This window comes from Bradyrhizobium ingae (assembly GCF_055791185.1).
Genome location: NZ_JBVUBB010000006.1, coordinates 1 through 113,976, shown reverse-complemented (window position 1 = coordinate 113,976; position 113,976 = coordinate 1). Strand labels below are relative to the sequence as shown.

103 protein-coding genes and 1 tRNA gene (1 of these 104 only partly in view) are annotated in these 113,976 nt (G+C 64.0%); 55 read left to right on the top strand and 49 right to left on the bottom strand.

What is annotated here, in order from left to right:
- Positions 1-456, bottom strand: the 5' portion of a protein-coding gene (locus tag ACV1FX_RS11535) for a hypothetical protein (RefSeq protein WP_473117679.1). Its footprint begins 66 nt before the window's first position; 456 of the gene's 522 nt are visible here — the first part of the coding sequence; the start codon lies at positions 454-456; its stop codon lies off the left edge, out of view.
- Positions 457-796: 340 nt separating this feature from the next.
- On the opposite strand from ACV1FX_RS11535, the gene ACV1FX_RS11530 reads away from it, so the two are divergent.
- The 3 genes from ACV1FX_RS11530 (at position 797) to ACV1FX_RS11520 (ending at position 4,319) form a co-directional block, all read left to right on the top strand.
- On the top strand, positions 797-1,093 hold the full coding sequence (locus tag ACV1FX_RS11530; RefSeq protein ID WP_027525027.1) for a co-chaperone GroES: 297 nt from the start codon (positions 797-799) through the stop codon (positions 1,091-1,093).
- Between the two features lie 237 nt (positions 1,094-1,330).
- Entirely contained in the window at positions 1,331-2,962 is a 1,632-nt protein-coding gene (gene groL, locus ACV1FX_RS11525; protein WP_473117678.1) for a chaperonin GroEL, read from the top strand.
- Positions 2,963-3,107: 145 nt separating this feature from the next.
- Entirely contained in the window at positions 3,108-4,319 is a 1,212-nt protein-coding gene (locus ACV1FX_RS11520; RefSeq protein ID WP_473117677.1) for a hypothetical protein, read from the top strand.
- 138 nt (positions 4,320-4,457) lie between these two features.
- Here ACV1FX_RS11520 and ACV1FX_RS11515 read toward each other — a convergent pair whose 3' ends face one another.
- Together ACV1FX_RS11515 and ACV1FX_RS11510 are read right to left on the bottom strand one after the other, a co-directional pair.
- On the bottom strand, positions 4,458-4,856 hold the full coding sequence (locus ACV1FX_RS11515) for an META domain-containing protein (RefSeq protein ID WP_473117676.1): 399 nt from the start codon (positions 4,854-4,856) through the stop codon (positions 4,458-4,460).
- A gap of 133 nt (positions 4,857-4,989) precedes the next feature.
- Positions 4,990-6,654, bottom strand: a complete 1,665-nt coding sequence (locus ACV1FX_RS11510) for an L-lactate permease (protein ID WP_473117675.1) — start codon at positions 6,652-6,654, stop codon at positions 4,990-4,992.
- 291 nt (positions 6,655-6,945) lie between these two features.
- Here ACV1FX_RS11510 and ACV1FX_RS11505 point away from each other — a divergent pair, with 291 nt between their 5' ends.
- Positions 6,946-8,709, top strand: a complete 1,764-nt coding sequence (locus ACV1FX_RS11505) for an ABC transporter ATP-binding protein/permease (RefSeq protein WP_473117674.1) — start codon at positions 6,946-6,948, stop codon at positions 8,707-8,709.
- Positions 8,710-8,998: 289 nt separating this feature from the next.
- Here ACV1FX_RS11505 and ACV1FX_RS11500 read toward each other — a convergent pair whose 3' ends face one another.
- The 4 genes from ACV1FX_RS11500 to ACV1FX_RS11485 form a co-directional block, all read right to left on the bottom strand.
- Complete coding sequence (locus ACV1FX_RS11500; protein WP_473117673.1) at positions 8,999-9,994, bottom strand: TorF family putative porin; 996 nt, start codon at positions 9,992-9,994, stop codon at positions 8,999-9,001.
- Positions 9,995-10,380: 386 nt separating this feature from the next.
- Complete coding sequence (locus tag ACV1FX_RS11495) at positions 10,381-10,740, bottom strand: histone (protein WP_473117672.1); 360 nt, start codon at positions 10,738-10,740, stop codon at positions 10,381-10,383.
- A gap of 80 nt (positions 10,741-10,820) precedes the next feature.
- Positions 10,821-12,143, bottom strand: a complete 1,323-nt coding sequence (gene glcF / locus ACV1FX_RS11490; protein ID WP_473117671.1) for a glycolate oxidase subunit GlcF — start codon at positions 12,141-12,143, stop codon at positions 10,821-10,823.
- Positions 12,140-13,393 (bottom strand): FAD-binding protein, encoded by a 1,254-nt coding sequence (locus tag ACV1FX_RS11485; protein ID WP_473117670.1) that lies wholly within the window; start codon positions 13,391-13,393, stop codon positions 12,140-12,142. The genes glcF and ACV1FX_RS11485 overlap by 4 nt, the downstream gene beginning before the upstream one ends.
- A gap of 215 nt (positions 13,394-13,608) precedes the next feature.
- Between ACV1FX_RS11485 and ACV1FX_RS11480 the strand changes: the two genes are divergently transcribed.
- The 3 genes from ACV1FX_RS11480 (at position 13,609) to ACV1FX_RS11470 (ending at position 15,830) form a co-directional block, all read left to right on the top strand.
- Positions 13,609-13,947: a putative quinol monooxygenase gene (locus ACV1FX_RS11480; RefSeq protein ID WP_473117669.1), complete on the top strand. Its 339-nt coding sequence runs from the start codon at positions 13,609-13,611 to the stop codon at positions 13,945-13,947.
- 103 nt (positions 13,948-14,050) lie between these two features.
- On the top strand, positions 14,051-15,106 hold the full coding sequence (locus ACV1FX_RS11475; RefSeq protein WP_473117668.1) for an alpha/beta hydrolase: 1,056 nt from the start codon (positions 14,051-14,053) through the stop codon (positions 15,104-15,106).
- A 22-nt stretch (positions 15,107-15,128) separates the two neighbouring features.
- A complete protein-coding gene (locus ACV1FX_RS11470; RefSeq protein WP_473117667.1) occupies positions 15,129-15,830 on the top strand; it encodes an antibiotic biosynthesis monooxygenase family protein in 702 nt (233 codons plus the stop codon).
- A 216-nt stretch (positions 15,831-16,046) separates the two neighbouring features.
- Here the strand turns inward: ACV1FX_RS11470 and ACV1FX_RS11465 are convergent, their stop codons facing one another.
- The gene (locus ACV1FX_RS11465) at positions 16,047-17,210 is read right to left on the bottom strand and encodes an acyltransferase family protein (protein WP_473117666.1); all 1,164 of its coding nucleotides are present in this window, start codon (positions 17,208-17,210) and stop codon (positions 16,047-16,049) included.
- A 29-nt stretch (positions 17,211-17,239) separates the two neighbouring features.
- Positions 17,240-18,733 (bottom strand): FAD-linked oxidase C-terminal domain-containing protein, encoded by a 1,494-nt coding sequence (locus tag ACV1FX_RS11460; protein ID WP_473117665.1) that lies wholly within the window; start codon positions 18,731-18,733, stop codon positions 17,240-17,242.
- Positions 18,734-18,963: 230 nt separating this feature from the next.
- On the opposite strand from ACV1FX_RS11460, the gene cycA reads away from it, so the two are divergent.
- On the top strand, positions 18,964-19,374 hold the full coding sequence (gene cycA / locus ACV1FX_RS11455; protein ID WP_473117664.1) for a cytochrome c-550 CycA: 411 nt from the start codon (positions 18,964-18,966) through the stop codon (positions 19,372-19,374).
- Between the two features lie 33 nt (positions 19,375-19,407).
- Here cycA and ACV1FX_RS11450 read toward each other — a convergent pair whose 3' ends face one another.
- Positions 19,408-20,364 carry an alpha/beta fold hydrolase gene (locus ACV1FX_RS11450; RefSeq protein ID WP_473117663.1) on the bottom strand — a complete coding sequence of 319 codons (957 nt, stop codon included), beginning with the start codon at positions 20,362-20,364 and terminating at the stop codon, positions 19,408-19,410.
- A 328-nt stretch (positions 20,365-20,692) separates the two neighbouring features.
- On the opposite strand from ACV1FX_RS11450, the gene ACV1FX_RS11445 reads away from it, so the two are divergent.
- On the top strand, positions 20,693-20,875 hold the full coding sequence (locus tag ACV1FX_RS11445) for a hypothetical protein (protein ID WP_449377471.1): 183 nt from the start codon (positions 20,693-20,695) through the stop codon (positions 20,873-20,875).
- Between the two features lie 6 nt (positions 20,876-20,881).
- On the opposite strand, the gene ACV1FX_RS11440 is transcribed toward ACV1FX_RS11445, so the two are convergent.
- The 3 genes from ACV1FX_RS11440 to ykgO all read right to left on the bottom strand — a co-directional run bounded on the left by ACV1FX_RS11440 (position 20,882) and on the right by ykgO (position 22,147).
- Positions 20,882-21,139 (bottom strand): hypothetical protein, encoded by a 258-nt coding sequence (locus tag ACV1FX_RS11440; RefSeq protein WP_473117662.1) that lies wholly within the window; start codon positions 21,137-21,139, stop codon positions 20,882-20,884.
- Between the two features lie 134 nt (positions 21,140-21,273).
- Complete coding sequence (locus ACV1FX_RS11435; RefSeq protein ID WP_473117661.1) at positions 21,274-21,915, bottom strand: tetratricopeptide repeat protein; 642 nt, start codon at positions 21,913-21,915, stop codon at positions 21,274-21,276.
- Between the two features lie 106 nt (positions 21,916-22,021).
- Complete coding sequence (ykgO, locus tag ACV1FX_RS11430; protein ID WP_006611362.1) at positions 22,022-22,147, bottom strand: type B 50S ribosomal protein L36; 126 nt, start codon at positions 22,145-22,147, stop codon at positions 22,022-22,024.
- A gap of 297 nt (positions 22,148-22,444) precedes the next feature.
- Here ykgO and ACV1FX_RS11425 point away from each other — a divergent pair, with 297 nt between their 5' ends.
- The 3 genes from ACV1FX_RS11425 to ACV1FX_RS11415 all read left to right on the top strand — a co-directional run bounded on the left by ACV1FX_RS11425 (position 22,445) and on the right by ACV1FX_RS11415 (position 24,638).
- On the top strand, positions 22,445-23,329 hold the full coding sequence (locus tag ACV1FX_RS11425) for an amidohydrolase family protein (RefSeq protein ID WP_473117660.1): 885 nt from the start codon (positions 22,445-22,447) through the stop codon (positions 23,327-23,329).
- Between the two features lie 104 nt (positions 23,330-23,433).
- Positions 23,434-24,174 (top strand): haloacid dehalogenase type II, encoded by a 741-nt coding sequence (locus ACV1FX_RS11420; protein ID WP_473117659.1) that lies wholly within the window; start codon positions 23,434-23,436, stop codon positions 24,172-24,174.
- The gene (locus ACV1FX_RS11415; protein WP_473117658.1) at positions 24,171-24,638 is read left to right on the top strand and encodes a YbaK/EbsC family protein; all 468 of its coding nucleotides are present in this window, start codon (positions 24,171-24,173) and stop codon (positions 24,636-24,638) included. The genes ACV1FX_RS11420 and ACV1FX_RS11415 overlap by 4 nt, the downstream gene beginning before the upstream one ends.
- Before the next feature lie 54 nt (positions 24,639-24,692).
- Here ACV1FX_RS11415 and ACV1FX_RS11410 read toward each other — a convergent pair whose 3' ends face one another.
- The gene (locus ACV1FX_RS11410; RefSeq protein WP_473117657.1) at positions 24,693-25,046 is read right to left on the bottom strand and encodes a hypothetical protein; all 354 of its coding nucleotides are present in this window, start codon (positions 25,044-25,046) and stop codon (positions 24,693-24,695) included.
- 96 nt (positions 25,047-25,142) lie between these two features.
- A complete protein-coding gene (locus ACV1FX_RS11405; protein ID WP_473117656.1) occupies positions 25,143-26,129 on the bottom strand; it encodes a Bug family tripartite tricarboxylate transporter substrate binding protein in 987 nt (328 codons plus the stop codon).
- A gap of 192 nt (positions 26,130-26,321) precedes the next feature.
- Between ACV1FX_RS11405 and ACV1FX_RS11400 the strand changes: the two genes are divergently transcribed.
- Complete coding sequence (locus tag ACV1FX_RS11400; RefSeq protein ID WP_473117655.1) at positions 26,322-26,579, top strand: hypothetical protein; 258 nt, start codon at positions 26,322-26,324, stop codon at positions 26,577-26,579.
- Between the two features lie 130 nt (positions 26,580-26,709).
- Here the strand turns inward: ACV1FX_RS11400 and ACV1FX_RS11395 are convergent, their stop codons facing one another.
- Entirely contained in the window at positions 26,710-27,645 is a 936-nt protein-coding gene (locus tag ACV1FX_RS11395; RefSeq protein ID WP_473117654.1) for a LysR family transcriptional regulator, read from the bottom strand.
- A 118-nt stretch (positions 27,646-27,763) separates the two neighbouring features.
- On the opposite strand from ACV1FX_RS11395, the gene ACV1FX_RS11390 reads away from it, so the two are divergent.
- The 4 genes from ACV1FX_RS11390 (at position 27,764) to ACV1FX_RS11375 (ending at position 30,192) form a co-directional block, all read left to right on the top strand.
- Positions 27,764-28,516: an SDR family NAD(P)-dependent oxidoreductase gene (locus ACV1FX_RS11390; RefSeq protein ID WP_473117653.1), complete on the top strand. Its 753-nt coding sequence runs from the start codon at positions 27,764-27,766 to the stop codon at positions 28,514-28,516.
- A gap of 32 nt (positions 28,517-28,548) precedes the next feature.
- Positions 28,549-29,247 carry a pirin family protein gene (locus ACV1FX_RS11385; protein WP_473117652.1) on the top strand — a complete coding sequence of 233 codons (699 nt, stop codon included), beginning with the start codon at positions 28,549-28,551 and terminating at the stop codon, positions 29,245-29,247.
- Between the two features lie 148 nt (positions 29,248-29,395).
- On the top strand, positions 29,396-29,995 hold the full coding sequence (wrbA, locus tag ACV1FX_RS11380) for an NAD(P)H:quinone oxidoreductase (RefSeq protein ID WP_473117651.1): 600 nt from the start codon (positions 29,396-29,398) through the stop codon (positions 29,993-29,995).
- Positions 29,996-30,057: 62 nt separating this feature from the next.
- Complete coding sequence (locus tag ACV1FX_RS11375; protein ID WP_473117650.1) at positions 30,058-30,192, top strand: hypothetical protein; 135 nt, start codon at positions 30,058-30,060, stop codon at positions 30,190-30,192.
- Positions 30,193-30,206: 14 nt separating this feature from the next.
- Here ACV1FX_RS11375 and ACV1FX_RS11370 read toward each other — a convergent pair whose 3' ends face one another.
- Positions 30,207-31,352, bottom strand: coding sequence for a GNAT family N-acetyltransferase (locus ACV1FX_RS11370; protein ID WP_473117649.1), 1,146 nt, complete (start codon positions 31,350-31,352; stop codon positions 30,207-30,209).
- 163 nt (positions 31,353-31,515) lie between these two features.
- On the bottom strand, positions 31,516-32,859 hold the full coding sequence (locus ACV1FX_RS11365; RefSeq protein WP_473117648.1) for an O-antigen ligase family protein: 1,344 nt from the start codon (positions 32,857-32,859) through the stop codon (positions 31,516-31,518).
- A gap of 242 nt (positions 32,860-33,101) precedes the next feature.
- Here ACV1FX_RS11365 and ACV1FX_RS11360 point away from each other — a divergent pair, with 242 nt between their 5' ends.
- Entirely contained in the window at positions 33,102-34,091 is a 990-nt protein-coding gene (locus ACV1FX_RS11360; RefSeq protein WP_473117647.1) for a glycosyltransferase, read from the top strand.
- A 104-nt stretch (positions 34,092-34,195) separates the two neighbouring features.
- On the opposite strand, the gene ACV1FX_RS11355 is transcribed toward ACV1FX_RS11360, so the two are convergent.
- Positions 34,196-35,224, bottom strand: a complete 1,029-nt coding sequence (locus tag ACV1FX_RS11355) for a glycosyltransferase family 2 protein (protein WP_473117899.1) — start codon at positions 35,222-35,224, stop codon at positions 34,196-34,198.
- A gap of 425 nt (positions 35,225-35,649) precedes the next feature.
- Between ACV1FX_RS11355 and ACV1FX_RS11350 the strand changes: the two genes are divergently transcribed.
- The 4 genes from ACV1FX_RS11350 (at position 35,650) to ACV1FX_RS11335 (ending at position 40,472) form a co-directional block, all read left to right on the top strand.
- Complete coding sequence (locus ACV1FX_RS11350; protein ID WP_473117646.1) at positions 35,650-36,456, top strand: class I SAM-dependent methyltransferase; 807 nt, start codon at positions 35,650-35,652, stop codon at positions 36,454-36,456.
- Positions 36,457-36,777: 321 nt separating this feature from the next.
- Positions 36,778-39,063 (top strand): GumC family protein, encoded by a 2,286-nt coding sequence (locus ACV1FX_RS11345; protein WP_473117645.1) that lies wholly within the window; start codon positions 36,778-36,780, stop codon positions 39,061-39,063.
- Positions 39,056-39,862 (top strand): WecB/TagA/CpsF family glycosyltransferase, encoded by an 807-nt coding sequence (locus ACV1FX_RS11340; RefSeq protein ID WP_473117644.1) that lies wholly within the window; start codon positions 39,056-39,058, stop codon positions 39,860-39,862. Before ACV1FX_RS11345 ends, ACV1FX_RS11340 begins: the two co-directional genes overlap by 8 nt.
- A 136-nt stretch (positions 39,863-39,998) precedes the next feature.
- A complete protein-coding gene (locus tag ACV1FX_RS11335; protein WP_473117643.1) occupies positions 39,999-40,472 on the top strand; it encodes a hypothetical protein in 474 nt (157 codons plus the stop codon).
- On the opposite strand, the gene ACV1FX_RS11330 is transcribed toward ACV1FX_RS11335, so the two are convergent.
- Positions 40,446-44,552 carry a bifunctional diguanylate cyclase/phosphodiesterase gene (locus tag ACV1FX_RS11330; RefSeq protein WP_473117642.1) on the bottom strand — a complete coding sequence of 1,369 codons (4,107 nt, stop codon included), beginning with the start codon at positions 44,550-44,552 and terminating at the stop codon, positions 40,446-40,448. The two genes, ACV1FX_RS11335 and ACV1FX_RS11330, sit on opposite strands and share 27 nt — an antisense overlap.
- 305 nt (positions 44,553-44,857) lie before the next feature.
- Here ACV1FX_RS11330 and ACV1FX_RS11325 point away from each other — a divergent pair, with 305 nt between their 5' ends.
- From ACV1FX_RS11325 to ACV1FX_RS11310, 4 genes are read left to right on the top strand one after another with little or no spacing between them, the layout of a single operon-like run.
- Positions 44,858-45,649: an Ldh family oxidoreductase gene (locus ACV1FX_RS11325; protein ID WP_473117641.1), complete on the top strand. Its 792-nt coding sequence runs from the start codon at positions 44,858-44,860 to the stop codon at positions 45,647-45,649.
- Positions 45,579-45,911, top strand: coding sequence for an Ldh family oxidoreductase (locus ACV1FX_RS11320; protein WP_473117640.1), 333 nt, complete (start codon positions 45,579-45,581; stop codon positions 45,909-45,911). The genes ACV1FX_RS11325 and ACV1FX_RS11320 overlap by 71 nt, the downstream gene beginning before the upstream one ends.
- Positions 45,912-45,932: 21 nt before the next feature.
- On the top strand, positions 45,933-47,300 hold the full coding sequence (locus ACV1FX_RS11315; RefSeq protein WP_473117639.1) for an LLM class flavin-dependent oxidoreductase: 1,368 nt from the start codon (positions 45,933-45,935) through the stop codon (positions 47,298-47,300).
- A 15-nt stretch (positions 47,301-47,315) separates the two neighbouring features.
- Positions 47,316-48,101, top strand: a complete 786-nt coding sequence (locus ACV1FX_RS11310; RefSeq protein ID WP_473117638.1) for a fumarylacetoacetate hydrolase family protein — start codon at positions 47,316-47,318, stop codon at positions 48,099-48,101.
- 109 nt (positions 48,102-48,210) lie between these two features.
- On the opposite strand, the gene ACV1FX_RS11305 is transcribed toward ACV1FX_RS11310, so the two are convergent.
- Positions 48,211-48,666 (bottom strand): Lrp/AsnC family transcriptional regulator, encoded by a 456-nt coding sequence (locus tag ACV1FX_RS11305; RefSeq protein ID WP_473117637.1) that lies wholly within the window; start codon positions 48,664-48,666, stop codon positions 48,211-48,213.
- 154 nt (positions 48,667-48,820) lie between these two features.
- Here ACV1FX_RS11305 and ACV1FX_RS11300 point away from each other — a divergent pair, with 154 nt between their 5' ends.
- Entirely contained in the window at positions 48,821-52,252 is a 3,432-nt protein-coding gene (locus ACV1FX_RS11300) for an indolepyruvate ferredoxin oxidoreductase family protein (RefSeq protein WP_473117636.1), read from the top strand.
- A 182-nt stretch (positions 52,253-52,434) separates the two neighbouring features.
- On the top strand, positions 52,435-53,862 hold the full coding sequence (gene iaaH / locus ACV1FX_RS11295) for an indoleacetamide hydrolase (protein ID WP_473117898.1): 1,428 nt from the start codon (positions 52,435-52,437) through the stop codon (positions 53,860-53,862).
- Here the strand turns inward: iaaH and ACV1FX_RS11290 are convergent.
- Both ACV1FX_RS11290 and ACV1FX_RS11285 read right to left on the bottom strand, forming a co-directional pair.
- Positions 53,859-54,587: a helix-turn-helix transcriptional regulator gene (locus ACV1FX_RS11290; RefSeq protein WP_473117635.1), complete on the bottom strand. Its 729-nt coding sequence runs from the start codon at positions 54,585-54,587 to the stop codon at positions 53,859-53,861. The two genes, iaaH and ACV1FX_RS11290, sit on opposite strands and share 4 nt — an antisense overlap.
- Positions 54,588-54,645: 58 nt before the next feature.
- On the bottom strand, positions 54,646-55,557 hold the full coding sequence (locus ACV1FX_RS11285) for a LysR family transcriptional regulator (RefSeq protein WP_473117634.1): 912 nt from the start codon (positions 55,555-55,557) through the stop codon (positions 54,646-54,648).
- Positions 55,558-55,698: 141 nt separating this feature from the next.
- Here ACV1FX_RS11285 and ACV1FX_RS11280 point away from each other — a divergent pair, with 141 nt between their 5' ends.
- From ACV1FX_RS11280 to ACV1FX_RS11270, 3 genes are all read left to right on the top strand, one after another.
- Positions 55,699-56,850 carry an HlyD family secretion protein gene (locus tag ACV1FX_RS11280; RefSeq protein ID WP_473117633.1) on the top strand — a complete coding sequence of 384 codons (1,152 nt, stop codon included), beginning with the start codon at positions 55,699-55,701 and terminating at the stop codon, positions 56,848-56,850.
- Between the two features lie 115 nt (positions 56,851-56,965).
- Positions 56,966-58,573 carry an MDR family MFS transporter gene (locus ACV1FX_RS11275; protein WP_473117632.1) on the top strand — a complete coding sequence of 536 codons (1,608 nt, stop codon included), beginning with the start codon at positions 56,966-56,968 and terminating at the stop codon, positions 58,571-58,573.
- Positions 58,574-58,593: 20 nt separating this feature from the next.
- The gene (locus ACV1FX_RS11270) at positions 58,594-59,055 is read left to right on the top strand and encodes a carboxymuconolactone decarboxylase family protein (protein WP_473117631.1); all 462 of its coding nucleotides are present in this window, start codon (positions 58,594-58,596) and stop codon (positions 59,053-59,055) included.
- A 209-nt stretch (positions 59,056-59,264) separates the two neighbouring features.
- Here the strand turns inward: ACV1FX_RS11270 and ACV1FX_RS11265 are convergent, their stop codons facing one another.
- From ACV1FX_RS11265 to ACV1FX_RS11240, 6 genes are all read right to left on the bottom strand, one after another.
- Positions 59,265-60,125: a D-amino-acid transaminase gene (locus ACV1FX_RS11265; RefSeq protein ID WP_473117630.1), complete on the bottom strand. Its 861-nt coding sequence runs from the start codon at positions 60,123-60,125 to the stop codon at positions 59,265-59,267.
- 184 nt (positions 60,126-60,309) lie between these two features.
- Positions 60,310-61,041 carry an amino acid ABC transporter ATP-binding protein gene (locus ACV1FX_RS11260; RefSeq protein WP_473117629.1) on the bottom strand — a complete coding sequence of 244 codons (732 nt, stop codon included), beginning with the start codon at positions 61,039-61,041 and terminating at the stop codon, positions 60,310-60,312.
- Between the two features lie 8 nt (positions 61,042-61,049).
- A complete protein-coding gene (locus ACV1FX_RS11255) occupies positions 61,050-61,742 on the bottom strand; it encodes an amino acid ABC transporter permease (RefSeq protein WP_473117628.1) in 693 nt (230 codons plus the stop codon).
- Positions 61,743-61,744: 2 nt separating this feature from the next.
- Positions 61,745-62,476 carry an amino acid ABC transporter permease gene (locus ACV1FX_RS11250; protein ID WP_473117627.1) on the bottom strand — a complete coding sequence of 244 codons (732 nt, stop codon included), beginning with the start codon at positions 62,474-62,476 and terminating at the stop codon, positions 61,745-61,747.
- Between the two features lie 119 nt (positions 62,477-62,595).
- Complete coding sequence (locus ACV1FX_RS11245; protein ID WP_473117626.1) at positions 62,596-63,507, bottom strand: amino acid ABC transporter substrate-binding protein; 912 nt, start codon at positions 63,505-63,507, stop codon at positions 62,596-62,598.
- An 81-nt stretch (positions 63,508-63,588) separates the two neighbouring features.
- Positions 63,589-64,974 carry a M20 family metallopeptidase gene (locus ACV1FX_RS11240; protein WP_473117625.1) on the bottom strand — a complete coding sequence of 462 codons (1,386 nt, stop codon included), beginning with the start codon at positions 64,972-64,974 and terminating at the stop codon, positions 63,589-63,591.
- A gap of 211 nt (positions 64,975-65,185) precedes the next feature.
- Here ACV1FX_RS11240 and ACV1FX_RS11235 point away from each other — a divergent pair, with 211 nt between their 5' ends.
- The gene (locus tag ACV1FX_RS11235) at positions 65,186-66,565 is read left to right on the top strand and encodes an LLM class flavin-dependent oxidoreductase (protein ID WP_473117624.1); all 1,380 of its coding nucleotides are present in this window, start codon (positions 65,186-65,188) and stop codon (positions 66,563-66,565) included.
- A 212-nt stretch (positions 66,566-66,777) separates the two neighbouring features.
- On the opposite strand, the gene ACV1FX_RS11230 is transcribed toward ACV1FX_RS11235, so the two are convergent.
- On the bottom strand, positions 66,778-68,439 hold the full coding sequence (locus tag ACV1FX_RS11230) for a thiamine pyrophosphate-binding protein (RefSeq protein ID WP_473117623.1): 1,662 nt from the start codon (positions 68,437-68,439) through the stop codon (positions 66,778-66,780).
- Positions 68,440-68,638: 199 nt separating this feature from the next.
- A complete protein-coding gene (locus tag ACV1FX_RS11225; RefSeq protein ID WP_473117622.1) occupies positions 68,639-69,142 on the bottom strand; it encodes a GFA family protein in 504 nt (167 codons plus the stop codon).
- On the opposite strand from ACV1FX_RS11225, the gene ACV1FX_RS11220 reads away from it, so the two are divergent.
- Positions 69,141-69,365, top strand: a complete 225-nt coding sequence (locus tag ACV1FX_RS11220) for a hypothetical protein (protein ID WP_473117621.1) — start codon at positions 69,141-69,143, stop codon at positions 69,363-69,365. The two genes, ACV1FX_RS11225 and ACV1FX_RS11220, sit on opposite strands and share 2 nt — an antisense overlap.
- A 10-nt stretch (positions 69,366-69,375) precedes the next feature.
- Here the strand turns inward: ACV1FX_RS11220 and ACV1FX_RS11215 are convergent, their stop codons facing one another.
- Both ACV1FX_RS11215 and ACV1FX_RS11210 read right to left on the bottom strand, forming a co-directional pair.
- Positions 69,376-70,503, bottom strand: coding sequence for an alkene reductase (locus ACV1FX_RS11215; protein WP_473117620.1), 1,128 nt, complete (start codon positions 70,501-70,503; stop codon positions 69,376-69,378).
- A gap of 118 nt (positions 70,504-70,621) precedes the next feature.
- Positions 70,622-72,118 carry an aldehyde dehydrogenase family protein gene (locus ACV1FX_RS11210; RefSeq protein ID WP_473117619.1) on the bottom strand — a complete coding sequence of 499 codons (1,497 nt, stop codon included), beginning with the start codon at positions 72,116-72,118 and terminating at the stop codon, positions 70,622-70,624.
- 199 nt (positions 72,119-72,317) lie between these two features.
- Between ACV1FX_RS11210 and ACV1FX_RS11205 the strand changes: the two genes are divergently transcribed.
- Entirely contained in the window at positions 72,318-73,169 is an 852-nt protein-coding gene (locus ACV1FX_RS11205) for an SDR family NAD(P)-dependent oxidoreductase (RefSeq protein WP_473117618.1), read from the top strand.
- A gap of 10 nt (positions 73,170-73,179) precedes the next feature.
- Here ACV1FX_RS11205 and ACV1FX_RS11200 read toward each other — a convergent pair whose 3' ends face one another.
- The 4 genes from ACV1FX_RS11200 to ACV1FX_RS11185 all read right to left on the bottom strand — a co-directional run bounded on the left by ACV1FX_RS11200 (position 73,180) and on the right by ACV1FX_RS11185 (position 76,068).
- Positions 73,180-73,386, bottom strand: coding sequence for a hypothetical protein (locus ACV1FX_RS11200; RefSeq protein ID WP_449377513.1), 207 nt, complete (start codon positions 73,384-73,386; stop codon positions 73,180-73,182).
- 71 nt (positions 73,387-73,457) lie between these two features.
- Positions 73,458-73,871: a Rieske (2Fe-2S) protein gene (locus tag ACV1FX_RS11195; protein WP_473117617.1), complete on the bottom strand. Its 414-nt coding sequence runs from the start codon at positions 73,869-73,871 to the stop codon at positions 73,458-73,460.
- 7 nt (positions 73,872-73,878) lie between these two features.
- On the bottom strand, positions 73,879-74,991 hold the full coding sequence (locus tag ACV1FX_RS11190) for an amidohydrolase family protein (protein WP_473117616.1): 1,113 nt from the start codon (positions 74,989-74,991) through the stop codon (positions 73,879-73,881).
- 15 nt (positions 74,992-75,006) lie between these two features.
- Entirely contained in the window at positions 75,007-76,068 is a 1,062-nt protein-coding gene (locus tag ACV1FX_RS11185; RefSeq protein WP_473117615.1) for an amidohydrolase family protein, read from the bottom strand.
- Positions 76,069-76,331: 263 nt separating this feature from the next.
- Between ACV1FX_RS11185 and hydA the strand changes: the two genes are divergently transcribed.
- Positions 76,332-77,786: a dihydropyrimidinase gene (gene hydA, locus ACV1FX_RS11180; protein ID WP_473117614.1), complete on the top strand. Its 1,455-nt coding sequence runs from the start codon at positions 76,332-76,334 to the stop codon at positions 77,784-77,786.
- An 8-nt stretch (positions 77,787-77,794) separates the two neighbouring features.
- On the opposite strand, the gene ACV1FX_RS11175 is transcribed toward hydA, so the two are convergent.
- Entirely contained in the window at positions 77,795-79,099 is a 1,305-nt protein-coding gene (locus ACV1FX_RS11175) for a glycoside hydrolase family 3 N-terminal domain-containing protein (RefSeq protein ID WP_473117613.1), read from the bottom strand.
- 187 nt (positions 79,100-79,286) lie between these two features.
- Between ACV1FX_RS11175 and ACV1FX_RS11170 the strand changes: the two genes are divergently transcribed.
- From ACV1FX_RS11170 to ACV1FX_RS11160, 3 genes are read left to right on the top strand one after another with little or no spacing between them, the layout of a single operon-like run.
- Entirely contained in the window at positions 79,287-80,777 is a 1,491-nt protein-coding gene (locus ACV1FX_RS11170) for a DUF4153 domain-containing protein (RefSeq protein ID WP_473117612.1), read from the top strand.
- A gap of 16 nt (positions 80,778-80,793) precedes the next feature.
- A complete protein-coding gene (locus ACV1FX_RS11165; RefSeq protein WP_473117611.1) occupies positions 80,794-81,498 on the top strand; it encodes a response regulator in 705 nt (234 codons plus the stop codon).
- Positions 81,495-83,081: an ATP-binding protein gene (locus ACV1FX_RS11160; protein ID WP_473117610.1), complete on the top strand. Its 1,587-nt coding sequence runs from the start codon at positions 81,495-81,497 to the stop codon at positions 83,079-83,081. The genes ACV1FX_RS11165 and ACV1FX_RS11160 overlap by 4 nt, the downstream gene beginning before the upstream one ends.
- Positions 83,082-83,088: 7 nt before the next feature.
- On the opposite strand, the gene ACV1FX_RS11155 is transcribed toward ACV1FX_RS11160, so the two are convergent.
- Positions 83,089-83,235 (bottom strand): hypothetical protein, encoded by a 147-nt coding sequence (locus tag ACV1FX_RS11155; protein ID WP_473117609.1) that lies wholly within the window; start codon positions 83,233-83,235, stop codon positions 83,089-83,091.
- Between the two features lie 172 nt (positions 83,236-83,407).
- On the opposite strand from ACV1FX_RS11155, the gene ACV1FX_RS11150 reads away from it, so the two are divergent.
- The 4 genes from ACV1FX_RS11150 to ACV1FX_RS11135 all read left to right on the top strand — a co-directional run bounded on the left by ACV1FX_RS11150 (position 83,408) and on the right by ACV1FX_RS11135 (position 86,707).
- Positions 83,408-83,818 (top strand): DUF3606 domain-containing protein, encoded by a 411-nt coding sequence (locus ACV1FX_RS11150; RefSeq protein ID WP_473117608.1) that lies wholly within the window; start codon positions 83,408-83,410, stop codon positions 83,816-83,818.
- A 1-nt stretch (position 83,819) separates the two neighbouring features.
- The gene (locus ACV1FX_RS11145; protein WP_473117607.1) at positions 83,820-84,308 is read left to right on the top strand and encodes a hypothetical protein; all 489 of its coding nucleotides are present in this window, start codon (positions 83,820-83,822) and stop codon (positions 84,306-84,308) included.
- Positions 84,309-84,408: 100 nt separating this feature from the next.
- Positions 84,409-85,338 (top strand): alpha/beta hydrolase, encoded by a 930-nt coding sequence (locus ACV1FX_RS11140; RefSeq protein ID WP_473117606.1) that lies wholly within the window; start codon positions 84,409-84,411, stop codon positions 85,336-85,338.
- Between the two features lie 145 nt (positions 85,339-85,483).
- Entirely contained in the window at positions 85,484-86,707 is a 1,224-nt protein-coding gene (locus ACV1FX_RS11135) for an ABC transporter substrate-binding protein (protein WP_473117605.1), read from the top strand.
- Positions 86,708-86,713: 6 nt separating this feature from the next.
- On the opposite strand, the gene ACV1FX_RS11130 is transcribed toward ACV1FX_RS11135, so the two are convergent.
- Positions 86,714-88,276, bottom strand: coding sequence for an adenylate/guanylate cyclase domain-containing protein (locus ACV1FX_RS11130; RefSeq protein ID WP_473117604.1), 1,563 nt, complete (start codon positions 88,274-88,276; stop codon positions 86,714-86,716).
- A 191-nt stretch (positions 88,277-88,467) separates the two neighbouring features.
- Between ACV1FX_RS11130 and ACV1FX_RS11125 the strand changes: the two genes are divergently transcribed.
- Complete coding sequence (locus tag ACV1FX_RS11125; RefSeq protein ID WP_473117603.1) at positions 88,468-89,559, top strand: enolase C-terminal domain-like protein; 1,092 nt, start codon at positions 88,468-88,470, stop codon at positions 89,557-89,559.
- A gap of 116 nt (positions 89,560-89,675) precedes the next feature.
- Positions 89,676-90,269: a DUF1349 domain-containing protein gene (locus ACV1FX_RS11120; RefSeq protein WP_473117602.1), complete on the top strand. Its 594-nt coding sequence runs from the start codon at positions 89,676-89,678 to the stop codon at positions 90,267-90,269.
- Between the two features lie 332 nt (positions 90,270-90,601).
- Here ACV1FX_RS11120 and ACV1FX_RS11115 read toward each other — a convergent pair whose 3' ends face one another.
- Both ACV1FX_RS11115 and ACV1FX_RS11110 read right to left on the bottom strand, forming a co-directional pair.
- Complete coding sequence (locus ACV1FX_RS11115) at positions 90,602-90,793, bottom strand: hypothetical protein (protein ID WP_473117601.1); 192 nt, start codon at positions 90,791-90,793, stop codon at positions 90,602-90,604.
- A gap of 200 nt (positions 90,794-90,993) precedes the next feature.
- Positions 90,994-91,236: a hypothetical protein gene (locus ACV1FX_RS11110; RefSeq protein ID WP_473117600.1), complete on the bottom strand. Its 243-nt coding sequence runs from the start codon at positions 91,234-91,236 to the stop codon at positions 90,994-90,996.
- Between the two features lie 191 nt (positions 91,237-91,427).
- Here ACV1FX_RS11110 and ACV1FX_RS11105 point away from each other — a divergent pair, with 191 nt between their 5' ends.
- Positions 91,428-91,613 (top strand): hypothetical protein, encoded by a 186-nt coding sequence (locus ACV1FX_RS11105; RefSeq protein WP_473117599.1) that lies wholly within the window; start codon positions 91,428-91,430, stop codon positions 91,611-91,613.
- 162 nt (positions 91,614-91,775) lie between these two features.
- Here the strand turns inward: ACV1FX_RS11105 and ACV1FX_RS11100 are convergent, their stop codons facing one another.
- The 3 genes from ACV1FX_RS11100 to cpdR all read right to left on the bottom strand — a co-directional run bounded on the left by ACV1FX_RS11100 (position 91,776) and on the right by cpdR (position 92,726).
- Positions 91,776-91,991: a hypervirulence associated TUDOR domain-containing protein gene (locus tag ACV1FX_RS11100; RefSeq protein WP_473117598.1), complete on the bottom strand. Its 216-nt coding sequence runs from the start codon at positions 91,989-91,991 to the stop codon at positions 91,776-91,778.
- A gap of 225 nt (positions 91,992-92,216) precedes the next feature.
- Positions 92,217-92,291: transfer RNA gene (locus tag ACV1FX_RS11095), tRNA-Val, on the bottom strand.
- Positions 92,292-92,366: 75 nt separating this feature from the next.
- Complete coding sequence (cpdR, locus tag ACV1FX_RS11090; protein WP_254105854.1) at positions 92,367-92,726, bottom strand: cell cycle two-component system response regulator CpdR; 360 nt, start codon at positions 92,724-92,726, stop codon at positions 92,367-92,369.
- Positions 92,727-93,042: 316 nt separating this feature from the next.
- Between cpdR and ACV1FX_RS11085 the strand changes: the two genes are divergently transcribed.
- The 3 genes from ACV1FX_RS11085 to ACV1FX_RS11075 all read left to right on the top strand — a co-directional run bounded on the left by ACV1FX_RS11085 (position 93,043) and on the right by ACV1FX_RS11075 (position 96,263).
- Complete coding sequence (locus tag ACV1FX_RS11085; protein WP_473117597.1) at positions 93,043-93,933, top strand: N-formylglutamate amidohydrolase; 891 nt, start codon at positions 93,043-93,045, stop codon at positions 93,931-93,933.
- Positions 93,934-94,484: 551 nt separating this feature from the next.
- Positions 94,485-95,267: a histidinol-phosphatase gene (gene hisN / locus ACV1FX_RS11080; protein ID WP_473117596.1), complete on the top strand. Its 783-nt coding sequence runs from the start codon at positions 94,485-94,487 to the stop codon at positions 95,265-95,267.
- A gap of 21 nt (positions 95,268-95,288) precedes the next feature.
- Positions 95,289-96,263, top strand: coding sequence for a Bug family tripartite tricarboxylate transporter substrate binding protein (locus ACV1FX_RS11075; protein ID WP_473117595.1), 975 nt, complete (start codon positions 95,289-95,291; stop codon positions 96,261-96,263).
- Between the two features lie 88 nt (positions 96,264-96,351).
- Here the strand turns inward: ACV1FX_RS11075 and ACV1FX_RS11070 are convergent, their stop codons facing one another.
- Entirely contained in the window at positions 96,352-97,245 is an 894-nt protein-coding gene (locus ACV1FX_RS11070) for a LysR substrate-binding domain-containing protein (protein WP_473117594.1), read from the bottom strand.
- Between the two features lie 87 nt (positions 97,246-97,332).
- Between ACV1FX_RS11070 and ACV1FX_RS11065 the strand changes: the two genes are divergently transcribed.
- A complete protein-coding gene (locus ACV1FX_RS11065; RefSeq protein WP_473117593.1) occupies positions 97,333-98,085 on the top strand; it encodes a sulfite exporter TauE/SafE family protein in 753 nt (250 codons plus the stop codon).
- On the opposite strand, the gene ACV1FX_RS11060 is transcribed toward ACV1FX_RS11065, so the two are convergent.
- A complete protein-coding gene (locus tag ACV1FX_RS11060) occupies positions 98,082-98,717 on the bottom strand; it encodes a LysE family translocator (protein WP_473117592.1) in 636 nt (211 codons plus the stop codon). The two genes, ACV1FX_RS11065 and ACV1FX_RS11060, sit on opposite strands and share 4 nt — an antisense overlap.
- A gap of 220 nt (positions 98,718-98,937) precedes the next feature.
- Here ACV1FX_RS11060 and ACV1FX_RS11055 point away from each other — a divergent pair, with 220 nt between their 5' ends.
- Both ACV1FX_RS11055 and ACV1FX_RS11050 read left to right on the top strand, forming a co-directional pair.
- On the top strand, positions 98,938-100,734 hold the full coding sequence (locus ACV1FX_RS11055; protein ID WP_473117591.1) for an adenylate/guanylate cyclase domain-containing protein: 1,797 nt from the start codon (positions 98,938-98,940) through the stop codon (positions 100,732-100,734).
- Between the two features lie 191 nt (positions 100,735-100,925).
- Complete coding sequence (locus tag ACV1FX_RS11050) at positions 100,926-103,691, top strand: di-heme-cytochrome C peroxidase (RefSeq protein WP_473117590.1); 2,766 nt, start codon at positions 100,926-100,928, stop codon at positions 103,689-103,691.
- 51 nt (positions 103,692-103,742) lie between these two features.
- Here ACV1FX_RS11050 and ACV1FX_RS11045 read toward each other — a convergent pair whose 3' ends face one another.
- A complete protein-coding gene (locus tag ACV1FX_RS11045; RefSeq protein WP_473117589.1) occupies positions 103,743-104,690 on the bottom strand; it encodes an alpha/beta hydrolase in 948 nt (315 codons plus the stop codon).
- 207 nt (positions 104,691-104,897) lie between these two features.
- Here ACV1FX_RS11045 and ACV1FX_RS11040 point away from each other — a divergent pair, with 207 nt between their 5' ends.
- Positions 104,898-105,362 (top strand): Hsp20 family protein, encoded by a 465-nt coding sequence (locus tag ACV1FX_RS11040; RefSeq protein WP_254110763.1) that lies wholly within the window; start codon positions 104,898-104,900, stop codon positions 105,360-105,362.
- A gap of 242 nt (positions 105,363-105,604) precedes the next feature.
- Here ACV1FX_RS11040 and ACV1FX_RS11035 read toward each other — a convergent pair whose 3' ends face one another.
- Positions 105,605-106,354, bottom strand: a complete 750-nt coding sequence (locus ACV1FX_RS11035) for a hypothetical protein (protein WP_473117588.1) — start codon at positions 106,352-106,354, stop codon at positions 105,605-105,607.
- Between the two features lie 493 nt (positions 106,355-106,847).
- On the opposite strand from ACV1FX_RS11035, the gene gltB reads away from it, so the two are divergent.
- The 3 genes from gltB to ACV1FX_RS11020 form a co-directional block, all read left to right on the top strand.
- On the top strand, positions 106,848-111,581 hold the full coding sequence (gene gltB / locus ACV1FX_RS11030; RefSeq protein WP_473117587.1) for a glutamate synthase large subunit: 4,734 nt from the start codon (positions 106,848-106,850) through the stop codon (positions 111,579-111,581).
- Positions 111,582-111,722: 141 nt separating this feature from the next.
- Entirely contained in the window at positions 111,723-113,174 is a 1,452-nt protein-coding gene (locus ACV1FX_RS11025; RefSeq protein ID WP_473117586.1) for a glutamate synthase subunit beta, read from the top strand.
- A gap of 180 nt (positions 113,175-113,354) precedes the next feature.
- A partial coding sequence (locus ACV1FX_RS11020) for an IS110 family RNA-guided transposase (protein ID WP_473117585.1) occupies positions 113,355-113,976 on the top strand: 622 nt, incomplete at its 3' end.

Genomic DNA, 113,976 nt, shown 5'->3' with positions numbered 1-113,976 from the left:
GAAGCGGGTGACCATGACGCGGCCGTCGAAGGAGACGATCTCGCGGTCCTGCTCGCCGGGGGTCGGGCCGGACGGCCCGATATAGTTCTTGCCGCTCGGCGAGCCCTTGAGCCGCAGCTCCTGCGGGGTTGCCTGGTCGGCCAGGTGCATGATCACACCGCCGGAGGAACCGGCGCCGATCACGTAAGGATTCTTGCACTGGGCTCTTGCGGCGGCCTCGGTGCGGGCGCGGTCGGCCGGGTTCTGGAACGAGGCAAGACCCCAGCGGCCGACGATCTCGTCGGCGCGGATCGAGGCCGGCATCTCCGGCCCGCTGCCGGGCTCGGCGTCGGGCGGCGGCGAGGACGACGAGAACGACGGCAGGCTCATGCCGCCGCCACATGCACCCAGCAGCAACGCCAAGGCTGCGGCGGCGCCCAGCCTGGCAACCGTCCGCGCGTGAGCTGAACCGATCATGGCATTCCCCCGAGCAAAGCGCCCCCCAAACACGAGCCTGGCCGCCCCTTCCTGCAGCCAAGCGCAAAACCGCTGTCGGGGCAATGACGTCGTAGAATACGCCAGCGTCCCCAATTCGTTTCGATCGTCAACATCCTATATCCGTCTCACCAATGGCTTAACCACCTTTGCTTGACAGGATCGCGGCCAAGCCATATTTCCGGGCGCACTATTAGCACTCGGGACGCCCGATTGCTAAGCGCGCCGTTCGATCCTGGCATTCGATCCAGAGGTCGGACAGGGCGCTCGGCCCCTCACCTACTTCCGCTGCTTCCGAAGCGAGCTTCCAAAGGGAAACGTCATGGCTAAGTCCAAATTTCGTCCGCTGCATGACCGTGTCGTGGTCAAACGTATCGATGCCGAGGAAAAGACCAAGGGCGGCATCATCATTCCCGACACCGCCAAGGAGAAGCCGTCCCAGGGCGAAATCGTCGCCGTCGGCCCCGGCGGCCGCGACGAGGCGGGCAAGCTGATCCCCATCGACCTCAAGGTCGGCGACCGCGTGCTGTTCGGCAAGTGGTCCGGCACCGAGGTCAAGATCGACAATGAAGATCTCCTCATCATGAAGGAGTCGGACATCATGGGCGTCCTGGCCTAAGGCCGACCGCCCCTTCAAACGCCGCCGCACGCCGGGTGTCGGAGCACTTTTTCCCTTCTCCCCTTGTGGGAGAAGGTGGCGCGAAGCGCCGGATGAGGGGTCTGCATCCGCAGAGACAGACCCCTCACCCGTCCGCGATGCTTCGCATCGCGTCCACCCTCTCCCACAAGGGGAGAGGGAAAGGAGACCGGCAGTGACGGCAACAAACCATATCCAATCATTCCAGGAGTTTTCGTAATGGCTGCCAAAGACGTCAAGTTTTCCGGAGACGCGCGCGAACGCATGCTGCGTGGCGTCGACATTCTCGCCAACGCCGTCAAGGTGACGCTCGGTCCGAAGGGCCGTAACGTCGTCATCGAGAAGAGCTTCGGCGCCCCCCGCATCACCAAGGACGGCGTCACCGTCGCCAAGGAGATCGAGCTCGAGGACAAGTTCGAGAACATGGGCGCCCAGATGGTCCGTGAGGTCGCCTCCAAGACCAACGACCTCGCCGGCGACGGCACCACCACCGCGACTGTGCTGGCCCAAGCCATCGTGCGCGAAGGCGCCAAGGCGGTTGCCGCCGGCATGAACCCGATGGACCTCAAGCGCGGCATCGACACCGCGGTTGCGGCCGTGATCAAGGACATCGAGAAGCGCGCCAAGCCCGTCGCCGCCTCCTCCGAGGTTGCCCAGGTCGGCACCATCTCGGCCAACGGCGATGCCGCCATCGGCAAGATGATCGCGCAGGCGATGCAGAAGGTCGGCAACGAGGGTGTCATCACCGTCGAGGAGAACAAGTCGCTCGACACCGAGGTCGACATCGTCGAGGGCATGAAGTTCGACCGCGGCTATCTGTCGCCCTACTTCGTGACCAATGCCGAGAAGATGACCGCCGAGCTCGAGGACGCCTACATCCTCCTGCACGAGAAGAAGCTCTCGGGCCTGCAGGCCATGCTGCCGGTGCTGGAAGCCGTGGTGCAGTCCGGCAAGCCGCTCGTCATCATTGCCGAGGACGTCGAGGGCGAGGCGCTGGCCACCCTGGTCGTCAACCGCCTGCGTGGCGGCCTCAAGGTCGCCGCCGTCAAGGCGCCGGGCTTCGGTGATCGCCGCAAGGCCATGCTCGAGGACCTCGCGATCCTCACCGGCGGTCAGCTCATCTCCGAAGAACTCGGCATCAAGCTCGAGAACGTCACGGTGAAGATGCTCGGTCGCGCCAAGAAGGTCGTGATCGACAAGGAGAACACCACGATCGTCAACGGCGCCGGCAAGAAGCCGGACATCGAGGCCCGCGTCGGCCAGATCAAGGCCCAGATCGAGGAGACCACCTCGGACTACGACCGTGAGAAGCTTCAGGAGCGTCTGGCCAAGCTCGCCGGCGGCGTCGCGGTGATCCGCGTCGGCGGTGCGACCGAGATCGAGGTCAAGGAGAAGAAGGACCGCGTCGAGGACGCGCTCAACGCCACCCGCGCAGCGGTGCAGGAAGGCATCGTCCCCGGCGGCGGCGTCGCGCTGCTTCGTGCCAAGAAGGCGGTCGGCCGTCTCACCAACGCCAATGCCGACGTGCAGGCCGGCATCAACATCGTGCTGAAGGCGCTGGAAGCGCCGGTCCGCCAGATCTCCGAGAACGCCGGCCTCGAAGGCTCGGTCGTCGTCGGCAAGATCCTGGAGAACAAGTCCGAGACCTTCGGCTTCGACGCCCAGACCGAGCAATATGTCGACCTGGTCGAAAAGGGCATTATCGATCCCGCCAAGGTGGTGCGCACCGCGCTCCAGGACGCCTCCTCCGTGGCCGGCCTGCTGGTGACCACCGAAGCGATGGTTGCCGAACTGCCGAAGAAGGAAGCCCCGCCTGCCATGCCGGCCGGCGGCGGCGGCATGGGCTTCTGAGCCCATTGGCAACCAGCCAGAATCAACCGAAGGCCGCCTCCGGGCGGCCTTCTTTTTTGCCCAGAATGGCCCGCGCTTTCCGATTCAACCTCCGGCCAAAACCCACTACGGTGGCGCCGATTCTGATCTCTTGAGGGTTTCGTCGATGCGCGCGCTTTCGTTCTGCTCGATTGGTTTTTTGGCGGCATTGCTTGCAGTTTCACCTGGCGTCGCGTCCGCCCAGATGAAGCTGTCGCCAAAGGCCACGGCACCCGGTGGAACCGAGACGCGCTATTTCACCTCGATCGACGGCCTGATGGACGGCAATGCCGACGTCATCCTGAAGGAAACCCGCCAGGGCAAGACGGTCACCTCGGCCGTGCTCGACGTCTGCTATCCCGCCGCGAAGAATTCCGATCGCAAGGACCGCTTCGTCGTCAATCTCACGGTCGCCGGCCAGCTGCTGTCGGGCACGACGCAGAGCCTCGGCGACAAGGCGCCGGTCACCGTCAAGCTGACGCGCAGGCAGACCAGCGACACCTTCGAATTCCGCGGCCAGATCTCGATCGGCGGCAACGTGACCGAGGTCGCCTCGCCCGACAATTCCGACCTCAGCGAGAAGGAGTTTCTGGACAACCAGACTTCGGACGACGGCATCACGGCACAGCCGAAGGATTTCACCGAGGTTTCGCCGGAAGCGATCGCGGTCAAGGTCAAGCTAGAGGCGGCAACCGACTTCCTGAAGAGCCTGAAGGGCCAGGATGTCGAGGTGACGCTGGCAAGCCTCTCGGTCGGCTGCGACGCGCTGCGCGCCGGCGAGCAGACCATCAACATGTCGGTCGACCCGGAGCGGGCCGCAGCGCTGCTCGCCAAGTTCAAGGCGATGCCGGGCGTCACCGCAGCGGGCTGGACCGCCGGCATGATGGAGATGGATCGCACCATCCGCTTCCCCGCCGCCGACTGGCGCGACGGCGACAAGATCAGCCGGGACCGACTCGCAACCACCGTCGCGAACGTGCTGGCGAAGACGCTGGCGGCAAAGACCGTCTCGCAGAGCTTCAACCCCGTCACCGGCAAGCTCAAGGTCCTGTTGAAGCGGCCGAACCAGGATTTCCCGGCGCTCGAGCTCACCGATACGATCGAGGTCGCTGGCCTGGTCTCGACCGAGAAGCCCGGCAGCAGCGACCGCCTCCTGCTGTGGGTCGGCAGCCCCGCGATCACCACGGCCGACGAGAGCACCGGCGCCAAGCTCAAACTGTCGGATGAAGCCAGCGCCGATGAAGAGGGCGATCAGACCGACGACAATGGCGCGATCGACGCGCTGACGAAGGAGTTGAAGGGCCAGCGCTGGGACGCCGACAAGTCGGTGTGGAAATAGCTCTCGTGCCCCGGACGCAGCGCGAAGCGCTGCGAGCCGGGGCCCAGAAGTCGCAGGCTCGACCACGGGTCGAGACTGGGTCCCGGCTCTGCGCCGCAGCGCTACGCGCTACGCCTTGTCCGGGACACGAGATCGAATCTAATTCCCGTTCGCCCGGAAGCGCAACTGCTTCGGGCCGATCAGCGTGAGAAAGTCACCCTGTCGCTTCCAGGTCTCGACGCTGCTCAGAGCCGCCACGAGGTCGTCATCGGCCTGGGCCTTGGCCGGCGGGCAGGAACGATCCTGGATCTGGCCGGGGACGAAGATCACGGTGTTGCCGGCGACCGAGAACTGGCCCTTGCCACCCTTGCACCAGAGTTCCAGCACCACCTCGCCATTGTCGCCGATCTCGATGTTGGGAATGCGCTTCGAGCCGGGCTGCGGCAGGGCTTCGAGCGTCATCTCGGTCCCGAAGGGAAAGCCGTCCTCGGCATGGGCTGCACCCGCCATCAGCACCACCGCGGCAGCCGTGCACACCATCTGCTTCACCGAAACCATGAGACCTCTCGACCGTCCTTGAACCGCCGCACCTTCTATAAGACGGAAACGGCGTTGAGAAGGTTCGCCGCCCACGCAAAATCCCCGCGGGATCGCGCCCGCAGGGATTTTCGTTGCAGCCGGATGCGTGGCGCTATTTCAGCACCAGCGCCGTGAACGGCCAGACATAGGCCTGAAGCGTCACCAGCACGCCGACCAGGCAGGCCAGCACGATCGAATGCCAGAACACGAAGCGCAGGATCGTGCCCTCGTGGCCGTACCACCTCGTGGCTGTGGAGGCGACCACGATCGATTGCGCGTCGATCATCTTGCCCATGACGCCACCGGAGGAGTTCGCCGCCGCCATCAGGATTGGCGACAGGCCGATCTGCTGAGACGTGATCTTCTGGAGGTTGCCGAACAGGATGTTCGATGCGGTGTCCGATCCCGTCAACGCCACACCCAACCAGCCGAGCAGCGTGCCGAAGAAGGGATAGAGGACGCCCGTTGCCGCAAAGGCAAGACCAAGCGTCGCGTCGACGCCCGAGAGGCGGGTGAGCGTGCCGATCGCGAGCATCGCCGAGATCGTGATCAGCGAGATCGCGCACAGCCGGATCGTGCGGCCATATTCGATCAGCAGCCGCCCCGGTCCGACCCCCATCAGGAAGCCCGAGATGATCGCCGCGATCAGCATGCCCGTGCCGGTGAAGGACAGATAGGTGAAGTTGAACACCGCACCTTCCGGCGTGGGGCCGGCCGCCACCGGCGGCATCTTGTTGATCATCTTGTCGAGATCGGGAACCGCATACTTCCAGACGAACAGCGAGTCCGCCCAGGACTTGAACCATCCGCTGCCCCAGATCAGCATCACGACGCAGACGATGATCCACGGCAACAGCGCGCTCCACAGCTCGGACTGCGTGAGCGGCGTCTTGTCGAGCGGTGCGGTCTTGCCCATTTCCGACACTGATTCATCGCGGCCGCGCAGCGCCGGCGACAGCCAGAGCTGCTTCGGCTGCCACACCTTGAGGAACAGGATCAGCGCGCCCATCGAGATCAGCGACGCCCCGATGTCGACGATCCAGGGATTGATGAAGTTGGAGATCACGAATTGCGGGATTGCGAAGCACACGCCGGTGACGAGGATCGCCGGCCAGACGTCCTTCATGCCGCGCCAGCCTGCGAAGGCCCACACCACCCAGAACGGCACGATCAGCGAGAAGAACGGCAATTGCCGTCCGACCATCGCGCCGAGAATGTAGGGATCAAGCCCAGTGACGGAGGCAAGGCCCTGGATCGGCGTGCCGAGCGCGCCATAGGCGACCGGCGCAGTGTTGGCGATCAGCGACAGTCCGGAAGCCGCGAGGGGTGAGAAGCCGAGACCGATCAGCACGGCGCCGGTGATCGCGACGGGCGTGCCGAACCCCGAGGCGCCTTCGAAGAACGCACCGAACGAGAAGGCGACCAGCAGCAGCTGCAGCCGCCGGTCCTCAGTGACGCCGCCGACCGCGCGCTTCAACAGTTCGAAGCGCCCGGTCGTCACCGTCACCTGGTAAAGGAAGATGACGTTGAGGACGATCCAGCCGATGGGGAAGAAGCCGGTGACGATGCCGAGCACGGAAGCGCGGATCGACATGTTCACCGGCATGGTGAAGATGACGATCGTGATCAGGTTGGTGATGATGACGGCAATCACGGCCGCGATGTGTGCTTTCACGCGCCCGCTTGCGATCATGATCAACAGCGAGACCACCGGGACCGCCGCCGCAATGGTCGACAACGCCGCACTGTTCAGCGGGTTATAAATTTGATTCCACATGCTCTTCCTCCCCCACGCATTGGTGCGGCAGGGCGGCCAGCGTGGACAGCCGAGCCTGCTTGACGTCGATCGCGATACTCCCTGAGCCTGAAGCGGTGTCGCGAATGCGGCGGTTCCCATCCGCTCACAAGCTCGCGAAGTCCCGGAGGCCCCCATCCCGCGCCGTTATGCCCATGCTAGGGTTGCCGGCCCGGACAACGCAAATCGCCGGATTTGCAACTTTAGTCTAAGCGCGCTTATTTGCGCCGTTGCATCAGGCGCTTGCGCCTACCCCGCAGGAGACCCCAATCTGTGAAGAACATCCGCGCGACGCTCGCGACCGTTTGGCGAATCGCCATCCCGTATTTCAGATCCGAGGACAAATGGGCCGGCCGCGGCCTGCTCGCGGCAGTGATCGCGATCGAGCTGGCGCTGGTCGCGATCGACGTGCTCGTGAACCAGTGGCAGAATCGGTTCTACAGTGCGCTCCAGGCCTATGATCTGGACAGCTTCGTGCGCGAGATCTGGATCTTCGTGGGCCTCGCTTCCGCCTTCGTCGCGCTGGCCGTCTATCAGCTCTATCTGAACCAGTGGCTGCAGATCCGATGGCGGCAATGGCTGACGCGGCACTATCTCGGCGAATGGCTCAATGACGCCACCCACTATCGCATGCAACTCACGGGCGACGCGGCCGACAACCCGGACCAGCGCATCACCGACGACGTCAAGAACTTCGTCGAGCAGACCTTGAGCATCGGCGTCGGCCTGCTCTCCTCGATCGTGACGCTGTTCTCCTTCGTGATCATCCTGTGGGGCCTCTCCAACGCCGCGCCCCTGCATCTCTTCGGCTCCGACTTCGTGATCCCCGGCTATCTGTGCTGGGGCGCCCTGATCTACGCGATCCTGGGCACCGCCCTGACGCACTGGATCGGCGTACCGCTGGTCAACCTCAATTTCGAGCAGCAGCGCTATGAAGCCGATTTCCGCTTCAACCTGGTCCGGGTGCGCGAGAATTCCGAGCAGATCGCGCTGCTCAAGGGCGAGAGCGCCGAGCGCGGGCGCCTCCTGCATCGCTTCAGCTTCGTGATCGGCAACTGGTACGGGATCATGAGCCGCACCAAGCGCCTGACCGCGTTCACGGCAAGCTATCAGCAGGCCGCCGTGATCTTCCCCTACGTGCTGGTGGCACCGGCCTATTTCGCCAAGAAGATCCAGCTCGGCGACATGATGCAGACCGGCTCGGCGTTCTCGAGCGTGCAGCGCGCGCTGTCGTTCTTCGTGACGACCTACCGCTCGCTCGCCGAATGGCGTGCGGTGGTTGCCCGTCTCGACGGTTTCGAGATGTCGGTCAGCTCGGCCGCCAATCTTCCCGCGCACGAGCCGACCATCGGCGTCACGCCGTCCACGGGCAGCGAGGCCATCGCGCTCGAGCAGCTCCTGGTGAAGCTTCCCAACGGCAAGCCGCTGGTCGCGGCCAACGGCTTTGCGATCCAGCATCCCGAGCGCGTGCTGGTGACGGGACCGTCAGGTTCGGGCAAGTCGACGCTATTCCGCGCCATCGCCGGGATCTGGCCGTTCGGCACCGGCAAGATCGCCATCCCCGGGAAATCCAGCCTGATGATGCTGCCGCAGCGGCCGTATTTCCCGATTGGTCCGCTCGGTGACGCCGTGATCTACCCGGCCGAGCACGGCACGATTGCACCTGACAAGATCAAGGAGGCGCTCAGAGCAGTCGGCATGCCGAGGCTTGCCGAAGGGCTCGATGAGGAAGCGCATTGGAACAGAACGCTGTCGCTCGGCGAGCAACAGCGCCTGGGCGTTGCCCGCGCACTGCTGCATGCCCCGGATTTCCTGTTCCTCGACGAGGCGACCGCCTCGCTCGACGAGCCGTCCGAGGCCCTGCTCTACCGGTTGATGGAAGAGAAGCTACCGTCAACCACGATCGTCTCGATCGGTCACCGCTCCACGCTGGACGCCTTCCACACTCGCAATGTCAGGCTGATCCCTGACGGGGACATCCATGTCCTCGGCAGCGTCGATGCACCGGCCCGGGCCGAGCCGAGCGAAGCGCGCTGAGTGCACCTGCAGTGACACCTCTCGGGGAGAGGACCGAACATCCGTCGTCCCGGGGCGCGCGCGGCGCGAGCCCGGGACCCGTAATCCCAGAATTGTGCTTGGCGAAGATTGGTAACCCATGTCTCGCGCCACAACTACTGCCTGGGGTTATGGGCCCCGGCCTTCGCCGGGGCGACAACGAACTCTGTTGAAGCGGCCGCAGCTCGTCTCCCCCAGCGCTTCGTCCCCCCGAAAAGCAAAAGGGCGGCAGGTTGTCCTGCCGCCCTTGCAGTCAGTCTCGGGATGAAACTTACTTCAGGTTGGTCATCGCCGTCAGGTCGAAGGACAGCTTGGCAATACCGGCCGCGCCGCACCAGTTCGAGCCGACGCCCGTCGGATTGATCGGGGTCACGCTGGTCGTGCCGCCGGCGGTGAAGTCGCTGGTGAAGGCGTTGCAATCACCCTTGCTCAGGTTGGTGTCGGAGTAACGCAGATCCAGCGTGAACACCTTGTAGGTGAAGCCGACGCCGATGTTCCAGGTGTTGTAGTCGGCATATTTGATGCCGTTCGGGAACGCCGGGACGCCGTAGAAGCTGTCGGAGGTGCCGAGGAACTGGCGACCGAACTCGCCCGAAACGTACATGCCGACGCCGCTCGAGCCGAAGATCGTGCTGGGTGCGGTGTACTTGGCGGTGACCGACACATAGTCGCCCCAGGCGCCGGAGTTCAGGAAGCTCGGCGTGTAGTACTCGTTAACGCCAACGGCCCAGTTGTCGTTGATGGTGTAGTTCAGCTTGCCGTAGACTTCGAAGAAGCTGACGTCCTTCTTCATCACGTTGAAGTTCGTGAGAGTGTTCGCTTGACACTCGGCGCTCAGCGCGTTGCCGGCAAAGTCAGTGACCGCACCACCACCATAGTAGCAGGTGCCACCCGGATACAGGTAACCCCAGATACCGATGTCGAACGCGAAGGCGCCGAAGGTCGGGCGGATACCGCCGTACACGTCGACCTCAGCCGCAGCACGGTTCGCGAACGAAATGCTTTCAGCCGACACACCGGCATAAAGCTGCAGGTCCTTGGTGACGTTGAAGCGCGGCTCGAAGTAGGCGGCCACCGACGGCTTGTGGTTCGACTGGGTGACGCCGCGGAAAATGTAGTCGCTCATGATGGCGCCGCCGAAGGCGATATCCCAGGGATCAAAGGCGGGCGGCGGAGGCGCCTTCAGAGCCTTCACCGGCATGTCTGCCGCCAGAGCCGAACCCGTCACCATTGCCAGCGCCGTTGCCAACAAAGCCACTTTCTTCATTTCGTTCCCCATTACCTTCCTAAGGCCAGTCCGATCCCGGCGCCCCCCGGGGCATGCGATCCTGACTGAAAAACTCATCACCGCCGCAATCTGGAACGTGGGGAGCGGACGGTGAAGCAAAAAACGCGGGCATCTGCCGACTTTTTGGGCGTTATGGCGATTTCACGAAAGGTTGTCGGCGTGTGTTGCATCTCGAACACAATTATTCGCGCTCCGAGGCGAAGCTGGTCTCCGTGATGCTACGGAAGATTATCCAGCTGAGGCTTGGCCGTCACGAACCAGGCTTCCGACGATTCGGCCCCGGCTTCAGCCGATGCAAAAAGGCCGCAGCATCATTGCCGCGGCCTTCCTGCTCGCAGGTTCGCAATGGAGGTTAGGAAGAGCGCCTAGCCCTGCCCGTCAGCCGATGCCGACGGACCTTCGCCCGACGGAGTCGCCCAGCTCGTCTCGGACGCGGGCTCGGGAGCCGGAGGAGCCTCTACCGGGGCAACCGTCTTGGGCGTCCGCGCCTTCTTCGCCGCGCTCTTCTTGGGAGCCGCTTTCTTGGCGGCCTTCTTCGCCGCTGTCTTCGGTGCGGCCTTCTTGGCCGATTTCTTTGCAGTCTTCTTGGCTGCCTTCTTGGCGGATTTCTTCGCTGACTTCTTGGCCGACTTCTTCTTGCCGGCCTTCTTCGCGGTCTTCTTCGCCGCTACGGCCTTCTTGGCCTTTTTGGCCTTCTTGCTTTTCTTCTTCTTCGCTTTCGCCATCGTGATCCTCCTGTTGCCGCCGAACAATGGTCGATCGGGCCTTCAGTCGTCCACCTCCGGGCGCCGCGCAATCGGCTAGTTCAATTCGACAAGTTCAATGCCGGCTGCGCGCCGCCCGTCGCCCAATCGAGAAGCTCAATCGTGTGCACGACCGGCACTGACGTGCCGCTGGCAATCTGCACCATGCAGCCGATATTGCCCGCGGCAATCATGTCCGGCTTGACGCTCGCGATGTTGGCGATCTTGCGATCGCGCAACCTGCCCGCAAGGTCGGGCTGGAGAATGTTGTAGGTCCCCGCCGAACCGCAACACAAATGGCTCTCCGGGATATCTTTCACCACGAATCCGTTCTTGGAAAGCAATTCTTTCGGAAGCCCAGTGATTTTCTGCCCGTGCTGCAGTGAACAAGCGGAGTGATAGGCGACGACGATGTCGTCGTGTCGCCTCGATGGCTGCAGCGCAAGCCCTCCGACATACTCCGTGATGTCCTTGGCGAGTGCGGAGATGTTGGCCGCATCGCTCGCGAAGTCGCGGTCCTCGCGCAGGAGATAGCCGTAGTCCTTGATGACCGTGCCACAGCCGGATGTCGTCACCAGGATGGCATCGAGACCGTCTTTTGCCGCCTCGCGGCGCCACGCCGCGACGTTCGCCCGCGCCCGCGCGAGCGCGTCGTCGTCAAGGCCGAGGTGATGGGTCAGGGCGCCGCAGCATTGCTCGTCCCGGACCAGCACGACCTCGATGCCGTGGCGGGTCAGGAGGTTGATGGCGGCCTGGTTGATCCGCGGCGCCAGCACCTGCTGGGCGCAGCCCTGAAGCAGCGCCACCCGCCCCCGCCTCTTGCCGAGCGGCGCAAAGACGCTGCCCGCGGCGGGTCCCGGAGCCGGCAGCCGATCTGGCGCGAGCACCAGCATCGCCTTGATCCGTTGCGTAAGGCCAGGGGTTGCCGACGGCCGCGGTGTCGGCAGCAAAGCTGCGAACGGCCGGGCAAGCCGCGCCAGCGACATGCTGATGCGAAAGCGCTGCGGGTCGGGCAGCACGAATGCCAGCACGGTGCGAAGCAGCCGCTCGGCAAGCGGCCGCTCATAACGCTGCTCGATCCGGACCCGGGCCTGATCGACGAGGTGCATGTAGTTCACCCCGGAGGGACACGTGGTCATGCAGGCAAGACACGACAGGCAGCGGTCGACGTGCTTGACGACCTCCGATGTGGGCGCCTGGTCCTTCTCCAGCATCTCCTTGATCAGGTAGATGCGGCCGCGCGGGCTATCGAGCTCGTCGCCGAGCAGCACATAGGTCGGACAGGTCGCAGTGCAGAAGCCGCAGTGCACGCAGGCACGCAGGATCTTGTCGGCTTCAGCGATGTCGGGGTCCGCGAGCTGGGTGAGCGAGAATTCGGTCTTCATGGCTCGCCCCGCTTCAGCCGTCCGCGATTGAGGATGGTCTTGGGATCGAAGCTGGTACGAACCCGCTCGCTGAGCGCGGCGACACCAGGGGCTTGTGGATGGAACACATCCACATTGCGCCGCACCTCCTCAGTCGCCCGGACCAGCATGGCGTGCCCACCAACGGCTCCGGCGCGCTGGCGCACGGTGGCCGCTTGCGCGTCCCCCTTCGGCGGCACGGCCGCCCAGATCAGCCCGCCACCCCAGTCGTAGATGACGTCGCCGCCGGTGTCCCGCGCGAGCTGCCGGCCAACCGCGGCACCGGAGGCCGGCGGGCAGACGATCCGCCACACCGGCCAGGCGCCAACCGCGCTATCGGCCGCGAACGGCAGCACGTCCCGGATCGCGGTCCACAACGCGGCCGAGGCGGCGTCCTCCACGATGGTGGCAGTTCCGAAGGGCGCGAGCGCCTCACGCAGCGAGACGGCACGGTGGGCCGCCGAGGCGGTGATGCCCTCCAGGCGCAGCACAGTAAGCGGCTCGCCTTGAGTGGCGATATCGCCGAGTCCTTCGGCCCTCTCCCGGGAAGTGGATTTCGGCAGATGCGCCGCGCCCGACACGTCGAAAGGCGAGCCGAGCGCCGCGGTCATGGCCTTGTTGGCGGCGGAATCGTCCAGCCCCCTGAGCAGCAGCGTCCGCTCGCTCTCCGGCTTCGGCATGACCTTCAGCGTCACCTCGGTCATGACCGACAGCGTGCCCCAGGACCCGGCAAGCAGCTTGCAGAGGTCATAACCGGTGACGTTTTTCACCACCTTGCCGCCGGTCTTGAAACTGTCGCCGAAGCCCGAGACGGCCTGCGCGCCGAGCAGATGGTCGCGAACACCGCCGGCCTTGATGCGGCGAGGCCCGGCGAGGCCCGCCGCGATCATGCCACCGATGGTGCCAAGCCCGGGCATCGTGCCGAGCCCGGGCATCCCCAGCAGGGGCCCAGCGTTCATCGGCTCGAAGGCGAATTGCTGGCTCTTGGCATCGATCAGCGACAGCACGTCGACCAGCGGCGCGCCGGCCTGGAGCGTGATGATCAGCTCGTTGGGCTCGTAGGAGTTGACCGCGTTCAACGCGGAGACGTCGAGCACGGCGTTGGTCGCCATCGCATGGCCGATGCCGCGCTTGGAGCCATGGCCGATGATCTCGAGCGGCTGCTCATTGGCAATCGCCGCGCGCACCACCTCTTCGACGTCTCTGGCGTCTCTGACCTTGAGCGTGTCCACAGCAAAAGGCGGTAGCGAAATTCGCGTCGAAAATCAATTCGACGCGTGACGCGCTGTGCCTCGGAGCGTTACGCCGCGTCCTCATCCCGAGAGGCTCGGAGGGCAAGCGCGCATCGGCTCATCATCCCGCGACATACGCACTTCGATCATCATCGAATCATCACCGCTCAGACTTCGGTATTGATCGAGTGGTACCTCTCCGATGGAGTTCCACCATGAACCAGCAGGCGATGAACCAACAAGTCATTCACCAGGCAATCAGCGGCGGCGGCCTCCTGGTCGTGGCGCAATGGGAAGCGAAGCGGGAGGAGGCCGACCGCGTTGCCGAGATCCTGCGGAGCTTCCTGCCGCAGGCGCAAAGCGAGCCGGGCGTAAAACTGTTCCTGATCAGCCGCGCCAAGGACAATCCGGCGCAATTCCTGTTCTACGAGCTGTTCCGCGACGAGGCCGCCTTCAGCGCGCATCAGGAGAGCGCGCACTTCAAGACTCACATCGCGGGAGAGGCCCTGCCTTTGCTGGCGAAGCGCGAACGCATGCAATATGCGCTGATATAATCGATACGATGTCATGTCGGGCAAGGGTGGCGATCGACGCCCTTCCCCACTTCGATTCTCATCGAAAAGCCAGAGAAACGGATCGGGCAACCACGAGTTGGTGATGCGCCGCCGCGGATGTGTCCGGCCCGATCCGGACGACAAGCACCAGACCGCGAGAGTTCCCATGATGCGCGATATAGCTACTGTGAAGCTCGACGACCGCGAACAGCATTTCCGCATTCCCGGTCCACGCGATGGGATGGCGTTGTTCATGCGCGTCCTGCCGTCCGCGAGGACGGTCTTCGAGCCGCGCCGTGCCGCGCTCTACGTCCATGGCGCGACGTTCCCGTCCGCGCTTTCCATAGCGCATCGCTTCGACGGACGATCGTGGCGCGATGCGCTTTGCGATGCTGGGTTCGACGTGTGGGGATTGGACTTTTACGGCTTCGGAGGTTCCGACCGCTATCCCGAGATGAGCCGGCCTGCGGAGGACAATGCTCCTCTCTGTGTAGCCGAAGACGCAAGCACACAGCTTGCCGCCGGGGCGCGCTTCATCCTCGGTCATCAGAACATTACGAAGCTATCGCTCATCGCGCATTCCTGGGGCTCGATGCCGGCGTGTCTCTTCGCCGGCACGCACCCGGCCCTGGTCGACCGCCTGGTGCTGTTTGCACCGATCAGCCGCCGCGAGCCGCGCCGCTACGAAACGCCCCCGGTATTCCCGGCGTGGCGCAACGTCAGCGTCGAGGACCAGTGGAAGCGCTTTATCGAAGATGTCCCCGCCAATGAAGCCCCCGTGCTCTCCCGCGCGCATTTCGACGATTGGAGCGCGCGCTATCTCGAGAGCGATCCGGAGAGCCGCTCGCGCGATCCCTTTGGCGTGAGGACGCCGCTTGGCCCGTTCAGCGAGATCATCAAGGCGTGGCACGGCAAACTCGCCTACGATCCCGCGGCCGTGAGCGCGCCGGTCACGATCATCCGCGGCGAATGGGACGGGCTGATTCCGGACGAGGATGCGCAGTGGCTGTTCAATGCATTCTCGCATAGCCCCAACAAGCGCGACATCAAGATCGGCCGCGGCACGCATCTGATGCATCTGGAAGTCATGCGGCCGGCGCTGTGGCGCGAAAGCGTCGCCTTCCTGCACGGCGACGACGTCGCGTCGATCACCTCCTGAAACAAGCAACTAGGAGAAGACGATGTTTTCCGTGATCTTCGAAGTGCGTCCGAACGAGGGAAAAAAGGACGAATATCTCGATCTCGCCAAGCACCTGAAGCCGATCCTCGAAAGGATCGACGGTTTCATCGACAATGAGCGATTCGAGAGCAGGCTGAGACCCGGATGGGTGCTGTCGCATTCGACCTGGCGCGACGAGAAATCGGTCGTGCGCTGGCGGACCCAGGGCGAACATCACACCATCCAGGAGAAGGGCCGCTTCGATATTTTCGCCGACTACCATTTGCGCGTCGGCGACGTCAGCGCTGACACGGACCCGCCACGACAGGCTTCTGTTCGCGAGCAACGCTTCGACGAGACGGAGGTCGGCAAGGCCAAGATGGCGACCTTCACCGAGATCACGCCGGCCAAGGGCGCAGCCTTCGCGGCCCAAGCCGACCTGCTGCCCGCGCATCTTGGCCTCGACCTCAGCAACGGCGCGATCGCGGACCATGACGTATGGGCGAGCATCTACAATCCAGGCAAGATCGCGGTCCTCGTCGGCTGGCGGGATGCGACCGCCGCAGGCCTCTGGATGCCAAGGAAGCTCGACGGCATCGAGCGACTTCGTCATCGCAAGGTGCGCGTCGTCAGGGACTATGGCCGGTTCGACCGCCGCGAGGCGCCGCAATTCTATCCTGACGTCACGGGCGCGAAAACGATGCACGCCGAGCCCGCGCACTGATCGGCTAGAACCGCGGAATGTCCGGAAACGCCAGCTTGCCCGCGTGCACATGCATGCGTCCGGCGCAGCGATGCAGGGTCGGAAGCGCGCATTTCAAGGACCGCATCGCACGTCGGGCGCTGCCGCTGCCGGCACGGCGCAAGCGCGCGCAGTACACGCTGATGTGGGGGATCTGCTTGCACGCCGCGGTCCAGGCCGGACCGCGGCGCCGCTCGACTAAATGATCGCGCGCAGGGGAGATTTCCGCAGGATCAACGCCGAGACGGCGAAGCTGCCGATCGCGGCCAGCGTCGTCAGCAGCAGCGCCTTCGTGAGTGCGAAGAGCGGTAACCCGTGCAGGAGCATGGCGAAGCCGATCAGGATCGGCGGATGGATCAGGTAGACACCGAACGCATTGTCCGAGAGCCATTTGGCGACGGGCCCCTGCCAGTCGAAACGGCGGCGATAGACGGCCAGAATGACGAGGCCCATACCCACGCAGACCAGCGCCTCCCACAGGCACTTCCCGGCACTGACGAGATTGAAGCCGCCTGAATAGAGCGCCGTCTCGCCCTCGAGGCCGCCGCCGAACAGCACCAGCGCAGCAAACAGCGGTACGGAGAGCATGAGCGCCAGCGCCCCCCAGCGCAGACAGGAGCGCTCGGCAAGTCCCGTCATCCAGTTACCGCGATAGCCATAGGCGCCAGCGACAAACATCAGGACATATTGCGGCAGGTCGCCGGGATGAACATTGAGCACCGAGGTGCCGGCCCGCACGACGATGCGCACGCCAAAGGTGGCCCCCGCCATCGCCAGCACGAAAGCGACGATCATCGGCCAGCGCAGCACGACGTTGCGCTCTCGCCAGCCCGACAGGCGGATCAGGCCGTAGCCAAGCGAGAACAGCAGCAGGACGGCGCAGAACCACATCGGACCGGTCTCGGACAGCCACTCGCCATCCCCTAGATGAACCAGCCACTGATGGCCGAAACCACCACGCCCCCAGGTCCGCGACAGGAAATACTGCGTGAGCGGGCCGATCACGAACATGTAGAGCAGGGTCGGCAGACCCAGCCTGACGAGGCGGTCGCGGGCGAAGGTCGGAAATCCCTTCCGGTCGCAGGACGCGGCGGCGAAATAGCCGGCAATGAAGAACAACACCGCCATGAAGAAGGCCTGGAGGAAGCTCTGGTAGACGCCGAAGAACAGCGCCGTGCCAAAGCCGGTCGCCCGCCGGTCGACATAGTACCAATTGCCGAACGGGCTGTAGGTGTCGGCCGCGTGCATGCTCAGCACGAGGATGATCATCGACCAACGGATGTTGTCGATGAACAGGAGGCGCGGCTGGGCCTGCGCACCCGGAGCTGTCGTCGTCGCCGTGCCTACCGGAATGTCCGTCATGCCGCCACCTGGACCGAGATGCCAGATCCTCAGAACCGCGGAATGTCCGGAAACGCCAGCTTGCCCGCGTGCACATGCATGCGGCCGAGCTCGGCGCAGCGATGCAGGGTCGGAAATACCTTTCCGGGGTTGAGCAGGCCCTGCGCGTCGAAGGCGCATTTCAGCCGCTGCTGCTGGTTGAGGTCGATCTCGTTGAACATATCCGGCATGAGGTCGCGCTTCTCGATGCCGACACCATGCTCGCCGGTGAGCACGCCGCCGAACTCGACGCAGGCGCGCAAGATGTCGGCGCCGAACGCTTCGGCGCGCTCGATCTCGCCGGGCTTGTTGGCATCGTAGAGAATGAGGGGATGCAGATTGCCGTCGCCGGCGTGGAACACATTGGCGCAGCCGAGCTGGTATTTCTCCGAGAGCTCGCGGATGCGCGCCAGCGCCTTCGGCAGCGCACCGCGCGGGATGGTGCCATCCATGCAGAGATAATCGGGCGAGATGCGGCCCACGGCGGGGAATGCAGCTTTCCGGCCCGCCCAGAACAGATTGCGCTCGGCTTCCGAGGTCGAGATCTGGCAGGTGGTGGAGCCGCAAGCATTCGCGATCGCCTCGACTCGCCTGATCAGCTCGTCGACCTCGACGCCGGGACCGTCGAGCTCGATGATCAGGAGCGCTTCCACATCGAGCGGATAGCCGGCATGGACGAAGGCTTCCGCGGCGTGGATCGCCGGCTTGTCCATCATCTCCATGCCGCCGGGAATGATGCCGGCGCCGATGATCCGCGCCACGCATTCGCCGGCCGCCTCGACTTGCGCAAAGCCGACCATCAGCGCACGCGCAGTCTCAGGCTTTTGCAGGATGCGCACCGTAATCTCGGTGATGACGCCGAGCAGGCCTTCCGATCCCGTGATCACGCCCATCAGGTCGTAGCCTGACGCCTCCGCCGACTTGCCGCCGATGCGCAGGATCTCGCCGTTCATCAGCACGATCTCGCAGCCGAGCACGTTGTTGGTGGTCATGCCGTATTTCAGGCAGTGCACGCCGCCCGAATTCTCCGCGACATTGCCGCCGATCGAGCAGGCGATCTGCGACGACGGATCGGGTGCGTAGTAGAAGCCGGCATGCGCGACCGCCTGGCTGATGGCAAGGTTGGTGACGCCGGGCTCGGTGACGACGACGCGATTGTCGAAATCGATCTCGCGGATGCGCTTGAACTTGCCCAGGCCCAGAAGCACACCGTCTTCCAGCGGCAACGCGCCGCCCGAGAGCGAGGTGCCGGACCCGCGCGGCACCACCTTGATGCCGTGTTCGGCGCAATATTTCAGGACGAGCGAGACCTGCTCGGTCGTATCCGGCAGCACCACGACCATCGGCGGCTGCCGATAGGCGGTCAGCCCGTCGGATTCATAGACCCGCATCTCGGAGGTGCTGTCGATCACGCCTTCGCCGGGAACGATCGCGCGCAGGGCGGCGACGATCTCGCTGCGACGCGCCAGCACTGCCTGGTCGGCTGCGGGCATCATGATGGCCATGTTACGAAACCTTCGTCCGGCGGAGGAAAATGTCCCGCCAAATCAATCATGTCTTGCCGTCTTTGGGTAGGTCCTCCGAAGGTCGCATTGCTTTGTTGCAGCGCAAGTTCTCTCTGGGGCAAGTCTGCTATCGCGAAACCTGTCAATGGTTTCGCAGCTTGTCCACCTGCACCGGACCTGCCAAAACCACGATACTCAATCTGACCCCGGGAAGAGACGAAGAGCACCCTATGAAAAAACTGACTTTCGGCGCGCTGGTTGCCCTCGCCATGACTGCCGCAGCATCCACCGCCCTATCTTCCAGAGCGATGGCGCAGGACGCCGCGGCCGGCAAGACGTCTTTCAACAAGTGCCTGGCCTGCCACGCGATCGGCGAAGGCGCGAAGAACAAGGTCGGACCGGAGCTCAACGGCCTCGACGGCCGCAAGTCCGGCACTGCACCGGACTACAATTATTCGGATGCCAACAAGAATTCGGGCATCACCTGGAACGAGGCGCTGTTCAAGGAATACATCAGGGATCCGAAGGCCAAGATTCCCGGCACCAAGATGGCATTCGCCGGCATCAAGAACGAGAAGGAGATCAACGATCTCTGGGCCTACGTCTCGCAGTTCGACAAGGACGGCAAGGTCAAGCAGTAACGTGACCAGGCGCAACGCGAGATTGGACGGCTGCTAATCGGCAGCCGTCGTCTCGGCCATGATCGCGGCGATCAGCGTCTCGATTTCGGTCTTCACCAGATCCGGCTCCGTGGTCTGCACCATGTGGCCGAGATCGGGCCGCACGATCAGCTTCGCATGTGGCACGGTCGCGGCGAACGGGCGGGCGTGGATGTTGGTGGATACCGTCTTGTCCGGCTCGCCGGCGATGACCACGGTCGGCACGGAAATCTCGCCATAGCGCGGAGCTTGCGCGGCCACCGATGCCTTCAACGTCACGAGGTCATAGGCATTGGCGATGAATTCGCGCGGACGCAGGAGCAGCGGCGTCGCGGTCTCCTGCACGAAGCCGTCCGGCATCATCTGCGGCAGGAAGACGTTCCGCGCGCCGGGCGTTGCAAGGAGATAGCCGAGCGGCAGCGTGATCGTGTAGGCGAGCAGCGGGCCGATCACCGGCGTTGCGATGATCTCATTGTAGCGCCCGACGCCGCCGCGCCAGGGATGGGTGACCGGCGCCAGCATGACGAGACCGGCGACGCGATCGGCATGATCGAGCGCGAGCCGCGCGCCGAGCGCACCGCTCCAGGAATGCACCACGAAGACCGCGCGATCGATGCCGAGCCTGGCAAGCGCCTCGTCGACCATCCGCGCCTGCACCTCGGCCGTCGAATCCTGAAGCCGGCCCCGCGTGCTCCAGCCATGACCGGGGCGATCGATCAGGATCACGCGATGCTTTTCGGCAAGGAGGTCGCCGAGCGGGCGCCGCATCACCTCCAGATTCGAGCTCGCACCATGCAGCATGACGATCGGCAAGCCGCCATCGCGCGGGCCGAGATCGACGACATGCAGCGTTGCGCCGGCCACCTCGATCATCCGGCCCTGCCGCGGAAAAGCGCGCTCGACGGCCCAAACGCCGGCCAGCGTGACGACGACAAGAGCAACAAGCGCCGTCACGAGGAAAAATACGATCATGCAGATGGTCCGGGCGATCCAGGGCACATGGCAGTTACGGTCTCGACGTCGGGCAGTTTCTTTTTCGGTGCGCGGGCCTCGGGCCCCGCGGACAGTTCTGCCTGTGGATATCAATAGATTTCAACATGGAAAAATATCAACAAAATCAATGACTGCCTGAAAGCATGCAGCCAACCGGGCCGGTTCATGCGGCCGTCATCGCCGCGTCCATATAATCGCCACGGTCGGTTCCGCCTCTTAAGCGCGGGTGGGCGCCGATCCTCCACGCAATCCACAGGAACGCGGGAAAGACCGGCAGATTGTTCTGTTTTGGATTGGAGGTTTTTCGATGAGTCTGCGATCAAAAGATGCTGCGATCGACGAGATCGTCGCGAGTTGCAGTGGTGATCTGCGGGGCGCGGTACGGGCTCTGCTCCTGATCAACGAGCATCTCGAAGCCGAGCTTGCAAAACTCTATGCCGCTGCCGCGGACCGGAGCCTGGTCGAGCGCGGCGACCACATCCTGCACTAGGCGAACCTAGTCCGCGTTGTCGTCCTTGTCTTCGCTCGGATCTGGCTTCGGACAGGCACGGATTGTCGATCGCGCAAGCTTGGCGTCCGCCCTGGACTTGTAGGGACCGTCACCGAACCAGATGTCGCCGATGATGACGGGATTGCTGGTCACGATCTCGCACTTGCCGCTGGCACGGTTGCCCACCACCCAGAACAGCCCGTCAGCAAGACAGGCCGTTGCGCACGCCAGCAACAACGCACCCGCAAGAATCACGCGTTTCATCGCACGGCTCCCACTTGTCGCTGTATGCAGCTAATCCCCAAGACGCAGAAAAAACATCCCCTTGCCGCCAGGCTGCTGGGCGCGTGGTTAATGGCCGCGCTCCGCAGTCGCTCAAAACAACATCGAGTTGAGGGTTAGATGTCGCGCCCTTCGACCTTCTCGGTCAGGGCTTTGACCTGATCGGGGATCTTGTCGAGGTGCGGGTTGATGGCGAGCGCCTTGCGGTAGGCATCGAGCGCGCGCTTCTCGTCGCCGATCTCCTGCATGATCATACCGAGACCTGCGAGCGCGCCGAAATGGCGCGGCTCGAGGATCAGCACCTCGCGAATGTCGGCGAGCGACCGGCCGTAATCGTTCTGCATATAATAGAGCGTGGCGCGCCGGTTCCAAGCCTCGACATAGTCGGGGCGGAGCTTGATCACGGCATCGAGCAGCTTGATCGCGACGTCGACCTTCTGCGCATCCACCGCCGCCTTGGCCCGCGTCATCAGCAGCGCAGCCGTATCGCTGGGGGTCTGGAGCCAGATCGCCCAGATTCGCGCCTCGACATGCTTGGCGCTGACATCATCGGGCGCGGCCTTCAGCGCGCCGAACAGGAAATCGAGGTTCTTGGTGCGGTCGACCTTGGGCAGTTTCGCCGGGGCCTCGGGAAGCTTCTTCTGCTTCGCGGGCGGGCCTGCGGGATCATCCTGTGCGAAAGCGGGGGCGACGACCGTCAGCGCAGCCAGCACGGCGGCCAGACGGAGGGAATGCGCGGACAAGAATCTCACTGCCATGGTGAAAGTGTAAACGCGCAAAGCCGCCCTTGCATAGCAAGGACGGCGTCAAAGTCGTGTGAGACCGTGGTCTTGCGGGGCCGTGCGCGGGCCCTCGACAGGGAACTCAGCCCTGCCGAGCCTTGAAGCGGCGCTGCACCTTGTTGATCACATAGACCCGGCCCTTGCGGCGGACCAGGCGGTTGGCACGGTGGCGACCGCGCAGCGATTTCAGCGAGTTACGGACCTTCATGGCAGAATCCTGAACGTTCGAAAGGCCGTGTTCGGCACTACCGTTTCGGCACGCGCGAATGTGGCAAAATGAGATCTTTCCCGCTGGCGGACCGACCGCCCGGGACGGGGCGGTTCTTAAGGCATGGCGGGAGGTGATGTCAATGTTAACTGCCCGGTTCCGGACCAGCAAATTCTTGAAAACAACCCCACGCAAAGTAGAAAGCAGCCGGATCGGCCCCAATTTGCGCCTCCCACGGCGCCTTGCCAAATTCGTTATATCATATAATCAATTTGCCAACCCGTCGGGAGGAAACCAATGCCGAAGCTGAAGCTGCCCAATATCGACGATGTCGTCGCCATCGATATCCACACCCATGCCGAGGAGCCCTGCGGCACCCATCCCGACGATGGCTATGACGATTTCCAGGCGCAGATGGCGGACTACTTCAAGTCGCCGCACAAGCATCCGCCGACCGTGCCGGAGACCGCGGCCTACTATCGCTCCAAGAACATCGCCGCCGTGATCTTCCCGGTCGACGCAGAGCGCGAGACCGGCTTCCGCCGCTACAACAATTACGAGATGCTCGAGGTCGCCTCCGACCATCTCGACGTTCTCATTCCCTTCGTCTCGATCGATCCGCACAAAGGCAAGCTGGGCGCACGCGAGGCGCGCAAGCTGATCGAGGAATACGGGGTGCGCGGCTTCAAATTCCACCCGACCATGCAGGGCTTCTACGCCAACGATCGCATGGCCTACCCGCTCTACGAAGAGATCAACAATGGCGGCGCGATCGCGCTATTTCACACCGGCCAGACCGGCGTCGGCTCTGGCATGCCCGGCGGCATGGGCATGCGGCTGAAATATTCCAACCCGATGTACATGGACGACGTGGCGGCGGATTTCCCCGACCTCAAGATCATCCTCGCCCACCCCTCGTTCCCTTGGCAGGAGGAGGCGCTGTCGGTCGCGACCCACAAGCCCAACGTCTATATCGACCTGTCCGGCTGGTCGCCGAAATATTTTCCGCCGATCCTGGTGCGCTATATCAACTCGATCCTGCAGGATAAGATGCTGTTCGGCTCGGACTGGCCGGTGATCACGCCGGACCGCTGGCTGTCGGACTTCGCCAAGATCGAGATCCGCGACGAGATCCGGCCGAAGGTGCTCAAGGCCAACGCACGCAAGCTGCTGGGGATATGAATCGATCGTAGCCCGGGTGAGCGAAGCGACACCCGGGAGACGTGGTCCCGCATGTCGCTGCGCTCATGCGGGCCAGGATCGGTGCTCCGGAGAAAGGTCGCGATGTGACGATCAAAGCCGTCGTATTCGACGCCTACGGAACGCTCTACGACATCCAGTCGGTGGCTGACGTCACCGAGGATGCATTTCCGGGCTACGGCGAGATCATCACGCAGGTCTGGCGTATCAAGCAGCTCGAATACAGCTGGTTGCGCTCGCTGATGCAGCGCTACCAGGATTTCGCGGCGGTCACGCACGATTCCCTTGCCTACACGCTGCGTGTGCTCGGGCTCGCTTACGAGCGCGAGGCGTTCGAGCGCGTGATCGCGAAATACCTGCATCTCGATCTCTATCCGGACGCAGCCGCCACGCTCGCGGCCTTGAAGCCGCGAAAACTCGCCATCCTCTCCAATGGCAGCCCGGACATGCTCGATGCGCTCGTGCGCAACTCAGGCCTCGATCATCTGCTCGATGCCACGATCAGCGTCGATGCGAAGAAGATCTTCAAGCCGAGCCCGCAGGCCTATGCGTTGATCGGCGAGGTGCTCGGCACCAGGCCCGACGAGGTGCTGTTCATCTCTTCAAATCCTTGGGACGTCGCCGGCGCCAAGGCGTTCGGACTGAACGTCGCCTGGATCGAGCGGGTGACACCGGAAGCCATGGCACTGGCTTGCGTCGAGAGCGATCTCGTGGCACCGCTGACGATGTTCAAGGCGATCCGGACCCAGATGGACGAGCTGGGCCTTGCGCCGGATCACCGCGTCCGCTCACTTTCCGAACTGCCCGAGATTGCCGCCCGCCTATGACCATTCAATCCGTTCGCGACTTCTTCGCCGAGAAAGCCCCCGACATCACCGTGATCGAATCGCCGATCAGCTCGGCGACGGTGCCGCTTGCCGCCGAGGCCTACGGCGTCGAGCCTGGCCGCATCGCCAAGACGCTGTCCTTGCGGATCGGCGAGCGCGTCATCCTGATCGTCGCGAGCGGCACCTCGCGCATGGATAACAAGAAGGTGAAGGCGCAGTTCGGCGGCAAGCCGAAGATGCTGGGGCTCGAAGAAGTCGCTGACATCACCGGCCATGAGGTCGGCGGAGTCTGCCCGTTCGGGCTGAAGGCGCCGCTGCCGATCTATTGCGACGTGTCGCTGAAGGCGTTCGACATCGTGGTGCCGGCCGCGGGCTCGACCCACAGCGCAGTGCGCATCGCCCCCGATCGCATGGCCGATCTGGTCAGTGCCGAATGGGTCGACGTCTGCGAGCACCGCCCCTAAGGCGCGTCCTCGACTCGCACCGATTCAACAAAACCCACCTCGCTATAGGCCTCGCTAATCGTCGTCATCGTAATAAGGTCGCGGCGGCGGCGCGGCAGGTGGCGGTGGCATATTGTTGTAGCGCGGCGGCGCGTTTCTGCCGCGCGGCAGCGGTTGGGGCGGCGGGGCCTGGTTGTTGGTCTCGAACACCGCGCGGCATCCGCTCGAAAGTTGCGGCGTATTCTGCCGCAGACAGGCGACGATGCGGTTCACGTCGGGGATCTGGTCGCTGCACAAGCGCCAGACATCCGGGGTGCAGGCCATCTGTTGTTCCATGGTGCCGCGATATTCCTCGGCAAAGACGGCGCTCGCGGCGACCGTGCCGCCGATCGCAAGCGCCACACCGAGCGCAATCGGCCCTGTTCGCATGTCCCGATCCTTCTCATTTTCTCTCAAACGTTCCTCAATCAATGAGGCGCGCGAAGGTTCTGGACCAACAACAAAATGTGAAAGCAGGATCGGAACCTATTCCACCCTGCCGATCTTCTTGACCGCCGCGATCAATCGCGCGCTGTCGGCCGCGACGAACTGCGAAAACTCCGGCGCATCCTGATAGGCGACGAGACTGCCCGAGGCTTCGAACGTCTTGAGGACATCCGGGCTCTTCATCACCTGTGCCATCGCCTCGCGCAAACGGCCGACGATCGGTGCGGGCAGCGCGCTCTGGCCGAACAGCCCGGCCCAGATGTACATCTCGACATCCTTGTAGCCGAGTTCCTGGAAAGTCGGCACGTCGGGAAAGCTCGCGATGCGTTGCGCGCCGCAATTGCCGAGGACGCGCAGCTTGCCGTCGTCGACCTGCGGCTTCAGCGTGCCCGGTGCAGCCGCGATCGCCTGCACGGTACCACTGAGGATCGCGGTCAGCGCGGGACCTGCGCCACGGAACGGCACGTGCAGCAGCTTGATGTCGGCGCTCGTGGCAAACATCTCCATCGCGACATGCAGCGTGCCGTAGGGCCCCGACGAGCCGTAGGTGATCTGTCCAGGACGTTTCTTCGCGTCGTCGACGAATTCCTGCACCGTCTTCCAGGGCGCCGAGGCCGGCACTGCAAGCAGCGTCGGATCGGCAAGCACGCGCGCGATCGGCGTGAACTGCGAGACCTCGTAGGCGACCGGCCGGTTGAACAGCCGATCCGCTTCCGGCAGCACCGCGAACGAGGACAACGTCATCAGCAGCGTATGACCATCCGGCTCGGCGCGTGCGGCCGCCGCATTGCCGACCGATCCACCGGCGCCGCCGGCACGATTGTCGACGATGACCGACTTGCCGAGAATGCGCTCCAGCGCCATCGCGACCGGGCGCGCCGCGAGATCGGCCTGACCGCCGGCCGGAAACGGCACGATCATGGTGACGTTGCGCGAGGGATAGCTTTGCGCGAAAGCCGCGCGCGTCAGCGCTGTTTGTGCAAGCGGCGCAAACGCCGCGGCGCGCAGCAAATCGCGTCGGTTCATAGTCAGCCCTCCCCGGTGCTTGTTGTTTCCGGCAGAGTAGCGCGACGATGCGCACGAACAAAGGTATCTCCGTGTGCCGCACCTGTGCATTTGGTGCCAAGCGACGGCAACATTTACGAACGGTTATCCCTGCGCCTTCCCGTGCCGGAACGTATCCCGCTACGCGCGGTTGCCCTTTCGGGAGAACGCGGGATGAACGACCTTGGCACGATCGATGGCGCGCTGGACGAGATGCTGGTGAATCTCGCCGGCATTGTGCTGCGGCTGGCAAAGCCTGATCTGACACGAACGCCGGAAGCCCGGCGCGCGCTGGTGCTGTCAGTCAATCAATATTCCGCCTGTGCCGCACGCTCGAGCGATCCGCGGGTACATGAATTGAAGACGAAGCTGCAAGAGACGCTGAAGCCGACCCTTCGCGTGGTTACGAGCGACGCGATGAAGCTGTCGTAGGTACACATACCTTCAGACGTCATTGCGAGCGCAGCGAAGCAATCCAGAATCCCTCCGCGAAAGACTCTGGATTGCTTCGCTGCGCTCGCAATGACGAGATTATGGAAGCGGCGTAATCTCTCAGCGCCAACTAACCTGCCTTCGCGCGCTTCCTCGTCTGCCGCCTGCACGTCCCGGGCAGTTTCGCCGCGAGAAACTCGGCAAGCACCTCGACACGCGCAGGGCGCGGGCCGCCGGGCGGGGTGACGAGATGCACGGCGCCTTCGGCCTGCTTCCAGTCTTTCAGGATCACCTCGACTTCGCCGGATGCGATGGCCTCACCGACGATGAATTCGGGAAGATCGGCAATGCCGAGCCCCGCGAGCAGTGCCGGCATCACCGCCTCGCCATTGTTGACGCGCAACTGTCCGGCCGGGCGCACGCTTGCCTGTTCGCCTGACGTGTTGGTGTAGTGCCAGATGTTCGGCGTCGAGAGATAAGCGTAGCTGAAGCATTTGTGCTCGGCGAGGTGCATCGGATGCGTCGGCCGGCCGTGGCGCTTGAGGTATGACGGCGCGGCGACCGTGTAGCGTGGCATGGTGAAGAGCCGCCGCGCGATCAGCGAGGAATCCGGCAGCCGCGCAATGCGCAATGCCGCGTCAAAGCCTTCGCCTATCAGATCGACGGTGGCATCGCTCAAATGCAGATCGACGGAAACTTCCGGATAGGTCTGGAAGAACTCCGGCAAGAGCGGCGCGACCGCTTTCACGCCGAAGGTCATGGGCACCGCGAGCCGCACCAGCCCGCGCGGCGCGACGGACTGCGCCAGAGCCTCGTTCTCCGCCGCCTCGCCATCGGCGAGCAGACGCGCCGCCCGATCGGCGAGCTTGTGGCCGGCGTCGGTGAGCGCGAGCCGGCGCGAGGTGCGGTTGAACAACCGCGCGCCGAGCCGCTCCTCCAGCCGCGTCACCGCCTTGGAGACGGTCGCCTTGGACATCGCCAGCTCGCCGGCAGCAGCCGCAAACGACCGTAATTCCACGACTTTTGCGAAAATTGCGAGCGCTTCGAAATCCGGGAGCTTTGCCATGGGATGAGCCCGTAAGTTACGTTTATGGAAACAATGTGTTTCGACAGTTTCTATTTCTATACCACAGGCGGAGGCATATCCAAGAGGTCATCAGACATTCAGGCAATGGAGACATCCAATGACCAAGAAGCTCTCAGGCAAGGTTGCTCTCGTCACCGGCGGCTCGCGCGGCATCGGCGCAGCCTCTGCACGCGCTCTCGCCGATGAAGGCGCCGACGTCGCCATCAGCTACGTCGCATCGCCCGACAAGGCCGAAGCCGTTGTCGGCGAACTGAAGGCCAGGGGCGTGAAGGCGCGCGCCTTCAAGGCCGACCAGGCCTCAGTCGCCGACGTCGAACAACTCGTAAAGGACGTCGCCACGGAATTCGGCCGTCTCGACATCCTCGTCAACAATGCGGGAGTTGCCGCCGGCGGCGCCATCGACGATCCCAAGGCCGACACCGCGGCACTGGCGCGCCTCGATGCCGTCAACGTCCATGGCGTGATCGCGGCGATCCGCACCGCCTCGCAGTTGATGGGTGAAGGCGGCCGCATCGTCACCGTCGGCTCGATGCTTGCCGACCGCGCCTCATTTCCCGGTCTGGCCGACTACGTCGCCACCAAGGCCGCGGTGGTCGGCTACACCAAGGGCGCAGCCCGCGATCTCGGTCCGCGCGGCATCACCGTCAACGTGGTGCAGCCCGGCTCGATCGATACTGACATGAACCCGAAGGATGGCGGTGAGTTCGCCGAGACCCAGCGCAAGCAGCACGCGCTGCAACGCTTCGGCCGGCCCGAGGAAGTCGCAGCCGGCGTCGTCTTCCTGGCTAGTCCGGAAGCCTCCTTCGTCACCGGCACCGTGCTCAACGTCGACGGCGGCTTTGGCGCCTGAGACGCCGCAAGCTCAAACAAGGAACCACGCAGATGATCGAACTCAGACCCTTCGCAAAGCTCGGCAGCGCCGATCACGGCTGGCTCAAGGCCAGGCACCATTTCTCCTTCGCGAGCCACTATGACCCCGACAACATGGGACACGGCAGCTTGCGGGTGTGGAACGACGACGAGATCGCGCCGAACACGGGCTTTCCGGCCCATCCCCACGCCAATATGGAAATTATCACCTATGTGCGGGAAGGCGCGATCACCCATCAGGACAGCCTCGGCAACAAGGGCCGCACCGAAGCGGGCGACGTACAGGTGATGAGCGCAGGAAGCGGCATCCGCCATTCCGAGTACAATCTGGAGCCGACGAAGACCAAGATCTTCCAGATCTGGATCGAGCCGACGGCGCGCGGCGGCCAGCCGACCTGGGGCTCAAAACCGTTTCCCAAGGCGACCCGCGACGGCAAGCTCGTCACCATCGCGAGCGGCTTTCAGGCCGACAAGGACGCGCTCCCGATCCGCGCCAATGCGCGCGTGCTCGCGACCACGCTGAAGGCCGGCGAGAGCGCGCAATACGAGCCGAAGCAGTCGCGTCACCTCTATCTCGTGCCGGCCGCTGGCGCAGTCGAGGTCAATGGGGTGCGCATCAACGCACGCGACGGCGCCGCGATCCGCGACGAAGCCAACCTGACGATCACGGCGCTTGAGGATTCCGAGCTCGTGCTCGTCGATGCGGCGTAAGGCGCTCGGACTCCCAACTCGTCACGCCCGAGCTTGACCCGGGCATCCATCACCTTCGGAAGAAGCTTCGAGGGGTGATGGATTGCCGGGTCAAGCGCGGCAATGACACCGAATTTCCAAACTCACCATCACTCAACGGAAGACCACCATGGCTAAAGTTCTCGTCCTCTATTATTCCGCCTACGGCCACATCGAAGCGATGGCCAAAGCCGTCGCCGAAGGCGCGCGCGAGACCGGCGCGACAGTCGACATCAAGCGCGTGCCCGAGCTCGTGCCGGCCGAGGTCGCCAAGGCCTCCTACTACAAGCTCGACCAGGCTGCCCCCGTCGCCAAAGTCGAGGACCTCGCGAACTACGACGCGATCATCATCGGCACCGGCACCCGCTTCGGCCGGATGTCCTCGCAGATGGCGAACTTTCTGGACCAGGCCGGCGGCCTCTGGGCCAAGGGCGCGCTGCACGGCAAGGTCGGCGGCGCCTTCTCCTCGACCGCGACCCAGCATGGCGGCCAGGAGACCACGCTGTTCTCGATCATCACCAACCTCCTGCATTTCGGCATGGTCGTGGTCGGCCTGAATTACGGTTTTGCCGGCCAGATGAAGCTCGACGAAGTGACGGGCGGCACGCCCTACGGCGCCACCACGATCACCGGCGGCGACGGCAGCCGCCAACCCAGCGCCAACGAGCTCGCCGGTGCGCGCTATCAAGGACGCGTGATCGCGGAGACCGCGAACAAGCTGCATGGCTGATGCGTTCGGGGCGGCATTCTCATCTGCGGATGCTGCCCCATCTCAGCTTGCAGGAGCAACGCATGGCGTTCGAACTTTTCCTGATCGCGCAGATGATCCGCAAGCCCGTGCAGATGCTGGCGCGCCGCTGGTATTGCCACGGCCTGTTTCGCGCCTCGCGCGGCCGGCTGCACTGTGCCGGATGCACGGGACAGTGAGGCGCACGTGACTGTCAGCGCGGCGGCTTGCCCATGGCGCGGTTCGCGAGAGCGGCGAGCCGCGGATGGCGGCGCAGCCCCTGGGCTGCGAGATCGCGCAGCATGTAGGGCACGCCGCGCCATGACAGAGCGACGCTGACGTCGGTCAGCGGCAGCGGCACGGCGCCGAAGCGGCGCTTGTAGTCGTGATTGCCGATGCTGAGATCGAAGCGCCGAACGCCCTCTCGATGCAGCGTCTCCATGGTCCGTTCGGTGACGAGCAGACCCGGCGAACAAGCCGACCACGGCCTGCCGGCGTTGCTGATGCGCAGCAGATAATAGGTTGCGCCGTATCTCAAGCCCAGCGACGTCGCAATGATGCCCTCATCGCACACCAGCGCCGAGACGATCGCATAGCCTTCCGCAACGCCTTGCCGGACCACCTCGCGATAGAATTTCGCGTGGCTCTCGTCGCTGAGGACGAATTTGAGACCGAGCTGCTTCATGCGTTGCTGCTGCTGGATGTCCATCGCATCGAGCAGCCTCAGCGCGTGGTCGACATCGGTCGCGATCTCGAATCGCGCGCCGACGTGACGATTGAAGACGCGCCAGCAGCGCGGCAGTTGCATGCGCTTGATGGAGGTGCGGTAGTCAGAATAATCGTCGCCCATCAGCACGAGATTGCCGTTGAGCGAACAGGATCCGACGCGGCCGAGCGACACCAGCGGGTTCGGCTTGCCGCCCACATAGGCCGGCATCTTCTGCAGGCGCAACAGATCGAAGCGATCCGGCAACGCACGCAAGCCATTGACCAGCGCATCGCCGATGGCGCGCGCGCCGGCCGCATCGCATGCGGCGCCTGGCCCCAGGATCGGCGCATTGTTGTCGGAGACGCCGAGATCGGCGAACTCGACGATGCGGACGCCGCCCTTGCTGCGGCCGATCATCGGCACCAGCGCGATATCGCGGCCGGCTGCAGCATCGGAGATGACCGCGATCAGCGGGGAGACATCGCGGAATGCGTCGTACCAGGCCGCGAGCCAATCACCTTGCTGGAATGCCGTGCGATGCCCCGCCCCAAGGCGCAACGCGGCCTTCTTCCAGTCGCGCATGAAATCGATGGCGATTCCGGACGCGCTGGTCACCCGACCGTCTAGTTGCTCGACGCTGAGAAACGCCATCCGCCCTGGCATACGGTTGCTGAACGTTTCCAGATGAATAGCGTTTCGTCGCCAACCACAAGTTACGTCGCTGCTTATCGTTAAGCGGATACCGTTGCGCTCACGCGCGGACCGGCGCGTGTCCCGATCTGAGACGTGCGGACCCTCGCCGCATGAGAAACTGTCAGCAGTTCTTGTCCACGCATTGGAACCTGGCAAGAAAATGCAGGCCGGCGGCCGCGAGCACGAACAAGAACCAGGTCGGATTCAGCCGGTCGAGCAGGAACGTCTCGGTCGTTCCGTAATACAAGCCGAACAACCAGATCGTCAGGAAGAGCTTTGCCAGGGCGCCGCTTCGACTGCCGCGCTGCGCCGCCTGGAAATTGTTGAGCGGGGTGAACACGAAGATCAGGATGACGAGCAAGAGGCCGGGCAGGCCGATGGTGACGGCGAGATCGAGATAGCTGTTGTGACTATGCGCCGCACTCACCGCCCATTCGGCGCCTTTCGCGGTCTGCCGCTCGGCGACGTCGTCCCAGAACGCGGCGTAGCCGTGGCCGAGGATCGGCTTCTCCGCCACTGCGGTGAGCGCAAACTCCCAGATGTCGCTGCGGCCGGTGAAGGTGGGATCGACCGGGAGCGAGCGGGTGATCGTCGCAAGAGCCGGACTTGCCACGCTGCCGACGGTGAGCAGGTTCATCACGATCAGAGGCGCAAGGCAGATCAGCCGCTTCAGCCAGAGGCTGCGGGTAAGGTAAACGAGCGACGCCATCCCATAAATGAGGAGACACAGCACCGACGAGGTCTTGCCGCCGGTGAAGATCAGGAAGATACCGGCCAGCACGGCGATCACGGGTCCCATCACCAACGAGCCCACGGCGGTGAGATAAATGCCGAGATAGACCAGGCAGCTCATTACCGGCGAGGCGACGTTCTTGTGGCCAAAACTGCCGCGCCAGTCGCCGGCAAGCTGCGGCTCCGTGATATCGGTCGCCGTGTGGATCGAGAGCTGCGGCGCCAGCATGACGCCGAGATAGCACAAGGCGAGCAGCACGAGGGCGGCGAGCCCCAAGCACCGGTTGAAGCTCTTCTGCGTCGGCGGCAGCAGCGGTAGCAGGATGGCGAGCGCGGAAACGCTCGCGGTCAGCACGAAGCGCTGCGCGGACAAGCCGCGATTCTCCGAGAAGACGATGTTGATCAGCATCCAGCCGACGAAACAGAGATGCAGCGGCGTCACCAGGGTCCTGAGCGACGGAGCGTCCTGTGCGAACGTCAACAGCACGGCGGCGGCGGCGAGCCCCGCAAAGGCGATGTAAGACAGCGCCATCCGGCCCGAGGCAACCGTGGCGAGGTCGGCATTGCGAAGGTCCGGGAACGGCTCCAGCGTGATCAGCACCAGGAGCAGCGCCGCGACGGCGACGACGCAGCGCGCGGCCTCGAGGGTGCTGAGCCCGGCGACGAACGCGCGCAGCCCCTGACCGAGCGGCCGGGTCTCCACGCCAGTCATATCAGCGGCACTGCGATCCATCGATCACCCCTAACCGACCCGTGCTAACCTTTCGTCAACCACCAGGCTTGCCGGGCAGGCCACTGGTCGGTGTTTAACGCTAATATGCGAAACCCGGCCGTGGGCGGCCTTTGCTGCAAAGCTTTGACCCTTATCTGGCTATCATCGCAGATGACCCAAGCCGCCAGCGTCCGGGGCCGTGGTCGACATGCAGCCTGGTTAACGAACCGTTAAAAACGCAGCTCCAGACGACGAGGCGTCAATTGACCACTGCCGGCGCCATCCTTGATCCCCCGCTGGGCGAGCTGTCGTCCGTCGAGTCGCAGGCTGATCGGACCGCGAATTCGGCCGGTCTCGTCTCCATCGTCATTCCCGCCAAGAACGCAGCTGCCTATATCCGCGAGACGATCGACAGCGCGCGCACGCAAGGCGACAGCGTCGGCGAGGTCATCGTCATCGACGACGGCTCGAGCGACGACACCGCGGCAATCGTCCGATCCATCCGCGACGGCCGGGTGCATCTGATCACGAACGCGCTCACGGGCGTCTCGGCAGCGCGAAATCTCGGCGCACGCGTGGCGCGCGGAGAATGGCTGCTGTTCCTCGATGCCGACGATCGTCTGCGCTCCGGCGCGGTGGCCACCCTGGTCGCGGCTGCGAGGGCCGCGCCCGCCGCCGTTCTCGTCTATGGCGACTACGATCTGATCGACAGTGACGGGCGGCCCGTCGGCCGCCGCAGTCTCCTGCAGGGACGGAGGAAGCCGTCAGGCGATGTGCTCGCGCGACTCGCGCGCGGCAATTTCATCGTCAATGGCGGCATCATGCTGGTGCGCGCTGATGCATTCCAGGTGGCCGGCGGTTTCGACGAGCGGCTCAGCCTGTGCGAGGACTGGCATTGCTGGTGCCGCCTGGCCGCGATCGGCGACTTCCAGTTCGTGCCAGCGCTGCTGCTCGACTACCGCCTCCACACCGCGAACACCATGAATGCGGCCGCCCGCTCGCCGCGCGACTTCTTTCCGGCGGTTGAGCGCGTCTTTGCTGACGATCTGATCCTCCGCAAGCTCGCACCGGAGGGCCGGCCCGCCCTGCGGCAGGCCGCCGAGATCCATCTCATCACCTATGCGGCGACCCAGGCGGTCCGCTTCGGCCGCTACGGCGATGCTGTGAGCTATATGCGCATGGTCGGTCAGCAATCGCTCATCGCGTTGCCGCGATCGCTCGCCAAGCTCGTGCTCGCCCGGTTCGGGATCTAAAGCATGATCCGGAAAAGTGTGAAGCGGTTTTCCGGAAAGATCATGCGCAAACAACAATCTAAAGCGCGATGACGATTAATCCTAATCCCATCGCGCTTTAGGCCTCAGGAAACGATCTTCGAGGCCTCATACGGCCGCTGCTCGACGCCGAAGGCGGCGAGCGCGCTGCCGAACGCGACCATCATCGGATGCATCGCGACGACGGCCCTCGTCGTGAACGACAGGCGCGCCGCGCGGACCAGAGATAGCGGCAGCCTCCCCAGCATCGCCGCAAACACACGCGTCCGTGCCGCCCCAGTCTCTGCCGCCTTGAACTGCACCCGATAGTTGATCGCTCCGATGCGCAGGCCACGTTTTGCGATCCACCCCAAACCGGTGCGACTATGCGGCACCGTCTCGGTGATCACGGCTTCCGCGGTCCAGTGGAATGTCATGCCGGCCTTCCGGCATCGCACGAAGAAATCGCAATCACCGCCGCCGAGGAAGTTGAATCGAAGGTCGAAGGCCGGACTGCCGAGCCGGTCGAACACCGACCGGGTGATCAGGCAGTTGCCGCAGCCGTAGATCAGCGGCACCGCGCCACTATAGTCATAGGCAGGACAGAAGGCGGGATGGCGCGCGAGCCACGGCTTGCTGTCGTCGTCAAAGAGCGGCAGCACCGGACCGCCGACCACGTCTGCGCCGGTCGCCTCCGCGGTCCGAACCATCAGCTCGAGCCAGTCGGGCGAGGCGATCTCGTCGTCGTCGATCATCAGGAAACGGGTAGCAGCCGGAAACAACGCCTGCGCGGTCTCGAAGGCGGCGTTGATCGCCTGACAATTGCCCTGGCGCTTCTCGACCAGGCAGACGCCCTGAAGCTTCCCGGCAGCGAGGTACTCGGCGGCGACCGGCGCGCTCTCGCGCCGCGCCGCGTCGTTCTCCACCATGACCACGGCAAAGGAGCGCGGGGTGCGCTGGTCCACCAGCGACTCCAGCGTCAGCCGCAAATGCTGCGGCCGGCGAAAGCAGGGAATGCAGACGACGATGCCGACCGACAGGTCGAGCACGCGCGAGCTCGCGACGATCTCCCGGTTGGGATCGCTCACGGCATCGGTGATGCGGCTCATGGACAACTCGGTCGGGATCAGGGTCATGATGTCGTTGAATGGCCGATATGTGTTGAAAAAGCCCTGCTCCAGGACGGCACAGCAAGGCGCTCGCGAAACACGGATGTCCCAATCTGGCGCTGTGCGGCGGGGCATTGCCTCATGCTGAACGAGACCATTGCGTGTTGCGCGAGTGCGCAAGCCGCCGAATCCAGCCTCACCTGCAAGCCGATCGTCATCCACATAACGTCTTTCACGCGCTTTGCCCTGCGAATTTGCCTCGAAGCGCTCCTGCAATTTCCGATCCAGCGCGCGGCCGCAGGTACGATGCGAACGATGCCGTAGTTAACGGGCCTCCGCATTAACCCAACCGTAAGCACCGTCATCAATGGCACCTCATCGGCATCGAATTTGCTCTTCGAGAATGCGAGAGATTCCCTGTAATTTGAAATGAACCCGCGCGATTGAAGAACATGAATAAGCAAACCCCGATCGATTTCGCGACGGCGATCCGCACTGATGCGAACGCCATCACGCCGCCAACACACACCCAGGCACTGATCGACCTCGTCTCCGGCGAGGCACGCGACAGCCTGCTCGCCGTTCACGACCTCCTGCGCCGCGAGCTGCCGCCAGGCGAGCTTGCGATCTACGAGGCCGGCGGCGGCTCCAGCAGCTTCCTGCCGCTGGAAATCCTGGGCCGCGGCCACGTCACCGTCGTCGATATCGACGAAGACCAGATCCGCAACAACGACTACGCCCAGGAAGCGATCCTCGGCGACGTCCAGACCTATCGCTTCAAGCCGGAGAGTGTCGATCTCGTCATCTGCTACAACGTGATCGAGCACCTGCCCGACGTCGGGGCCGCGCTGAAGAATTTCTGCGAGGCGCTGCGGCGCGGTGGAATGATCCTGATCGGCGCGCCCAATCCTCGCTCGCTGTCTGGCGTCGTCACCAAATATTCGCCGCACTGGTTCCACGTCTGGTTCTACCGCCACGTTCGCGGCATCAAGAATGCCGGCCAGCCGGGCGAGGCGCCATTCCCGACCTTCTTTCACCCGCTGGTGACGCTTCCCAATCTCGAGGCGTTTGCGGATGCGCACGGGCTCGAGACGGTCTACCGCCGCGAGGTCGAAAGCCCGCGCTATCCCGAGATGCGCAAGCGCAAGCCGCTGTTCGCAGCTCTCGTCGATGCCGGCGCCGCGCTGCTGAATTTCGCGCTGCCGCGCGGCACCGACGTGCGACGCGGCGACTATCACGTCATCTTGCGAAAACGCTGACAACCATGACGACGGCGCATAGGGAATTCCGGCATGCGGGCCCTGCCCGCGATACTGCGCCGTCGGACGCATGCAGGCTCAACCGCGTGCGCGGTAACGAACCGTTAATCTCTGGGGGACCGCGGTGCTCGAAGCGTCACAACGACGCGCCGCGCGCTCGCACGCGCTTAAACGCTTTGTTTGCCATTTCGGTGAATAGTCCCTCAGTGAGTATGGTTAATTTTCCCTGTTGCGTTTGTTCGGCGCCTATATCAGGGGCGCAGCGCGTAACCCGAAGAGTAGCCCCTCAGCCTGCGGCAGTTGGAGTGAAAGCTGGGGATCATGCTCGACTATGACCAGCCGATAGAGCGATCGAAGCGAGAGATCAGGCAGGCGGCGCCATCGGCCGGCTTCAACGTGCTCGAGCTCGCCCATCTGCTCTGGCAGCGCAAGGCCGCGATCGCAGCCGCGGGCCTGATCGGCGCGAGCCTCGCCGTCGCCGTCGGCAAGAGCCTGACACCCCGCTACACCGCGACCGCCCAGCTTTACGTCGACCCGCGCGAACTGCAACTCGTCGATCGCGAGCTGACGCCGCGGGCGCAGGACGTTTCCGGCATGTCCATGGTGGTGGAGAGCCAGGCGCGCCTGATCACCTCCAACAGCGTCCTGCTCCAGGTCATCCAGCAGGCCAATCTCGAGAAGGATCCCGAATTCGGCGGCGGCGACGGCAGGAGCCTGATGTCCTCGCTGCTTGGCCTGATCGGTCTCCAGGGCCGCGCACCCTCCGCGGCCGACAAGAAGGAAAGCCAGCTTGGCGCCCTTGAAGCGCTGAACCGGCACATCACGATCCGCAAGACCGAAAAGAGCTTCATCGTCGACATCGAGGTCTGGTCGACCGATGCGGCCAAGGCAGCGATGCTCGCCAACACGCTGACCGACGTCTATCTCGCGGAGTCGCGCAACTCGCAGGCCTTGGCGGCCCGGCGCGCCACCAACGACCTGTCCGGCCGGCTGAAGGAGCTGCGCGAGCGGCTGCGCACGGCGGAGACGGCGCTCGCCACCTACAAGGCGCAGAACAATTTCGTCGGCACCCAGGACACGCTGATCAGCGACCAGCAGCTTTCCGCCAGCAACCAGCGGCTTGCCGCGGCACGCGCGGCGACACTGGATGCGCAAGCGCGCTACGACCAGATCGAGGCGAGCCGACGCACCGCGACCGACGCCGGCGCCATTCCCGAAGCCCTCCAATCGCCCACCATCGCGAATTTGCGCGCGCAATATGCCGATGCGCGCAAGAAGTATGCGGAGCAGACCGCCGAGCTCGGGCCTCGGCATCCGGCGCTGCGCCAGACCGAGAAGCAGGTCGAGGATCTCAAGCGCACGATCAACGAGGAGATCGACCGCTTCGCCCAGGCCGCGAAGAACGACCTGACGCGCGCGCGCGACTACGAGGCCTCGCTGAACCGGGCGCTGGAGACGCAGAAGCGGCAGAGCGTGCAGCTCAGCCAGGCCGCGGTACGCCTGCGCGAGCTCGAGCGCGAGGCAGACGCCAGCCGCGACGTCTATCAATCCTTCCTGAAGCGCTCTCGCGAGACGGAGGAACAGGAAAGCCTCAATACATCGGCAGCCCGCGTGATCGGCGAGGCCACGGTGCCGCAGCGGCGTTCGTTCCCGCCGGCAATGAGCCTGTTCGCCATGATCGGCCTCCTGTTCGGCTCGCTCGCCGCAGCCGGCTGGTTCGCCGCCGTCAGGCAATTATCCGTCGGCGCGGCGGAGCCCGAGCCGACCCGCCGCGAGCGCACCACAGCCCCGGAAGCTCTCAAGGTATCGGTCGAGGATGCCGCTGCACCACAGGCGCCGCCGCTGACACTGGTCGAAAAACCGCTGATCGCGCGCCTTCAGGAAGCCGACGTCATGCGTACGCTCGGCGCCATCCTCGCCGTCGACAATACGGTCGACCTCACGCGGCTCGGCTGGCCGACGCTCCGTCCCGGATTTCCGCTGACGACGCTGATCAACGCGATGCGCGACATGCGCGCCGCGGCGACGCGGCATGCCGCAGGCAAGACCATGCCGGTGATTGCGATCGTCGGCGCCGGCGCCACGGCCGACCGCAGCGTCGCCACATTGAACTTCGCGCTCGCCGCCGCTCGCGATGGCACGCGCGTGCTGATGATCGACACCGACCACCAGGCCCGCAGGCTCTCCAGCAAGATCCATCGCCCCAACACCAGCGAGCCGGGCCGGTTCGGCTGGCGCTCGGTCGGCAGCAAAGCCCTGCGCGAAATCAAGACCGCAAACGGCATTTCGGTGTTGCCCGTCGCCAATGGTGATGCCGGCAAGGCCGCTGATGCCATCCGCAAAGCGGTGGCTGAGGCACGTTCCGCAGGCGGCACCGATCTCGTGATTCTGGATGGCCCGGCGATGCCGCTCAGCGCCGCCGACCGCAATCTGCTCGACGCAGCCGACGCGCTTGTGGCCGTGCTGCCCACCCACCTCGACATCAACGTTGCCATGGAAGACATCCTCACCGCGCTCGGCGGTAGCGAGCGCAAGCTCGTTGGCGTCATCCTCAACGAGCTCAATCCCGTGACTCAATCGCGCCAGCGAGGCAAACAATATGCTTGAGCGCCGCGTCAATCTGGTCGGACGTACCGCGACCGCCGAGGTCCCCCGGATCACCGTCGGCGGTCTTCGCATGGCCGCGCTCGACCTCGAGGCGACCGCAGATTTCATGATCGAAGCCACCGATCCGCGTCATCGCGTCGGCCGCCCGCTTTATCTGACCTCCGCCAATGGTGAAGTGCTGGCGCGCTGCTCGACCGAGCCGCAGACCGAGCGCCTGTTCCGTTCCGCCGATCTGATCAATGCCGACGGCCAGCCCCTGGTTGCGGCCTCCAAGCTGCAGTCCTGGTTCCCACTGCCCGAGCGTGTTGCGACCACCGATCTCTTCCATGTCGTCGCCCGCAAGGCCGAAGCCGCCGGCCGGACCTTCTACATGCTGGGCGCCAGTGAAGCGGAGAACGACACTGCGGTCGCCCGGGTCCAGAAGATGTATCCGAACCTCAAGATCGTCGGACACAGCCATGGTTATCTCCGCGGCGATGCACTGCGAACCAAGGTCGACGAGATCAACGCGCTCGCGCCCGATTATCTCTGGGTCGCGCTCGGCGTGCCCTTCGAGCAGGCCTTCGTCGAGGAGTATACCTCACATCTCACCAATGTCGGGGTGATCAAGACCGCTGGCGGCCTATTCAATTTCCTCTCCGGCAGCCGCAGCCGGGCGCCGCAATGGATGCAGGCGATCGGGCTGGAATGGGCCTGGCGTACACTGCTTGAGCCGCGACGCCTGTTCTGGCGCTATCTGACTACCAATCCCCGCGCGCTATATCTCCTGTTCAGCCGCAATCGGCCATTCAATCGCTAGCGTGGCGGCACCGCCAAGTCTCTGCTAAACTCGCGTTGGGCATCCGTAGACCCCGCGCCTTGCCGGCCGGTGGCCTCGGCGGCTACAACACCAATGCGGTCGGCGCCCGGCAAAAGCCCAGTCGCCAGTTGTCCGCGTGGCCGACGATGAGGTCGGCTCGAATGGCTCGCCAGGAATTGCGCGAGCGAAATTTCTCCGCGTCAAGGCCGTCCCCGAGTCCTTAGCTGGTCGGCCTGTTTTCGGGCGCGGGACAGGGAGCACCGAAGCAATGCATCAGGCTCAACGCCTGGAGTTCGAGCGCGTGATGGAAGAGTTCGCCCGCTGGCACGCCGTGCCCGAGGGCGAGCGCTCACCGGCGCCGGCATGGTGGTGGGGACCCGCCATGGCGGTGTTCGACGATCATGAACAGATGAGTGGCGCGTTGTGCTGCGAGCTTGGCTTGGGCGAAAGCGCGAGCTTCGCCGAAGGCGCGCGCACGATCCTCGCACTGTTCGTCGAGCAGACGTCGCTGACGGGACCCCAGGATTTTCCGACCAAATCCGAGGGTGATGATCACGCCATTCGCGAATTGCAACCGCTGCCGTCAGACGACAGCGCGTTTCAGCCGTGACATGGTCTCCACCTCACGGCCTGCGTCCTGCCCGGGCTGGAGTGGGGGCGCCATAGGTCGCAACAGCTCGGCCATCTGCCGCGCCGGAAGGGGCTTCGCGATCAGGTAACCCTGCATCTCGTCGCAGCCATGGGTCCGCAGGAACGCCTCCTGCTCCGCATTCTCGACGCCCTCGGCGACCACCGTCATGCCGAGCGCCTTGCCCATGCTGATGATCGCCTGCGCGATAGCCTGGTCCTCGCTGTCATGCGGCAGATCGCGCACGAACGAGCGGTCGATCTTGATGGTGTCGATCGGGAAGTGTTTCATCAGCGACATCGACGAATAGCCCGTACCGAAATCGTCGATGGCGAGGCGAATGCCGCGGCCCTGGATGGCGTCGAGCACCTTCAGGGCGCGCCCGACGTTGCGCATCATCATGCTTTCGGTGACTTCGAGCTGGAGCAGCACGGGCGACATCCCGCTCGCCGCGAGCGCCTCATCGACATCCTGCAACAGGTGGTCGTCGGCGAACTGCCGCGGCGACAGGTTGACCGCCATCGACAGCGGCAAGAGGCCGCGGCGCTGCCAGGCCATGGCCTGCGCACAGGCCTCCTTCAGCACCCACCGGCCGATCGGAACGATCAGGCCGGTCTCTTCGGCAAGCGGAATAAACTGCGCCGGCGATATGCTGCCGAGCTCGGGATGCGTCCAGCGCAGCAGCGCCTCGACGCCGGTGATCTGGCCGGTCTCCATGTCTACCTTGGGCTGGTAGTTCAGCGCGAACTGCTCGCGCTCCAGCGCCCGGCGCAACGCGCTTTCCAGCGACAGCCGCTCGATCGACTGCGTCTTCACCTCCTTGGAGAAGAAGCGGTAGCCGTTCTTGCCGTCCTCCTTGGCGAGATACATCGCCATGTCGGCGTTCTTGGTCAGCGTCTGCGCGTCGGCGCCGTTGGCCGGATACATCGCAATGCCGATCGAAGCCGTGGTGTGACACTCGTGACCGGCAAGCTCCATCGGCTGCGCGAGGGCCGTCAGGAGTCCGGTCGCGATGTGCTGGACGTCGTCGATCTCGCCGCATTGGTCGAGGATGACCACGAACTCGTCGCCGCCGAGCCGCGCGACCACGTCGCTGGCGCGCAGCGTGTTGCGCAGCCGATCGGCGACTTCGAGCAGGAGCAGGTCGCCCGCCTCATGGCCGAGCGAATCGTTGATGACCTTGAAGCGGTCCAGGTCGATGAACAACAGCGCAAACCGGCGCTCGTGGCACTGCGCCGTATCGATCGCCGCACGCAGGAGGGAGTTGAACGTCTCGCGATTCGGCAGATTGGTCAGGCTGTCATGGGACGCGAGATATTCGATGCGTTCGTCGGCCTTGTTCTTCTCGTCGGCGCGGTCGAAATTCTCCATCGCGAAAGAGACGTTCTCGGCGAGGCGCTGCAGCAGCTCGACGAACTCGGTCGTGAACGTGTCCTTCTCCGTCGACATGTAGAGCATGACGCCGACGGCCCGATCATGCACGATGAGCGGAAGCGCGGCGCCCGACCTCGCGCCGTCGTTGCGGACGATGGCGTGGAACGTGGCGACCCGGCTGTCGTTCAGGTAGTCGTTGCTGATACAGGGCTGCCGGGTCCGGAACGCCGTGCCGCTCATGCCCCGGCCCTCGGGGCGCGATTCGTCGATCGAGAGGCGGACGTCGCGCGTGGTCTTGGCGGTTGGCCCGGCGGAGGCCACGATCCGAAGCTGGTCGGTGTCGGCGCCGGCGATAGCGACCGTCGTCGAGGTGAACTTGCCGCCGGTCGATGCGGCTTGGCACACCAGATCGAACAACTCGGCGCGGGTTTTCGCCCGCATGATCGCCTCGTTGGTCGCGCTCAGCGCCGCGAACATCCGCGTCACGCGTTCTTTCTGCTCCTCGGTGCGGGCCTTCTCCTCGGCACGGTCGAAATTGTCGAGCGCGAAGGAGACGTTTTCCGCTAGGCGAGCCAACAGCTCGATCATGTCTGGCGTGAACATGTCGACTTCGGGTCCGTGGAAGAGCAACGTTCCGATCGGCTCCTCGCTCCGGCGAAACAACGGGAAGCTCGCGACCGAGCGAGTGTCATCCTGTGCTGCCTCGCGCCGCCAGGGCGCGGAGGTCGGATGGTTGAGGTAATCGTTGATTACGCTGGGGCGACGCGTTCTCAGCGACGTCCCGGATACGCTGAGGCTCTCGGGGTGGCCGGCAGAGACATTACAGGATCGCCCGAGCATCCGCTCGTATTTGCGTCCTCTCGCCGCGACGGTGCGAAGGATTTCGCGATCCGGGTCCAGCAGGCAAATCGCAGCTTTGCCGAACACGCCGCCAAGCACGGCCGCCTGGCAGGCAGCCTCGAACAATTCGTCCCGGGTCTTGGCCCGCATGATGGCTTCGTTGGTCGCGCTCAACGCCGCGAACATTCGCGTCAGGCGCTCCTTCTGCTCCTCGGTACGGGCCTTCTCCTCGGCACGGTCGAAATTGTCGAGCGCAAAGGAGACGTTTTCCGCGAGGCGCTCCAGCAGCTCGACGAGGTCGGGCGTGAAGGTGTTTTCCTCGGGCGCAAGGAAGAGCAGGACACCGATCGGCTCACGACCCGCGCGCAGCAGCGGAAAGCTCGCCGCCGCGCGGGTGCCGTCCTCGTTCGCCTTGATACGCCAATGCTCGCAGCGCGGATCGTTCAGGTAGTCGTTCATCACGCAGGGTCGCCGGGTCCGTACCGACGTGCCGATTAGGCCGCGACCTTCGGGATGATCGGCGGAAATGACGCAGGTGCGACCGAGCATCCGCTCGTGCTTGCGCCCCTTGGCCGCGACGACCCGGAGAACGTCATGCTTTGGATCCAGGAGACCGATGGTGGTCGAGGCGAACATCCCACCAAGCACGGCGGCCTGGCAGGCCACCTCGAACAGCTCCTCGCGTGTCTTTGCGCGCATGATGGCTTCGTTGGTCGCACACAGCGCCTCGAACATGCCGCTCAGCCTGTCGCGCTGCCTGTCGGCCCGCGCCTTCTCCTCCGCGCGGTCGAGATTGGTCAGTGCGAACGATACGTTCCTGGCGAGCCGCTCGAGGAGCTCTACGAGTTCGGGCGTGAACGTGCCCTTCTCCAGCGAGTTGAAGAGGAATATGCCTTCCGTGCGGCCGTCATTGACGAGCGGTAGCGCGGCCGTCGATTTGATGCCGATGCGGCGAGCGCTCTCTCGCCAGGGCTTGATCCGATCGTCGGCGAGAACGTCGTTGCTGACGCAGGCAGCTCCGGTCCGGAACGCGGTCCCGGTCAGACCCCTTCCTTCCGGAACCTCGTCAGAGATAGCGAATTTGAAGGTCCGCACCTCATCTGCGTTCGGGCCAACGCAGGCCACGACGCGCAGCAATCCGGTGTCGCGATCGGCGAGCGCGATCGTGGTCGAGCCGAACTTGGCGCCATGCACCGAGGCCTCACACACGAGATCGAACAGTTCGGCGCGCGACCGTGCCCGGATGATCGCCTCGTTGGTGGCGCAGAGCGCCGCATACATCCGCGCCAGCCGTTCTTCTTCCTTGGCGATCAGCGCCTTCTCCTCGTCGCGGCCGAAATTTTCGAGCGCGAAGGATACGTTCTCCGCCATGCGTGCGAACAGCGAGACCATCTGCTCGTCGAGCGATCCGGCCTCACCGTGGGTGACGAACAGCACGCCAATGCACCGCCCGCTGCAGATCAGCGGCAACGCCGCGGCCGCACCGACGCCGGCCTTGATGGCGCCTTCGCGCCACGCCAGCGAACGCGGATCGTTCAGAAAATCGTTGCTGATGCACAGGCGCTGCATGCGGAACGCCTCACCGCCAACGCCCGATCCTTCCGGCGTGCCTTCCTCGACGGTGATGTTGATGGACCGCAGCCTTGGAACGTCCTCGCCGCAGCCTGCCGCAAAGCGCAACCGCCGGCCGTCCGGCTCGACCAGGAACACCGAGACCGCCAAGAAGTCCCCGCTCGAAAACCCGGCGTCGCAGACCTTCTGGTACAGCTCGTCCGGCGTTTTCGCATACAGGATCGCTTCGTTGATGGCGCTCAACGCTGCAAATGTGCGCGCGAGGGTCGTCTGCAAGGTCTCAACTCCCGGGCATGACTGCCTTTTTCCCAGGACTTTATCGGCAACGACCGCCTAAGTGGTCGTTATTGAGCCCTGCAAACCCGCAATCAAAGTGAACGAGCTGCGAACGAACGGTGCGAAACTGTTCGCAAAACTACGGTGGACGCGGTCTTTGGCCACCAGCAGCGGCATCCACGCACGGCTCCTTTACCAATTTGCAGCCCTGATTTGGTTTACGGGAGATTGATATCGCGCCCGCGCTTTGAGACGATGGCCTTCAACGACCGACGCCCGCCAAGGGCGGGCAGCGAGGGAGCGCCATGCCGATCGTCAGGGCCGATCGCCTCACGCATATCGGCGCCGCGCTGCTGCGGGCTGCAGGCGCATCCGTCGAGGAAGCCGATGCGGTTGCGACCGGTTGCGTCAACGCCAATCTCGCCGGCCATGACTCCCACGGTGCGATCGCGATCCCGACCTATATCGACCGCATCAGGGCCGGCCACATCGTGCCCGGCGCCCAATGGACGATCGTGCAGGAAACGCCGACCACGACCGTCATCGACGGTCACTGGGGTTTCGGCTTCCACGTCAACGCCAAGGCGATGGCGCTGACAATCGCAAAGGCGAAGACCGCAAATGTCGCCGCCTGCACCGTGTTCCGGCAGAGCCATGTCGGCCGGCTCGCCGCCTATCCGCTGATGGCAATGCGCGAAGGCATGATCGGGATTGCGGCGGCAGACTCCGGCCGCTCGCCGAAACATGTGGCACCGTTCGGCGGCCGCGAGGCGCGGCTCGGTACCAACCCCATCGCGATCGCGGTGCCATCCGATCTGGAGGCGCCGTTCTATCTGGACATGGCCACTTCAGCGGTCGCCGCTGGCAAAATCCAGCTCGCGGTCGCCCGCGGCGAGGAGATCCCGACAGGATGGATCATCGACGCCGAAGGGCGGCACACCACCGACCCCACGCAATATCGCAAGGGCGGCGCGCTGCTGCCGCTCGGCGGCACCGAGGGCTACAAGGGCAGAGCACCTCGCCGCGATGGTCGAGGTGCTCTGCGGACTGCTCACCGGCCTCGGCTTCGGTGTCGAGCCGACCGGCCGGCACAATGACGGATGCTTCATGGCGGTGTTCAACGTCGCCGCATTCCGCCCCCTGAAGGATTTCAAGCGCGAGGTCGCCGAGTTCGCGCGTTACCTGAAGTCGACGCCACCGTCGGAAGGAAGCCGCGGGGTATTCTATCCCGGCGAGGTCGAACATCTGCGCGAAGTCGAGCGATTGCGCGACGGCATCGCAATCGAGGACGCGACCTGGGAAAAGCTGCGCGCGCTGGCGCGCGATTACAAGCTCGACACCGAGCTCGGTCTCGCCTGACGAAAAACGGAGGGAAGCGGCATGACACGGCAGATGGTCCTGGTCGGCTTTCTTCAGGCGCAGAACTGCACCAACCTGCCGAGCTCGTGGCGGCATCCGGCCTCCCGCGATGATTCCATGTCGGCGGACTACTACCAGGAGATCGCGCGTATTCTCGAAGCCGGAAAATTCCACATGGCGTTCTTCGACGATCGCCTGGCGATGCCGGACCGCTATGGCAATGACCACGCGCACACCGTCGAATATGGCATCCGCTGCGTGAAGATGGATCCGCTGATCGTGCTGACCACCATGGGCATGATCACCAACCGGCTCGGATTGGGCGCGACCTGCTCGACCACCTATTACGAACCGTTCGACGTCGCGCGCCGCTTTGCCACCCTCGACCTGATGTCGGGCGGGCGTGCGGGCTGGAACGTCGTCACCTCGCTCAATGACGGCGAGGCGCTCAACATGGGCAGGGATTCCCATCCCGAGCATGACGCCCGCTACGACCGCGCCGACGAATTCATGGAGGTCGTGCTTGGTCATTGGGACACCTGGGAGGACGGCGCGCTGATCATGGACAAGGCGAGCGGCCGCTTTGCCGATCCCACCAAGGTGAAGCGACTCGATCACAAGGGACCGTTCTTCAAGTCGCGTGGCCCGTTCACCGTGCCGCGCTCGGACCAGGGCCATCCCGTGATCATCCAGGCCGGCGCCTCCGGCCGAGGGCAGCGCTTTGCGGGACGCTGGGGCGAGGTTATTTTCACCGCTGCGCGGAATCTTGCCAACGCCAAGGAGGGCTACGCCGCCGTTCGTAACGAGGCCGCCAAGGCCGGACGCGATCCCGACGCGATGTTCCTCTGCAACCTGACGACGCCGGTCTGCGGCGCGACCAAGGCGGAAGCCGAAGACAAGATGGCGTTGATCAACAAGTTGCCGCTCCAGATCGACGCGCTATCGCTGCTCGCGGAAGCCCTCAACCATGATTTCGCCGCGAAGGGCCTCGACGAACCGCTCACGACCGACGAGCTGAAGAGCATGCAGGGCATCCTCGGCATCCGCGACGGCGTGTTGAAGCTATCCGGAAAGAGCAATCCGAGCGCGCGCGACTTCGTCACCTTCTCCGGCCGCGGCGGGGTCCAGGATGCAATGGTCGGCGGACCGAACGAGATCGCAGACAGGTTCGAGGAGATGTTCGTCGAGCGCGGTTGCGACGGCTTTGTCATCGCCGCGACTTATGTCCCGGGATCCTATGCCGACTTCGTCCGCCACATCGTGCCGGAGTTGCAACGGCGCGGGCTGTTTCAGAAGGACTATCGCGGCAAGACGCTGCGGGACAATCTCGGGCTGAAGCGGCCGGCCGCCGGCGCGTGGAAGACGCGGCCGCGGGTCGCTGCGGAATAGGAACAGGGACGACATATGCGCTGGCTCAAGTTCACGGCCTCCGGCCAGACTTCATGGGGCATCAAGGAGGGTGACCACGTCGCGGCCGTCGACGGCGATCCCTTCGGTGGATGGCAGCGCACCTCGCGCAGCCATCCACTCGCGCAGGTCAAGATCGAGCTGCCCCTGCTCCCGCGCACTTTCTATTGCGTCGGGCTGAACTACCTGAAGCATCTGAAGGAAGCCGCCGATAAGCGCGGCGAGGTGCCGGCCGTCCCTGACCGGCCCGAGATCGGCTATCGCGCACAGAACGCGCTGATCGCGCATGAGGAAGACGTCGTGATCCCGGCGATCGCGACGGAAAAAATACATTACGAAGGCGAGCTCGTGGTCGTGATCGGCAAGAAGGTGAAGCACCTCACCGAAGCGAACGCGATGGACTGCGTGTTCGGCTACACCATCGGCAACGACGTCAGCGAACGCACCTGGCAGAAAGCCGATCGCAGCCTGTGGCGATCGAAGAATGCCGACACCTTCAAGCCGATGGGCCCATGGATCGAGACCGAAGCCGATCTCGACGCAATGGAGACCATCGTCCGGGTCAACGGCAAGGAGACCAACCGCTTCCGCACCAACGACATGATCTTCGGTGTCGTGCCGTTCCTGGTGGAGCTGACCAGGTATTTTACGCTGTGGCCCGGCGACGTGATCTGGATGGGCACGGACGGCGCATCGCCCGACATTAGGCATGGCGACGTCGTGGAGATCGAGATCACCGGCATCGGCACCCTGCGCAATCGGTTCGTGCGGGAGGGACAGTAAACTTGCGCGATGTCGCAGGGTGGGCAAAGCCGCTCTTGCGCCGTGCCCACCATCTTTTCAAAATTTCGACAGAGGCATGCTTCGCTTTGCCGATCCGACGAGAGCCCGATCAAAACGGCAGCGCCACGCCGCTCTTGATCTCCTTCAGGATCACGTTGCTGCGGACGTAGCGGATGCCGGGAATCCGGAACATGAACTCATCGAGGAATTTGTTGTAGGCCGCCATGTCCTGCACCACGACGCGCAGGTGGTAGTCGGCATCGCCCGTGGTCGCAAAGCACTCCAGCACCTCGCGGCGCGTCGTCACCCGCGAGACGAACTCGTCGACGAATTTCGCATCGTGCCGCTCCAGCGAGACATGCAGGACCGCCGACATCGCAAACCCCGCCCGCTCGCGCGCGACCAGCGCCGCATAGCCCTGGATCACGCCGGCGTCCTCCAGCGCGCGCACCCGGCGCCAGCACGCGGAGGTCGACATGCCGACCTCATCGGCAAGCTGCTGATTGGTGGCGCGGCCATCCTTCTGGAGGTAAGCGAGAATCCTCGAGTCCTGATCTTCGATCATTGAAGCACCTCAATTCGGATAATTCTACCGAATTTGATATTAAGTAGCAAAAATATACCAAATACCGGCTTCACGCGGGATGGATAGGTAAGACCTACCAGCCATCAGGGACTAACCTTCGCCTCGTCGGCAGGGACGCCGCGCGAGGTCCGCCATGGACGCCATTTCGTCACTCGATGCTTATGAGCTCTCCGACCGCTACGACCGCGAGGATGGCCGGGTCTTCCTGACGGGCACGCAAGCGATCGTCCGCATCGCGCTCGATCAGGTACGGCGCGATCGCACCGCGGGGCTGAACACCGCCGGCTTCATCTCCGGCTATCGCGGCTCGCCGCTCGGCGGCGTCGACCTCGAGCTGTGGCGCATCAAGGATCGCCTGAAGAGAGACCGTATCGAGTTTCTGCCCGCGGTGAACGAAGACCTCGCCGCGACCGCCGTGCTCGGCTCGCAGCAGGTCGAGACCCAGGCCGACCGCGAGGTGCAGGGTGTGTTCGGGCTCTGGTACGGCAAGGGCCCCGGCGTCGACCGGTCCGGCGATGCGCTCAAGCATGGCAATGCCTACGGCTCCTCCCCGCATGGCGGCGTGCTGGTGGTTGCCGGCGACGACCACGGCTGCGTCTCCTCCTCGATGCCGCATCAGTCCGACGTCGCCTTCATGAGCTGGTTCATGCCCACGCTGCATCCGGCAAGCGTCAGCGAATATCTGGAGTTCGGCGAATATGGCTACGCGCTGAGCCGCTTCTCCGGCATGTGGGTCGGCTTCAAGGCGATCTCGGAGATCGTGGAATCCGCTGCCTCCGTCGCGTTGCGTCCGCCGCGCGACTTCCGCACGCCCGACTTCACGCCGCCGCCGGGCGGCCTGCACTATCGCTGGCCGGATCTGCCGGGGCCACAGATCGAGGAGCGGCTGGAGGCGAAGAAGCACGCGGTCTACGCCTTCGCAAAGGCCAATCCGATCGACCGGCACATCTACGACATTCCGCACGCGACCTACGGCATCGTCACCACAGGCAAGGCGCATCTCGATTTGATGGAGGCGCTGCGGCTGATGGCGCTCGATGAAGCAGCCTGCCGCAACATCGGCATCGACATCTACAAGGTCGGCATGGTCTGGCCGCTGGCGCTGCACGACGCGATGGAGTTCGTGAAGGGCAAGCGCGAGATTCTGGTCGTCGAGGAAAAGCGCGGCATCATCGAGAGCCAGTTCAAGGAATATTTCTACGATTATCCCGGCGCAAAGCCCGAGCGCATGGTCGGCAAGCATGACGAGCAAGGAGCGCGGCTGATCTCCTGGATCGGTGAATTGTCGCCACGCGCACTCGCCGGCGTATTGGCGCGGCGGCTCGACCCGATGTTTCCCGGACTGAACCTCGCCGCGCGCGCGGCCGCGCTGTCACCGGAGGCAGCGCGCGTGATCACCGTCAGCGGCGCAACGCGCACGCCCTATTTCTGCTCGGGATGCCCGCACAACACGTCCACGAAGGTGCCCGAAGGCTCCAAGGCGCTGGCCGGCATCGGCTGCCACTTCATGGCGAGCTGGATGGACCGAGAGACCTCGTCGCTGATCCAGATGGGCGGCGAAGGCGTGAACTGGGCGGCCTCGTCAAGGTTCACCGGCCACAAGCACGTGTTCCAGAATCTCGGCGAAGGCACCTACTATCACTCCGGCTCGATGGCGATCCGGCAGGCGATCGCCGCGAAAGCCAACATCACCTACAAGATCCTGTTCAACGATGCCGTGGCGATGACCGGCGGCCAGCCGGTCGATGGCCCCGTCAACGTGCACGCGATCGCGCACAGCGTCCGCGCCGAGGGTGTCTCCCGCATCGCGCTGGTGTCTGATAATCCCGCGCAGTTCTCGCCAGCGGATCTGCCTGCCGGCGTGACCATCCATCCGCGCGAGGAGATGGACGCCGTGCAGCGCGAGTTGCGCGAGATCGTGGGGGTGTCCGTGCTGATCTATCAGCAGACCTGCGCCACCGAAAAGCGTCGCCGGCGCAAGCGCGGGCAGATGACAGATCCGAAGCGCTTTGCCTATATCAACGACCTGGTCTGCGAAGGTTGCGGCGATTGCTCGGTCGAGTCCAATTGCCTGAGCGTCGAGCCGAAGGAGACGCCGTTCGGCCGCAAGCGCCAGATCAACCTGTCGGCCTGCAACAAGGATTTTTCCTGTCTCAACGGTTTCTGTCCGAGTTTTGTGACCGTCGAAGGCGCCACGCGCCGTGCGAAAACCGCGAGCGACATTGACGCGATCGGCCGCGCGGCCGCGCTTCCCCTGCCCGCGCCCGCAGCGCTCGCGCGGCCCTATGATCTGCTTGTAACCGGCGTCGGCGGCACCGGCGTGATCACCGTCGGTGCGCTGATCGGCATGGCCGCGCATCTCGAACGAAGCGGCGTCTCGGTGCTCGATTTCACCGGCTTTGCGCAGAAATTCGGACCCGTGCTGAGCTATATCCGTCTCGCGGCAAGTCCCGAGGCTCTGCATCAGGTTCGCATCGACCAGGGCGCCACTGACGCACTGATCGGCTGCGACCTCGTCGTGAGCTCCTCGCCAAAAGCCTCCGGCACCTATCATTGTGGCACGCGCGCCGCGATCAATACCGCGGAGATGCCGACAGGCGACGTCGTCCGTTTCCGCGACGCCGATCTCGCCTCACCCGCCCGTCTGCGCGCGATCCGAGGGGTGATCGGCGACGGCAATCTCGACACCATCGACGCAAACGCGCTGGCCGAGCGCCTGCTCGGCGATGCCGTCTATGCCAACATCATCATGCTCGGCTTTGCCTGGCAGCAGGGCCTGGTGCCGGTCTCGCTGCAGGCCTTGCTGCGTGCGATCGAGCTCAACGGCGTCGCGGTCGAGCGCAACAAGCAGGCTTTCGCCTGGGGCCGGATTGCCGCGGCCGATCCGGATTTTATCCCCAAACCGGAGAACGCTCCCCTCTCCGAGACTCTCGATCAAATGATCGAGCGTCGTGCCGAATTCTTGACTGCATATCAGAACGCTGCCTATGCGGCGCGCTATCGGGCGGTGATCGCGAAGGTGCGTAGCGTTGAGACGGGGTTCGGCGGCGAAGCGCTGACCGATACGGTTGCGCGCTCCCTGTTCAAGCTGATGGCCTACAAGGACGAATACGAGGTAGCGCGCCTGCACATGGAGACCGGCTTTCTCGACACGCTGAAGCGCGAGTTCGACGGCGATTTCACGGTCAATTATCATCTCGCGCCGCCCTTCCTCGCCTCGAAGCGCGATGCGCGCGGCCGTCCGCGCAAGCGCGTCTTCGGGCAGTGGATCCAGATGCCGCTTTCCCTCCTCGCGCGCCTGAAAGGATTGCGCGGCACACCGTTCGATCCGTTCGGCTACGCGGCGGAACGCCGTGCGGAACGGGAGCTGATTACCTGGTACGAGGGATTGATCGACGTGTTGCTCGGCAAACTCGACACCGCGCATCTGCCCGATCTTGTGGCCATCGCCAAGGCGCCAATGGACATTCGCGGCTACGGACCGGTGAAGGACGATGCGATCGCGAAGGTCAAGGCGGAGGTCGAATCCTTGCTGGCGCGAGCGACAACCGCCCGGGCTGCCTGAGAAGCCTTCGCGTCCACGAAAATGAGGACAGCCATCGTCCTCGGCCTGAGGTAAGCTCCCGTGGTCACCTTCGCCGACGGGGGAGCCTCATGGAACGCAGAACGGTTTCGCTGAATACAGCCATTGCAAGCCTCGTCCTGTCTGTCGCCACGCTGCCGGCGCCCGCGCTTGCGCAACAAGCGATCGATCTCGACCAGTTGACCATGACCCAGGCCGTGGCCGACCTCTGCGCAGGCAAGATCACGAGCAAGGCGCTGACCTCGACAACGCTGGCCCGTGCCAAGGCCAACCCCAATCTCAACGCGTTCATCACGCTCGACGAGAGCGGTGCAATGAAGGCCGCCGAGGCCTTTGACGCGCGGCGCAAGAAGCGCCCGTGCGCACCGCTTGGCGGCGTGCCCGTCGTGATCAAGGACAATATCGAGGTCGCCGGGCTGCCCTCCAGTGCTGGCACGCCGGCGCTGAAGGGCTTCGTGCCGAAGAAGGACGCTCCGGTCGCCGCGAGGCTGCGCGCTGCCGGCGCCATCATCATCGGCAAGACCAACATGCACGAGCTGGCCTTCGGCATCTCCGGATACAATGCCGGCTTCAAGACCGGTGCCGAGCCCGGCGTCCGCAACGCCTACGACACCGGCAAGATCGCCGGAGGCTCGTCGTCCGGAACGGCTGCCACGATCGGCGCGCGGATCGTGACCGCAGGCCTCGGCACCGACACCGGCGGATCGGTCAGAATCCCCTGTGCGCTCAACGGCTGTGCGTCGCTACGGCCCACCGTCGGACGCTATCCGCAAGATGGCATCGCGCCGATCTCCCATACCCGGGACACCGCCGGCCCGATGGCCGCGACCATGACGGATGTGGCGGCGCTCGATCGCGTCATCGCCGGTGGCGGTGCAGTCACCCCTGCCGATCTGAGGCAGGTGCGCATCGGCGTCGTGAAGAGCATGCAAGCCAATCTCGATGGCGATACGGATGCCGCCTTCAAAGCCGCAATCGACAAGCTCAAATCGCAAGGCGTCGCCGTGGTCGATGTCGAGATGCCAGAACTCGCCGAACTCAACGGCAAAGTGAGCTTTCCCGTGGCGATCTATGAGGCCAACGAAGACATGGTCGCCTATCTCGAGCACACCGGCACCGGCCTCACCATCGAGGCCCTGGCCAAGGAAATCGCAAGTCCGGATGTGAAGGGCACCTATGATGGCCTGGTGATCCCGCACAAATTGCCCGGCCCCGACAACACGGTGGTTGACGGCAAGCCGGTCTATGACGCGGCCATCAAGACGGCCCGCCCGGCGCTCCGGGCGCTCTATCGCGACACCTTCGCGAAGAACAAGCTGGATGCGATCGCTTTCCCGACCACGCCGAAGGTCGCGATCGCCTCGAACCCCGATTCCAGCAGCCTGCCGAATTTCCTGCTCTTCATCCAGAACACCGATCCCGGCAGCAATGCCGGTGTCCCCGGCATCCAGATCCCGGTTGCGCTGGGCGCATCGAGCAAGCTGCCGATCGGTCTCGAGCTCGATGGGCCGGCAGGCAGCGACCGCCGGCTGCTCGCGATCGGAATGGCGATGGAGAAGGTGTTCGGGCGGCTACCCGCGCCGACGCACTAGTGCCTTGACAATAGACCGGCGACGCCGCTGCGGCGGCGGACGCCGAGCTTGTCGAAAATGCGCTTGAGATAGGTGCGTACCGTCGACACCTCGACCTGGAGGCGGTGCGCGATCTCCTTGTCGCTGAGATCGTCCGAGATCATTCGGGCGATCTCGAGCTCGCGGACCGAGAGTTTGAGAACCGGCGATGCACCGGCCTCCGCAGCGCCGCCGTTTGCGCGCAACAGCGCGCCGGTGAATGCCGGCTCGATCAGCCGCAGCAATTCCAGCGTATGAGCGTCGAAATTCTCGCGCCGGCGGCCTCGCCAGATCCTGACATCACCGATGTTGCGATCCCCGACGAAGCTATAGGCGTTGACGCCCCAATGCAGCCCGTGGCGGGCAAGGAAGTCGTTGAAGAATTCCGTCCGCATCAGATCGCGTTGCGGCATGACCTGCGTCACCAGCGTCGCTTCGCGACGTGCCTGGAGCTTGAAGGTGATGGGATCGTGGTACTGATAATAGGCGTCGTAGTTCGCAAGGTTCTTCGGATCCATATGCAGAAACACGGCCTTGCCGAACGTCTTCGTCGCGTCCTGCCAGACGAAAGACGCGTAGTGATCTGCCTGCAGCAATTCGAGCAGGTGATGCCCGATCGCTTCGCGCACCTCGCCCTCGGCCATGTCTTCGGACAGCAGCCCGAAGACATGTGCAAGGATCCGGCTTTCTGCAGCGGTTACGTACATGGGACCGCCAATCTATCGGCCAAATCCGGCCGGGGGAACCGGTATCGCGCTCCATGCATCAGGAGTAGGGGTTGATCAGTTTCTGCTGCTCTGCACTGTGATGCACCAGCATGTCGATGAACGTTCTGACCTTCGCCGACAGATGGTGGCGGTGCGGATAGACCGCATTCATCGAGAGCTCGATCGGTCGATATTCAGGCAGCAGCCGAACCAGGCGGCCGTCTTCGAGGTCGTCACTGATCAGAAAGCCAGCCAGCAGGCAGACGGCAGCGCCGGCCAGCGCCACTTCCCGCAACGCCTCCCCGCTGTTGGTGATGAGACTGCCCGAGATGCGCACCGATGCCGGCATTCCCTTGCGATCGAGAAATCGCCATTCGTCGCCGAAGGGATAGTTCAGGTGACGGCCGCAATTGTGCCCGGCGAGTTCATGGAGTTGCTGCACGCGTCCATGCTTGTCGAGATAGTCGTGAGAGCAGCACAAGACGTGGCGCCATGTGGCGAGGCTCCGGACGATCAGGCTTGAGTCAGGCGGCGAGGTCATGCGCAACGCAACGTCGTAACCCTCCTCGATCAGATCGACTTCGGCCTCGCCCATGCGCAGATCGACCTTGATCTCCGGATAGATGGACAGGAGCTTCGCCACCACCGGTGCGACAAACGGCACCATGTGCGTGGCGGAGTGGATGCACAGCGTTCCCCGCGGGACCGATTGCAACTCGCTGGCGATGTCGTCGGCCTGCTCGAGGTCGGCGAGGATCTGCGTCGAGCGGTCGTAATAGGCCTTGCCGATTTCGGTGAGGCTCACCTTGCGCGTCGTGCGGTTGAGAAGCCGCACCCCGAGCCGGTCCTCCAGCGCCTGGACATGGTTGCTCACCATGGTCGTCGACATGTTGAGGCGGCGGGCGGCGGCGGAGAATCCGCCGTTTTCGACCACCCGGACGAAGGCCGTGAGGCTGGTGAAGCGATCCATGGCTTGAGGCTCCGATTATCCGCTATCGCTGGATAATGCTTCCAGTTCTTCAGGGATTATCACAACGGCGGGGACAGCGCATCTTACGGGCCAGCAATGGCGCCCATTCCCCAAAGGGTGTCAGGAAATCCGGAGAGTGCCATGTCGACCGCCGCTTATACCTCTGAACCGACTGCGAAAATCAGCCTTCGTCCGTCGCGCCGGGCGATCAAGCGGGCGGCCGTTGCGCTGGCCCTGGCACTCGGCGTCGCAGCCGCCGGCGATTTTGGCTACGGCTACATGACGACCGGGCGCTATCTCGAATCCACCGATGACGCCTATGTGAAGGCGGACTCCACGATCATCGCGCCAAAGGTCTCCGGCTACATCGCCCAGGTGCTGGTCGGCGACAACGAGAAGGTCAAGGCGGGCCAGCTGCTGGCGCGGATCGACGACCGCGACTTCAGGGCGGCACTGGGCCAGGCCCGCGCCGACGTTGCCGCCGGCGAGGCGTCGGTGCGCAATCTCGATGCGCAGATCGCGCTGCAGCAGCCCATCATCGAGCAGAGCACGGCTGACGTTTCCGCGGCCGAGGCCAATCTGAAATTCGCGCAGGAGGAACGCGCGCGTTACGACGACCTGATGAAGTCGGGCTCCGGTACGATCCAGCGCGCGCAGCAGACCGATGCCGCGCTCCGTGCCAGCGACGCGCAATTGCAGCACGCGAAATCGGGCTTGCTCGCTGCGCAGCGCAAGGTCGACGTGCTCACCACCGAGCGCGGTAAGGCCGTGGCGCAGCTCGAACGCGCCCGCGCGGTCGCGGAGCAGGCCTCGCTCAATCTCTCCTATACCGAGATCACCGCGCCGGTGGACGGCACGGTCGGCGCCCGTTCCATCCGCGTCGGCCAGCTCGTGCAGGCCGGCACGCAATTGATGGCGGTGGTGCCCCTGGATGCGGTCTATGTCGTCGCCAACTTCAAGGAGACGCAGCTCACCCATGTGCGGGCCGGCCAGCCGGTGGAACTGCATATCGACAGTTTCCGCAATCAGACGCTGCGCGGCCATGTCGACAGCCTGTCGCCGGCCAGCGGGCTCGAATTCGCGTTGCTGCCACCCGACAACGCCACCGGAAACTTCACCAAGATCGTGCAGCGCGTGCCGGTGAAGATCGTGCTCGATGACCACAGCCTGAGCGGCCTGTTGCGACCCGGCATGTCGGCGGTGCCGACCGTCAACACCAAGGCGGCCGTCACGGCCGGGCGTGATACGGGCAAGCAGGTGGCCGAGACCACTATGCGAGCGAATGGCGGCTGAAGTCGCCACTCCGGCACGATTATCAAGTATTGCCGGACGATCCTTCCAGAACTTCCACGATTATCGAAACCACCGGCCTAATGCATCCTGTCTCTGCAACCGAGACGAGGCTTCCATGAGTACGCTCCAATCCGCCCTCAACACCGCCAGTATCCCGGCTCCGGCCGCGCCCGCCACACCGGCAGTCTCCGCAAAAACATGGATCGCCGTGATCGGCGCAACGCTCGGCGCCTTCATGGCGGTGCTGAACATCCAGATCGTCAACGCCTCGCTCGCCGACATCCAGGGCGCGATCGGTGCCGGCATCGACGATGGCGGCTGGATCTCGACCTCCTATCTGATCGCCGAGATCGTGGTGATCCCGCTGTCGGGCTGGCTCGCGCAGGTGTTCTCGATCCGAGTCTATCTGCTGACCAATGCGATCCTGTTCCTGATCCTGTCGGCGGCATGTGCGCTGGCGCAGGACCTGCCGCAGATGATCGTGCTGCGCGCCGTGCAAGGCTTCACCGGCGGCGTGCTCATCCCGTTGGCCTTCACGCTCATCATCACGCTGCTGCCCCGCGAAAAACAGCCGGTGGGCCTTGCGCTGTTCGCGTTGTCGGCGACGTTTGCACCCGCGATCGGCCCGACCATCGGCGGCTATCTCACGGAGAACCTGGGCTGGCAGTACATCTTCTACGTCAACCTCGTGCCGGGTGCGATCATGGTCGGCATGCTCTGGTATTCGCTGGAAGCAAAGCCGATGAAGCTTGCGCTGCTGCGCGATGGCGACTGGGCCGGCATCATCACCATGGCGATCGGCCTCTCCGCGCTTCAGACCGTGCTGGAGGAAGGCAACAAGGATGACTGGCTCAGCTCGCCCTTCATCGTCGAGCTGTCCGTCATTGCTGCCGTTGCGCTGACTGCGTTCCTCATTATCGAGCTGACCGTCGAGAAGCCGTTGCTCAACCTGCGCCTGCTGGTCCGCCGCAATTTCGGCTTTGGCGTTCTTGCGAACTTCCTACTCGGCGTCGCGCTCTATGGTTCCGTATTCATCCTGCCGCAGTATCTGGCGCGCATCCAGGGTTATAATGCCGAACAGATCGGCATGGTGCTGGCATGGACCGGATTGCCGCAGCTCGTGCTGATCCCGCTGGTGCCGCGCCTGATGCAACGCTTCGACGCGCGGATCGTGATTGGCGTCGGCTTCGTTCTGTTCGCGGCCTCCAACTTCATGAACATCGCCATGACCAACGACTATGCCGCCGATCAGCTCCTTTGGCCCAACGTGGTGCGTGCGATCGGTCAAGCGCTGGTGATGGCGCCGCTGTCGGCGGTCGCAACCGCAGGCATCGAGCCCGAGAACGCGGGCTCCGCATCCGGCCTGTTCAACATGACCCGCAACCTCGGCGGCGCTGTCGGCATCGCGCTGTTGCAGACCGTGCTGACCAAGCGCGAGCAATATCATTCGAATGTGCTGACGCAATCGGTCTCGGTGTTCGAGCAGGCGACCCAAACGCGGCTCGAGCAGCTGACGCAGTATTTCGTCAATCACGGCATCGTCGACCGAACCGATGCGGCGCATCGTGCCTATGTCGCGATCGGCCATGTCGTGCAGAAGCAGGCGTTCATCCTGGCCTTCAGCGACACTTTCTACCTGCTCGGTGCGGCGCTGATCGTCGCCCTGATCGCGTCCCTCTTCCTGAAGAAGCCCGGCCATGTTTCGGCGGGCGGAGCCCACTGACCAAACCAAGGAGAACGACCATGAAGCCGCGCATGAATTTCTACCAGGCCGCCCCCAACACGCTCAAAGCCCTGATGGCGCTGGAAGAGCATATCCAGTCGACGGGGCTGGAGAAGTCGCTGATCGAGCTCGTCAAGATCCGGGCGTCGCAGATCAACGGTTGCGCCTTCTGCATCAACATGCACACCGAGGACGCGCGCAAGCGCGGCGAGACCGAGCAGCGCATCTACCTGCTCAACGCGTGGCGTGAGTCCCCGCTCTACACCGATCGCGAACGCGCCGCGCTGGCCTGGACCGAGTCGGTGACGCTGATCTCGGAGACGCACGCTCCCGACGACGTCTATGAGCAGGTCCGCGCGCAGTTCTCCGACGAGGAGACCGTCAACCTGACCATGCTGATCGGAGCCATCAACGCCTGGAACAGAATCGCGATCGCGTTCCGGGCCGTTCATCCGGTGAAAGTGAAAGCGTCGGTGGCGTGAGGGGCCGGGGACGTCATCGCTGGTGTGATGAACGCGCCACCGCTTCCAAATTCTCATGCCCCGCGAAGGCGGGGCATCCAGTATTCCAGAGACGCCCGACGTTCCATGCGCTGCCGCGGCGTACTGGATCGCCCGTCTTCACGGGCGACGACACCCGAGTGTGGTGCGACGTCTTCAAACCTCTCGACTTTGGCGCAGACTCTAATCAGCTAAACCCCCGTCGCCTTCGCAAACTCCACGTAGATCTCGCGCAAGCGGGTTGCCATCGGACCGGGCTTGCCGCCGCCGACCTGCTTGCCGTCGATCGCGACCACCGGCTGCACGAACAGAGAGGCGGAGGTGATGAAGGCCTCCTTGGCGGCGAGCGCTTCGGCGACAGTGAAAGCGCGCTCCTCGACGCGGAGCTGGCGTTCCTCGGCGAGCGCGACAACGGCCTTGCGGGTGCAGCCCGGGAGGATGGAATTCGAGTTCTGCCGGGTCACGATGACGTCATCCTGGGTCAGGATGAACGCCGACGACGAGCCGCCCTCGGTGACGAGGCCGTCTTCGAGCATCCAGGCCTCGCCCGCGCCGGCTTCGGCTGCCGCCTGCTTTGCCAGGACCTGGGCCAACAACGCGACGCTCTTGATGTCGCGCCGTTCCCAGCGGATGTCGGGCACCGTGATGACGTTGATGCCGGTCTTGGCCGAGGCCGCGTTGATGATGTCCTTCTCGGACACGAACATTACCAGCGTCGGCTTGACGTCGCCCTTCGGGAAGGCGAAGTCGCGTCCCGTGTCGGCGCCGCGCGTCACCTCGAGATAGACCAGACCATTTGTGAGCTTGTTGCGCGCGACGAGTTCCTTCTGGATCTCCGTGATGCGCTCGACCGTCTCCGGCAACTTCAACTTGATCTCGCCGACCGAACGCTCGAGCCGGGCGAGATGCGAGGCGTTGTCGACCAGCTTGCCGTCGAGCACGGCCGCGACCTCATAGATGCCGTCGGCGAACAGGAAGCCGCGATCGAGGACCGAGATTTTGGCTTCCGAAAGCGGGACGAATGAGCCGTTGACGTAGGCGATCGAGTCCAAGGCAGGTCTCCTGTCGGAAATGCGGGAATTACCTGCTCGTATACGAAATTCGCGGGCGGCGATAAACCCTCAACTGTCATTCCGGGGCATTCGCGAAGCGAATGAGCCCGGAATCCATAACCGCCGCTCGGGGTTATGGATTCCGGGCCTGCGCCTTCGGCGCATCCCGGAATGACAGTGGTGGTCAGTGGGAAAGAATCTTCGACAAGAACTTCTGTGCGCGGTCGCTTCTCGGCTTGCCGAAGAAGTCGTCCTTCGGGGCGTCCTCGACGATTTCGCCGCGGTCCATGAAGATCACGCGATTGGCGACCTTGCGGGCAAAGCCCATTTCGTGGGTTACGACCATCATGGTCATGCCTTCGCGGGCGAGGTCGACCATGACGTCCAGGACCTCGCTGATCATCTCGGGATCGAGCGCGGAGGTCGGCTCGTCGAACAGCATGGCGATAGGGTCCATAGCGAGCGCACGCGCAATCGCGACGCGCTGCTGCTGGCCGCCGGACAACTGCGCCGGAAACTTCTGCGCATGCTCCTTCAAGCCGACTCGCTCCAGGAGTTGCATGCCCTTCGCCATCGCCTTGTCGTGCGACCGGCCCAGCACCTTCTCCTGCGCAAGGCAGAGATTGTCGATGATCTTGAGATGCGGGAACAGCTCGAAATGCTGGAACACCATGCCGACGCGCGAGCGCAGTTTTGGCAGGTCGGTCTTGGGATCGTTGACCTTGGTACCATCGATGAGGATGTCGCCGCTCTGGAACGGCTCGAGCGCGTTGACGCATTTGATCAGCGTCGACTTGCCCGAACCGGAGGGACCGCAGACCACGACCACCTCGCCCTTGGCAACGCCTGTGGTGCAGTCGGTCAGCACCTGGAAGCTCGGGCTGTACCATTTGTTGACGTGGCTGATCTCGATCATGGCGGGCCCTAGCGGATGATGGCGATGCGCGACTGCAGGCGGCGAACGCCGAAGGACGCGATACAGGAGACGGTGAAGTAGACGACGGCGGCGAACAGGTACATCTCGACGAGACGGCCGTCGCGCTGCGCGACCTTGCTGGCGGCGCCGAGGAAGTCAGGGATCGACAGCACGTAGACCAGCGAGGTGTCCTGGAACAGCACGATGGTCTGCGTCAGCAGCACCGGCAGCATGTTGCGAAACGCCTGCGGTAGCACGACGTAGCGCATGGTCTGCGCGTAGGTCAGGCCGAGTGCGTTCGCAGCAGCCGGCTGCCCGCGCGAGATCGACTGGATGCCGGCGCGCATGATCTCGGAGAAATAGGCCGCCTCGAACATGATGAAGGTGATGAGCGAGGAAGCGAACGCGCCGACCTTGATCGGCCGCGCCGCGCCGGTCAGCCACTGCCCGATATAGGGCACCAGGAAGTAGAACCAGAAGATGACAAGCACCAGCGGCAGCGAGCGCATGAAATCGACATAGAACCCGGCGATGCGGCCGAGCAGCTTGTAGCCGGACAGCCGCATCAGTGCGATTGCCGTGCCGAAGATCAGGCCGCCGAGCGCGGAGAGCGCCGTCAGCGTCAGCGTGAACGTCATGCCCTCGTAGAACAGATAGGGCAGCGCACGGCGGATGACGTCGAAATCGAAATTGCCGAGCATCGCTATTTCCCCGTGATGTAGCCGGGGATCGCGACCCAGCGCTCGAGAAAGCGCATCGCGGTCACGACGACGGCGTTGACGAGGAGATAGAGGATGGTCGCGGCGGTGAAGGCCTCGAACACCTGGAACGAGAATTCCTGCATCGAGCGCGCCTGCCCGGTCAGTTCCAACAGGCCGATGGTAATGGCGACCGCGGTGTTCTTGATGGTGTTGAGAAACTCGGAGGTCAGCGGCGGCAGGATGATGCGAAACGCCATCGGCAGCAGCACGTAGCGATAGCCCTGCACGGTGGTGAGGCCGAGCGCGGTCGCCGCCATCTTCTGCCCGCGCGGCAGCGAACCGATACCGGCCTGCAGTTGCACGGCGACGCGCGCGGACATGAACAGGCCGACGCCGATCGACGCCGTCCAGAACGGCGCGTTCGGCAGTTGCTTCAGCCACAGGCCGGCGGCCTTCGGCAGGATTTCCGGCAGCACGAAGAACCACAGGAAGAGCTGCACCAGAAGGGGCATATTGCGGAAGAACTCGACCCAGCAAAAGCCGAACCAGTAGGCGCCCTTGGACGGCAGCGTGCGCATCACGCCGACGATCGAGCCGGTGATCAGCGCGATGATCCAGGCCAGCACCGCGGTCTCGATCGTCAGCACCAGCCCCGACAACAGCATGTCGAGATAAGTGCCGGTGCCCATCGGGTTCGGCTCGAAAAAGATCTTCCAGTTCCAATTGTAGTTCACGAGTCCCCCGCGCGAACGCGACAATCACAGATACTGTTACTGTTTGCGTCTATGCAAATGTCCGGCCACTCCCTCTCCAGAATGGCCGGACAAAGCTCCTGATCCCTCGGGATCGAGGCCTACTTATAGTCGTCCGGGTTCGGCGAGTCCGACGGCTTGGCGAACTCGTTCTTCAACTCGGCCGAGATCGGCGTGTTGAGATTCAGGCCCTTCGGCGGGATCTTGTCCATGAACCACTTGTTGTAGATCTTCTCGCCTTCGCCGCTGGTGTAGAGCGCGGCGGTCGCCGCATCGACCACCTTCTTGAAAGGCGCGTCATCCTTGCGCAGCATGATGCCGTAAGGCTCGGGCTTGGAGAAGGCGTCCTTGGAGATCACGTAGTCGGACGGGTTTTTCGAACCGGCGACGAGGCTGGCGAGCAGGATGTCGTCCATCACGAAGGCAACGGCGCGATCCGTCTCAACCATCAGGAAGGCTTCGGCATGGTCCTTGGCCGGAATGATGTTGGCGCCGAGGCCCTTCGCAACGTTGGCTTCGGTGAGCTGCTTGATGTTGGTGGTGCCGGCGGTCGAGACCACCGTCTTGCCCTTCAGGTCATCGATCGACTTGAGGCCGCTCGACTTCTTGAACACGTAGCGGCTGGCGGTCAGGAAGTGGGTGTTGGTGAAGGAGACCTGCTTCTGCCGCTCGGCATTGTTGGTGGTCGAGCCGCATTCGAGGTCGATGGTGCCATTCGCCATCAGGGGAATACGGGTGGCCGAGGTCACCGGGTTGAGCTTCACCTCGAGCTTGTCGAGCTTGAGCTCCTTCTTCACGGCGTCAACGATCTTGTAGCAGATGTCCATCGCGAACCCGACGGGCTTCTGGTTGTCGTCGAGATAGGAGAACGGAATCGAGGAGTCGCGGAAGCCAAGCGTGATGGCACCGGTATCCTTGATGTTCTTGAGCGTGCCGGTCAGCTCCTCGGCACCGGCCTGGCTCATGACCATGGTCGCCGCGAGCGCCAGGCCGAAGTTACGGAAATGGTTCACTTTTTTCTCCCCTTATGGAATGGCGGCCGGATGCTTGCATAAATCGGGCCGGATTAGAATGTGACTTTCGGAGCCCTTCACCTAGCCGAGCGGACGGGGTAGCTCCCCGAGGTCCCAGAACAGGCCGGCCATGACAGTCAGCGCCTCTTCGGTCAATGGCAGCAGGATGTGCTCGTTTGGCGCATGCTGGGAACAGCCGGGATAGGAATGCGGCACCCAGATCGTCGGCAGGCCCAAAATCTCGGAGAACACGTCGTTCGGCAATGAGCCGCCGAAATTCGGCAGGATCGCCGGCGCCTTGCCGGTGGTCGCCTGCACGGAGTTCGCGGCCCATTTGATCCAGGGGCTATCGAAATCGGTGCGTGAGGCCGCGAAGCTCTGCGCCGCGCGCACCTCGACCATCGGGAAGCCCTTTGCGACGAGATGGGCGCGGATGGCCTCAATGAGGCCGTCGATCCCAGTGCCGACCACGAAACGCAGTTGCAGCACCGCATTGGCATTGCCCGGGATCGCGTTCGCGGGCTTCTCGACATTGCCCGACGACATCGCCAGCACTTCGAGCGTGTTCCAGGCGTAGAGCCGTTCGGCGGCGGACAATCCGTCCTCGCCCCAGTTCTCCGCGAGCGCGGGCTCGTCCGCGGTCGGTTCGACCTTCACGTCCGCAAGGAAGCTGCGGATCTGGTTGGTCAGCCGCGGCGGCTTCAAGGCATCGAGCTGGAGACGACCGTGACCGTCGACCAGTGTCGAAATCGCGTTCGCCAAAATGGTTGCGGGGTTGGCAAGCACGCCGCCCCAATTACCGGAGTGATGTCCGCCATCGCGCAAGTTGACGTCGAGATGGATGCGAATGCCGCCGCGGCAGCCGAGGAACAGCGTCGGGCGGTCCGCGGACAGCCGCGGCCCATCGGAGGCCATGAAGAGATCGGCCTTCAGCGCGTCGCGATTGAGATCGCAGACCTTGCCGAGATCCGGCGAGCCGATCTCCTCACCCATCTCGACGATGAACTTGGCGTTGAAGCCGAGCTTGCCGCCGCGCGCAGCGCGCACCGCGCGGAGTGCGGCCAAGTTGATGCTGTGCTGGCCCTTGTTGTCGGCGGTGCCGCGGCCGTAGACGCGATTGCCCGATGTCGTCGTGCGCCAGGGATCGCGATTGTCGCGCCACTCGCCCTCCATGCCGTCGACGACGTCGCCATGGCCATAGATCAGCACCGTCGGCGCGGACGCGCTTTCGATATGCTCGGCAATCAGGAACGGCGCCTTGCCGCTCGGCGATTCCACCAGCCGGCTTTCGAAGTCGAGCGCAGCGAAGGCGGGTTTCATCTCCTGTTCCAGATAGGCGCGCAGCTCGGCGCCGCGCGAGCCGTTCTGGCTCTCGGTGCGATAAGCGACGCGGCGGTCGAGTTCAGCGAGAAACGCCCCGGATGAGAAATCCTCACGGGCGCGGGCGATGGCGTCGGCTCTGGTCATTTCGTTCTTTTTCAAGCCTGGATTTGGAACAAGCGTAGCGAGATACGCCGTGTTTCGGAAGGGGCGGGAGTTGGCAATTGACTCTTGCCGACGGCCGGAGCTTCTTGAATTTGGCCCTTGCCGAGAGCAAGCCGGATGCAAGAACTTGGCCAATTGTCCGGCACCGATAGCATCGCGGCAAGTCCGGGGATAGTGGCGCCGAGGGACAAGCATGGCAAAGGAAATCCGGCTCAACGCATTTGCGATGAATTGCGTCGCGCATCAATCGCCGGGCCTGTGGACCCATCCGCGCGATCGCACCGCCGAATACAATCGCCTGCCCTATTGGATCGATCTGGCGAAGACGCTGGAGCGCGGCCGCTTCGACGGATTGTTCCTGGCCGACGTGCTCGGCGTCTACGACGTCTATGGCAACAGCCCCGATGCCGCGCTGCGCAACGCCGCGCAGACGCCATCGAACGAGCCGTTGCTGCTGCTCTCGGCGATGGCCGCGGTGACGCAGAATCTTGGTTTTGGCGTCACCTCCAACCTCTCCTTCGAGCCGCCCTATCCCTTCGCGCGACGGATGTCGACGCTCGATCATCTCACCGAAGGGCGGGTCGGCTGGAACGTCGTCACCGGCTATCTCGATAGCGCCGCGCGCGGCGCCGGCAAGGACAAGCAGACCGCGCATGACGATCGCTACGACATCGCCGACGAATATATGGAGGTGGTCTACAAGCTCTGGGAAGGAAGCTGGGAGGACGATGCAGTGCTGCGCGATCGCACGCGCGGCATCTTCACCGATCCGGCAAAGGTTCATCGCGTCACGCATGAGGGCCAGAATTTCCGGCTCAACAACACGATTCATCTGAGCGAGCCGTCACCGCAGCGCACGCCTGTGCTGTATCAGGCCGGCACCTCGCCACGCGGACGACGGTTCGCGGCCCAGCATGCCGAATGCGTGTTCATGTCGGGGCCGTCCTCCAAGGTGATCGCACCGCGCGTGTCCGCGATCCGGCAAGAGGCGGCCGCGCTCGGGCGCAACCCTGCCGAGATCCTGATGTTCTCGATGATGACGCTGATCCTCGGACGGACCGAGACAGAGGCGAAGGAGAAATACGCCGACTACCGCCGTCACATCAGCCCCGAAGGCGCACTGGCCCTGATGTCCGGTTGGACCGGCGTCGATTTCTCCGGTTACGAGCTCGATCAGCAGGTCCGTCACGTGCAGAACGATGCCGGCCGCAGCGCGCTGGACAACGTCACACGCGCCGATCCCGATCGCGTCTGGACCGTGCGCGACGTCATCGAACATGTCGGCGTTGGCGGCGCCGGCCCGGTCGTGGTGGGAACGCCGGAGATGGTCGCAGACAAGATCGAGGAATGGTTCGAGGCCACCGACGTCGACGGGCTGAACGTGGCGTTTGCGATCTCGCCCGGCGATTTCGAGGATATCGCCGACATGCTGGTGCCGGAGTTGACCCGGCGCGGACGCTACAAGGCGGAGTACGCCAAGGGCACGCTGCGGGAAAAACTGTTCGGCCCCGGCCGCGCCCGGCTCACCGGGCCGCACCCGGCGGCGGGGTACCGGGTCGGGCGGAAGGGGTAGACCGGCTACTTTGCATGGGGTTGTTTTTCGAGTTTTTGCCTCACTGCCGTCCTGGCGAAAGCCAGGACCCCCGCGCGAGCGCCTGAGCTCGTCGCGATTACCCCAGGACTTTGTTCGGCGAAGGCAAGAGCCACCAGCATCCTGCCCATCGCAGAGATCACGCGGTATGAGTCCTGGCTTTCGCCAGGACGACAATGGGGAAGCCTCGTACCTTACACCTTCCCGTCCACCATCACCTCGATCAGCTTGGTACCGGGGCGGTTAAAGGCGGACGACAGCGTTGACTTCAACTCGCCAGGATCACTCACCTTGATCGCCTCGCATCTCAATGACCGCGCGATCCCTACAAAATCCACGGGCGGGTCGACGAAATCCATGCCGACATAATTGTCATCGCCGTGGAAGGCCAGCAGGCGCTGCTTGATGATGCGGTAGCCGCCATTGTTGGCGATCACGATCGTCAGCGGCAGCTTGTGGTGGGCCGCGGTCCAAAGCGCCTGGATCGAGTACATTGCGCTGCCATCGCCGGAGAAGCAGACCACCGGCCGCGTGGGGCTGGCCAGGCTGACGCCGACGGAGGCCGGCAGGCCCCAGCCGATGCCTCCGGAAGCGAGGCCGTGATAGCCGTAGCGATCGCGATGCGGACGCAGGCTCGTGATCTGACGGCCGGAGGTGAGGCCTTCATCGACGAGGATGGCGTTGTCAGGCATCGCTTCGATCATCTGCAGCGTCAGCCAGTCGGGATCGATCGGCGTGCGGTCCCTTGCCTTCGTGATCTTGTCGACCAGCGGGGCTCGGCGCGCGGTCCAGTTCTTCGGCGCAAGCTCGGCGAGACGTTCCCTCGCACGCCGCTCCAGTGCAGAGCCGCCCATCTCCTTGAGCATTGGGATCAGCGCGCGCAGCGTTTCCTTCACGTCAGCCTTGAGCGCGATGTCCGCGCCAAAATTCTTGGCGATCTCCCAATCGACGAGGCCGACCTGCACGATGGGGAGTCCATCGGGCAGCGGATCGACCTCGCTATGGACCGACATCCGCAACGGATCGCCGCCCAGCGCGACCAGCAGATCGTAAGGCGCAAGCGTATCGCGCGCCACCTTCTGGAGGCGCGCAAGCGTGCTGACGAAGCTCGGGCTCTCGGAGAGAAAATGCGCGCCATAGGCGGTGGAGGATTGATAGGCGGCGGCGCCGAGCATCTCCGCAAGCTCGGCGGCTTCCTTCAGTGCGTCGCTCTTGACCACCTCATCCATCGTAACGATGACGGGACGCTCGGCCTTAAGGAGCCGCTCCGCGAATGCCTTCAACGCCTCATCGGACGGCCTTGTGCGCGCATCGATGCGGGTGGAACGGCCAAGATCAATACCAGCTTCGCTGTTGAGGATATCGCCGGGCAACGAAATGAACACCGGCCCCGTGGGCGGCGTGGTCGCAACTTTCGCGGCGCGGCGCACGATGCGCGGCAGGTCCTCCAGCTGTGTCACCTCCACTGCCCATTTCACCAGAGGCTCGGCCATCCGCACCAGCGGGCCATAGAGCACCGGCTCCATCAGGCCGTGGCCCTGCTCCTGCTGGCCCGCGGTCAAAATCATCGGCGTGCCCGTAAACTGCGCGTTGTAGAGCGAGCCCATCGCGTTTCCGAGGCCGGGCGCGACATGAACGTTGCAGGCGACGAGTTTCCCGGAGGAGCGACTGAACCCGTCGGCGATCGCAACCACCAGGCTCTCCTGCATCGCCATCACATAAGTGAGATCAGGATGATCCTTCAGCGCATGCATGATCGGCAATTCGGTGGTGCCGGGATTGCCGAACAGATGCGTGACGCCTTCGTCCTTGAGCAGCGCGAGAAAGGCCGAGCGCCCGGCGATGCGGTTCTTCATATTGCCTCCGAGCCTCACGGACATTGCCGCAGGTCGGAGCATGATGACCGAAGTCGGAGGGCGCGCGCAAATGGAGCGCGGTCATGGCAGCGTTGCGTGGAAGCGGAAAACTTTCGCTTTCGTGTCCCGGACGCGGCGCAGCACGAAGCAGGGCGGCACTTCGCGCCGCACTGCGTCCGGGGGAAGAGAGTGGAGTGTGCTACATCTCCTCGCGGCCAAGCTCGAACGGATCCTCACCACCAGCGCGCTTCTTCTTTTTCGAACGCTGCCAGACCACGCCGGGAAACCCTTTCAGCGGCACCAGCGGCTCGCCGGTATAGGCCCATTCCTGGAGCTCTTCGATCGCGATGTGATAGAGCGGCTGGCGGCCGGTGCGCTCGTTGAAGAGCGCCCGGGGAATGTTGACCATGTGCGGACCGCGCGGACGCTCATAAGCGATCGGCGTGCCGCAATGCGAGCAGAAGCTGCGCGCGGTCTTGGTCGCCTTGTCCTCATAGCGGGTGATCGCAGTCTTCCCCGACGTGACGCGAAAGCGCTTCTTCCAGCTTCCGACGTAGGTCGCATAGGCCGCGCCATGCGCGCGGCGGCTGGCTGCGGAATGATCGTGCCAGGCCCAGCGCGCGGGGACGTCGATCTCGAAGGTGACCTTGCCGCACAGGCATTGGCCGGTGGCGGTTCCTGCGGCGACTGCGGCTTTGGCCATGGTGCTTCCTCATCGTCATTGCGAGCGCGGCGAAGCAATCCAGGAACGGATCCGCGGAAAACCTCTGGATTGCTTCGCTGCGCTCGCAACGACGGAAATTGTGTTGATAGTCGCGCAGCAAATCAAGCCTGTCATTCCGGGGCGCGACGAAGTCGCGAGCCCGGAATCCATCGGACGACATATCCAAGCGGAGAAATGGATTCCGGGCGTCGCCCCGGAATGACGAAAGAGGGTTACGCCGGCGTCAGCTCATCATACACAGGATAATCCGTGTACCCTTTCTCCTCGCCGCCGTAGAACGTCGCGCGGTTGTAGGGCGTGACGGGATAGTCGTGCTGCAGGCGGCGCGTCAGATCGGGGTTGGAGATGAAGATGCGACCGAAGGCGATGAGGTCCGCGTGGCCGTCGGCGATCGCGGCATTCGCCGTCTCGCCGGTGAAGCCGCCGGCTGCAATCAGGATACCACCATAGAGCGGTCGGAACAGCATCATCGCCGACGGCACGTTCTGCCAGTTGACGTCGGCGCGACCGGCGCCGCTGGAACGCGGCTCGATGACATGAAGATAGGCGAGCCCAAGCTTGTCGAGCGCCTTCACGACATGCGTATAGAGCGGCATCGGATCCGGCTCGCCGGAATCATTGGCGATGCCGTAGGGCGACAGCCGCACGCCGACGCGATTCGCGCCCCAAACGTCGATCGCGGCCTGCGTGACCTCCAGCAGCAGCCGCGCGCGGTTCTCGATTCCGCCGCCATATTCATCGGTGCGCTGGTTGCTGTGTGACTGCAAGAACTGCTCGAGCAGATAGCCGTTGGCGCCATGAATCTCGACGCCGTCGAAGCCCGCGGCGAGCGCGTTCTTCGCGGCTTGCCGGAATGCCTCGACGATGCCCTTGACCTCTTCGGTTTCGAGCGCGCGCGGCGTCTCATAATCGGCGATCTTGCCGTCGGCGGTCATCGCCTTCATGCCCTCGGCGTTGATCGCGATCGCGGAGGGCGCGACCGGCAGCTCACCGCCATGGAACGAGGAATGCGAGACGCGGCCGACGTGCCAGAGCTGGAGGAAGATGATGCCGCCCTTGGCATGCACGGCATCGACGACCTTGCGCCAGCCGGCCACTTGCGCATCCGAATAGATGCCCGGCGTAGCCGGATTGCCGCGGCCGTGCGAGAGCACGGGCGAGGCTTCGGCGATGATGAGGCCACCAGGCGTGGCACGCTGGCCGTAATATTCGGCGTTGAGCGGCCGCGGCGCAAAGCTCTCACGCTCGGCCCGCATGCGCGTCAACGGCGCCATCGCGACACGATGCGCAAGCTTGTACGGACCGACCTGCAACGGTCGAAACAACGCCGGGAATTTCATGCTGGCCCCAAATGGTAATGGAAGGATAGAGATCATATAGCGAGGGGCGGCCACCAGAAAAAATGCCGCCTCTGCAAATGGAATTTTCCGTCCCACGAGATGCCGGACGGAAAGAGCATTACATCGTCTTGATCCAGACGGCCTTGACGTTGAGATACTCCTCGACGTGCTGCTTGCCGGACTCGCGGCCATAGCCGCTCATCTTGTAGCCGCCGAAGGGCACGGCCGGGTCCATCGCCTGGTAGCAATTGACCCAGACCGATCCGGCCCGCAGCGACCTGGCAACATGATGGGCCTTGCTGACGTCACGCGTCCACAGGCCTGAGCCGAGGCCGAACATCGTCGCATTGGCGCGCTTGACGAGCTCGTCCATATCCTTGAAGGCGATCGCGGAGATCACGGGACCAAAAATCTCCTCCTGCGCGATGCGCATGTCGTCCTGGACACCGGCGAACACGGTTGGCGAAACGAAGTAGCCTTTGGCAAGCGCACCTTCGGTGACGCGGCCACCACCGGCCAGCGCCTTGGCGCCTTCCTTCTGGCCGACATCGAGATATCCGGTGACGCGCTCGAGCTGCTGTTCGGAGACCAGCGGGCCGATCTGGGTGTTGGGATCGAGACCGTTGCCGACCTGCAGCTTCTTGCCGAACTCGGCGACGCGACCGACGAATTCGTCGTAGATCGCCTGCTCGACGAACAATCGCGTGCCGGCACTGCAGATCTGCCCGGAGTTGGCGAACACCGCCATCGCAGCGCCCGGCACGGCGGCGTCGAGATCAGCGTCGGCAAACACGATGTCCGGCGACTTGCCACCGAGCTCGAGCGAGACGCGCTTCAGATTGCCGGCCGAGGCGCGGATGATCGACTGACCCGTGATGTGCGAGCCGGTGAAGGCGACCTTATCGACGTCGTGGTGCGAGGCGAGCGCCGCACCCGCGGTTTCGCCATAGCCCGGCACGACGTTGATGACGCCGGGCGGCACGCCTGCCTCCAGCGCAAGCTCGGCGATCCGGAGCGAGGTCAGCGGCGCCTCCTCCGCAGGCTTCAGCACCACGGTGCAGCCGGTTGCGATCGCAGGTCCGATCTTCCAGATCGTCGCGGTGAACGGGCCGTTCCAGGGAATGATGGCGCCGACGACGCCGACCGGCTCCTTCAGCGTGTAGGAGAAGATCTCGCCCGGCAGCGAGTTCTCGATGGTCTCGCCATGGATCGCGGTCGTCTGCCCCGCATAGTAGCGGAGCATGCCGAGCACGCGCAGCTTGTAGGAGCGGGTGCGGCTGACGGGCGCGCCCATGTCGAGCGTGTCGAGCTGTGCCAGTTCATCAAAATTCTTCTCGATGAGCTCGGCGAGCTTGAGCAGCAGGTTCTGCCGCTCGAACGGCTTGACCTTGCTCCATGGCCCCTCGAACGCGCGGCGCGCGGCCGCAACGGCCCGATCGATGTCCTCCTTGTCGCCCTCGGCGACGGTTGCGAGCAACTCACCGGTCGCGGGGTTGCGGGTTTCGAAGCGCTTGCCTGAGGCCGCATCGACCCATTTGCCGTCGATGAGCATCTGCTTGTAGGACCCGTTGGCGAACGGATGGCGCGTGATCGGAATAGCCTGCGACACAGCCATGGCTGCACTCCCTCTGACTGACTTGATTGGGTTCGATCTGGGCGGGATCGTTAGGTCGAACAAAATACAGCGGTGCCGAATCGGCGTAAAGCCGGCGCGGAACGAAGACCTCCCATGCCGACTTGTGCATGGTTGCAGGATTGCCGTGCTATAGATCGCGCCTGCTCTCGCCCCGCCTGCCGTGATCCGGAGTATTTCCATGCCGCACCCTGCCCTATCAGCCAATAACGTTGCCGTGATAACGGGTGGCGCGTCCGGAATCGGTCTCGCCGCCGCGGAACAGCTTGCAAGGCGCGGCATGAAGGTCTGCATCGCAGACGTGGATTCGGTACAGTTGACGCAGGCCGAAACAAAACTGTCATCGATCGCACCGGGCGGCGCCGATCATGTGATGGCTGCCGTTGTCGATGTCAGCCGGCAGGAGAGCCTGACGGAACTGGAAGCCGCTGTGCAGAAACGGTTCGGCGGAACGGACGTGCTGATGAACAATGCCGGCATTCAGCCGGGCAGCACGATGTTCGGCGAGCCCGACGATTGGCAGCGCATCATCGCGGTCAACATGTGGGGCATCGTCCACGGCTCGCGCATCTTTGCGTCCAACATGATCGCGCGCGGCAAGGCCGGCCTCATCATCAACACCGGATCGAAGCAGGGCATCACTACGCCGCCGGGTGACCCCGCCTACAACGTCTCCAAGGCCGGCGTGAAGGCGTTCACCGAGGCGCTCCAGCATGAATTGCGCAACACCAGGGATTGCCGCATCACGGCGCACCTCCTGATCCCCGGCTTCGTCTTCACGGGGCTCACCGCGCGCGGCCGCACCGAAAAACCGGCCGGCGCCTGGACGCCGGAACAAACGGTCGATTTCATGATGACGCGGCTCGAGGCCGGCGACTTCTACATCCTCTGCCCGGACAATGACGTACCGCGCGAACTCGACGAAAAGCGCATGCTGTGGGCGGCAGGCGATATCGTCGAGAACCGGCCGCCGCTGTCGCGCTGGCATCCGGATTATGCGGATGCGTTTGCGAAGTTTGTGAAAGGCAACTAAGCGACGGCGTCTACAGCGTCTCTTGCTGCTGCCCGCATTGCTTGCAGGCGAACTTGACACGGGTCTGGCCCTTGGGGGCCTGCACGCGGTTCGGTGCGCCGCACTTGCCGCAGAGCGTCTCGATGCGGGTGGTGCCCTGCTTGACGACGATGTTCTTCTTTTCCATCGTCTCGCGGATCAGGCGCTCGGCCTCCTCGCGCAAGGATTGTTTCGACAAAGCTCATCTCCGCCATGAATGCGCGCGCAGCCTTATCGCAGTTGCGTTCAATTCACAATCCGCAAAGCCGGTTAGACCTCAACAATCACGTAACTGTCTTCAACATGCACCGGAAAGGTCTCGGCAACATACGGACCCTTCTGCAACTCCTCGCCACGCTCAACCGCGACCGGATAAGAACGCACCTTCACCCGGCTCGGATCGAACCAGGACTGGCCGTTGCGCATGTCGAATTCCCAGCCATGCCAGGGGCAGCGCAGGAGTTCGCCGATGCGCGAGCGCTGGTAGACGCCCGGTTCCGGTGAAGTGAGACGCGCGACGCAAGCCGCCTTGTGGAGGGGAGCGCCTTCATGAGGGCAGCGGTTCAACAGTGCGAAGAACTCGCCATTGACGTGGAACACGACGATGTCGCGGCCGGCAATATCGACGACCTTGTTGCCGCCGGGCGGAATCTCCGAGGTGCGGGCGACGATATGACGGGCCATGCCGATCTCAGAATTTGTAGACGGCGCGGGCGTTGGTGTTGAATATCTTCCGCCGCTCGGCATCGGACAGAGGCGTCTTGAAGGCGAAGCGCGGATCGTCGAAATCCCAGTGCGGATAGTCCGACGAGAACAGCAGGCGATCGATGCCGACCCACTCGATCAGTGATCGCAGATGCCGCGCCTCGTCGGGCTCGTCGATTGGCTGCGTCGTGAACCAGAAGTTCTCGCGGACATATTCCGACGGTTTCCGCTTGAGATGCGGAACCTCGCTGCGGAAACGCTCGAAGTGCTGGTCCATGCGCCACACCGCCGACGGGATCCAGCCAAAGCCGCCCTCGATGAAGACGATCTTCAGCTTGGGAAAGCGTTCCGGCACGCCTTCGATGACAAGGCTCGCGAGCTGTGCCGCGATGGTATGCGCGTTCGACTGATGCTCCTCGACATAATACGACGGCCAGCCGCCGCCGGTCGGCGCATGTCCGCCGTAACCGCCGACATGGATGCCGAGCGGCAGGTCGAGTTCCTGCGCACGTTCGTAGATCGGCCAGTAGCGGCGCCGGCCGAGCGGCTCGTTGGCACGGGGGGAGACGTTGATCTGAATATACTCCCCGATCTTCGCGCAACGATCGATTTCGGCGAGCGCAAGGTCGGTGCTGTCCTGCCCGACCAGGATCGATGCCTTCAATCGAGGATCACGGTGTGACCAGAACGCAAGCTGCCAGTCATTGATGGCACGCTGGATCGCGGCGCCGAATTCGAGGTTCTGCTGCGAGAAGATGAACAGGTCCAGCACCTGCAGAATGCCGAACTCGACGTCGAGCAGATCGAGGTGCTGCTTGCGCATGAAGGCGAGATCGGAGCCCGGCGGCCCGCCGGTCGGCGGCCAGGCATCGCGCCGCGCAATCAGCGGCGAAGAGCGTGGATAGGGCGTGGTGAAAAGATAGGGCGTGCGCAGATGGCTGCCATACTCCTTGAGATGCTGCTGCCAGCGTTTCGGCAGGAACTCGTTGAGATCGCTCGTCGAGCGAAGGCTTGGATGAATGTCGCAATCGATGATCTTCAGCCGCGGCGCGGCAGACTTTTCTTCCTCGAGCAGCGGGCGGTCGATGACGTCGCTCATGCGATCCTCCAGAAACTAATTGAGCGACAATCGCGGAAACGTCTCCAGCGGATTGTCGACGCACATTCTTGCGATGACGCTCTTTGGCAGGTTCGGCGGAATCGGATCATCGCCGTCGAACTGCCAGTGCGGATAGTCCGACGCAAACAGGAACATTTTCTCGGAGCCGATCTGATCGATGATCTCCTCAACGCTCTTCGCATCGGCCGGCGCGTCGAACGGCTGCATGGTGACGCGGACATTGTCGCGGATGATCGCGGCCGGCTCGCGCTCGACCCAGGGCACCTCGACGCGCACGCCGCGCCAGGTCTTGTTGGCGCGCCACATGAACGCGGGCAGCCAGCTCACACCTGATTCCATCAGCACGATCTTGAGATCAGGGAATTTGCCGAATACGCCCTCATAGATCAGGCTGAGAATCTGGGCCTGAAAGGCCTGAGCCTCGACGAAGTAATATTCGTAGCGATGCGACGGCCAGCCGGCCGAGCTCGGCGCGTAGCGATATTGCGTGCCGGCGTGGATCGCGAGCGGCAGACGGTACTTCTCGGCAAGCCGGTAAACCGGCCAGAAGTGGCGACGACCGAGCAGCGTCTCACCCTGCGCCAGCACGAGGATCGACACGAAGCGGTTGTCGCCGGCGCGCCGCTCGATCTCCTCTATCGCAAGATCCGGGGCCTGCATCGGCACCACGATGGACGCCCGCAGGCGCGGATCGCGCGACAGCCATTCGGCGGCGATCCAGTCGTTGATCGCCTTGCAGAAATCCGCGGCCATGTAGGGATCGTAGACGGCCTGCGCGCCGTAGAGCACGTTGAGGATCGCGTGGCTGGCACCGAGCTGATCGAACGCACCCTTCTGCACCATCGCAAGGTCGGAGCCCGGCTTTGCGCCGCTCGAGGGCCGCCAGTCGGCGCGGGCGGAGAGCGGCATGCTCGGCGGATAGCTGGTGAGATCGAGCCCATCGATCGCGCGGCTCACCACCTGTTCCTTCCAATGGTCGCTGAGATAACGCAGCAGCGTGGTGCGGGTGCCCCCGACCGCCGGGTGGACATCGCAATCGATCCGCGTCGCCGCCATGGAAGCTTCCTCGGGCAGACTTTATTGGCAGCGTTGTTCACGCCGCATGCTCAGACTGCTCCGCCGAGGCTGGAATCGCAAGGGCAGGCGGCCGGAGCATTGGACATGCCTCCGATGCCTGTTCGCACCTGCAACACGCTCCCGAGAACGTCTGCACGCTCAAGAACGCTCCAGCCAATGACTAAAATTTCGCCTGTCGCATGGCGCCCCCTGAGCTTAGCCTTCACGCAGCATCTGCCCCCTCCCCTTCCCCGGAGTTCCCCATGCCCCTCCTCATCCGCGGCGGCACCGTCGTCAATCACGATCATTCGCGCCGAGCGGACGTGCTGGTCGACGGAGACATCGTCGTCGCGGTCGGCGCATCGATCGATGCGCCGACGGGCACTGAAACGGTCGACGCCGGCGGCTGCTTCGTGTTGCCGGGCGGCATCGATCCGCACACTCATCTCGAAATGCCGTTCATGGGCACTGTCACGGCCGATGATTTCGAATCCGGCACCAAGGCGGCGCTGACCGGCGGCACCACCATGGTGGTGGACTTCTGCCTGCCCGATCCCGGCCAATCGATGCTCGCAGCCTATCAGGAGTGGCGGCGCAAATCCGAGAAGGCGGCCAGCGACTACGGCTTCCACATGGCGGTGACGTCATGGTCCAAGCAGATTTTCGACGAGATGGAGACCGTGGTCAAAACCTACGGCATCAACACCTTCAAGCACTTCATGGCCTACAAGGGCGCGCTGATGGTGAACGACGACGAACTCTATAACTCGTTCGCGCGCTGCGCCCATCTCGGCGCCATGCCGGTGGTGCACGCGGAGAACGGTGACGTCGTTGCGCTGATGCAGGAGGCGTTGATTGCGCGCGGCATCACCGGCCCCGAAGGCCATGCCTATTCGCGGCCGCCAGAGGTGGAGGGCGAAGCCACCAACCGCGCCATCATGATCGCCGACATGACGGGAACGCCGGTCTATATCGTGCACACGAGCTGCCGTGAGGCGCACGAGGCGATCGCGCGGGCGCGTGCGGCAGGAAAGCGCGTCTATGGCGAGCCGCTGATCCAGCATCTGCTGCTGGATGCCGGCGAATATGCGAGCAAGGACTGGGACCATTCCGCGCAGCGCGTAATGTCGCCGCCGTTCCGCGACAAGTCGCACCAGGACAGCCTGTGGGCCGGCCTGCAATCCGGCTCGCTCCAGGTGGTTGCGACCGACCATTGCGCCTTCACGACCGAACAGAAACGGTTCGGCCGCGACGACTTCCGCAAGATCCCGAACGGCACCGGCGGACTCGAAGACCGCTTGGCCCTGCTGTGGACCGCCGGTGTTGCGACCGGGCGGCTGACGAAGGAAGAGTTCGTCGCGGTGACCTCGGCCAATATCGCCCGCATCCTCAACATCTACCCGCGCAAGGGCGCAGTCGCCATCGGTTCGGATGCCGACCTCGTCGTGTGGGATCCCAAAGCGCACAAGACGATCACTGCAAAACGCCAGATGAGCCGTATCGACTACAATGTGTTCGAGGGGTTTTCCTGCACCGGCGGCCCCGCGGTAACGGTCTCACGCGGCCGGATCGCCTGGAAGGATGGAAATCTGCGCGCCGAGGCCGGCGACGGCCGCTACATCGAGCGGCCGGCGTTCTCGCCGGTGCATGTCGCGAATTCGACCTGGAAGGACCTGACCGCGCCGCGCGCGGTGGCACGCGGCCCAGTCACGCCGTAGGGGGTTGGCTAGGGTTCCGTCGCCGGGAGAACGCGCCCGAGCCGGACTTCGCTCGCGCGGAGCGCCGAAGCATCCAGCTCACGCCGCCGCGCGGCCTCGAGCGCGCAGTCAAAGATCCGATAAAACTGCGCGCCGTCATAGGCGACGAGCAGCAGATCGACGCCGGCGTTGATCGCTTCGACCACGGCCTTGCAGACGTCGTGCTGGTAGATCGCGCCCATTACGAGATCGTCGGTCATCACCACACCCTGGTAATTCCAGGTGTCACGGAGGATGCCCCGGACGACGCGCCTTGAATGCGAGGCGGCGCGATCGGGATCGACTGCCGTCAGCGTGACATGGCCGACCATGAGCGCCGCATGCGACCGGCCGAGCACCTCCCTGAACGGCCGCCAATCGGACGCTTCCAGCTCCGAGATAGGCGCGTCGAGATTGGCGGCGAAATGATGGGTGTCGGTACGCACGCGGCCGATGCCCGGGAAATGCTTGAGCGTCGCGCCGACACCGGACGACTCCAGGCCCTGCACATAGGCGCTCGCGATCTCGCCGACCACGGCGGGATCGCTGGCGATGGCGCGCTGCCCGATCAGGGTGTGGAAATCGAGCCGGTTGCGCCTGGCCGGAGGCTTCAGGTCCAACACCGGCGCGAGGTTGAGATTGACACCGAGCGACGCCAGTTCGCGCCCATGTGTGCGGCCGAACTCCTCCGCCTTGGCCTTGCGTGCCTCAGGCGGCAGCTCGGCAAGCGTTGCCAGCGCGGGCACCTTCGTCAACGGCGGCGAGAGATGGCCGACGATGCCGCCTTCCTGATCGGCAGTCACGATCAGCGGCGGCAAGCCCGCCGCGCGCCGCTTGTCCTGCAGAGCCGCAATCTCGGCGCGGAGGTCATCGACCGTCCTGCGCCCGATGTTGTGCCGGGTGATGTAGATGCCGCCGATCAGACCCTGCTCGGCCAGAAGCGCAACCTCGGGAAACGACGAATAACCGACAACGAAATGCGGTCCGAGCTGGCGCGCTTCCGCGCGGCTCGCGCGCAGGACCTCATGCTTGCGCAGCTCGAACCTCAGATGTGCCGCCGACATCAGCAGCGGCGGCAGGCACCAGAACGCGATGAGCAGCTTGCCCGTGGCCCGCCGCCGATAGCCGCGGCGAAGCAGAGTAACGGCGATCGCGATGCTCAGAACGACCAGCGCGATGTTTCCCACGCCGCGCAACGCGACCAGATAGGGATCGTTCTTGTTTGCGGCAACAAAGGCCAGAGAGAGCGGGGCCAGCCAGAGCAGGATGAGGCCGATAAGACGCGTGAATTGCATGGCGTGTGACATGTGCGAAGCAAAGGATGCTCCGCAACTATCAAAGCGTCTTGCGCCGCGCGAGGGTTGAAACCCCGCTTGCACGAAAACTGCACGAAACTCCTGAAGACGTGCAGAGCGCATTCCCGACATCTGCACATCACCCATTCAAGCTCATGCCGCTACCATCCATGAGAAGGTCTTCGACATGACAAGCCCGGCATCAGCCGCCGCCCTCGACATTCGCCCGATCCAGGGATCAGCCATTCCGACGAGGCTTGCGATGGCGCTGGCGCTCGTCGCCCTCGCCGACTGGCTGTTCTACGACGAGCGGATCGGCATCTCGCTCGCCATTTTTGCTGTTGCCGTCGCCTGCGGATCCTGGCTCGCCAACCATGCGATACTGGACCGGCGGCGAGCGGCGCTTGGCGCGATCATCGTGATCGTCGGCCTCGTGCCCGTCATCGAGGAAGTCTCCCTGGTTTCCGTCCTGCTCCTTGTCGCGGCATTTGCAGTCGGACTTCTGCTCGCGACCAATCCGGACACCACCCTGTTCGCGGACCGCGCCCGCGCGTTGCGCAATCTGTTTCTGTTCGGCCCGTTCAGAGTCTTCCGCGACGTGCTGCAAATCTTCGATCTCACGGATTTTACGCGCTGCATCGCCGTCTGGTTCGTCCCCGCCGTTCTCGGCATCGTCTTCATCGCATTATTCGATGCGGCCAATCCGCTGATCGAGCAATGGGTCGACCTGCTCAATCCAAAGCTCATCCTCGACCATCTCAGCATCCGGCGGATCCTGTTCTGGACGCTGATCGTCGCGCTGGTCTGGCCGTTCATCCATGTGCGGTGGCGGCGCAGCAGCCGCGCAGCGGCCGAGCCGGCCGAACAGGAGCCGACGACTCCGACTGACCGGGCCGAGCTGCTCGGCGCGCCCACCATCCTGCGCGCCCTGATCCTGTTCAATCTGCTGTTCGCGGCGCAATCGATCCTCGATGGGATCTACCTCTGGGGCCACGCCGCGCTACCGGCCGGCGTCACCTACGCCGCCTACGCCCATCGCGGCGCCTATCCGCTGATCGTCACCGCGCTGCTCGCGGCCGGTTTCGTGCTCGCTGCGATGCGGCCCGGAGGGCCGGCCGAGAAATCGCCGGTGATCCGCTCGCTGGTCTATCTCTGGGTCGGACAGAACGTGCTTCTCGTCCTCTCCTCCATTCTCCGCCTCGACCTCTATGTCGACCTCTATCTCCTCACCTATTGGCGCATCGCGGCCTTCATCTGGATGGGACTGGTGGCGCTCGGGCTGGTCCTGATCCTCGCCCGCATTGTGCTCGACCGCTCCAACCGATGGCTGATCGGCGCCAATCTGATCGCATTAACGATCGTGCTCTATATCTGCGCGCTCGTGAACTTCGATGCCATCATTGCCGACTACAATTTGAGCCACAGCCAGGAAATGTCGGGCAAGGGCGTGCAGATCGACACCAACTACCTGCTCACGCTCGGACCGCAGGCTCTGCCTGCGATCGACAAGGTCATCCAAATCCGGAACGGGACCAACGAGACTTGCCTTGTGTCGCGCCGCGATCGGCTTGTAGAACTGCAGCGTCGGGACATCGGGTCCTGGCGTGCCTGGAGTTTCCGGAGCTGGCGCTTGCAGCGCAGGCTCGACGCACAGGCGAAGAACCAGGCGGCGGGCTGAGAACGCGGAGACATCTTTGGCGCATCGCATTCTCATCGTCGACGACGAAGGCCACATCCGCGAAGTCATCCGCGTGGCGCTGAAGAAGGCGGACATGGACGTGATCGAGGCGCGCGACGGCAAGGAGGCGCTCAGCCGTTTTGCCGCCGACAGGCCCGACCTGATCGTGCTCGACATCGGCATGCCGGAATTCGACGGGCTCGAGGTCTGCCGCGAGGTACGCAAATCCTCAGACGTGCCGATCCTGTTCCTGTCGGCGCGCGACGAGGAGATCGACCGCGTGCTCGGCCTCGAGATCGGCGGCGATGATTATGTGACGAAGCCGTTCAGCCCGCGCGAGCTGGTTGCGCGGGTCAATGTCATCCTGCGGCGACTGAGCCCGCGTAACGGCGATGCCAAGGCAGGCTCGGCCGTACTCGCGCAAGGTGGCCTCCTGGTCGATCCCGAGCAGCATGTCGCGTCCTTTGCAGGCATGCCGCTCAAGCTGACCGCGATCGAGTTCGGCATCTTGCGCGCCCTTCTGACGCGGCCGACCTCGGTGTTCAACCGCGAGCAGTTGATGCGGGCAGCCTATCAGCTCAACATCCAGGTCTCCGACCGCACCATCGACAGCCACATCCGCAACATCCGCGCCAAGCTCGCGGCCCAGAGCTGCGACAGCGTGATCGAGACCATTCACGGCGTGGGCTTCAAGCTAGGACGCTGCGAGAAAGAGGCATGAGCTCAGCGCCCGACAAATGGCGGCCCTCGCTTGGGCTCGTGATCTTTGCGGTGCTGACCACGGTTGCCGTGCTGCCGCTGGTGGGGCTGTTCTTCTTCCGCCTTTATGACAACCAGCTGATCCGCCAGACCCAGGCCGAGCTGATCGCACAGAGCCGCGTGATCGCGACGATCTATGCGCAGGAGGTTTTGGCGCGGCTCGACGGCGGGATCGCGCTCGGTCCTGAGGTCGCGCCCGGCGTGCTGCCCGATCCCGGCGATCAGTTTACGCCTATCCGGCCCGCGCTCGATCTGACCGCCAACGATCTGTTGCGGCGGAGGCCTGACGCGATGCCTGCGACGCGGCCGGCGGATCAGGCCTATGTCGAGATCGGGGCAAAGCTGACGCCGATCATCCGCGAAACCCAGAAAGTGACGCTTGCCGGCTTTCGGATCCTCGATCCCAACGGCGTGGTGATTGCGGGCCGCCAGGAGATCGGGCAGTCGCTCGCCCATATCGAGGAAGTCACTGAAGCGCTGCACGGGCAATACCGGGCCACGCTGCGCAACCGCGTGCCGGACAAGCCACCGCCGCCGATCTATTCCTTCAGCCGCGGCCTCGGCGTGCATGTGTTTTCGGCAATGCCGGTCGTCGTCAACAACCGCGTCGCCGGCGTGGTCTATGCAACGCGCACACCGAGCAACATCTTCGACCATCTCTACCAGGAGCGCGGCAAGTTCATCCTGGCGGGTCTTGCCGTCATCCTCGGCACGATCGCGATCGGCCTCGTCTTCTCCCGGACCATCACGCTGCCGATGCGCGAATTGATCGACCGCGCGGCGCGGATCGGCCGCGGCGACCGCGAGGCATTCCGGCCGCTGAAACATTACGGCACGCGCGAATTCGCCCAGCTCTCGCACAGCTTCCTCGGCATGGCCGAGCAACTCGCGCGGCGTTCTGATTACATTGCAACCTTCTCGGCACACCTGACCCACGAGCTGAAATCGCCGCTGACCTCGATCAAGGGTGCCGCCGAGCTGTTGCAGGATTCGCTGCAAGACAAGCCCGACGGCCTGACATCGGCCGAGCAGACGACCTTCGTCGCCAACATCCTCTCCGATGCCGAGCGGCTCGAAGCGATGGCGCAGCGGCTGCGCGAACTGGCGCGGGCCGAAAGCCTGCCGCAGAACGAGCGCACCGAGCTCGCACCCGTCATCGGCGACCTCAAGGGCCGGTTTCCGACAGGCACTATCACGGCCACGGGCAGCCTCGACCGGCCGATCGGCATGTCCAGCGAGAAGGCACTGATCGTGCTGTCACACCTCGCCGATAATGCGATGCGGCATCACGCCAGGCATATCAGGCTGGAGGCGGTCGACGAGCGCACAACGCTGCGGCTGACTGTGAGCAATGATGGCGAGGCGATCTCGGCGCCGAACCGCGACAGGATATTTGATGCATTCTTCACGACCCGCCGGGAGTCGGGCGGTACCGGAATGGGGCTTGCCATCGCGCGCGCGGTGATGGCGAGCCATGGCGGCTCGATCGAGCTGAAGCCGACCGACGAAGGCACGGCTTTCGAGCTGCAGTTTCCCGCAGCCTGAAGCGACTTCAGATCGCGAACACCCAGGCGGCGACGATGGTGCCGATCGTGACCAGACCCGCGATGGTCCAGCCCGCGGCATATTCCAGTTCGGGATGACCGGTCGCCCGCATGATCTCGCTCGGATCGGCGGCGTGCTTCCAATGCTCTGCCATGACAGCCTCGCACGTTTTTGTGCTTGTCCTATTAAGTCGCGCGAGGACCGTTTTGGTTCCATCACGGAAATGCGAGAAGCGGTAGCGCCTATGCGGCGCGTGGCAGGATTGCTTTCCTACCGCCGGTGGCATGCTAGACTATGCGAGCGCATTTCCGCGGCAGGAGGAACGCATGGCCGACAGCAAGTCCAAACGGGGCGCAGCCGACCGTGCCCTGATCGCGCTCGGCGAGCGCTACGAAGTCGCCTACTGGTCGAAGAAGTTCAAGATCACGCCGGCCAAGCTGAAATACGCCGTCAAGACGGTCGGCCACTCCGCCAGGAAGGTTGAGGCCTACATCAAGCTCCAGAAGCACCGCGCCGGCGACAGGGTGCGGATCGCGCTCACCGAGCCCTACGAGGTCCGCTACTGGTCGAAGAAATTCAAGATCACCCCGGCAAGGCTGAAGGCCGCCGTGGCCGCCGCCGGCCATTCGTCGAGGAAGGTCGAGGCCTATCTCGCCGGCCAGAAAGCCACGAAGAAGAAGGCGGTCAAGAAACGAAGAGCTGCGAAGAAGGCATCCAAGCGCAGGAAGGCTGCCTGAGATGAAGCTCGGGAAGCTGATCCTTGCGGCGTCGCTCGCGCTGGGTGGCGCGTCGGTTGCGCTGGCCACCGATGGCGCCTCGACGATCTCGGGCTCGACGGCGCTGGCGCTCGCCGGCGTCATCGCGCCGCTGTCGCCGGTGCTGACCTCGGGCGAGAAGAAGGCAATCGCGATGCTGTTCGCGGCCAACAGCGATATCCCCTACAAGAAGCCGATCGTCGTGACCGCCGACCGCATCGTCTGCCGCACCGGCAATGTCGACATCACCGTGCGCAACTGCGAGGTGACCTTCGGCAAGAAGATCAAGACCGTGAACGGCTCCACGGCCAACGAGATCTATGCCACCGAGGCGCTCGCCGGCGTGCCGGCTGATGGCGCCGCGGGATCGAACTTCGAGAGCCTGTCGAAGGTGAGCTGCACGATCGATCCTGATGCCATCCGCCGGAAAGATGGCAGCGGCGCAAGCTGCACGTTCCAGCCGGGGAGTTAGCGCGCGCCGTCAAATCGCCCCAACGGCAATCGATAAGGCGAATTGACAAGCCAAGCCGGAACGCGAGCCGGCGCTTGAGTGATCAGCACGGCATATAACAATGAAAAACTATCTCGCATTTTTGCTTTTGCTGACCATCACGACCACCTCCGCGCACGGGTTGCTTCCCGCCCGATCGCAATTGCCGTTCGATCTGGTGCGCACAGGCCTCACCGACGCCGATACGTCCGCCGGAGGAGCGGCCCGGCTCTGCGACCAGGTCGCGTTCTCGCGAGGCCTGCGCTATGGCGACAGCGAGCAGAACGTCCTTGATGTCGCGACCAGCCAGACCAAGGCGGCAACGCCGCAGCCGATCCTGCTGTTCGTGGCCGGCGACAGTTTCACCGGCGACAGCGCCGCACCCGATACGGCGCGCGAGTTCCAGGACGAGGCGATGTGCTTTGCCGCGCGCAACGGCATGGTGGGCGTGCGCGCGAACTACCGCCTTGCACCCGCAGCCCCTTGGCCATCCGGCGCGCGCGACGTCGCCGCCGCCCTGTCGTGGATCCACCAGAACGTGGATCTTTTCAACGGCGATGCCCGCGAGATCGTCGCGGTCGGCTATGCCGCCGGTGCCTTCCATGTCGCGAGCCTGCTCGCGCATCCGGAGTTGCAGGGCGCCGACACCGACGTTGCCGGGGTCGTGCTGATTTCCGGCATTTATCGCGCGGGCAAGGACGCGAGCGACAGCGAAAGAGCCTATTTCGGCTCCGACGCCGCCCAATATGACAAGCGCTCCGCCTTCCCCGGCATCCTCACGGTCGAGGAACCGATCGTGCTGGCCTGGGCCGCGGCCGATCCGGCAGGCCTGGTGGCGCAGGGCGAAACGCTGAAGCAGGCGCTCTGTGGCTCCGGCCACTGCCCGCGCACCACCATCCTGCACACCCGCGACGACATTGCCTCCGTGTTCGGCCTCGACGGCTCCGCCGACAGCCTCGCCGAGCCGACACTGCTACTCGTGCGTCAGCTCGAGGCACGCGGATTGCCGTAGCCCGGCGCTTTCGACGCGTCAGCACGGCTGCCGCTTGGCTAAGGAGCCGCGCGACACAGGAATGACAAACCCTTGACCTAGATCAAGCGGTGTTGATGCCGATTGCCCCGATCTCCAATTGGGGTCCAACATCAAGGTGTCGAACATGCGTGTGACCGGCAAGCTGCTGTTCGCGTTGATGGTGGCCGTCGGCTCGCTCGGTGCGATGTCGCAGGAGCGTGCCGACGATGCTGCGCCCGTCTCCGAGATTCGCATCGGCAACGTCATGCCCTATTCGGGCACGCTCTCGGAATTCGGGGCGATCGGCAAGGCGGAAGCCGCCTATTTCGACATGATCAACGAGCGCGGCGGGATCAACGGCCGCAAGGTCCGCTTCATCACGCGCGACGACAATTCCGATCCTGCAACCGCGATGGAGTTGACGCGCGGGCTGGTCGAGAAGGACGACGTGCTGTTGATGTTCGGCTCATTCGGCACGCCCGGCAATCTCGCCACGCGCTGGTACCTCAACGAGCGCAAGATCCCGCAGCTCTTCGTCGCGTCCGGCGACGAGGAGCTGAGCCGGCCCAGGGCGTTTCCCTGGACGATGGGCTGGCAACCCTCCTACAAGGCGGAGGGACGCATCTACGCCAACTATATCCAGGCCTATTATCCCAGGCGCAAGATCGTCGTGCTCTGGCAGAACGACCAGTTCGGACGCGACCTGTTCAAGGGCATCGAGGAAGGCCTGGGCGATCTCAACCGCTTCGTCGTCGTCGATATCGCCTTCGACATTGCCGACGAGCATCTCGACACCCACGTCTCGGTGCTGAAGCAGTCCGGCGCCGAGGTGTTCGTCTTCGCCGGCGTGCCGAGCACCGCGGCCCGCGTGATCAAGCTGGCGGCCGGCTTCAATTGGCATCCCGTGTTCATTCTGAATGATGCCGCGGCCTCGATCGCCAATGCGCTGATCCCGGCAGGAACCGAGAACTCGGCCGGCGTGATCTCGGCGGCATTCCTCAAGGATCCGAGCGATCCGGCCTGGACGGACGATCCCGGCATGAAGGACTGGCTCGCCTTCATGGACAAGTACAATCACCCCGAAAGCCGCAACAACAGCGCCGCGCTCTATGGTTATGCGGCGGCGGAAGCCCTGGCGCAGGTGCTGAGGCAATGCGGCGACGACCTCTCCCGCGACAACGTCATGCGGCAGGCGGCTTCGCTTCGCGAGTTTCAGCCCTCGGTCGCATTGCCCGGCATCAAGATGACCACGTCGCCGGACAACTATCTACCGATCAAGCAGATGCGCCTCGAGCAGTTCGACGGCCGCACCTGGCAGTCGTTCGGCGACGTGATCGAAACCGCATTCACCGAAGGCCGGAAACGCTGACCAGCCTCACGCCGGCTTGAGCGAGGCCAGCGCGTTTTCCAGGAGCGAGCGCACCCGCGCGGCGTCGCCCGATTTCACGACCGAGGGGTCGAGATAGAGCTCCAGGCCCGGAACACGCTCGGTGATGACGCCGCTCTTTGCAGCTCCCCCGTCGCTCAGCGCATCGACGGAATAGGGTATGACCTCGCGGCTGATGCCCTTCATGGTGATGGCCGGCAGCGCATGCGCCGTGACGACGTCGCTGACCAGGGCGAAGCTCTCATAGCTCAGCACGATGCCGCCGGGCTCGGCGATCGATTGCAGGCGCGCGGCGAGGTTCGCCTCCGCGCCGATGATCGTGTAATCCATGCGGTCGCTGCTGCCGAAATTGCCGACATTACAATAGCCGGAATTGATGCCCATGCGCGACTTGAAAGGCTGCTCGATGCCGGAGGCGCGCCATTTGGCGTTGAGTTCGGCGAGCCGCTGCTGCATGCGCCATGCCATGCGGAGACAGGCCTGTGCGTCTGCGCGGTCACCCTTGGTCTCGGGATCGCCGAAGAAGATCAGCATGGCATCGCCGATGAACTTGTCGATGGTGCCGCCATGTTCGTGCGCGATCGCCGACATCTCGGTGAAATATTCGTTCAGGAGCTGGGTCAGAAGCTCCGGCTGGAGCCGCTCGGCGGTCGCGGTGAAATTCTGGATGTCGGAGAAGAAGATGGTGAGCTTCTTGCGCTCGGTGTGGATGGTGACGTCCTTCTGCCCGCTGAAGATGCTCTTGTAGACCTGCGGCGGGATGTAGCGCGAGATCTTCATCGAGAGCGAGGCGAGGAAGTCGTTGGCGGATTCGAGCTCCCTGTTCATCGACTTGATGCGGTTGGCCTGGCGGCGCTGCATGGAGAGGAAGGAGAGGCCGCTGCCGGCTGCGATGAAGAGATAGGCGAGCAGGAATTTGAACGAGAAGATGTTCGCGGCGATCGGCTGCGCGATGATCACCTCCTGGATGCCCCTGACGTCGCCGACCTTCCAGTCCTTCTTCGGGCTTTCGGGATGGCTGTTGTGGCAGCTCACGCAGGCCGGGCCCATCGTCACGGGAGCCACCAGCCGAACCTTGTCAGAAAAGAGCGAGGTCTCTGTCTCGACGATCTTCTGCTCGGGATCCGCGCGCAAGGCTTCCAGCGCATCCTTCTCAAACTTGTCGAGCTGGTGCGGCGCCCGGTTCTGAAACGGGAAGTCGGAGACGAAGCGATAAGTGATGTTCTCCTGTTGGGCGCCGATCACGCGCCCGAGCTCGAGCGACAGCGTCGCGGGGATCGGGATCGCACCCGGCACGGATTCGTAGTTGTGCACGACCTTGGTGGTACCGTTGGGATTGGCGAGGATCCGCCCGACCACGTTGGTGGCGTAATAGCTGCGCACGCTGGTGATGACCGAATTGAGGTCGGCGGCCTGCCGTCGCAGCGCCGCCTTGCCGAGCTCGGTCAGGTCGAGCCACACCGCGAGCGGCAGGGCGAGCAACAGGAAGGCGATCACCACGCCGGTCAAAATGCCATTCTTGCGCTGTTCTTCGGAGATCGCTTGTTTCACCCTGTAGCTCCGTTGTGTGCGTTCTTGTCGCGATATCCGGCGGCTGCGACGCAATATGCGGCGGCACAGAGCCCGTAAACACAGACCAGCGCAACCCCATTTTATGGTGGTCGCGGCAGGCGCCTTTTCGTTTCATGACGAATGCTTAAGATCGGCATGAACCCGCATTCATTGATCCGGAGCCAGTGCCCATGTCCGAGACCATCCGCATCAAGCGTTTTGTCGCGCGCCCCGTCATCGTGCCGATGAACCTGCCGCTCCGAACCTCGACCGGCGCGGTCGCCCGGGCACCGCTGGTGCTGATCGACTGCGAGACCGACCAGGGCGTGCGCGGCCACGCCTATCTGTTCTCGATCACGCCGGCCGCCTTGAAGCCGCTGACGGCGATGGTCGGCGAGATGGCCGAGATGGTCGTTGGCGACGAGCTCCTGCCGTTCGAGATCGAACGCAAGCTGAGCCAGCGCTTCACGCTCCTTGGACTCGCCGGCCTGCAACGCCTGGCGCAATCCGGCATCGACATGGCAGCCTGGGACGCGCTCGCCCGCGCCAGAGACCTGCCGCTCGCACGCCTGCTCGGCGGAGCACCGAAGCCGGTACGCGCCTATAATTCGAAGGGCCTAGGCATCATGCCGGCCGGTGCCGCCGTGGACGAGGCCGAAAAACTGCTCGCCGAAGGCTTTCATGCCGCGAAGATCCGCCTCGGTCGCCCCGATGCGCGGGAGGACCTCAACGTCGTGCGCGCGGTACGCAAGTCGGTTGGCGACGAGGTCACGCTGATGTGCGACTACAACCAGTCGCTCACCGTGGCGGAATCGATCCGCCGCGGCGAAATGCTCGACGAAGAGGGTCTGCTCTGGATCGAGGAGCCGATTCGGCATGACGACTATGCGGGCTGCGCACGCATTGCCGACGCGCTCCGCACGCCGATCCAGATCGGCGAGAATTTCGACAGCGCCTTTTCGATGCAGTCCGCGCTTTCAGCCGAGGCTTGCGACTTCGTCATGCCCGACGTGCAACGCATCGGCGGCGTAACCGGCTGGCTGCGCGCCTCCTCTCTTGCGCATGCTGCCGGCATCGAGATGTCGACGCACTTGTTCTCGGAGGTGAGTGCGCATCTGCTCTGCGTCACGCCAACGGCGCACTGGCTGGAATATGTCGACTGGGCCGACGCCGTGCTGGCGACACGCCTGACCATCAAGGACGGTTTTGCCTTGCCGAGCGAGGAGCCCGGCAACGGCATTCAATGGGATGAGGCAGCGGTAGCCAGATATCTCGCCAGCTAGTCATTGCAGCGCAAACGGCCCGGCAGCTCCCCTGCCCTCTTCAAGCCGCAATTCACCAATGCCGTGCTCTGACCTGCGCCTGCGAAATCGGCCAGCGCTGCCAATCGAGGTCCAACATGAGCGATCCAATCTTTCGCAGAAGCGACGGTGTCTGGCTGAACGAACCGGAACGATGGGCTGCGCAGGGTGATAGCCTCCAGATCGTCACTGACAATGCCACCGATTTCTGGCGCGAAACCCACTACGGCTTCAACCGCGACAGCGGGCATTTCCTGGGCTTCCCGACCGGCGACGCATTCACTGCCGAGTTGCATGTACGGGGCGACTTCCAGGCACTCTACGACCAGTCAGGCATCATGGTCCGCATTGACGCCGAGCATTGGGTCAAGGCCGGCATCGAGTTTTCAGACGGACGTGCCATGCTGGCGAGCGTACTGACCAACGGGCGATCCGACTGGGCGACCGCACCCTATGAGCACGATGCCCGTGACTTCCGCCTGCGCGCAACCGTCGCGGACGGCGTCCTTCGCCTCCAGGTTTCGGCCGATGGCAAGCTTTGGCCACTGATGCGTCTTGCGCCATTTCCCAGGGCGAACTCCTACCTGGTGGGACCGATGGCCTGCACGCCCGAGCGGGCCGGGTTGAAGGTCTCTTTCCCGACGTTCCACCTGACACCGCCCCTCGGCAAGGATCTCCACGATCTCAGTTGAGGGCCGGCCGTCCTGCCAGCAAGATTTTGACAGCATGAGTCCAAGCCGCTGCGTGCTCCTCGATCTCGACGGAACGCTCGACATTAAGCGCGCCATCGGACCGCCGCTCGAAGAGATGCTGCAGGCTTCGTTAATGGCAGCCGAGACGAGCTTGAAGCGGCCGGCGCCGACCCGTTGGTGGAGCGCACTTCCGATCTCGCGCGCGCGGTGGTGTCGACATTGAACGGTTAGCTTCTACTGAGTGCGGCGCGCGCAGCCGGTTGACCGGAACGAGGCAGGTGGCGCGCGACGATTGGGACTGGCGCGGCGCGGAGACATGGCAGCGCGATCAATCAGTCTCCACCTCCGGCATTACGCGGCGCGCGCAGCCCTGATGAATTGACCCAGCGCTCCATTTTGAACCTGGCTTCCAGTTCCAGCGCCTTCCAAAGCAATTCATCGCGCTTCTTGCCCAATGGCAGCTTCTCCGCCGCCGCGAACAACTCTGCGATCTCGGAAGGCAAGTCCTGTGTCTTCTCAGCCATCACCCAACCCTGCCGGTGTTGAGCTCCAATTTCAAAACGCAACTCCAACGTGCGGCAAGTGTACCTTGTGCCATTGGTCTTTAGTACAGGGAAAACTTAGTCGATGCAGGCGATGATCGGTTCGTGTGACCGATGCCGTGAACCAAAGACAGGACCCGCGCGATCTCCGCATCGCGCCGGAGCATGTATCGCAGCCGGCGCTACCGCCTATCAGCCCCCGTGATGCCCTTGCGCGCCGCCCTGTGCTCGATCCACATGCAGCGGCGGGCGGCTCGGCCCGAGCGCGCGACGCCGGACGTCCCCTCGCCGGCCAGCAGCAGCGGTGCCATATTCTCGCGCAGCGCGCGGCAGCGCTCCAGCTCGGCCTGCCAGTCGATGATTCGCGCCTCGGCGACCGACGCGATCAGCGTCAGCATCGCGATCCCGACGCATGTTGTCTTCATTGATCGTTCGTCGAAGCGCATCGTGAAAAAATCACAAGTGCAGTTTGTGCCAGACCGTCGGGGACTGACGGAACACCCCGTGTCATCGGACGAACACCCCGCGGCCGCCACATCAGGTGCATTTCATATCACCTTCTACCATAATGTGTACGGGCGAGTCGGGGGAACAGTCATGAGCGGGATTGGGGACCATGCCGAGTTGGAAGAAGTCGTGGAACGAGGAAGACCTCAAGAAACTTAAGACGCTCGCCGGCACGATGCCGGTGACGATGATCGCGAAAGAGCTGGGCCGTACGACCGGCACGGTGCTCGCCAAGGCAGTGGAGCAGAACATCCCCATCAGGCACCGGGCGGATGCGGTAACGTCGGCCAGCTAATCCGCTGACCTCGCGTTCGCCGAATGCGGACATCATGGTCAGCGTGCGCGTGAGAGAGCGTAGCACAATCCGGGAAAAGCAGCGTAATCCGGGAAAGCATGAGCCCAGGAAAGGATCTGGATTTCGCTTCGCGTCATCCGGACAAAACGCGAGAACGCGCCATCAGCTTCGCAACAGCCGCAGCGCCCTGCCCTTGTGCATGGCGACGTGATCGGTCTTGTCGCTCCTGATCTCGTATTGCGGATCGTCCGCGCTCGCGTGATGGACGTACCCCTTGTACGTCACGTCCTTCCGATGCACGCGCAGGATATGGCCACGCACCCGGCCGGCCTCGGAATTCCAGCTCACGTGATCGCCCGTCTTGAAGGTGTTCGGCATGGCGAATCAATGCCTGTTGCCGTCGGGGTGTTCCAATGAGCGGAGCAAGACAGCCTGGTCCGTCTACGCTCGTCGAGCTACGCCGGACACGCTTCGCCCCGATGGTGTTGGCTTACTTATCGCAGGGTGAGATCGTGGCTTGCCGAGCCGTAGCTCGCGGACAAAAGCCCGCCTGCGCCCATTGGCTTCGGCGCGGCATCCTTCTCTCGCTTCGCGAGCGAAGGATGGTGGGCACGACAGGGATCGAACCTGTGACCCCTACCATGTCAAGGTAGTGCTCTCCCGCTGAGCTACGTGCCCTAGAAGTCCAAAGAAATCGGGTGCGGTCCCTATAACGGCTCAAGGGAGCCCGCGCAAGGACGGAAGGCGACCGATTTAGGCCGCTAGCATCTTATTCACTTCGCTCACCAATTCCCGCAAATGGACCGGTTTGGACAGGACCTTGGCGTTCTTAGGGGCCTCCGAATCCGAGTTCAGGGCCACGGCGGCGAAGCCGGTAATGAACATGATCTTGATGTCGGGGTCGAGTTCCGAGGCCCGGCGGGCGAGCTCAATGCCGTCCATCTCCGGCATCACGATGTCGGTCAGCAGCATCTCGAACGGCTCTTCCCGCAGCCGCTGATAGGCCGACATGCCGTTGTCATGGGAGGAGACCTGAAAGCCGGCGTTTTCCAGCGCCTTGACCAGGAAGCGGCGCATGTCGTTGTCGTCTTCGGCGAGCAGGATTTTGGGCATGGCAGGAAACGTCGAATCCCCGGGAGCTACGGTAGTGTCCACTAAGCCTGACAGAGGGTAAATTTCGGGTGAAAAATGCACCCTTTGTCCCCTGTGCGGCGTGCCCTTTGTGAACCGGAATGGAGCACGAATCAATCGAGCCTCGTACCCGCGCTGCCTGCACGGTTAAGACACGTTCCAGCGCCGCAACTGTACTTTTCACTTGGCAGATTGGTTGCGATTCCTGACAATGACCGCACATAAGAGCCTCGCTTTGCCGGCCTGTTCGAGTCCAATCCGGATTGTCGCGGATATTAGAGGGACGAAACTGACCAAGATGACCCGGTTTGACGGCGACTTGTCGCCACCGTTCGAGATTGTCGAGCCTACCGAGTGGCGGGCGCCGATCATCTTCAACTCGCCCCATTCCGGCTCGGTCTATCCGGACGATTTTTTGGCGGCCTCGCGCATCGACCTGCCGACGCTCCGCCGCTCCGAAGATTCCTTCATGGACGAACTGATCGGGCATTTGAGCGCGCGCGGCTTTCCGGTCGTGCGCGTCAATTTCCCGCGCTCGTATGTCGACGTGAACAGAGAACCCTACGAGCTCGACCCGCGGATGTTCTCCGGCCGGCTGCCGAGCTTTGCCAATACCCGCTCGATGCGCGTTGCGGGCGGGCTCGGCACCATTCCGCGCGTTGTCGGCGACGGCCAGGAGATCTATCGCGAGCGGATCGCGGTCGATGACGCGCTGGCGCGAATCGAGACGCTCTACAAGCCGTATCACCGCGCTCTGAGGCGCCTGATCAACAAGGTGCACCAGATGTTCGGCACCGTGGTGGTGGTCGACTGCCACTCCATGCCGTCTGTCGGCGTCTCCCGTGACGAGCCGCGCCGGCCCGACGTCGTGATTGGCGACCGCTACGGCACGAGCTGCACGCCGCTGCTTCCCGACCGGGTCGAGGAGACCTTGAGCGGGCTCGGTTATTCGGTCGGGCGGAACAAGCCCTATGCCGGCGGCTTCATCACCGAGCACTACGGCAATCCGGCGAGCGGCCTGCACGCGGTACAGCTCGAACTCAACCGCGCGATCTATATGGATGAGCGGCGGCGCGAGCGCGGCGCGCGCTTCGACCAGGTCGCAGCGGATTTCGCGATTCTATCGGACGTACTCGCCACGACCATTCCGTTCGGCGATCTCGGCCCGTTCCAGGCGGCAGCCGAATAAACGGCAAGATAGTTTGTGCCTGTCGCAGGTCGCGACGACGGCCGCCTCAACATGCGATCTCATTTTCGCTTGGCGCCGATGCGCGCACTGAAACGAAAACGATCGACAAGGAAAATGGGCAAGAAAAAAGGGCCGCTTGTTATGGCAAGCGGCCCAAGTCTAGGGAGGAAACGCCCAAGGAGGGCAGCGGTAACGCGAGGCGCTACCGCACCGCAACAATATGCGACTGCGCTGCACAAAGTGCAAGGACTTTTGAGCCGTTTCCCATGCAAAAAACACAGGGCTCCAATGCCCCCGCAGAAACCCGGATTCAGTTTCTTTGATAAGGAATTTCAATGGGTTGATTACTGTTTGCATACCAATGAGGCATACCCGGAACTAAGCTCTCAAACCCATGATCGATATTTGGTCAGCGGATGGCTCGTCGGGCCGACCAACGAACTGCATCCAAAATACCAGGGTGCAATTCAAGAGAGCGCTGCCCGAACCCCTCGATTTGAGCTAGGCAATAGCCAACATTCGTTTGGCTTTCGGGTTCAAGGGACAGGTCCGTGACGGTGATCGATTTCTCAGCCTTCATCGGACGGCTTGCCACCGCTTCCGGCGAAACCATCCTGCCGTTCTTCCGCACGTCGCTGTCCATCGACGACAAGAGCAAGACCAAAGATTTCGACCCGGTCACCGAGGCCGACCGCGCCGCAGAGGCGGTGATGCGGCGGCTGATCAAGGCCAACTTCCCCCAACACGGCATCGTTGGCGAGGAATTCGGCAATGAGCGGGAAGACGCCGATTATGTCTGGGTGCTGGATCCGATCGACGGCACGAAATCCTTCATCGGCGGTTTTCCGATCTGGGGCACGCTGATCGCGCTCTTGCACAGGGGCACGCCGGTATTCGGCATGATGCACCAGCCCTTCATCGGCGAGCGGTTTTCCGGCGACAACGGCTCGGCCAACTATAAGGGCCCCTCCGGCGAGCGCCGCCTCCAGGTCCGCCGCTGCGCCTCGCTTGCCGAAGCGACAACCTACACCACGAGCCCGCTTCTGATGAACGAGCGCGACCGCGCCACCTTTGGCCGCATCGAGAAGGGCGCGCGGCTGTCGCGCTATGGCGGCGACTGCTACTCCTATTGCATGCTGGCCGCCGGTCATGTCGACCTCGTGGTCGAAACCGAGCTGAAGCCCTACGACATCGCGGCCCTGATCCCCATCGTCACCGGCGCCGGCGGCGTCGTGACCACCTGGGAGGGCAAGCCGGCGCAAGGCGGCGGCCGCATCATCGCCGCCGGTGACCCCCGCGTGCATGAAGAAGCGCTGAAACTCCTCAACCAATAACAAAGCGAGCGGAGGGATTGCATGATCGTCTCAGGCAGATTTCTCTCCGGATTGCTCTCCATATTGCTGCTCCTGCCGTCGCTGGCGATGGCTGAGAATTTTCCCACAAAACCGATCAAGCTGATCGTGCCGTTCCCGGCCGGCGGCCCCAACGACATCATCGCCCGCGTCATCGGCCAGCGCATGTCCGAGATTTCGGGCCAGCCCGTCGTCATCGACAATCGCGGCGGCCAGGGCGGCGTGCTCGGCACCGACGCGGCCGCAAAGGCCGCTCCCGATGGCTACACGATCGCGATCTCCAGCGCGGGCGCGCTCGCGATCAGCCCGAGCATGGAGAAGGTCGCCTATGACGCGCTCACCGACCTGACGCCGGTCACGCTGGTCGCAACCGTGCCGGAGATGCTGGTCGTCGCCACCAACGTGCCGGCGAAAGACATGAACGAACTGATCGCGCTGGCGAAGGCGCAGCCCGGAAAACTCAACTTCGCCTCTTCCGGCCCCGGCAGCCTGCCGCATCTGGCCGGCGAATTGTTCAAGCTGACGGCCAAGATCGACATCGTGCACGTCCCCTATCGGGGGGCTGCGCCCGCGGTGAATGACCTGCTGGGCCAGCAGGTGCAGATGACTTTCCTCGATCTCCCCGTATTGTTGCCGCAGATCAAGGCCGGCAGCCTCCGGCCGATCGCCGTTGGCTCGCCCAACAGCGCGCCCACAGCGCCCGAGGTGCCGACCACGGCCGAAGCGGGTTTTCCGGACCTGCGGATCGAAAACTGGTACGGCATGGTGGCGCCGAAGGGCACGCCGAAAGAGATCGTCGACAAGCTGAACAGTCTCGCTACGCAAGCGATGGCCGATCCGACGGTGAAAGAGAAGCTCGCCGCACAAGGCGCGACGCTGATCGGCGACAGCCCCGAGCATTTCCGGCAGTTCATCGCGGATGAGACCGCAAAGTGGGCGAAGGTGATCAAGGACGCCGGGGTGGAGACGGCGAAGTAACGCTAATAAGCGAGACGGCCGCGCAATTCCGCAAATGAAATCATCACATGCGTGAGCTGCGTCGTCCCCAGACTTTCAACATCGTGCCTCACCTCTGAACCTCGGCGCGCAAATGATCCACCAGCTGCTTGGCAGGGCGCGGCAGTGCCTTGAAGCTCCGGGCGCAGATCGTCAACCTCCGATTGGCCCAGCCATCGCGGATTCGGATCGGCACGATCGGCATCGATCGCGCGCAGCGCTTCGCCGCAATCTCCGGCACGACGGCGACCCCAACTTCGGCGGCGACCATCTGGCAGATCGCGTCGAAATCGCGCAAGCGGGCCCGGACGCGCAGGCGCGCGCCGAGCTTCGCCGCATGCCGGGAAATATGAACCTGCAACGCGGTCGAAGCGGTGAGCCCGACGAAATCACGATCCATCACCTCCTGAAAATTGATCTGGCGGCGGGTGCCGAGCTCGCTGCGCCGGGCGGCCACAAGGGTCAACCGGTCCTCGCTGAACAGGAAGCGCTCGATACTGTCGGGCAAAGCGTGCTCGGCTGCGAAGCCGAGATCGGCAGCGCCGCTCGCGATCGCGGTGGCGATATCGGCGCTTTCGCGCTCCTCGACGTCGACATTGATGTCGGGATGCTCGCGCAGGAAGGCTGCGAGTGCCCGCGGCAGATGCTCGGACAGTCCCGACGTATTGGCGAGCAACAGCACACTGGCACGAACGCCGCTGGCATAGGCGGCGAGATCACCCTGGAGTGCCTCGACATTGTGGATGACGAGCCGCGCATGATCGAGCAGGCTTTCGCCCGCGGCGGTCAATTCAACGCCGCGCCGGCCACGCTTCAAGAGTGCGACGCCGAACGCGTCCTCAAGGCCCTTGATCCTGGCGCTGGCGGAGGCGAGCGCCAGATGCGAGCGTTCGGCGCCGCGGGTGATGCTGCGCTGGTCCGCCACCGCGATGAAGAGCTGGAGGTCGACGAGGTCAAATCGCATGGCGTCTCCCTGCCTTCGTCCTGAGCGAAGGCTATCTCCGTAACCTCCAGATTGTGCCGGCGAGGCCGATCGGTCAATGTGCTCGGCATGATCGACCCCCTCATCATTCTGATTGCCGCCGTCTTCCTGCTCGCCGGATTCGTCAAGGGCGTGATCGGGCTCGGCCTGCCGACCGTGTCGATGGGCCTGCTCGCGGTAACGATGGCGCCCGGCCGGGCGATTGCCATCGTCATCGTGCCGGCGATCGTCACCAACATCTGGCAGACTTTTGTCGGCTCTCATTTGCTCGACATCCTCCGGCGGCTATGGCCGTTGATGCTCGGCACCGTGATCGGGAGCTGGCTCAATGCCGGCGCGCTGACAGGCCCCTATGCGCGCTACGGCACGGTGGTGCTTGGCCTGTTGCTGGTGATCTATGCGATCATCGGGCTGAACAAGTTCCAGTTCCGCGTCGCGCCGAAGAACGAGAAATGGGTCGGCGGCGCCGTCGGCATCGTCACGGGCGTGATCTCGGCCTCGACCGGCGTGCAGGTGATCCCCTCGATGCCGTTCATGCAGGCGATCGGGATGGAGAAGGACGAGCTGGTGCAGGCGCTCGGCGTGTTCTTCACGGTGGCAACGCTCGCGCTCGCCTTCAACCTCACCGCGGGCGGGCTGCTGACGCCGGCCAACGCCGTGCCGGGCATCGTCGCCATGACCTGCGCCTTTGCCGGCATGTTCATCGGCCAGTCGCTGCGCTCGAAGATGCCGGCCGATACGTTTCGCCGCTGGTTCTTGATCGCAATGGTCCTGCTCGGACTCTACCTCGCGGGCAGCGCGCTGTTGAAAGAGTTTGTTTAGCGCGCTTCCAGCATCGCGACACGGAAGCCGAGATAGACGAAGAGGCCGCCGAGCGCCCGGTTGACCCAGGCAAAGACACCCTCGGACTGTCGCAGCCGCTGCGCGGCGCGCGCCGCGAACGCCGCCAGGAACAGACACCACAGCGTGCCCGTGCAGATGAAGATCAGTCCGAGCGTCAGGAAGGCGAGCGGCTTGTGCGGGGCATCGGCTGCGACGAATTGCGGCAGGAAGGCCAGGAAGAACAGCGCGACCTTGGGATTGAGCGCGTTGGTGAAGACGCCCTGGAGGAAGACCCGCCGCAGCGGCGTTCCCCCGTCCTCGCCGGTCAGGGAACCGGTGAGCGCCGGCCGCGTCCAAAGCATCTGCAAGCCGGTCAACACGAGATAGGCAGCACCGACCAGCTTTACGATCGAAAACGCGGTGGACGAGGCCATCAGCAGCGCGGAGAGGCCGATAGCCGCGCCCGTGACGTGGAATAAGCAGCCGCAACTGATGCCGAGCGTCGCCGCTGCACCGCCGCGCCAGCCCAATTGCATGCCGCGGCCCATGACGTAGACCGTATCCGGTCCCGGCGTGATGTTGAGAGCCACGCCCGACAGGACGAAGAGCCAGAGTTCGTGAATACCGAGCATGTCTTTCGTCCCGGAAGGCCACCCAAGCGGCCGGCTTAGAAGGTTCAGCGAGCCGCGTCCACCGCCGGATTTGCGTAGGATTTGCGACGAAATTGCAATGCGGATCATACTTCCGCTTGCCTGCGCGTGGTCTATAAGGGCTAGGTTCTGGAAATGCACGGATTCGCGGAAGACCGTCACGCTGGTGGCCGGTGCCCGATCCCTTGGAGCCCGCAAGGATATGGAGAGACGCCTGGCCGCCATCGTCTGCGCCGACGTCGCCGGCTATTCGCGCATGATGGGCACTGACGAGGCGGGCACCCATGCCGCCTTCAAGGCCCATCGCAGCGCGATTCATCCCATCATTCTCAACCATGGCGGCCGCGTCATCAAGAACACCGGCGACGGCTTCCTGCTCGAATTCCCAAGCATCGTCGGCGCCACCGAAGCCGCGATCGCAATGCAGACGCTGATGGCGGAGCGCAACGAGCATTTGCCCGCCGACCGTGCGATGCAGTTCCGGCTCGGGATCCACATGGGCGACGTGATCGCCGACGAAGACGAGGTGTTCGGCGACGACGTCAACATCGCCGTCCGCCTTGAATCGGTGGCGAGTCCCGGCGGCTTTGCGATTTCCTCCAAGGCCTATGGCGAAGCCAGCCGACATCTCGACGTGCCGCTCGTCGATGCCGGCGCGCACCGCTTCAAGAACATCAAGGAGCCGGTCGGCGTCTTCACCTGGGCGCCGGACGGGACGTCTACGCAGGCGACGCAGACCAAAGAGGTCTCGGCGCTGCCGCAGCAATATCGCACCGCGATCGTGGGCGTGCTGCCCTTTGCCAATTTGAGCGACGCCGGCGACGAATATTTCTCCGACGGCCTCACCGAGGACCTGATCCACGCGCTGGCCTTGCAATCCTTCTATCGCGTGCTCAGTCGCAACTCGACCTTCGCCTTCAAGGGCAGGAATCTCTCGACCCGGCTGATCGCGCGCGAAATCGACGCGACCTACCTGATCCAGGGTTCGGTGCGGCGCGCCGGCAGCAAGATCCGCGTCACGGCCGAACTGATCGCACCGGAGACCGGCGAGCAGCTCTGGACCGGTCGCTATGATCGCGACATCGGCGACCTCTTCGCCATGCAGGACGAGATCACGACCAGCCTGTCGGCAGCGATCGCGACCGAGATCTTCCGCGCGGAAGCCTCCGCACCGGCGCGCCAGACCAACGACGTCACCGCCTGGGACCGCTTCCTGAAAGGGCTGTCACATTACTACCGGCAGACCAAGGAAGACTTCGACACCGCCATCGCGCTGTTCAAGGAGGCGATCTCGCTCGATCCCAAGCTGTCGATCGCGCATGCCTATCTCGCGACGATCCAGCTCCAGAACATCCAGTTCGGCTGGGTCAAGGGCTCGCGCGAGATGTGGATCGCGGCGATGCATCTGGCCGAGACCAGCGTCCGGCTCGACCCGCGCTCCTCCTTCGCATTCTCGATCCTGTCCTGGGTCCATGCGCAGGACGGGCACTACGAGGCCGCGATGGACGCAGCCAAACGCGCTGTCGCGCTCAACCCCTATGATATGGGCGCGCGCGGCGTGCTCGGCATCTGCCACTTCGTCATCGGCGAGCATCGCCAGGCGATCGAGCTGTTCTCGATGGCGGCGCAGCGCGGCAACAGCGATCCGCGCTACCAATGGGCGGCACTGAACGCATTCAGCCATTATATGCTGGGCCAATATGATGCGACATTGTCGTGGGCCCGGGAGCAACTCTACATCAATCCAAACCACATGCAGGCGCTCGCGATCCGCGCCGCGGCACTTGCGCAGCTCGGACGGGCCGAAGAAGCCACTGAGGCCGCCGAGGTGTTGATGAGCAACTACCCGAACCTGACAGTCGAGCGGCACCTGAGGAATTTCCACTGGAAGCAGGCTTCGGATCTCGCCCATTACCGCGAAGGGCTCCTGAAAGCTGGCGTCCCGCTCGTCAAGCTCAGCCTCGTTCAGAGCGACATCAAACGCGCCGCCGATTCCTGAAAGGCAGGACCGCGACAGGGCAGCCCAGACGTTGCGCGCGCTTCTGTTGACAGGACAGTGAATTCGGCCACACTTCGTTACACGCTGTAGTAGTATAGTCTGCCGGTCCAGCGCTTTCTCTTTCTTAGGACTTTCCGCGCTGTATCGGCGTGTCTGTTTTTCACGATTCGCTGTTTTCAGGATTTTGGGCCATGCATGATTCGGCTTCGAAGCCCCCCTTCGACCCCTCGATCCAGGTCTCGCCGAACAATCCCTGTCCGTTCCTGCGCGGCCTGGTCGGCGAAGGCTTTGTCGATGGCGGGACTGTCCCGCTCATCACCCTGTCGCAGACCATCGCGAATGCGAGCGGCGAGACTGGACTGAAGAAGACCTCGGCCCGCATCCAGGTCCGCGGCGTGGCGCTCATCGCCAACGGCTTCCGCCACATTCTGAAGAGCATGTGGTCGGGCGCGCAGCTCGATGCGCTGCGCGGCGGCCCGCTGGACAAGCTCGGGGCCGGCTCGCGCATCCTCGGCGTCGACGGCAAGGTCAACGAGGATGAGATCGCGCGGCTTGCGAGCTTCGGCCGTACCTACAGCGATCCCGACGGCGGCAACACCGAGCGAGGTCTCAACGCGTCGGAAATCAAGACCTTCATGCGCGACAACCTCAAGCGCGCCGGCAGCGCCGCGCGCTGGTACTACCCTTTGCTGATGAAGTTCGAATGGCCCATCCTCCTGAAGATCGTGGGTAAGGGCAAGGGCGAGGATCGCTATCTCAGCGTGGACGACGTGCGCACGCTGTTCAACGAGCGCAAATTCCCAGCCCGCATCAACCAGCGGATCCTGTCGCAGCCGCTGCTGTCGGCGTGCCAGCTCAGGTTTCGCTGGGCATTTGCACTTGGAGCGCTCGCCGTAGGCCTCGGTCTCGCGGCCTTGGTTGCGGTCGCCGAATTCCCCAACCAGGTCCGCGCCATGCTGCCGCAGAAGGGAATCCTGGCGCAGTTGCTGCCGCCGCCCTTGCCCACGCTGCCGGAGACGACTGCAGCCTATTGGCTCGAGCAGAACTGGTCGCTGAAGGACCGGCACTGGTTTCATCACGCCAGCCAGGGCACCGCGACCTTTCCGGTGCCTTACACGTGGTTCATGGCACTGGAGCAGCCGCGCCTCCGTCTGCTCTCGCGGCCGGGCATGATGAAGGACAGCGCCTATCTCGAGCGCTTCGGCTTCATCCCCAGCCCGCAGTCGATCGAGACCGATGCGGCGACGCTCCGCCGGTTCGGTTACGCGAATGTCTATGAGACGACGCAGGTGCTGGACTGGTCGACAAGGTGGACTCCGGCGGAGAACGTCGACGGCCTGCCCGTGGGCTTCGCACGGATGACCGGCGTCGTCGATCCGGCGACGGGCCGTCGCGAAGAGGACAAGATCGGTCTGACCTGCGCGGCCTGCCACACCGGCCAGATCCACTACAAGGGCGTGGACGTGCGTTTCGATGGCGGCCCTGCCATGACTGACCTGAAGAAGCTCGAGCTCTCCACCGCCCTGTCGATCGCCTACACCCTTTACGTCCCGTTCCGCTTCCAGCGCTTTGCCGATCGCGTACTCGGCCCGGAGGCAGGCAAGGAGGACCGCGACGCGCTCAAGCAGAAGCTGGGTGCGATCGGCAACTTCCTGATCAACTGGGCGCAAACCCAGGAAAAGACCGTTGAAGCCAAGAAGACCTGGAACGGAAGGCAGCAGAAGGACACCTATGAGGGGTTCGGTCGCCTCGACGCGCTCAACCGCATCGGCAACCAGGTGTTCTCGCAGGATCTCGCGCTGAGCGGCCTCAACGGATTCGAGAAGAACCTGCATGCGCAGGACGCGCCGGTGAGCTACCCCGCGATCTGGACCGTGCCGTGGTTCAAGTTCGCCCAGTACGACGCCTCGATCGAGCAGCCGCTGATCCGCAATGCCGGCGAAGCGCTCGGCGTGACAGCGCTGCTCAATCTGTCCGACGCCTATCCTGAGGACAGGCTTTGGCGGTCCTCGGTTCACATCGACACGCTCGGCTGGATCGAGGACCTGCTCAGAGGCCCCGATCCGTTCAAGGCGTCAGATCCCGCCGCTGAGAAGAAGTTCGGCGGCCTGCTGTCGCCGAAATGGCCGTCGCAGATCCTCGGCGATGCCTGGAGGATTGATCAGAAGAAGGCGGAGAACGGACGCAAGATCTACGAGGAGATGTGCGCCGGATGCCATTTGCCGGCCGTCAACACGCCGGCTTTCTGGTCCTCAGGACATTGGGAGACAAGCGGTGACAGCAAGGTGCTGAACGCCGTAACGATCCCCACCGACGAAATCAGGACCGATCCCGAACAATCGCGAGTGCTCACCGACAGGACGGTCGACCTGCCCGGCTTCCTGAAAGTGAACACGGCCGACCTCGAGACCTGGTGGCAATGCAACGGCTCGACCGCGAGTTCGCCGACCGAGATGGTATATGCGCTCGGCCTCATGACGGTGGTCGACCTCATCGCCCGCAAGTGGATGGATGACGACAAGACGCCGGAAGCCGAGCGGGCGAAATTGTGGAATCTCGCGCGCAAGAACTGCCTCAATCCCGCGCCCGGACCGCGCTATCGCGCGCGACCGCTCAATGGCATCTGGGCAACTGCGCCCTATCTGCATAACGGTTCGGTGCCATCGCTGTACTGGTTGCTGAAGCCACAGCACGAGCGCCCGACGAGGTTCTGCATGGGCCACCGCGACTACGACCCGAAAGACGTCGGCTTTGCCGTCATCCCGGACGAGCAGTGCAAGACGGGCGAAACCGAGTTTTCGGCGGGCTCGGAGAAGGATCCGATCCAGGGCAACAGCGTGCTCGGCCATTCCTTCGAGCGCAAGGAAAGCGAACCGAAACGCCCCGGCGTGATCGGCCGCGTGTTCAAGGACGACGCAGAGCGCTACGATTTGATCGAATATTTGAAGACGCTGTAGTTGGGTGGTGAGGATGCTTCCGCGCTTGTGGCGTGATCCGTCGTCAAACTCTCACCCGAACAGCGGCGTGCCAGGCACGAACGCGTCAAAGGCGGCCCAGAACTGGGCGCGGTAGCGGTCCTGCTCCTGGAGGATCTCGTGCTTGGCGCCGGCGATCACGAGGTGGGAGCCGGCGCGCAGGTGATAAGCGAACTCCTCGATGGCGGGGGTCGAAACGATGGTGTCGTTGGAGGCCGCCAGCATCAGGATCGGCTGGCGGATATCGGACGGATAGGACACGCCCTTGAAGGTGTGCATCGCGCCGCACGCGGTGTCGGCCCAGGCGACCGTCGGTGAGGCGAGGCCCAGCGTGGGGTCCTCCTCGAGGATGGCGGCATTGCGCGCGTAGCGCACGGGATCGCTGGTCAGGGGATTGTTGATGAAGGGATCCATGCCGGTGATGCGATCGTTGCCGCCGGGAATGTAGCTGCCGCCCTGCCCCAGCAGCCGCAAGGTCTTGAGCAGCGCCCGCGACGGAAGCGAGGTGGCGCGGCCCGGCAGATCGATCATCGGCGCCGACAGTACCATGCGGTCGAACCAGCGCTTGCCCGCATGCGCAACCCTGAGCATCACGGCGCCGCCCATGGAATGGGCGAGCGCGAAGAAGGGAGGCGGGCAATCCGGCAGCACCACCTGCTGCACGAAGGTCTCGACGTCGATCTCGAAGTCGGAGAAGGACCGCACATAACCCTTGCGCGGATCGCGCAGGCGGCGCGAGGAATGGCCCTGCCCGCGCCAGTCGATCATCGCCACCGCGAAGCCGCGATCGCGCAGATCCCGCACGGTCTCGAAATATTTTTCGATCTGTTCGCTGCGGCCGGTGAAGACGCAGACCGTGCCCTTGCGGCCTGCAGGCGGCGCCCAGCGTGCAAAGCGCAGCTCGGCGCCGTCGGGCGTCTTGATGGTGCCGCTGACGACGTTTTCGGGAACGGGATTGGCGGGAATCGAGACCAGCGTCATGGGCAGGAAATGCCAGGAATCAAGGGGCGGGAGCGCCGAAAAGGCGCCGGTGTCGCCCTCTTGAACGCTGTTTCCACCCACCCATATCATTTTCGTGCAGGCCGCTACCAGTGCTTCGGGAACCCGAGCATCAGGCTGCACACAGACTAAGGCCCGGCCCGATTGGCGGGCGGGTTACCAGATCAGTCGCTCAATGGAGGACTAACCATGCGTACCTACGACCTCACTCCCTTCTATCGTTCCACCGTCGGCTTCGACCGTCTCTTCAACCTGCTCGACCAGACGACCTCGGACGGCAGCCCCGGCTACCCCCCCTACAACATCGAGCGCACCGGTGAGAACGCCTACCGCATCACGGTTGCGGTCTCCGGCTTCTCCAAGGATGAGCTCTCCATCGTCGCGAAGGAAAACACGCTGACGATCAAGGGCGAGAAAGTCGCCAACGAGAACAGCAAGTCCGAAGTGCTCTATCGCGGCATCGCCGCGCGCGCCTTCGAACGCGCCTTTCAGCTTGCCGATTTCGTGCAAGTGAAGGACGCCTCGCTCGAGAACGGCCTGCTGCACGTCGACCTCGTGCGCGAAATCCCCGAGGCCAAGAAGCCGCGCCAGATCGCGATCAACACCAGCGCGCAAGCCACGCAGGTGATCGAGGGCGAGAAGGCCGCCGCCTAAGGCGTCCATCACATTCGACTGCCAAGTTGCGAAAACGCCCCGGTGCCCCGGGGCGTTTTTTGTTTGCGCTTACTTCCCAATGTCGTCCTGGCGAAAGCCAGGACCCATTCCGCGAGGTCTATCGATTTAAGCGGTGCCGGGCGTGCCGAACGAATGAGTCTTCGCCAAACTTCTCCCTGGGTTAATGCGTCCTGCTTTCGCCAGAACGACACCGAGGATGATGTCGGCGCCGTGCTTGTCACCTATTCCAGCCCCTGCGCCGCCGGCATGTCCTGGGTCGGCAGGATGGCCGGCGCGGGCTTGGCCTGGCCGACGGTCGGAGCGGCGGCTTGCGGCGCTGCCTCGGCGGGCTTGGGCTGCACCGCGGCTGCCTGCTGCGCGGGCTGAGCCGCCGCGGGCTGCGCCTGCGCCGCCGGCCTGGCGGCGGCCACAGGCATTTCGCCGCGGGGCGGGGCCGCCTTCGGAACCGGGACGGTACGGCTTGCGACATGCGGGATCGGAGCCGGTGGCCGTGGCACGCCGCTACGGATCACGGTCGGCGGCGGCAGCGCGCCTTGCGGCCCGTAAGGTGCTACCGCACCTTCGTCATAGGCCGGCCCCATGCCGAAGCCGGGACCGAAGGCCGGCATGAACCGCAGAATGCGCCCGTCACGCGCGTCGATCACGAGCCGGCCGTCGTCGCCGCGGCGGTCGATCACCGCGATGGTATAGACCAGCCCACGCAGGCGAGGGATTCCGAGCGGCGAAAAGCCGTTTTCGCGCAGCACGGCATAGACCTCGGTTGCCGGCAACAGCGCCGGCGCAGGCGCGCGCTCATACTCGTAGCCGTACCCATAGTTCTGGGGACGCGGGGGCGGAGCCTCCGGTGGACCATAGGGCCCGTCGAAATCCGAGACGGTGGTGGCGGGCCCGCGCAGCAGCACCTGCGCGTCGGCAGCAGATACCGCCAGCGCGCATGCGGCGGCGGCCACCCATCCTGTGAACAACTTCATGGTCGAAACGCTCCTGTCAGGCCCCCGGACGGCATGCGTTCTTTCGGCTTGTGGGCCATGACGCGCCTTTCGAAGGGCTGATCCGAAGCTTCCCCCGGGATTCCGACGGCCTCAGGGCCGGATCGCGGCGCGTTTGCCTCAAATCCGGGGCGGACCTGCCGCGGGAAAGCGCGTGATTGACACCTTGGGAATCGGGACTTTTGCGTGCTTGTGTGCTAGACAAAATTTTGGCAAGGTGATGGTTAGGACAGGAAGACTGTCTCAATTTTGCCTGCGATCCCGGCACAGGGATTGCAACGAAAAATGGCGCTCTCGAGCGCCAGGAAGCTGCAGGCCAAAGCCGTTCTCGGGGACGTGGAACGCCCAGGCCTGAATTTAAGAAAATGCGGCTCGCAACGGACGAGCGGTGGCCCAAAGAGCGGGTGCCGCGGAACGCCCAAGGTGCGCCGAAGATGGCGGTGAGGCAGCTTGCCGCATGGAGAGGACAGGAACAATGAACGGGTCGCAATTCGAGCGCGCAAACATCGTGGCAGAAGAGCTGTCGGCGACGGTCGCCTCGAAAACAACCGATCCCGCGCAGGAGCACACGTTCCGTCCGCCCGCAGAAGGTCTGTACGACCTCAGCATGGAAAAGGACTCCTGCGGTGTCGGCTTCATCGCCAACATCAAGGGCAAGAAGTCGCACGAGATCGTCTCGGACGCGCTCAACATCCTCTGCAACCTCGAACATCGCGGCGCGGTCGGCGCCGACCCGCGCGCCGGTGACGGCGCCGGCATCCTGGTGCAGATCCCGCACGCCTTCTTCGCCCGCAAGGCCAAGGAGCTCGGCTTCACGCTGCCCAAGCCCGGCGAGTACGCGATCGGCGCGCTGTTCATGCCGCGCGATACCGCCTGGCGCAACGTCATCAAGAGCATCATCGCCGATCAGATCAAGGCCGAAGGGTTGAAGCTGCTCGGCTGGCGCGACGTGCCGACCGACAACTCCTCGCTCGGCGTCACCGTCAAGCCGACCGAGCCCGCCTGCATGCAGGTGTTCATCGGCCGCAACGGCTCCGCCAAGACCGAGGACGAATTCGAGCGCAAGCTCTATATCCTGCGCAAGTCGATCTCGCAGGCGATCTATCAGCGCCGCGAGCGCGGGCTCGCCGGCTATTACCCCTGCTCGATGTCCTGCCGCACCGTGATCTACAAGGGCATGTTCCTCGCCGACCAGGTCGGCAAGTACTATCCCGATCTTCAGGAGCCGGACTTCGAGAGCGCGCTGGCGCTCGTGCATCAGCGCTTCTCGACCAACACCTTCCCGACCTGGTCGCTGGCGCATCCCTACCGGATGATCGCGCACAACGGCGAGATCAACACGCTGCGCGGCAACGTCAACTGGATGGCGGCGCGTCAGGCCTCCGTCAGCTCCGAGCTCTATGGCAAGGACATCAGCCGGCTCTGGCCGATCTCCTATGAAGGGCAGAGCGACACCGCCTGCTTCGACAACGCGCTCGAATTCCTGGTGCAGGGCGGCTACTCGCTGCCGCACGCCGTCATGATGATGATTCCGGAGGCGTGGGCCGGCAATCCGCTGATGGATGAGAAGCGCCGCGCCTTCTACGAATATCACGCCGCGCTGATGGAGCCGTGGGACGGCCCCGCCGCGATCGCCTTCACCGACGGCCGCCAGATCGGCGCCACGCTCGACCGCAACGGCCTGCGACCCGCGCGCTATCTCGTCACCAAGGACGACCGCATCGTGATGGCGTCCGAAATGGGCGTGCTCAAGATTCCGGAGGACCAGATCGTCACCAAGTGGCGACTCCAGCCCGGCAAGATGCTGCTGGTCGACCTCGAGCAGGGCCGCCTGATCCCCGACGACGAGATCAAGGCCGATCTCGCCAAGAGCCATCCCTACAAGGAGTGGCTCGACCGCACCCAGATCGTGCTGGAGGATCTGCCGAAGGTGGCGACCAGCGGCGTGCGCTCGAACCTGTCGCTGCTCGATCGGCAGCAGGCGTTCGGCTACAGCCAGGAAGACATCACCATCCTGATGACGCCGATGGCCTCCACCGGCGAGGAGGCGACGGGCTCCATGGGCAACGACACGCCGGTCTCGGCGCTGTCGGCCAAGCCCAAGCCGCTGTTCACCTACTTCAAGCAGAATTTTGCGCAGGTCACCAACCCGCCGATCGACCCGATCCGCGAGGAGCTGGTGATGAGCCTCGTCTCCATCATCGGACCGCGGCCGAACCTGTTCGACTTGCAAGGCCTCGCCACCACCAAGCGCCTCGAAGTGCGCCAGCCGATCCTGACCGATGCGGATCTGGAAAAGATCCGCTCGATCGCCGATCTCGGCGACTCCCACTTCAGGTCACGCACACTCGATACCACCTTCCACGCCGGCCTCGGCGCGGCGGGCATGGACCAGGTGCTCGACGAGCTTTGCGCACGCGCGGAAGCCGCCGTGCGTGAGGGCGTCAACATCATCATCCTCTCCGACCGCATGGTCGGCACCGACCGCGTGCCGATCCCCTCGCTGCTCGCCTGCGCCGCCGTGCATCATCATCTGATCCGCACCGGTCTGCGCACGTCGGTCGGCCTGGTCGTCGAGTCGGGCGAGCCGCGCGAAGTGCATCACTTCGCCTGCCTTGCCGGCTACGGCGCGGAAGCGATCAACCCCTACCTCGCGTTCGAGACCATCATCGCGATGAAGGACCGCCTGCCCGGCTCGCTCGACGACTACGAGATCGTCAAGCGCTACATCAAGTCGATCGGCAAGGGGCTTCTCAAGGTGATGTCCAAGATGGGCATCTCGACCTACCAGTCCTATTGCGGCGCGCAGATCTTCGATGCGATCGGCCTCAAGGCTGATTTCGTCGCCAAATTCTTCGCCGGCACGCACACCCGCATCGAGGGCGTGGGTCTCTCCGAGATCGCGGAAGAGGCGGTGCGCCGCCATGCTGACGCGTTCGGTGAAGCTCAGGTCTACAAGACCGCACTCGACGTCGGCGGCGAGTATGCCTACCGCACCCGCGGCGAGGACCATGCCTGGACCGCCGAGTCGGTGTCGCTGCTCCAGCACGCCGCCCGCGGCAATTCGCAGGAGCGCTACCGCGCCTTCGCGAAGATCCTCAACGAGCAGTCCGAACGCCTGTTGACGCTGCGCGGCCTGTTCCGGATCAAGAGTGCCGAGGAAGAGAAGCGCAAGCCCGTGCCGCTCGATCAGGTCGAGCCGGCCAAGGACATCGTCAAGCGCTTCGCCACCGGTGCGATGAGCTTCGGCTCGATCTCGCGCGAGGCGCACACGACGCTTGCGATCGCCATGAACCGGATCGGCGGCAAGTCGAATACCGGCGAAGGCGGCGAGGAAGCTGACCGCTTCAAGCCGCTGCCGAACGGCGATTCCATGCGCTCGGCGATCAAGCAGGTCGCCTCTGGCCGTTTCGGCGTGACGACGGAATATCTCGTCAATTCCGACATGATGCAGATCAAGATGGCGCAGGGTGCCAAGCCCGGCGAAGGCGGCCAGTTGCCCGGCCACAAGGTCGACGCGACGATCGCCAAGGTCCGGCATTCGACGCCGGGCGTCGGCCTGATCTCGCCGCCGCCGCACCATGACATCTACTCGATCGAGGATCTGGCGCAGCTCATCTACGACCTCAAGAACGTCAACCCGACGGGCGACGTCTCGGTCAAGCTCGTCTCCGAGATCGGCGTCGGCACGGTCGCGGCCGGTGTCGCCAAGGCGCGCGCCGACCATGTCACCATCGCGGGCTTCGAGGGCGGCACGGGTGCTTCGCCCCTGACCTCGATCAAGCATGCAGGCTCGCCCTGGGAGATCGGTCTCGCCGAAACACATCAGACGCTGGTGCGCGAGCGGCTGCGCAGCCGCATCGCGGTCCAGGTCGATGGCGGCTTCCGCACCGGGCGTGACGTCGTGATCGGCGCACTGCTCGGCGCCGACGAGTTCGGTTTTGCGACCGCGCCGCTGATCGCGGCCGGCTGCATCATGATGCGCAAGTGCCATCTCAACACCTGCCCGGTCGGCGTCGCGACCCAGGATCCCGTCCTGCGCAAGCGCTTCACTGGCCAGCCCGAGCATGTGATCAACTACTTCTTCTTCGTCGCCGAAGAGGTTCGCGAGATCATGGCGAGCCTCGGCTTCCGCAGCTTCAACGAGATGGTCGGCCAGAGCCAGATGCTCGACCAGACCAAGCTGGTTGCACATTGGAAGGCCAAGGGCCTCGATTTCTCGAAGCTGTTCGTCAAGCAGAAGGAAGAGAAGGGCCAGAAGATCTATCACTCGGAGCGCCAGAACCATCATCTGGAGGCCGTGCTCGATCGCAAGCTGATCGAGAAGGCGACGCCCGCGCTCGACCGCGGCGCACCGGTGAAGATCGAGGCCGAGATCAACAACACCGATCGTTCCGCCGGCGCGATGCTGTCCGGCACGGTGGCCAAGATCTACGGCAATGCGGGGCTGCCGCATGACACGATCCATGTCAGCCTCAAGGGCACCGCCGGCCAGGCCTTTGGCGCGTGGCTTGCCCACGGCGTCACCTTCGAGCTCGAGGGTGAAGGCAACGACTACGTCGGCAAGGGCCTCTCGGGCGGCAAGATCATTGTCAAGCCGCCGAAGAATGGCGGCATCGTGCCGGAAGAAAGCATCATCGTCGGCAACACCGTGATGTACGGCGCGACCGAGGGCGAGTGCTATTTCCGCGGCATCGCCGGCGAACGTTTTGCCGTGCGCAACTCGGGCGCGGTCGCGGTCGTCGAGGGCGCCGGCGATCATTGCTGCGAATACATGACCGGCGGCATCGTGGTCGTGCTCGGCAAGACCGGGCGCAACTTCGCGGCCGGCATGTCCGGCGGCATCGCCTATGTGCTCGACGAGGCCGGCGATTTCGACAAGCTGTGCAACCTCAGCATGGTCGAACTCGAGCCGGTGCTGTCGGAAGAACTGATCAACGCCGGCACCTACAATCACTCCGGTGATCTCGAGGCGCATGGCCGGGTCGACGTGTTCAAGAACCTGCTCGATTCCGACGTCGAGCGCCTGCACGTCCTGATCTCGCGCCATGAAAAGGCGACCGGCTCCAGGCGCGCGATCGAGATCCTCGCGAACTGGAAAGAGTGGCTGCCCAAATTCCGCAAGGTGATGCCGGTCGAGTACCGGCGTGCACTGCGCGAAATGCAGGCAAACGCCGACGCCGAACCGAAAATCGCGATCGGAGCGTAAGTCTCATCAGGCGTCATTCCGGGGCGCGCGGAGCGCGAACCCGGAATCTCGCAAACCAACCTCGGGGTTCCAGGTCTGCGCGCGGCGCGCGCATCCCGGAACGACGGAAACGAAAACTAAGCGGCAGGGACTTCGGGTTTAATGGGCAAGATCACGGGCTTTCTCGAAATCGAACGGTATGACCGCAAGTACACCCCGGTCGCCGAGCGCTTGAAGCATTTCAAGGAATTCGTCGTTCCACTCTCGGAGAAGGAAACGCGCGACCAGGCTGCGCGCTGCATGAATTGCGGCATCCCCTACTGCCACGGCACCGGCTCGGTCGCGCCGGGCACCGCGGGCTGTCCGGTGAACAACCAGATCCCCGACTTCAACGACCTCGTCTATCAGGGCAATTGGGAAGAGGCTTCGCGCAACCTGCACTCGACCAACAATTTCCCGGAGTTCACCGGACGCATCTGCCCGGCGCCGTGCGAAGCCTCCTGCACGCTCAACATCGACGACAACCCGGTCACCATCAAGACAATCGAATGCGCGATCGTCGACCGCGCCTGGGAGAACGGCTGGCTGAAGCCGGAGGTCAACACCGAGAAGACCGGCAAGAAGGTCGCGGTGATCGGCTCGGGCCCGGCCGGCATGGCCTGCGCGCAGCAACTCGCGCGCGCTGGACATGACGTGCATCTCTACGAGAAGTACGCCAAGGCCGGCGGCCTGCTCCGCTATGGCATTCCCGACTTCAAGATGGAGAAGGGCATCATCGACCGCCGCGTCGCGCAGATGCAGGCGGAGGGTGTCACCTTCCACTACAACAGCCATGTCGGCGCAACCGGCAACGTCGATCCGCGCGAGATGCTCAACGAGTACGACGCCATCGCGCTGACGGGCGGTGCGGAAGCGCCGCGAGACCTGCCGATCCCCGGCCGCGACCTCGACGGCATCCATTACGCGATGGATTTCCTGCCGCAGCAGAACCGCCGCAACTCCGAGGAGCCCTTGAACGGTGTCACCGAGATCCTCGCCGGCGGCAAGCATGTCGTCGTGATCGGCGGCGGCGACACCGGCAGCGACTGCATCGGGACCTCGCTGCGCCAGGGCGCCAAGACCGTGACCCAGCTCGAGATCATGCCGGCGCCCCCCGAGCGCGAGAACAAGGGCCTGACCTGGCCGAACTGGCCGCTCAAGATGCGCACGTCCTCCAGCCAGGCCGAAGGCGCGATCCGCGAATACGCCGTGCTGACGCAGAAGTTCACCGGTGAGAACGGCAAGGTCAAGAAGCTGCACTGCGTGCGCGTCGACGACAAGTTCAAGCCGATGGCCGGCACCGAGTTCGAGCTCGACGCCGAGCTCGTGCTGCTCGCGATGGGCTTCGTGCACCCCGTGCATGAGGGCCTCTTGAAGCTGCTCTCGGTCGACCTCGACCCGCGCGGCAACGTCAAGGCCAACACGCTCGACTACCAGACCTCGCGCCCGAACGTGTTCTCCGCAGGCGACATGCGCCGCGGCCAGTCGCTGGTGGTGTGGGCGATCCGCGAGGGGCGGCTGTGCGCGCGGTCGATCGACACGTTCCTGATGGGGAAGACGGACTTGCCGCGGTAATCCGCTGTCGTCCTGGCGAAAGCCAGGACCCATACCGCGGAATCTATCGATGGCAGGTGGTCCCAGTACCGAACTTCTAGTCTTTGCCAAATTGCTCCCTGGGGTGATGGTGTGGACGGCCCCCTACGGCATCAGTGTGCCAGAATGAGGTTGTCAGAAACTCATTCACAGGAGCCGTCCGTGAGCCAGATTATCCGTATTGGGATGGATACGTCGAAGTATATTTTTCAACTCCATGGCGTTGATGCGTCGGAGCAGGTGGTGCTGCGCAAGCGGCTGAGCCGCAAGGCGATGCTGGAGTTTTTTGCCAAGCTACCGCCGACGGTGGTGGTGATCGAGGCCTGTGGGGCCGCACACTACCTGGCGCGGGAGCTTGGCAAGCTGGGGCACACGGCAAAACTGATCGCGCCGCAATTGGTGAAGCCCTATGTGTCGCGCAACAAGAACGACGGGCGCGACGCGGAGGGGCTGTGCGAGGCGGCAAGCCGGCCGCGGATGCGGTATGTGCCGGTGAAGACGGTTGAGCAGCAGGCGGCGCTGATACTGCTGGGCGTGCGCGACCAGTTGGTCATGCGCCGCACGCAACTGAGCAACACGATCCGCGGTTATGCAGCGGAGCTCGGCCTGACCGAGGCCAAGGGGCTGGACAAGCTTGCCGCGTTCCTGGCCGCGCTTCAGCGAGACGAACGCGTGCCGGCCTTGGCCCGCGAACTGTTTGCGATGCTTGCTCGCCAATATGATCAGGTGCAGGTCGAACTGAAGGCGATCGAGGCCAAGCTTGTGGCCTGGCACCGCGCCAATG

Coding starts and splice junctions, on each gene's coding strand:
- ACV1FX_RS11415 (WP_473117658.1), top strand. CDS start 24,171: ATGACCATTCAATCCGTTCGCGACTTCTTCGCCGAGAAAGCCCCCGAC.
- ACV1FX_RS11500 (WP_473117673.1), bottom strand. CDS start 9,994: ATGAAGAAAGTGGCTTTGTTGGCAACGGCGCTGGCAATGGTGACGGGT.
- ACV1FX_RS11035 (WP_473117588.1), bottom strand. CDS start 106,354: ATGAAGTTGTTCACAGGATGGGTGGCCGCCGCCGCATGCGCGCTGGCG.
- ACV1FX_RS11175 (WP_473117613.1), bottom strand. CDS start 79,099: ATGCAATTCACGCGTCTTATCGGCCTCATCCTGCTCTGGCTGGCCCCG.
- ACV1FX_RS11115 (WP_473117601.1), bottom strand. CDS start 90,793: ATGGCTGAGAAGACACAGGACTTGCCTTCCGAGATCGCAGAGTTGTTC.
- ACV1FX_RS11160 (WP_473117610.1), top strand. CDS start 81,495: ATGAGCTCAGCGCCCGACAAATGGCGGCCCTCGCTTGGGCTCGTGATC.
- ACV1FX_RS11305 (WP_473117637.1), bottom strand. CDS start 48,666: ATGATCGAAGATCAGGACTCGAGGATTCTCGCTTACCTCCAGAAGGAT.
- ACV1FX_RS11255 (WP_473117628.1), bottom strand. CDS start 61,742: ATGCTCGGCAATTTCGATTTCGACGTCATCCGCCGTGCGCTGCCCTAT.
- ACV1FX_RS11190 (WP_473117616.1), bottom strand. CDS start 74,991: ATGAGCGACGTCATCGACCGCCCGCTGCTCGAGGAAGAAAAGTCTGCC.
- ACV1FX_RS11025 (WP_473117586.1), top strand. CDS start 111,723: ATGGGCAAGATCACGGGCTTTCTCGAAATCGAACGGTATGACCGCAAG.
- ACV1FX_RS11100 (WP_473117598.1), bottom strand. CDS start 91,991: ATGCCGAACACCTTCAAGACGGGCGATCACGTGAGCTGGAATTCCGAG.
- ACV1FX_RS11460 (WP_473117665.1), bottom strand. CDS start 18,733: ATGGCCATCATGATGCCCGCAGCCGACCAGGCAGTGCTGGCGCGTCGC.
- ACV1FX_RS11370 (WP_473117649.1), bottom strand. CDS start 31,352: ATGGCGTTTCTCAGCGTCGAGCAACTAGACGGTCGGGTGACCAGCGCG.
- ACV1FX_RS11320 (WP_473117640.1), top strand. CDS start 45,579: ATGGTCGAGGTGCTCTGCGGACTGCTCACCGGCCTCGGCTTCGGTGTC.
- ACV1FX_RS11395 (WP_473117654.1), bottom strand. CDS start 27,645: ATGGCAAAGCTCCCGGATTTCGAAGCGCTCGCAATTTTCGCAAAAGTC.
- ACV1FX_RS11155 (WP_473117609.1), bottom strand. CDS start 83,235: ATGGCAGAGCATTGGAAGCACGCCGCCGATCCGAGCGAGATCATGCGG.
- hydA (WP_473117614.1), top strand. CDS start 76,332: ATGCCCCTCCTCATCCGCGGCGGCACCGTCGTCAATCACGATCATTCG.
- ACV1FX_RS11425 (WP_473117660.1), top strand. CDS start 22,445: ATGCCGAAGCTGAAGCTGCCCAATATCGACGATGTCGTCGCCATCGAT.
- ACV1FX_RS11040 (WP_254110763.1), top strand. CDS start 104,898: ATGCGTACCTACGACCTCACTCCCTTCTATCGTTCCACCGTCGGCTTC.
- ACV1FX_RS11045 (WP_473117589.1), bottom strand. CDS start 104,690: ATGACGCTGGTCTCGATTCCCGCCAATCCCGTTCCCGAAAACGTCGTC.
- ACV1FX_RS11385 (WP_473117652.1), top strand. CDS start 28,549: ATGATCGAACTCAGACCCTTCGCAAAGCTCGGCAGCGCCGATCACGGC.
- ACV1FX_RS11145 (WP_473117607.1), top strand. CDS start 83,820: ATGAAGCTCGGGAAGCTGATCCTTGCGGCGTCGCTCGCGCTGGGTGGC.
- ACV1FX_RS11440 (WP_473117662.1), bottom strand. CDS start 21,139: ATGAAACGCGTGATTCTTGCGGGTGCGTTGTTGCTGGCGTGCGCAACG.
- wrbA (WP_473117651.1), top strand. CDS start 29,396: ATGGCTAAAGTTCTCGTCCTCTATTATTCCGCCTACGGCCACATCGAA.
- ACV1FX_RS11070 (WP_473117594.1), bottom strand. CDS start 97,245: ATGCGATTTGACCTCGTCGACCTCCAGCTCTTCATCGCGGTGGCGGAC.
- ACV1FX_RS11085 (WP_473117597.1), top strand. CDS start 93,043: ATGACCCGGTTTGACGGCGACTTGTCGCCACCGTTCGAGATTGTCGAG.
- ACV1FX_RS11075 (WP_473117595.1), top strand. CDS start 95,289: ATGATCGTCTCAGGCAGATTTCTCTCCGGATTGCTCTCCATATTGCTG.
- ACV1FX_RS11510 (WP_473117675.1), bottom strand. CDS start 6,654: ATGTGGAATCAAATTTATAACCCGCTGAACAGTGCGGCGTTGTCGACC.
- gltB (WP_473117587.1), top strand. CDS start 106,848: ATGAACGGGTCGCAATTCGAGCGCGCAAACATCGTGGCAGAAGAGCTG.
- ACV1FX_RS11410 (WP_473117657.1), bottom strand. CDS start 25,046: ATGCGAACAGGGCCGATTGCGCTCGGTGTGGCGCTTGCGATCGGCGGC.
- ACV1FX_RS11240 (WP_473117625.1), bottom strand. CDS start 64,974: ATGACCAGAGCCGACGCCATCGCCCGCGCCCGTGAGGATTTCTCATCC.
- ACV1FX_RS11205 (WP_473117618.1), top strand. CDS start 72,318: ATGCCGCACCCTGCCCTATCAGCCAATAACGTTGCCGTGATAACGGGT.
- ACV1FX_RS11435 (WP_473117661.1), bottom strand. CDS start 21,915: ATGGCAGTGAGATTCTTGTCCGCGCATTCCCTCCGTCTGGCCGCCGTG.
- ACV1FX_RS11050 (WP_473117590.1), top strand. CDS start 100,926: ATGCATGATTCGGCTTCGAAGCCCCCCTTCGACCCCTCGATCCAGGTC.
- ACV1FX_RS11340 (WP_473117644.1), top strand. CDS start 39,056: ATGCTTGAGCGCCGCGTCAATCTGGTCGGACGTACCGCGACCGCCGAG.
- ACV1FX_RS11480 (WP_473117669.1), top strand. CDS start 13,609: ATGAACCAGCAGGCGATGAACCAACAAGTCATTCACCAGGCAATCAGC.
- ACV1FX_RS11150 (WP_473117608.1), top strand. CDS start 83,408: ATGGCCGACAGCAAGTCCAAACGGGGCGCAGCCGACCGTGCCCTGATC.
- ACV1FX_RS11225 (WP_473117622.1), bottom strand. CDS start 69,142: ATGGCCAAAGCCGCAGTCGCCGCAGGAACCGCCACCGGCCAATGCCTG.
- ACV1FX_RS11220 (WP_473117621.1), top strand. CDS start 69,141: ATGGTGCTTCCTCATCGTCATTGCGAGCGCGGCGAAGCAATCCAGGAA.
- ACV1FX_RS11140 (WP_473117606.1), top strand. CDS start 84,409: ATGAAAAACTATCTCGCATTTTTGCTTTTGCTGACCATCACGACCACC.
- ACV1FX_RS11105 (WP_473117599.1), top strand. CDS start 91,428: ATGCCGAGTTGGAAGAAGTCGTGGAACGAGGAAGACCTCAAGAAACTT.
- ACV1FX_RS11515 (WP_473117676.1), bottom strand. CDS start 4,856: ATGGTTTCGGTGAAGCAGATGGTGTGCACGGCTGCCGCGGTGGTGCTG.
- ACV1FX_RS11275 (WP_473117632.1), top strand. CDS start 56,966: ATGAGTACGCTCCAATCCGCCCTCAACACCGCCAGTATCCCGGCTCCG.
- ykgO (WP_006611362.1), bottom strand. CDS start 22,147: ATGAAGGTCCGTAACTCGCTGAAATCGCTGCGCGGTCGCCACCGTGCC.
- ACV1FX_RS11280 (WP_473117633.1), top strand. CDS start 55,699: ATGTCGACCGCCGCTTATACCTCTGAACCGACTGCGAAAATCAGCCTT.
- ACV1FX_RS11530 (WP_027525027.1), top strand. CDS start 797: ATGGCTAAGTCCAAATTTCGTCCGCTGCATGACCGTGTCGTGGTCAAA.
- ACV1FX_RS11355 (WP_473117899.1), bottom strand. CDS start 35,224: ATGACCCTGATCCCGACCGAGTTGTCCATGAGCCGCATCACCGATGCC.
- ACV1FX_RS11215 (WP_473117620.1), bottom strand. CDS start 70,503: ATGAAATTCCCGGCGTTGTTTCGACCGTTGCAGGTCGGTCCGTACAAG.
- ACV1FX_RS11125 (WP_473117603.1), top strand. CDS start 88,468: ATGTCCGAGACCATCCGCATCAAGCGTTTTGTCGCGCGCCCCGTCATC.
- ACV1FX_RS11055 (WP_473117591.1), top strand. CDS start 98,938: ATGGAGAGACGCCTGGCCGCCATCGTCTGCGCCGACGTCGCCGGCTAT.
- cycA (WP_473117664.1), top strand. CDS start 18,964: ATGAAAAAACTGACTTTCGGCGCGCTGGTTGCCCTCGCCATGACTGCC.
- ACV1FX_RS11405 (WP_473117656.1), bottom strand. CDS start 26,129: ATGAACCGACGCGATTTGCTGCGCGCCGCGGCGTTTGCGCCGCTTGCA.
- ACV1FX_RS11285 (WP_473117634.1), bottom strand. CDS start 55,557: ATGGATCGCTTCACCAGCCTCACGGCCTTCGTCCGGGTGGTCGAAAAC.
- ACV1FX_RS11170 (WP_473117612.1), top strand. CDS start 79,287: ATGACAAGCCCGGCATCAGCCGCCGCCCTCGACATTCGCCCGATCCAG.
- ACV1FX_RS11290 (WP_473117635.1), bottom strand. CDS start 54,587: ATGTACGTAACCGCTGCAGAAAGCCGGATCCTTGCACATGTCTTCGGG.
- ACV1FX_RS11465 (WP_473117666.1), bottom strand. CDS start 17,210: ATGACGGACATTCCGGTAGGCACGGCGACGACGACAGCTCCGGGTGCG.
- ACV1FX_RS11110 (WP_473117600.1), bottom strand. CDS start 91,236: ATGAAGACAACATGCGTCGGGATCGCGATGCTGACGCTGATCGCGTCG.
- ACV1FX_RS11350 (WP_473117646.1), top strand. CDS start 35,650: ATGAATAAGCAAACCCCGATCGATTTCGCGACGGCGATCCGCACTGAT.
- ACV1FX_RS11065 (WP_473117593.1), top strand. CDS start 97,333: ATGATCGACCCCCTCATCATTCTGATTGCCGCCGTCTTCCTGCTCGCC.
- cpdR (WP_254105854.1), bottom strand. CDS start 92,726: ATGCCCAAAATCCTGCTCGCCGAAGACGACAACGACATGCGCCGCTTC.
- ACV1FX_RS11495 (WP_473117672.1), bottom strand. CDS start 10,740: ATGGCGAAAGCGAAGAAGAAGAAAAGCAAGAAGGCCAAAAAGGCCAAG.
- ACV1FX_RS11315 (WP_473117639.1), top strand. CDS start 45,933: ATGACACGGCAGATGGTCCTGGTCGGCTTTCTTCAGGCGCAGAACTGC.
- ACV1FX_RS11345 (WP_473117645.1), top strand. CDS start 36,778: ATGCTCGACTATGACCAGCCGATAGAGCGATCGAAGCGAGAGATCAGG.
- ACV1FX_RS11390 (WP_473117653.1), top strand. CDS start 27,764: ATGACCAAGAAGCTCTCAGGCAAGGTTGCTCTCGTCACCGGCGGCTCG.
- ACV1FX_RS11185 (WP_473117615.1), bottom strand. CDS start 76,068: ATGGCGGCGACGCGGATCGATTGCGATGTCCACCCGGCGGTCGGGGGC.
- ACV1FX_RS11375 (WP_473117650.1), top strand. CDS start 30,058: ATGGCGTTCGAACTTTTCCTGATCGCGCAGATGATCCGCAAGCCCGTG.
- ACV1FX_RS11260 (WP_473117629.1), bottom strand. CDS start 61,041: ATGATCGAGATCAGCCACGTCAACAAATGGTACAGCCCGAGCTTCCAG.
- ACV1FX_RS11120 (WP_473117602.1), top strand. CDS start 89,676: ATGAGCGATCCAATCTTTCGCAGAAGCGACGGTGTCTGGCTGAACGAA.
- ACV1FX_RS11365 (WP_473117648.1), bottom strand. CDS start 32,859: ATGGATCGCAGTGCCGCTGATATGACTGGCGTGGAGACCCGGCCGCTC.
- ACV1FX_RS11300 (WP_473117636.1), top strand. CDS start 48,821: ATGGACGCCATTTCGTCACTCGATGCTTATGAGCTCTCCGACCGCTAC.
- ACV1FX_RS11445 (WP_449377471.1), top strand. CDS start 20,693: ATGAGTCTGCGATCAAAAGATGCTGCGATCGACGAGATCGTCGCGAGT.
- ACV1FX_RS11135 (WP_473117605.1), top strand. CDS start 85,484: ATGCGTGTGACCGGCAAGCTGCTGTTCGCGTTGATGGTGGCCGTCGGC.
- ACV1FX_RS11310 (WP_473117638.1), top strand. CDS start 47,316: ATGCGCTGGCTCAAGTTCACGGCCTCCGGCCAGACTTCATGGGGCATC.
- ACV1FX_RS11230 (WP_473117623.1), bottom strand. CDS start 68,439: ATGAAGAACCGCATCGCCGGGCGCTCGGCCTTTCTCGCGCTGCTCAAG.
- glcF (WP_473117671.1), bottom strand. CDS start 12,143: ATGAAGACCGAATTCTCGCTCACCCAGCTCGCGGACCCCGACATCGCT.
- ACV1FX_RS11235 (WP_473117624.1), top strand. CDS start 65,186: ATGGCAAAGGAAATCCGGCTCAACGCATTTGCGATGAATTGCGTCGCG.
- ACV1FX_RS11325 (WP_473117641.1), top strand. CDS start 44,858: ATGCCGATCGTCAGGGCCGATCGCCTCACGCATATCGGCGCCGCGCTG.
- ACV1FX_RS11400 (WP_473117655.1), top strand. CDS start 26,322: ATGAACGACCTTGGCACGATCGATGGCGCGCTGGACGAGATGCTGGTG.
- ACV1FX_RS11210 (WP_473117619.1), bottom strand. CDS start 72,118: ATGGCTGTGTCGCAGGCTATTCCGATCACGCGCCATCCGTTCGCCAAC.
- ACV1FX_RS11475 (WP_473117668.1), top strand. CDS start 14,051: ATGCGCCGCCGCGGATGTGTCCGGCCCGATCCGGACGACAAGCACCAG.
- ACV1FX_RS11060 (WP_473117592.1), bottom strand. CDS start 98,717: ATGCTCGGTATTCACGAACTCTGGCTCTTCGTCCTGTCGGGCGTGGCT.
- ACV1FX_RS11470 (WP_473117667.1), top strand. CDS start 15,129: ATGTTTTCCGTGATCTTCGAAGTGCGTCCGAACGAGGGAAAAAAGGAC.
- groL (WP_473117678.1), top strand. CDS start 1,331: ATGGCTGCCAAAGACGTCAAGTTTTCCGGAGACGCGCGCGAACGCATG.
- ACV1FX_RS11450 (WP_473117663.1), bottom strand. CDS start 20,364: ATGATCGTATTTTTCCTCGTGACGGCGCTTGTTGCTCTTGTCGTCGTC.
- ACV1FX_RS11270 (WP_473117631.1), top strand. CDS start 58,594: ATGAAGCCGCGCATGAATTTCTACCAGGCCGCCCCCAACACGCTCAAA.
- ACV1FX_RS11195 (WP_473117617.1), bottom strand. CDS start 73,871: ATGGCCCGTCATATCGTCGCCCGCACCTCGGAGATTCCGCCCGGCGGC.
- ACV1FX_RS11520 (WP_473117677.1), top strand. CDS start 3,108: ATGCGCGCGCTTTCGTTCTGCTCGATTGGTTTTTTGGCGGCATTGCTT.